105 protein-coding genes, 3 pseudogenes and 3 riboswitches (1 of these 111 only partly in view) are annotated in these 111,273 nt (G+C 67.4%); of the genes and pseudogenes, 41 read left to right on the top strand and 67 right to left on the bottom strand.

What is annotated here, in order from left to right; genetic code table 11:
* Positions 1-184 precede the first annotated feature (184 nt).
* The 3 genes from J8I34_RS14985 to flgA form a co-directional block, all read right to left on the bottom strand.
* Positions 185-646, bottom strand: a complete 462-nt coding sequence (locus tag J8I34_RS14985; RefSeq protein ID WP_209773521.1) for a flagella synthesis protein FlgN — start codon at positions 644-646, stop codon at positions 185-187.
* Between the two features lie 7 nt (positions 647-653).
* Complete coding sequence (flgM, locus tag J8I34_RS14990; RefSeq protein WP_209806350.1) at positions 654-962, bottom strand: flagellar biosynthesis anti-sigma factor FlgM; 309 nt, start codon at positions 960-962, stop codon at positions 654-656.
* Between the two features lie 198 nt (positions 963-1,160).
* Positions 1,161-1,955 carry a flagellar basal body P-ring formation chaperone FlgA gene (gene flgA / locus J8I34_RS14995; protein WP_209806351.1) on the bottom strand — a complete coding sequence of 265 codons (795 nt, stop codon included), beginning with the start codon at positions 1,953-1,955 and terminating at the stop codon, positions 1,161-1,163.
* Positions 1,956-2,188: 233 nt separating this feature from the next.
* Here flgA and flgB point away from each other — a divergent pair, with 233 nt between their 5' ends.
* The 11 genes from flgB to flgL all read left to right on the top strand — a co-directional run bounded on the left by flgB (position 2,189) and on the right by flgL (position 13,105).
* Complete coding sequence (gene flgB, locus J8I34_RS15000; protein WP_029048750.1) at positions 2,189-2,596, top strand: flagellar basal body rod protein FlgB; 408 nt, start codon at positions 2,189-2,191, stop codon at positions 2,594-2,596.
* Between the two features lie 34 nt (positions 2,597-2,630).
* Entirely contained in the window at positions 2,631-3,038 is a 408-nt protein-coding gene (gene flgC, locus J8I34_RS15005) for a flagellar basal body rod protein FlgC (protein ID WP_029048751.1), read from the top strand.
* Positions 3,039-3,075: 37 nt separating this feature from the next.
* On the top strand, positions 3,076-3,747 hold the full coding sequence (locus J8I34_RS15010) for a flagellar hook assembly protein FlgD (protein WP_209806352.1): 672 nt from the start codon (positions 3,076-3,078) through the stop codon (positions 3,745-3,747).
* Between the two features lie 63 nt (positions 3,748-3,810).
* Positions 3,811-5,091 carry a flagellar hook protein FlgE gene (gene flgE, locus J8I34_RS15015; protein WP_209806353.1) on the top strand — a complete coding sequence of 427 codons (1,281 nt, stop codon included), beginning with the start codon at positions 3,811-3,813 and terminating at the stop codon, positions 5,089-5,091.
* 45 nt (positions 5,092-5,136) lie between these two features.
* Positions 5,137-5,880 carry a flagellar basal-body rod protein FlgF gene (gene flgF / locus J8I34_RS15020; RefSeq protein WP_029048754.1) on the top strand — a complete coding sequence of 248 codons (744 nt, stop codon included), beginning with the start codon at positions 5,137-5,139 and terminating at the stop codon, positions 5,878-5,880.
* 80 nt (positions 5,881-5,960) lie between these two features.
* A complete protein-coding gene (flgG, locus tag J8I34_RS15025) occupies positions 5,961-6,746 on the top strand; it encodes a flagellar basal-body rod protein FlgG (RefSeq protein WP_029048755.1) in 786 nt (261 codons plus the stop codon).
* An 11-nt stretch (positions 6,747-6,757) separates the two neighbouring features.
* Complete coding sequence (gene flgH / locus J8I34_RS15030) at positions 6,758-7,456, top strand: flagellar basal body L-ring protein FlgH (protein ID WP_035878273.1); 699 nt, start codon at positions 6,758-6,760, stop codon at positions 7,454-7,456.
* Positions 7,457-7,463: 7 nt separating this feature from the next.
* Entirely contained in the window at positions 7,464-8,609 is a 1,146-nt protein-coding gene (locus tag J8I34_RS15035) for a flagellar basal body P-ring protein FlgI (RefSeq protein WP_369796494.1), read from the top strand.
* A 2-nt stretch (positions 8,610-8,611) separates the two neighbouring features.
* On the top strand, positions 8,612-9,649 hold the full coding sequence (gene flgJ, locus J8I34_RS15040; RefSeq protein ID WP_209773535.1) for a flagellar assembly peptidoglycan hydrolase FlgJ: 1,038 nt from the start codon (positions 8,612-8,614) through the stop codon (positions 9,647-9,649).
* Between the two features lie 265 nt (positions 9,650-9,914).
* Positions 9,915-11,837, top strand: a complete 1,923-nt coding sequence (flgK, locus tag J8I34_RS15045; protein ID WP_209806354.1) for a flagellar hook-associated protein FlgK — start codon at positions 9,915-9,917, stop codon at positions 11,835-11,837.
* Positions 11,838-11,878: 41 nt separating this feature from the next.
* Positions 11,879-13,105, top strand: coding sequence for a flagellar hook-associated protein FlgL (flgL, locus tag J8I34_RS15050; RefSeq protein ID WP_209806355.1), 1,227 nt, complete (start codon positions 11,879-11,881; stop codon positions 13,103-13,105).
* A 128-nt stretch (positions 13,106-13,233) separates the two neighbouring features.
* On the opposite strand, the gene J8I34_RS15055 is transcribed toward flgL, so the two are convergent.
* The gene (locus J8I34_RS15055; RefSeq protein ID WP_209806356.1) at positions 13,234-13,971 is read right to left on the bottom strand and encodes an SDR family oxidoreductase; all 738 of its coding nucleotides are present in this window, start codon (positions 13,969-13,971) and stop codon (positions 13,234-13,236) included.
* Between the two features lie 294 nt (positions 13,972-14,265).
* Between J8I34_RS15055 and J8I34_RS15060 the strand changes: the two are divergent.
* Positions 14,266-15,208, top strand: a pseudogene (locus tag J8I34_RS15060) (LysR family transcriptional regulator).
* A gap of 346 nt (positions 15,209-15,554) precedes the next feature.
* Here J8I34_RS15060 and J8I34_RS15065 read toward each other — a convergent pair.
* The 8 genes from J8I34_RS15065 to J8I34_RS15100 form a co-directional block, all read right to left on the bottom strand.
* Positions 15,555-16,526: an NAD(P)H-dependent flavin oxidoreductase gene (locus J8I34_RS15065; protein ID WP_209806357.1), complete on the bottom strand. Its 972-nt coding sequence runs from the start codon at positions 16,524-16,526 to the stop codon at positions 15,555-15,557.
* A 67-nt stretch (positions 16,527-16,593) separates the two neighbouring features.
* Positions 16,594-17,562, bottom strand: coding sequence for a tripartite tricarboxylate transporter substrate binding protein (locus J8I34_RS15070; RefSeq protein ID WP_029048669.1), 969 nt, complete (start codon positions 17,560-17,562; stop codon positions 16,594-16,596).
* A gap of 25 nt (positions 17,563-17,587) precedes the next feature.
* Positions 17,588-18,358, bottom strand: a complete 771-nt coding sequence (locus tag J8I34_RS15075; RefSeq protein ID WP_209806358.1) for a crotonase/enoyl-CoA hydratase family protein — start codon at positions 18,356-18,358, stop codon at positions 17,588-17,590.
* A gap of 10 nt (positions 18,359-18,368) precedes the next feature.
* Positions 18,369-19,166, bottom strand: coding sequence for an SDR family NAD(P)-dependent oxidoreductase (locus J8I34_RS15080; RefSeq protein WP_035878218.1), 798 nt, complete (start codon positions 19,164-19,166; stop codon positions 18,369-18,371).
* The gene (locus tag J8I34_RS15085; RefSeq protein WP_209806359.1) at positions 19,163-20,698 is read right to left on the bottom strand and encodes a class I adenylate-forming enzyme family protein; all 1,536 of its coding nucleotides are present in this window, start codon (positions 20,696-20,698) and stop codon (positions 19,163-19,165) included. The genes J8I34_RS15080 and J8I34_RS15085 overlap by 4 nt, the downstream gene beginning before the upstream one ends.
* 15 nt (positions 20,699-20,713) lie before the next feature.
* Positions 20,714-21,859, bottom strand: coding sequence for an acyl-CoA dehydrogenase family protein (locus J8I34_RS15090; protein WP_209806360.1), 1,146 nt, complete (start codon positions 21,857-21,859; stop codon positions 20,714-20,716).
* Between the two features lie 29 nt (positions 21,860-21,888).
* Complete coding sequence (locus J8I34_RS15095; RefSeq protein ID WP_209806361.1) at positions 21,889-23,034, bottom strand: thiolase family protein; 1,146 nt, start codon at positions 23,032-23,034, stop codon at positions 21,889-21,891.
* Positions 23,031-23,441 (bottom strand): Zn-ribbon domain-containing OB-fold protein, encoded by a 411-nt coding sequence (locus J8I34_RS15100; RefSeq protein WP_156914433.1) that lies wholly within the window; start codon positions 23,439-23,441, stop codon positions 23,031-23,033. Before J8I34_RS15100 ends, J8I34_RS15095 begins: the two co-directional genes overlap by 4 nt.
* 126 nt (positions 23,442-23,567) lie before the next feature.
* Here J8I34_RS15100 and J8I34_RS15105 point away from each other — a divergent pair, with 126 nt between their 5' ends.
* Together J8I34_RS15105 and J8I34_RS15110 are read left to right on the top strand one after the other, a co-directional pair.
* On the top strand, positions 23,568-24,701 hold the full coding sequence (locus J8I34_RS15105) for a CaiB/BaiF CoA transferase family protein (RefSeq protein WP_029048664.1): 1,134 nt from the start codon (positions 23,568-23,570) through the stop codon (positions 24,699-24,701).
* 87 nt (positions 24,702-24,788) lie between these two features.
* Positions 24,789-25,361: a TetR/AcrR family transcriptional regulator gene (locus J8I34_RS15110; RefSeq protein WP_029048663.1), complete on the top strand. Its 573-nt coding sequence runs from the start codon at positions 24,789-24,791 to the stop codon at positions 25,359-25,361.
* Positions 25,362-25,427: 66 nt separating this feature from the next.
* Here J8I34_RS15110 and J8I34_RS15115 read toward each other — a convergent pair whose 3' ends face one another.
* From J8I34_RS15115 to J8I34_RS15155, 9 genes are all read right to left on the bottom strand, one after another.
* Positions 25,428-25,754 carry a Rieske (2Fe-2S) protein gene (locus J8I34_RS15115; RefSeq protein ID WP_035878211.1) on the bottom strand — a complete coding sequence of 109 codons (327 nt, stop codon included), beginning with the start codon at positions 25,752-25,754 and terminating at the stop codon, positions 25,428-25,430.
* Positions 25,744-26,052 carry a YciI family protein gene (locus tag J8I34_RS15120; protein ID WP_029048662.1) on the bottom strand — a complete coding sequence of 103 codons (309 nt, stop codon included), beginning with the start codon at positions 26,050-26,052 and terminating at the stop codon, positions 25,744-25,746. Before J8I34_RS15120 ends, J8I34_RS15115 begins: the two co-directional genes overlap by 11 nt.
* A 5-nt stretch (positions 26,053-26,057) precedes the next feature.
* On the bottom strand, positions 26,058-26,930 hold the full coding sequence (locus tag J8I34_RS15125) for an intradiol ring-cleavage dioxygenase (protein ID WP_209773548.1): 873 nt from the start codon (positions 26,928-26,930) through the stop codon (positions 26,058-26,060).
* A gap of 44 nt (positions 26,931-26,974) precedes the next feature.
* Complete coding sequence (locus tag J8I34_RS34735) at positions 26,975-27,313, bottom strand: dehydroquinate synthase/iron-containing alcohol dehydrogenase family protein (protein WP_029048660.1); 339 nt, start codon at positions 27,311-27,313, stop codon at positions 26,975-26,977.
* Between the two features lie 7 nt (positions 27,314-27,320).
* A complete protein-coding gene (locus J8I34_RS15135; RefSeq protein ID WP_029048659.1) occupies positions 27,321-28,784 on the bottom strand; it encodes an aldehyde dehydrogenase family protein in 1,464 nt (487 codons plus the stop codon).
* 63 nt (positions 28,785-28,847) lie between these two features.
* Complete coding sequence (locus tag J8I34_RS15140) at positions 28,848-29,867, bottom strand: hydroxyquinol 1,2-dioxygenase (protein ID WP_029048658.1); 1,020 nt, start codon at positions 29,865-29,867, stop codon at positions 28,848-28,850.
* Positions 29,868-29,914: 47 nt separating this feature from the next.
* Positions 29,915-30,439: a cupin domain-containing protein gene (locus J8I34_RS15145; RefSeq protein ID WP_209773550.1), complete on the bottom strand. Its 525-nt coding sequence runs from the start codon at positions 30,437-30,439 to the stop codon at positions 29,915-29,917.
* Positions 30,440-30,510: 71 nt separating this feature from the next.
* Positions 30,511-31,476 (bottom strand): Bug family tripartite tricarboxylate transporter substrate binding protein, encoded by a 966-nt coding sequence (locus J8I34_RS15150; RefSeq protein ID WP_209773552.1) that lies wholly within the window; start codon positions 31,474-31,476, stop codon positions 30,511-30,513.
* Between the two features lie 63 nt (positions 31,477-31,539).
* On the bottom strand, positions 31,540-33,117 hold the full coding sequence (locus tag J8I34_RS15155; RefSeq protein ID WP_029048655.1) for an alkaline phosphatase family protein: 1,578 nt from the start codon (positions 33,115-33,117) through the stop codon (positions 31,540-31,542).
* Between the two features lie 162 nt (positions 33,118-33,279).
* Here J8I34_RS15155 and J8I34_RS15160 point away from each other — a divergent pair, with 162 nt between their 5' ends.
* Entirely contained in the window at positions 33,280-34,092 is an 813-nt protein-coding gene (locus tag J8I34_RS15160; RefSeq protein ID WP_209773554.1) for an IclR family transcriptional regulator domain-containing protein, read from the top strand.
* A 59-nt stretch (positions 34,093-34,151) separates the two neighbouring features.
* On the opposite strand, the gene J8I34_RS15165 is transcribed toward J8I34_RS15160, so the two are convergent.
* From J8I34_RS15165 to J8I34_RS15220, 12 genes are all read right to left on the bottom strand, one after another.
* Positions 34,152-34,967, bottom strand: a complete 816-nt coding sequence (locus J8I34_RS15165) for a shikimate dehydrogenase family protein (RefSeq protein WP_209773557.1) — start codon at positions 34,965-34,967, stop codon at positions 34,152-34,154.
* Positions 34,968-34,998: 31 nt separating this feature from the next.
* Complete coding sequence (locus J8I34_RS15170; protein ID WP_209773559.1) at positions 34,999-35,982, bottom strand: 2-hydroxyacid dehydrogenase; 984 nt, start codon at positions 35,980-35,982, stop codon at positions 34,999-35,001.
* Between the two features lie 53 nt (positions 35,983-36,035).
* The gene (locus tag J8I34_RS15175; protein WP_209806362.1) at positions 36,036-36,980 is read right to left on the bottom strand and encodes a sugar kinase; all 945 of its coding nucleotides are present in this window, start codon (positions 36,978-36,980) and stop codon (positions 36,036-36,038) included.
* Positions 36,977-37,735 carry a sugar phosphate isomerase/epimerase family protein gene (locus J8I34_RS15180; RefSeq protein ID WP_029048650.1) on the bottom strand — a complete coding sequence of 253 codons (759 nt, stop codon included), beginning with the start codon at positions 37,733-37,735 and terminating at the stop codon, positions 36,977-36,979. The genes J8I34_RS15175 and J8I34_RS15180 overlap by 4 nt, the downstream gene beginning before the upstream one ends.
* Before the next feature lie 32 nt (positions 37,736-37,767).
* Positions 37,768-38,502, bottom strand: a complete 735-nt coding sequence (locus tag J8I34_RS15185) for an amino acid ABC transporter ATP-binding protein (RefSeq protein ID WP_209773563.1) — start codon at positions 38,500-38,502, stop codon at positions 37,768-37,770.
* Positions 38,489-39,139 (bottom strand): amino acid ABC transporter permease, encoded by a 651-nt coding sequence (locus tag J8I34_RS15190; RefSeq protein WP_209773565.1) that lies wholly within the window; start codon positions 39,137-39,139, stop codon positions 38,489-38,491. The genes J8I34_RS15185 and J8I34_RS15190 overlap by 14 nt, the downstream gene beginning before the upstream one ends.
* Positions 39,136-39,903 (bottom strand): amino acid ABC transporter permease, encoded by a 768-nt coding sequence (locus tag J8I34_RS15195; RefSeq protein WP_029048647.1) that lies wholly within the window; start codon positions 39,901-39,903, stop codon positions 39,136-39,138. The genes J8I34_RS15190 and J8I34_RS15195 overlap by 4 nt, the downstream gene beginning before the upstream one ends.
* 53 nt (positions 39,904-39,956) lie before the next feature.
* Entirely contained in the window at positions 39,957-40,766 is an 810-nt protein-coding gene (locus J8I34_RS15200; RefSeq protein ID WP_029048646.1) for a transporter substrate-binding domain-containing protein, read from the bottom strand.
* A gap of 224 nt (positions 40,767-40,990) precedes the next feature.
* Positions 40,991-42,052, bottom strand: a complete 1,062-nt coding sequence (locus tag J8I34_RS15205) for a LacI family DNA-binding transcriptional regulator (RefSeq protein WP_209773567.1) — start codon at positions 42,050-42,052, stop codon at positions 40,991-40,993.
* A gap of 241 nt (positions 42,053-42,293) precedes the next feature.
* Positions 42,294-43,145 (bottom strand): MFS transporter, encoded by an 852-nt coding sequence (locus tag J8I34_RS15210; RefSeq protein ID WP_209773569.1) that lies wholly within the window; start codon positions 43,143-43,145, stop codon positions 42,294-42,296.
* 102 nt (positions 43,146-43,247) lie between these two features.
* A complete protein-coding gene (locus tag J8I34_RS15215) occupies positions 43,248-44,357 on the bottom strand; it encodes an alkene reductase (RefSeq protein ID WP_209806363.1) in 1,110 nt (369 codons plus the stop codon).
* Positions 44,358-44,612: 255 nt separating this feature from the next.
* Positions 44,613-45,539, bottom strand: a complete 927-nt coding sequence (locus tag J8I34_RS15220) for a LysR family transcriptional regulator (protein WP_209773571.1) — start codon at positions 45,537-45,539, stop codon at positions 44,613-44,615.
* Between the two features lie 75 nt (positions 45,540-45,614).
* On the opposite strand from J8I34_RS15220, the pseudogene J8I34_RS15225 reads away from it, so the two are divergent.
* The 5 genes and pseudogenes from J8I34_RS15225 to J8I34_RS15245 all read left to right on the top strand — a co-directional run.
* Positions 45,615-46,006: pseudogene (locus J8I34_RS15225) on the top strand (oxidoreductase); the annotation flags it as partial.
* A 143-nt stretch (positions 46,007-46,149) separates the two neighbouring features.
* On the top strand, positions 46,150-46,827 hold the full coding sequence (locus tag J8I34_RS15230) for a CsgG/HfaB family protein (protein WP_051320456.1): 678 nt from the start codon (positions 46,150-46,152) through the stop codon (positions 46,825-46,827).
* 29 nt (positions 46,828-46,856) lie between these two features.
* Positions 46,857-47,276, top strand: coding sequence for a DUF4810 domain-containing protein (locus J8I34_RS15235; protein ID WP_209806383.1), 420 nt, complete (start codon positions 46,857-46,859; stop codon positions 47,274-47,276).
* Positions 47,273-47,929: a DUF799 domain-containing protein gene (locus J8I34_RS15240; protein WP_209773572.1), complete on the top strand. Its 657-nt coding sequence runs from the start codon at positions 47,273-47,275 to the stop codon at positions 47,927-47,929. The genes J8I34_RS15235 and J8I34_RS15240 overlap by 4 nt, the downstream gene beginning before the upstream one ends.
* Before the next feature lie 200 nt (positions 47,930-48,129).
* Entirely contained in the window at positions 48,130-49,188 is a 1,059-nt protein-coding gene (locus tag J8I34_RS15245) for an AraC family transcriptional regulator (protein ID WP_035877506.1), read from the top strand.
* On the opposite strand, the gene J8I34_RS15250 is transcribed toward J8I34_RS15245, so the two are convergent.
* The 5 genes from J8I34_RS15250 to J8I34_RS15270 all read right to left on the bottom strand — a co-directional run bounded on the left by J8I34_RS15250 (position 49,175) and on the right by J8I34_RS15270 (position 53,572).
* Positions 49,175-50,146: a quinone oxidoreductase family protein gene (locus J8I34_RS15250; RefSeq protein ID WP_209773573.1), complete on the bottom strand. Its 972-nt coding sequence runs from the start codon at positions 50,144-50,146 to the stop codon at positions 49,175-49,177. The genes J8I34_RS15245 and J8I34_RS15250 overlap by 14 nt on opposite strands.
* Positions 50,147-50,159: 13 nt before the next feature.
* On the bottom strand, positions 50,160-51,176 hold the full coding sequence (locus tag J8I34_RS15255) for a tripartite tricarboxylate transporter substrate binding protein (protein WP_209806364.1): 1,017 nt from the start codon (positions 51,174-51,176) through the stop codon (positions 50,160-50,162).
* Positions 51,177-51,241: 65 nt separating this feature from the next.
* A complete protein-coding gene (locus tag J8I34_RS15260; RefSeq protein WP_029047031.1) occupies positions 51,242-52,300 on the bottom strand; it encodes a beta-keto acid cleavage family enzyme in 1,059 nt (352 codons plus the stop codon).
* 30 nt (positions 52,301-52,330) lie between these two features.
* The gene (locus tag J8I34_RS15265) at positions 52,331-53,176 is read right to left on the bottom strand and encodes a TauD/TfdA dioxygenase family protein (protein ID WP_029047032.1); all 846 of its coding nucleotides are present in this window, start codon (positions 53,174-53,176) and stop codon (positions 52,331-52,333) included.
* Between the two features lie 171 nt (positions 53,177-53,347).
* On the bottom strand, positions 53,348-53,572 hold the full coding sequence (locus J8I34_RS15270; RefSeq protein ID WP_209773576.1) for a DUF2188 domain-containing protein: 225 nt from the start codon (positions 53,570-53,572) through the stop codon (positions 53,348-53,350).
* A gap of 127 nt (positions 53,573-53,699) precedes the next feature.
* Here J8I34_RS15270 and J8I34_RS15275 point away from each other — a divergent pair, with 127 nt between their 5' ends.
* Positions 53,700-54,146: a MerR family transcriptional regulator gene (locus J8I34_RS15275; protein WP_051320457.1), complete on the top strand. Its 447-nt coding sequence runs from the start codon at positions 53,700-53,702 to the stop codon at positions 54,144-54,146.
* On the opposite strand, the gene mdeB is transcribed toward J8I34_RS15275, so the two are convergent.
* A complete protein-coding gene (gene mdeB / locus J8I34_RS15280; RefSeq protein ID WP_209773578.1) occupies positions 54,104-56,809 on the bottom strand; it encodes an alpha-ketoglutarate dehydrogenase in 2,706 nt (901 codons plus the stop codon). The two genes, J8I34_RS15275 and mdeB, sit on opposite strands and share 43 nt — an antisense overlap.
* A 172-nt stretch (positions 56,810-56,981) precedes the next feature.
* On the opposite strand from mdeB, the gene J8I34_RS15285 reads away from it, so the two are divergent.
* Positions 56,982-57,500, top strand: coding sequence for an Lrp/AsnC family transcriptional regulator (locus J8I34_RS15285; protein ID WP_029047034.1), 519 nt, complete (start codon positions 56,982-56,984; stop codon positions 57,498-57,500).
* Positions 57,501-57,510: 10 nt separating this feature from the next.
* Here the strand turns inward: J8I34_RS15285 and J8I34_RS15290 are convergent, their stop codons facing one another.
* A complete protein-coding gene (locus J8I34_RS15290; RefSeq protein ID WP_029047035.1) occupies positions 57,511-58,434 on the bottom strand; it encodes a LysR family transcriptional regulator in 924 nt (307 codons plus the stop codon).
* A 280-nt stretch (positions 58,435-58,714) separates the two neighbouring features.
* Between J8I34_RS15290 and J8I34_RS15295 the strand changes: the two genes are divergently transcribed.
* Genes J8I34_RS15295 through J8I34_RS15305 form a run of 3 tightly spaced genes read left to right on the top strand, consistent with a single transcriptional unit; the run spans position 58,715 to position 60,801 of the window.
* A complete protein-coding gene (locus J8I34_RS15295) occupies positions 58,715-59,173 on the top strand; it encodes a MaoC family dehydratase (protein ID WP_209773584.1) in 459 nt (152 codons plus the stop codon).
* 38 nt (positions 59,174-59,211) lie between these two features.
* Complete coding sequence (locus J8I34_RS15300; protein ID WP_029047037.1) at positions 59,212-60,378, top strand: thiolase family protein; 1,167 nt, start codon at positions 59,212-59,214, stop codon at positions 60,376-60,378.
* A gap of 24 nt (positions 60,379-60,402) precedes the next feature.
* Positions 60,403-60,801 (top strand): Zn-ribbon domain-containing OB-fold protein, encoded by a 399-nt coding sequence (locus tag J8I34_RS15305; protein WP_209773587.1) that lies wholly within the window; start codon positions 60,403-60,405, stop codon positions 60,799-60,801.
* A gap of 236 nt (positions 60,802-61,037) precedes the next feature.
* Here J8I34_RS15305 and J8I34_RS15310 read toward each other — a convergent pair whose 3' ends face one another.
* Positions 61,038-62,303 (bottom strand): D-amino acid dehydrogenase, encoded by a 1,266-nt coding sequence (locus J8I34_RS15310; protein WP_209773589.1) that lies wholly within the window; start codon positions 62,301-62,303, stop codon positions 61,038-61,040.
* Between the two features lie 54 nt (positions 62,304-62,357).
* Positions 62,358-62,478: riboswitch (glycine riboswitch) on the bottom strand.
* Positions 62,479-62,580: riboswitch (glycine riboswitch) on the bottom strand. It abuts the riboswitch before it with no gap.
* 249 nt (positions 62,581-62,829) lie between these two features.
* Here J8I34_RS15310 and J8I34_RS15315 point away from each other — a divergent pair.
* From J8I34_RS15315 to J8I34_RS15325, 3 genes are read left to right on the top strand one after another with little or no spacing between them, the layout of a single operon-like run.
* Positions 62,830-65,115 (top strand): TonB-dependent receptor, encoded by a 2,286-nt coding sequence (locus J8I34_RS15315; RefSeq protein ID WP_209806365.1) that lies wholly within the window; start codon positions 62,830-62,832, stop codon positions 65,113-65,115.
* 5 nt (positions 65,116-65,120) lie between these two features.
* Complete coding sequence (locus tag J8I34_RS15320) at positions 65,121-66,374, top strand: sialidase family protein (RefSeq protein WP_348635744.1); 1,254 nt, start codon at positions 65,121-65,123, stop codon at positions 66,372-66,374.
* A gap of 32 nt (positions 66,375-66,406) precedes the next feature.
* On the top strand, positions 66,407-66,907 hold the full coding sequence (locus J8I34_RS15325) for a TlpA family protein disulfide reductase (protein ID WP_209773595.1): 501 nt from the start codon (positions 66,407-66,409) through the stop codon (positions 66,905-66,907).
* 29 nt (positions 66,908-66,936) lie between these two features.
* Here J8I34_RS15325 and J8I34_RS15330 read toward each other — a convergent pair whose 3' ends face one another.
* Positions 66,937-67,392 (bottom strand): DUF3597 domain-containing protein, encoded by a 456-nt coding sequence (locus J8I34_RS15330; RefSeq protein WP_209773598.1) that lies wholly within the window; start codon positions 67,390-67,392, stop codon positions 66,937-66,939.
* Between the two features lie 129 nt (positions 67,393-67,521).
* Positions 67,522-68,463, bottom strand: coding sequence for a LysR family transcriptional regulator (locus J8I34_RS15335; RefSeq protein ID WP_209773601.1), 942 nt, complete (start codon positions 68,461-68,463; stop codon positions 67,522-67,524).
* Between the two features lie 120 nt (positions 68,464-68,583).
* Between J8I34_RS15335 and J8I34_RS15340 the strand changes: the two genes are divergently transcribed.
* The 4 genes from J8I34_RS15340 to J8I34_RS15355 all read left to right on the top strand — a co-directional run bounded on the left by J8I34_RS15340 (position 68,584) and on the right by J8I34_RS15355 (position 73,758).
* Positions 68,584-69,669 (top strand): tartrate dehydrogenase, encoded by a 1,086-nt coding sequence (locus J8I34_RS15340; RefSeq protein ID WP_029047044.1) that lies wholly within the window; start codon positions 68,584-68,586, stop codon positions 69,667-69,669.
* Positions 69,670-69,941: 272 nt separating this feature from the next.
* Entirely contained in the window at positions 69,942-71,228 is a 1,287-nt protein-coding gene (locus tag J8I34_RS15345) for a glycerate kinase type-2 family protein (RefSeq protein ID WP_371748080.1), read from the top strand.
* A complete protein-coding gene (gene pyk, locus J8I34_RS15350; protein WP_209806366.1) occupies positions 71,225-72,643 on the top strand; it encodes a pyruvate kinase in 1,419 nt (472 codons plus the stop codon). The genes J8I34_RS15345 and pyk overlap by 4 nt, the downstream gene beginning before the upstream one ends.
* Positions 72,644-72,771: 128 nt before the next feature.
* Complete coding sequence (locus J8I34_RS15355) at positions 72,772-73,758, top strand: tripartite tricarboxylate transporter substrate binding protein (protein WP_209806367.1); 987 nt, start codon at positions 72,772-72,774, stop codon at positions 73,756-73,758.
* Between the two features lie 201 nt (positions 73,759-73,959).
* Here the strand turns inward: J8I34_RS15355 and J8I34_RS15360 are convergent, their stop codons facing one another.
* The 3 genes from J8I34_RS15360 to J8I34_RS15370 all read right to left on the bottom strand — a co-directional run bounded on the left by J8I34_RS15360 (position 73,960) and on the right by J8I34_RS15370 (position 76,817).
* Positions 73,960-74,949 (bottom strand): Bug family tripartite tricarboxylate transporter substrate binding protein, encoded by a 990-nt coding sequence (locus J8I34_RS15360; RefSeq protein WP_029047048.1) that lies wholly within the window; start codon positions 74,947-74,949, stop codon positions 73,960-73,962.
* Between the two features lie 64 nt (positions 74,950-75,013).
* The gene (locus tag J8I34_RS15365) at positions 75,014-76,009 is read right to left on the bottom strand and encodes a tripartite tricarboxylate transporter substrate binding protein (protein ID WP_029047049.1); all 996 of its coding nucleotides are present in this window, start codon (positions 76,007-76,009) and stop codon (positions 75,014-75,016) included.
* A gap of 58 nt (positions 76,010-76,067) precedes the next feature.
* Positions 76,068-76,817 carry a GntR family transcriptional regulator gene (locus J8I34_RS15370; RefSeq protein WP_029047050.1) on the bottom strand — a complete coding sequence of 250 codons (750 nt, stop codon included), beginning with the start codon at positions 76,815-76,817 and terminating at the stop codon, positions 76,068-76,070.
* Positions 76,818-76,938: 121 nt separating this feature from the next.
* Here J8I34_RS15370 and J8I34_RS15375 point away from each other — a divergent pair, with 121 nt between their 5' ends.
* On the top strand, positions 76,939-77,787 hold the full coding sequence (locus J8I34_RS15375) for an amidohydrolase family protein (RefSeq protein WP_029047051.1): 849 nt from the start codon (positions 76,939-76,941) through the stop codon (positions 77,785-77,787).
* On the opposite strand, the gene J8I34_RS15380 is transcribed toward J8I34_RS15375, so the two are convergent.
* The 8 genes from J8I34_RS15380 to J8I34_RS15415 form a co-directional block, all read right to left on the bottom strand.
* A complete protein-coding gene (locus J8I34_RS15380) occupies positions 77,784-78,506 on the bottom strand; it encodes a DUF2894 domain-containing protein (RefSeq protein WP_209773610.1) in 723 nt (240 codons plus the stop codon). The genes J8I34_RS15375 and J8I34_RS15380 overlap by 4 nt on opposite strands.
* Positions 78,499-79,149, bottom strand: a complete 651-nt coding sequence (locus J8I34_RS15385; protein ID WP_029047053.1) for an OmpA family protein — start codon at positions 79,147-79,149, stop codon at positions 78,499-78,501. Before J8I34_RS15385 ends, J8I34_RS15380 begins: the two co-directional genes overlap by 8 nt.
* A complete protein-coding gene (locus J8I34_RS15390) occupies positions 79,146-82,283 on the bottom strand; it encodes a DUF802 domain-containing protein (protein ID WP_209806368.1) in 3,138 nt (1,045 codons plus the stop codon). Before J8I34_RS15390 ends, J8I34_RS15385 begins: the two co-directional genes overlap by 4 nt.
* A 10-nt stretch (positions 82,284-82,293) precedes the next feature.
* Positions 82,294-83,031, bottom strand: coding sequence for a DUF3348 domain-containing protein (locus tag J8I34_RS15395; RefSeq protein ID WP_209773617.1), 738 nt, complete (start codon positions 83,029-83,031; stop codon positions 82,294-82,296).
* 183 nt (positions 83,032-83,214) lie between these two features.
* Entirely contained in the window at positions 83,215-83,724 is a 510-nt protein-coding gene (locus J8I34_RS15400; protein WP_209773620.1) for a 6,7-dimethyl-8-ribityllumazine synthase, read from the bottom strand.
* 75 nt (positions 83,725-83,799) lie between these two features.
* Positions 83,800-83,951, bottom strand: a riboswitch (FMN riboswitch).
* Between the two features lie 80 nt (positions 83,952-84,031).
* Entirely contained in the window at positions 84,032-84,592 is a 561-nt protein-coding gene (locus J8I34_RS15405; protein ID WP_371748078.1) for a GAF domain-containing protein, read from the bottom strand.
* A 1-nt stretch (position 84,593) separates the two neighbouring features.
* Positions 84,594-85,571, bottom strand: a complete 978-nt coding sequence (locus J8I34_RS15410; RefSeq protein ID WP_209806369.1) for a Bug family tripartite tricarboxylate transporter substrate binding protein — start codon at positions 85,569-85,571, stop codon at positions 84,594-84,596.
* A gap of 90 nt (positions 85,572-85,661) precedes the next feature.
* On the bottom strand, positions 85,662-87,491 hold the full coding sequence (locus tag J8I34_RS15415; protein WP_209806370.1) for a gamma-glutamyltransferase family protein: 1,830 nt from the start codon (positions 87,489-87,491) through the stop codon (positions 85,662-85,664).
* A 120-nt stretch (positions 87,492-87,611) separates the two neighbouring features.
* Between J8I34_RS15415 and J8I34_RS15420 the strand changes: the two genes are divergently transcribed.
* The 3 genes from J8I34_RS15420 (at position 87,612) to J8I34_RS15430 (ending at position 90,463) form a co-directional block, all read left to right on the top strand.
* Positions 87,612-88,565: a LysR family transcriptional regulator gene (locus J8I34_RS15420; RefSeq protein ID WP_371748079.1), complete on the top strand. Its 954-nt coding sequence runs from the start codon at positions 87,612-87,614 to the stop codon at positions 88,563-88,565.
* Positions 88,566-88,817: 252 nt separating this feature from the next.
* A complete protein-coding gene (locus tag J8I34_RS15425) occupies positions 88,818-89,426 on the top strand; it encodes a glutathione S-transferase (RefSeq protein WP_029047061.1) in 609 nt (202 codons plus the stop codon).
* 140 nt (positions 89,427-89,566) lie between these two features.
* Positions 89,567-90,463, top strand: a complete 897-nt coding sequence (locus tag J8I34_RS15430) for a GntR family transcriptional regulator (RefSeq protein ID WP_209806371.1) — start codon at positions 89,567-89,569, stop codon at positions 90,461-90,463.
* Here J8I34_RS15430 and dmpG read toward each other — a convergent pair.
* The 7 genes from dmpG to J8I34_RS15465 form a co-directional block, all read right to left on the bottom strand.
* A complete protein-coding gene (gene dmpG / locus J8I34_RS15435; protein ID WP_209806372.1) occupies positions 90,441-91,490 on the bottom strand; it encodes a 4-hydroxy-2-oxovalerate aldolase in 1,050 nt (349 codons plus the stop codon). The genes J8I34_RS15430 and dmpG overlap by 23 nt on opposite strands.
* A gap of 14 nt (positions 91,491-91,504) precedes the next feature.
* Positions 91,505-92,455, bottom strand: a complete 951-nt coding sequence (locus J8I34_RS15440) for an acetaldehyde dehydrogenase (acetylating) (protein WP_029047064.1) — start codon at positions 92,453-92,455, stop codon at positions 91,505-91,507.
* Between the two features lie 20 nt (positions 92,456-92,475).
* Positions 92,476-93,501 carry a Bug family tripartite tricarboxylate transporter substrate binding protein gene (locus J8I34_RS15445; RefSeq protein WP_209806373.1) on the bottom strand — a complete coding sequence of 342 codons (1,026 nt, stop codon included), beginning with the start codon at positions 93,499-93,501 and terminating at the stop codon, positions 92,476-92,478.
* Positions 93,502-93,552: 51 nt separating this feature from the next.
* On the bottom strand, positions 93,553-94,344 hold the full coding sequence (gene mhpD / locus J8I34_RS15450) for a 2-keto-4-pentenoate hydratase (protein WP_209806374.1): 792 nt from the start codon (positions 94,342-94,344) through the stop codon (positions 93,553-93,555).
* Positions 94,345-94,375: 31 nt separating this feature from the next.
* Positions 94,376-95,317, bottom strand: coding sequence for a 3-carboxyethylcatechol 2,3-dioxygenase (locus J8I34_RS15455; RefSeq protein WP_209806375.1), 942 nt, complete (start codon positions 95,315-95,317; stop codon positions 94,376-94,378).
* Between the two features lies 1 nt (position 95,318).
* Positions 95,319-97,223, bottom strand: a complete 1,905-nt coding sequence (locus J8I34_RS15460; RefSeq protein ID WP_209806376.1) for a bifunctional 3-(3-hydroxy-phenyl)propionate/3-hydroxycinnamic acid hydroxylase — start codon at positions 97,221-97,223, stop codon at positions 95,319-95,321.
* A 91-nt stretch (positions 97,224-97,314) separates the two neighbouring features.
* Positions 97,315-98,262 (bottom strand): alpha/beta fold hydrolase, encoded by a 948-nt coding sequence (locus tag J8I34_RS15465; protein ID WP_209806377.1) that lies wholly within the window; start codon positions 98,260-98,262, stop codon positions 97,315-97,317.
* Positions 98,263-98,403: 141 nt separating this feature from the next.
* Here J8I34_RS15465 and J8I34_RS15470 point away from each other — a divergent pair, with 141 nt between their 5' ends.
* Complete coding sequence (locus tag J8I34_RS15470; protein ID WP_035877514.1) at positions 98,404-99,204, top strand: DNA-binding transcriptional regulator; 801 nt, start codon at positions 98,404-98,406, stop codon at positions 99,202-99,204.
* 46 nt (positions 99,205-99,250) lie between these two features.
* Here J8I34_RS15470 and J8I34_RS15475 read toward each other — a convergent pair whose 3' ends face one another.
* Together J8I34_RS15475 and J8I34_RS15480 are read right to left on the bottom strand one after the other, a co-directional pair.
* Positions 99,251-101,263 (bottom strand): alkaline phosphatase D family protein, encoded by a 2,013-nt coding sequence (locus J8I34_RS15475; RefSeq protein ID WP_209773643.1) that lies wholly within the window; start codon positions 101,261-101,263, stop codon positions 99,251-99,253.
* A 221-nt stretch (positions 101,264-101,484) separates the two neighbouring features.
* Positions 101,485-101,628: pseudogene (locus J8I34_RS15480) on the bottom strand (citryl-CoA lyase); the annotation flags it as partial.
* 283 nt (positions 101,629-101,911) lie between these two features.
* Here J8I34_RS15480 and J8I34_RS15485 point away from each other — a divergent pair.
* The 3 genes from J8I34_RS15485 (at position 101,912) to J8I34_RS15495 (ending at position 106,290) form a co-directional block, all read left to right on the top strand.
* Complete coding sequence (locus J8I34_RS15485) at positions 101,912-102,373, top strand: tripartite tricarboxylate transporter TctB family protein (RefSeq protein WP_029047073.1); 462 nt, start codon at positions 101,912-101,914, stop codon at positions 102,371-102,373.
* A gap of 10 nt (positions 102,374-102,383) precedes the next feature.
* The gene (locus J8I34_RS15490; RefSeq protein ID WP_029047074.1) at positions 102,384-103,886 is read left to right on the top strand and encodes a tripartite tricarboxylate transporter permease; all 1,503 of its coding nucleotides are present in this window, start codon (positions 102,384-102,386) and stop codon (positions 103,884-103,886) included.
* A 304-nt stretch (positions 103,887-104,190) separates the two neighbouring features.
* On the top strand, positions 104,191-106,290 hold the full coding sequence (locus J8I34_RS15495; RefSeq protein ID WP_232232384.1) for a catalase: 2,100 nt from the start codon (positions 104,191-104,193) through the stop codon (positions 106,288-106,290).
* A gap of 614 nt (positions 106,291-106,904) precedes the next feature.
* Here J8I34_RS15495 and J8I34_RS15500 read toward each other — a convergent pair.
* From J8I34_RS15500 to J8I34_RS15515, 4 genes are all read right to left on the bottom strand, one after another.
* A complete protein-coding gene (locus J8I34_RS15500; protein WP_209806378.1) occupies positions 106,905-108,284 on the bottom strand; it encodes a DUF1329 domain-containing protein in 1,380 nt (459 codons plus the stop codon).
* 75 nt (positions 108,285-108,359) lie between these two features.
* Positions 108,360-109,346 carry an NADP-dependent oxidoreductase gene (locus J8I34_RS15505; RefSeq protein WP_209806379.1) on the bottom strand — a complete coding sequence of 329 codons (987 nt, stop codon included), beginning with the start codon at positions 109,344-109,346 and terminating at the stop codon, positions 108,360-108,362.
* 29 nt (positions 109,347-109,375) lie between these two features.
* Positions 109,376-110,035: a Dabb family protein gene (locus J8I34_RS15510; protein WP_209806380.1), complete on the bottom strand. Its 660-nt coding sequence runs from the start codon at positions 110,033-110,035 to the stop codon at positions 109,376-109,378.
* Positions 110,025-110,369 carry a hypothetical protein gene (locus tag J8I34_RS15515; RefSeq protein ID WP_209806381.1) on the bottom strand — a complete coding sequence of 115 codons (345 nt, stop codon included), beginning with the start codon at positions 110,367-110,369 and terminating at the stop codon, positions 110,025-110,027. Before J8I34_RS15515 ends, J8I34_RS15510 begins: the two co-directional genes overlap by 11 nt.
* A 265-nt stretch (positions 110,370-110,634) precedes the next feature.
* On the opposite strand from J8I34_RS15515, the gene J8I34_RS15520 reads away from it, so the two are divergent.
* On the top strand, positions 110,635-111,273 hold the 5' portion of the coding sequence (locus J8I34_RS15520; RefSeq protein WP_245175946.1) for an AraC family transcriptional regulator. It continues 372 nt past the right edge of the window; only the first 639 of its 1,011 coding nucleotides appear in the window; the start codon lies at positions 110,635-110,637; its stop codon lies off the right edge, out of view.

The raw sequence follows: 111,273 nt of genomic DNA on the forward strand, positions 1-111,273 counted from the left end.
CGCAACGTACTGACGAAGTCCGTTCGCACGACTTATGACTGGAAGTCCGCCATGAACCAGTTTGCTATCCTGTATGGCGAGCGATTTACCGCAGCCCGAGGCTAACCGAATTCAAAACTGCCTCGCACACAAAAATACGGACAGGTCCTAGCTACCAGATGCCCAGCCGCAAATCCAAGCCCAATCAGCCAGCAGCCAGGCTGACACCCCCCACCCCAGCCGCCGCCTTCCCATCCTTCCCATACAACCCGGCATCCCCCCCACTATGCTGCCGCAGCGCCTGAATCGCCTCCCGCGTGAAATCGAGGTGCGCCTTGATGACCGCGCCATTCAGCGCATTGCCTTCGCGCGTCACCCGCGCAGCAAAGATCAGCTTGCGCCAGGCCTCCGCGACATCGGCATCAATCTGCCGGCCAAGCAATTGCCCATCCGCACCAGCACGCAGGCCAAGCGCCTGCATCTGCGCTTCACGCGCCCGAACCTGCCGCGACAGCCCCTGACCCACTTCCACCTTGCGCGTCAGCAACTCGCTGAGCGCGGTGAAATCCCCGCGCTTGATGGCATCGCGCTCTTCCGCAAGAAGTTGCCCGAAAGCTTCAACGCCTTCGGTTTCACGCTGCAAGGACTGGATCAGGCTTTGGCTCATGATTTGGCTATTGAGGGTCGGCCTGGCCTAGCTCGCGCAAGCTGGCGAGCAGGCCATCGGCAATCTTGCCCGGGTCGATCTTGATCCGGCCTTCGGCAATGACCTGGCGGATTTCTTCGACCTTGGCGGTATCGATATCGTCGTCGGTTTCCTGCGCCAGGCGGCTGCTGATCTCGCGCACCTGCGCGGCCAGCGGGCTGACGCTCAGCCCGGAGGACGGCGTGGCGGCGCTGGCCGGTGCGGCCTGGGGCCGGGCGGCGGCGTCGCCTGCGGGCGCGTCGGCGGGCCGGGACGCGGTGGAATGGTTGATCTTCACGGGCGTTCCTTGCTGGTTTCCTATGGCATTACGGCCGTGGCGGGGAAATCTTTAGGGAACGTGCCCCAGGGGTGTGTCCCCGGAGTGTGCCCCCGGGGTGTGCACCATATCGCCCGCACGGCAGGACCGGCGGCATTTTCGCATGCCGCGGCGCCATCTGAATCCGGCTGCCAGCCACGATCAGCAGACTAGAAGTGCCTATTGCAGCACGACCGTGTCGCCGCTGCGCACCAGGCCGTTGACCACCTGGCCGTTGCGCAGGCGTACCTGCACGGTGTTGCCGGTGGCGGCGTCGGCCAGCACCTTGCCCTCGCTGGTGATCTGGAACGCTTCACCCTCGACCGACACCGTGACGGTCTGCCCCTGGCGCACCGCGATGGCCTTGCGCAGCAGGTCGCTTCGCATGGGCGAGCCGGCGGCGATGCGGTTGGCGGCGACGGCGCCGGCGAGCTGTGCCGGGTCGGTGATGACCGCGCGTGGCAGGGTGGCAAGGTCGCCCTGGCGCACTTCGATATCGCCCTGGCTGACCGGTTCACCGGGGCCCAGCGCGCGCGCGGCGACGTAGTAATCGGTCAGCACCGACACGCGCGCCTGCATATAGCGCACCCACGGCCGCTCGCCGCCGCAGCGCACGCCCACCGAGACCCGGCCCCACGGCGATGCGCCGGCGGGCAGGAACGGATCGGGCGACAGGCATTCCGGCGCGCGGCCGCCCGACGGCGGCGCCACCTGCACGCTGACCTTGCCCGGCAAGCCGGCGGTCTGCTGCAGCAGGAAGCGCTCCACGGCAACGCGCGCGGGATCCTCGGTGAAAGGGCTCGCAGCGGCGGCGTGCTGGCCGGCCGGTGCCTGCATGGCGACCGGCGTGACCTGTGCCGGCGCGGCGCCGGTGGCGCCGGCAAGGCACAGCAGGCACGCCGCCAGCAGGGCCTGCGCCTTGCGCGGGCCGTTGCGGCGCGAATAGCGGCGGAGGGTGCGGCGATTTGGGTTCATGTGTACTTCCCGGCAAGGACGGCGGGGCCTGCGCTGGCGGCATGCCCGGCGCGCTGCCCCGTGACCGGCGGCACGCCCCGTCTACATCAGTCATCGGGTTCCGATTGTAGGCAGCGCCTCGCGCGAGGGCGTGCCGAAATGCAAGGATTTCCCGTCCTTATTCATCCGATTGGCGTGACGAGCCCCCGCCTAAGATGGCAACCCTGAAGAAGGTCGTCCAGGGAGATGCCAGCATGATCGACAGACTCGACGCGTCGCTACGCTTCCAGCAGGAAGCGCTGAGCCTGCGCAACCAGCGGCAATCGGTGATTGCCTCCAACATCGCGCACGCCGACACGCCGGGCTACAAGGCCCGCGACTTCGATTTCGCCAGCACGCTGGCGCAGTCCGTGGAACGCGGCCATCGCAACGAAGGCATGTCGCTGTCGACCACCCAGGTGCGCCACCTGCCCGCGCAGGCACCGACCCGCGAGGCGTTCGACCTGGCCTACCGCGTCCCGCTGCAGTCCAGCGTCGACGGCAACACCGTCGAAATGGATGCCGAGCGCGTGGCCTTCGCCGACAACGCGGTGCATTTCGAGTCGGGCCTGACGGTGATGAACTCGAAGATCAAGACCATGCTGGCGGCGATCCAGCAGTAAGCGAGCAACAGATCCAGCAGCAAGGAGAGAGCGCATGCCGGCAATGAACATCTTCGACGTCGCGGGCTCGGCCATGGCGGCGCAGTCGCAGCGCATGAACGTGACCGCGTCCAACCTGGCCAACGCCGACAGCGTGGTCAGCCCCGACGGACAGGCCTACCGTGCCAAGCAGGTCGTGTTCGGCATGGCCCCCACGCCCGGCCAGAGCGACGTCGGCGGCGTGCAGGTGGCCGGTATCAGCGAAGACCCGTCGCCGCCGCGCATGGTCCACAACCCCACGCATCCGATGGCGAACGCGCAGGGCTACGTGGTCATGCCCAACGTCAACCCGGTGGAAGAGATGGTCAACATGATCTCGGCCTCGCGCTCGTACCAGGCCAATGTCGAAGTGCTCAATTCCGCCAAGAACATGATGCTCAAGACGCTGACGATCGGCCAGTAATGGCTTTCGTCGATCTCAGGAACAGGAACCGCGCGCCATGACAACCACGTCTTCGGTCAACAACAACAGCAGTGCCACGAACATCAACGACGCTCTGAAGAGCAGCAGCGCCAGCGCCGCCGACCTGCAGAACAACTTCCTGAAGATGCTGGTGACCCAGCTCAACAACCAGGACCCGCTCAAGCCGCTGGACAACTCGCAGCTGACCTCCCAGCTGGCGCAGATCTCCACGGTCAGCGGCATGCAGACCATGAACGCGACGCTGTCGCAGTTGCTGAACCAGGTCAGCGCCAGCCGCGCGATGGATTCCGCCGCGCTGATCGGCCGCACGGTGATGGTGCCGGGCAAGCTGGTGACGGTGGAAGGCGGCGTGCCGGGCAAGATCGGCATCGACCTGCCCTCTACGGCGGATGCGGTCACCGTCGACGTGCTCGACAGCAAGGGCAATGTGGTGCGCACCATCGACATGAAGGGCCAGACCAGCGGCGTGCACGACGTTGCGTGGGATGGCAAGAACGATGCCGGCGTGCCGGTCGCCGACGGCGAATACAGCTTCCGCGTCACCGCCACGGCGAACGGCGCTTCGGTAGAACCGATTGCGCTGGTCTACGGCAAGGTGCAGAGCATCAGTGGCGATGCCTCCGGCGTCCTGGTCGACCTGGGCAACGGCCAGACGGCAAATGTGGACGACGTCCGCCGCATTCTCTAACTGCATGCGCCGTCCGCGCGCAGCGGCGGGCATCAATGACAGCTCATTCAAAGGAAGATAGCCATGGGTTTCGGTCAAGGGGTAAGCGGCATCAACGCCGCGGCAGCCAATCTGGATGTGATCGGCAACAACATCGCCAATGCCAACACGGTCGGCTACAAGCAGTCGACGACGCAGTTCGCCGACGTGTATGCTGGCAGCAAGATCGGCCTGGGTACCACGGTCAATGCGGTGGTGCAGTCGTTCAAGCAGGGCAATATCGAAGCCAGCGGCCGATCGCTCGATGTGGCCATCACCAATGGCAGCGGCTTCTTCCGGCTGGTCGGCACCGATGGCTCGGTGCATTTTTCGCGCAACGGCCAGTTCCTGCGCACGGATGACGGCCGCATCGTCAACGCGCAGGGCCTGCAGCTGACCGGCTATCCGTCGGCTGCGGCAGGCGGCGGCGCCACGCCGCAGCCGCTGGTGGTGTCTTCCGCGACGATGCCGCCCAAGGTCACCACCGACATCACCGCGCAGTACAACCTGGATTCGCGTAGTACCGTGCCTGCCGATGCGTTCGCCAGCGCGCCGGGGAGCCTGCCGACCACGTCGATGTACAACTACAGCACCAGCATGACGGTGTATGACTCGCTGGGCAATGCCCGGCAAGTGGTGGCGTATTTCAGCAAGACCAGTAACGACGCGACGGCGACGCCGCCGCGGCCGGCCGTCGCAGGCGGCACCGACTGGGTGCTGAACGTGACCGACGCTGCCGGCAACCGGCTCGGCGTCGACAACACCACGACCACGCCGCCCACGGCCGCGGGCAATACGGTCACGCTGTCGTTCGACAGCGCCGGCAAGCTGGTGTCTACCAGCCCCGCCAACTTCTCGCTGACTTCGCCGGCGGCCAACGGCGCCGCCGCCATGTCGATGAACGTCAACCTGGCCGGCACCACGCAGTTCGGCTCCGACAACGACACCGCGCCGCCCACGCAGAACGGCTACGCCTCGGGCAGCCTGCTGGGTTTTGCAATCGAAGCCGACGGCACCATTCGCGGCAGCTATTCGAACGAGCAGACGCAGCAGCTGGGTACCGTGGTGCTGGCGAGCTTCGGCAATGTCGAAGGCCTGCGCGCCGAGGGCGGCAACACCTGGGCAGCCACCGGCGCTTCCGGCCAGCCGGTCATCGGCACGCCGGGCGGCTCGCGCGGCCAGCTGATGTCGAATGCCAATGAAGCGTCCAACGTCGACCTCTCCGCCGAGCTGGTCAACCTGATCATCGCGCAGCGCAACTACCAGGCCAACGCCAAAACCATCGAGACCCAGAACCAGGTCATGCAGTCGCTGGTGAACATGTAAGCCGTGGCGCGCCGCGTGAAAAGCAAAACCAGCTGAGGCAAGTCGATGGACCGCATGATCTACACCGCCCTGTCGGGCGCCAAGCAGATACTCGACCAGCAAGCGGCGGTATCGAACAACCTGGCCAACGTGTCGACGCCCGGCTTCCGCGCGCAGGTCAACCTGTATCGCGCGGTGCCGGTGGTCGGCGCCGAGGCCGGCACGCGCGCCTTCACGCTGGCGTCCACGCCGGGCGCCGACATGCGCGCCGGCCCGCTGACCTACACCGGCCGCGCGCTCGACGTTGCGCTGCAGGGCAACGGCTGGCTGGTGGTGCAGGCGCCTGACGGCACCGAGGCCTATACCCGCGCCGGCGCGCTGCAGGTGGCGCAGGACGGCCAGGTGCAGACCCTGTCCGGCCTGCCGGTGATGGGCGACGGCGGCCCGCTGGCGGTGCCGCCGGGCTCGCAGGTCACCATCGGCACGGACGGCACCATCACCGCGCGGGGCCCGGGCGAGGCCTCGGCCGGCCTGGCCCAGGTCGGCAAGCTGCGTGTGGTCAACCCGCCCAACGACGCCATCGCGCGCGGCGACGACGGCCTGTTCCGGCTGCGCCCCGGTGCGCAGCCGCTGGAGGCCGATCCCACCGTGCGCGTGATCTCGGGCGCGCTGGAAGGCAGCAACGTCAACCCGACCGAAGCCATGGTCGAGATGATCGCCAACGCGCGCCGCTTCGAGATGCAGATGAAGATGATCCAGGGCGTGGACGGCAACGAGCAGCGCGCCAACCAGCTGCTGTCGACCAATTGACCCGACTGACGCGGCGACCACACTGAACCCCAGCGCGGAGCGCCAGCGCTACCGCTACACGATCTCCAGCAAGGACCACCATGATCCGCTCTCTCTGGATTGCCAAGACCGGCCTCGATGCGCAGCAGACGCAGATGGACGTGATCTCGAACAACCTGGCCAACGTGTCGACCAACGGCTTCAAGCGCGGCCGCGCGGTGTTCGAGGAACTGATGTACCAGACCATCCGCCAGCCCGGCGCGCTGTCGTCGGACCAGACCACGCTGCCCTCGGGCATGCAGCTGGGCACCGGCGTGCGTCCGGTTGCGACCGAGCGCATCCACACCCAGGGCAATCCGCAGCAGACCGGGAACAACAAGGACGTGGCCATCATCGGCCAGGGCTTCTTCCAGGTGGCGCTGCCGGACGGCACCACCGCCTATACCCGCGACGGCTCGTTCCAGGTGGACCAGAACGGCCAGCTGGTTACCTCCAGCGGCTTTGTGATCCAGCCCGCCGTCACCATCCCGGCCAACACGCTGTCGCTGACGGTCGCGCGCGACGGCACGGTGTCGGTGACGCAGCCGGGGTCGAGCGCCAACGTGCAGGTCGGCCAGCTGCAGCTTGCCACCTTCATGAACCCTGCCGGCCTGGAGAGCATGGGCGAGAACCTGTACGTGCAGACCGATGCGTCGGGCGCGCCCAACACCACCGTTCCAGGCCTGAACGGCGCCGGCGTGCTGCAGCAGAACTACGTGGAAGCGTCCAACGTCAACGTGGTGGAAGAGCTGGTCAGCATGATCCAGACCCAGCGTGCGTACGAGATCAACAGCAAGGCCGTGCAGACGTCCGACCAGATGCTGCAGCGCCTGGCGCAGATGGGTTGAGGGTTGTGGACATGGCCATCTTGCTTTCCCGCCTGGGCGCGCTTGCGCTTTACTGCCTGGCCGGCGTGGCAATGCTGGCCACGAGCGGCTGCGCGCTGGTACCGCGCGAGCCCCTGGTGCAACTGCCCACCACCGCGCGCGCCGAGCCGCGCCCGGTCGGCCCGGCTTCCGGATCGATCTACCAGTCGTCTTATGCCGGCAATCCGCTGTTCGAGGACCGCCGCCCGCGCAACGTGGGCGATATCCTGACCATTGTCATCACCGAGAACGTCAACGCCAGCAAGAACTCCGGCACCAATACCAGCCGTACCGGCAACACCACGCTGGCATTCGACGCCGTGCCGCGCGCGCTGGGCGGGCTGTTCGGCACCAGCCAGAACGCCGACATCAATGGCGCCAACACCATGAAGGCCAGCGGCGGCGCCAGCGCGGCCAACACCTTCAACGGCACCATCACCGTGACCGTGCTGGAAGTCTTGCAGAACGGCAACCTGGTGGTTTCCGGCGAAAAGCAGATGGCCATCAACCAGGGCGCCGAGTTCATCCGCTTCTCGGGCGTGGTCAATCCGCGCACCGTCACCGGCGACAACGCAGTGCTATCCACGCAGGTGGCCGACGCGCGCATCGAATACACCGCCAAGGGCGTGATCGACGAAGCGCAGAACATGGGCTGGCTGCAGCGCTTCTTCCTCAATGTCTCACCGTTCTGAGCGCGCCATGTCCGCTTCCATGCTCGCCCGTTTCCTGTCACGCCTGCTGCGCGTGAGCGTGATCAGCCTGGCGCTCGGCGTGGCCTTCGGCGCCTTCGCCACTGTCGCCAAGGCCGAGCGCCTGAAGAACCTGGCCACATTCCAGGGCGTGCGCGACAACCCGCTGGTCGGCTACGGCCTGGTGGTCGGGCTGGACAACACCGGCGACCAGACCATGCAGACGCCGTTCACCACGCAGAGCCTGACCAACATGCTCTCGCAGCTGGGGATCACGCTGCCGGCCGGCAAGAACATGCAGCTCAAGAACGTGGCGGCGGTGATGGTCACTGCCACGCTGCCCGCGTTCGCGCAGCCCGGCAGCCAGCTTGACGTGGTGGTGTCGTCGATGGGCAATGCCAAGAGCCTGCGCGGCGGCACGCTGCTGATGACGCCGCTCAAGGGCGCCGACGGGCAGGTCTACGCCATCGCGCAGGGCAACATGCTGGTGGGCGGCGCGGGCGCGTCGGCCAACGGCAGCAAGGTGCAGATCAACCAGCTCGCGGTAGGCCGTATCGCCAACGGCGCCATCGTCGAGCGCGCGGTCGCGCCGTTCCAGCCGGACGGCGGTGTGCTCAACCTGGAGCTGAAGGAAACCGATTTCGGCACCGCCGAGCGCGTGGTGGAAGCCATCAACCGCTCGATGGGCGGGGGCGTCGCCGCGGCGCTGGACGGCCGCACGGTGCAGGTGCGCGCCCCCTCCGCGCCGAGCGCGCGCGTGGGGTTCCTGGCCCGCATCGAAAGCATCGACGTGATCCCGGCCAAGGCCGCGGCCAAGGTGATCCTGAACGCCCGCACCGGTTCGATCGTGATGAACCAGGCGGTGACGGTGGAAGACTGCGCGGTCGCGCACGGTAACCTGTCGGTGGTGATCAATACGCAGCCGGTAATCAGCCAGCCCGCGCCGTTCAGCGAGGGGCGGACCGTGGTCGCGCCGGTATCGCAGATCGACATGAGGCAGCAGGGCGGCTCGCTGCAGGTGGTCAAGGCAGGCGCTTCGCTGGCCGCCGTGGTCAAGGGGCTGAACGCGCTGGGCGCGACCCCGGCCGACCTGCAGACCATCCTGGAAGCCATGCGCGCCGCCGGGGCGCTGCGTGCGGAACTGGAAGTGATCTGATCATGAGCGCGTCCATGCCACCGCAGGCCGCGGACCTGACACAGCGCTTCGCGCTCGACACGCAGGGCTTCGAAGCACTCAAGCACAGCGCGCGCAACGGTGCCGACGCGGCGACCCTGCAGGCGGCCGCCAGGCAGTTCGAGGCGGTGTTCACGCAGATGGTGCTCAAGAGCATGCGCAGTGCCACGCCGCAGGATGGCCTCTTCGACAACGAGCAGAGCAAGCTCTACATGTCGATGATGGACCAGCAGCTCGCGCAGCAGATGTCGTCGCGCGGCATCGGGCTGGCCGAAGTGATGGTGCGCCAGCTGGCGCGTGCCGCGGGCACGCCGATGCCGACGGGCATGAATGCGATGACGCCGGCCGAATCCGGCCGTGCCGCCGATGCCGAGATGGCACGTTTGCTCGACAGCCGCGGCGCCGCTTCTGCCGACGGCAATGAATCCGCAGAACTGCCTGCTCTCGGCACGGTTGTGCCGGGGCAGAACTGGAACCCCACCGCAGGCTTGCGCGAATACCAAGCGCGGTTCCACGGTGAGCAAGGCCGGGGCGGCGAGGCGCTCGGCCCGCTGCCCGCCGATGCGCCTGCCCATGTCAGCGCCTTCGTCGCGCGCATGGCGGCCGCGGCCGAAGCCGCTTCCCGTGCCTCGGGCGTGCCGGCACGGCTGATCGTCGGCCAGGCGGCGCTTGAATCCGGCTGGGGCCAGCGCGAGATCCTGCATGGCGATGGCTCGACCACGTTCAACGTGTTCGGCATCAAGGCCGGATCGGGCTGGAAGGGCCGCGTGGCCGAGATCACCACCACCGAGTACGTCGACGGCCAGCCGCAGAAGGTGAAGGCGAAGTTCCGTGCCTATGGATCGTATGACGAGGCCTGCGCGGACTACGCGCGGCTGCTGACCAGCAACCCGCGCTATGCGGGCGTGGTGAGCGCGGGCTCGGCGGAGGAAGCAGCGCATGGGCTGCAGCGGGCGGGGTACGCGACCGATCCCTCGTACGGGCACAAGCTGGTAAAGATCATGAAGAAGGTGGCGGTGTAACCGCGCCAGTCGTAGCCGACACCGTATGAACGAGGCTCCCTTCTCCCGCAAGGCGGGAGAAGGGAGCAAACCGCCGCAAGTGGAACCGCATGTGGCCGCCTATTGGCTATTGGCTATTGGCTATTGCGCACGGAGCGCACCGTGCGCTCGTGCGCAATGGACCGCACGCCAACCTAAAGTCCCGCCCCCACCGACCGATAACTCCCACATCCACCATCGCCGCCCCAAGCCGCGGGCAGTCCAACGAATCCGGGATCAGAGCACGATGTCTCTCTTCAGTATTGGTCTTTCCGGCCTGAACACCGCGCAGAATGCGCTGACGACGACCAGCCATAACTTCGCCAACTCCGCGACCGAAGGCTATTCGCGCCAGAACACCATCGTGGCATCGGCCGGCGGCCAGTACACCAGCCAGGGCTTCTACGGCTACGGTTCCACCACCACCACCGTGATCCGCGTCTATGACGAGTTCCTGACCGGGCAGCTGCGCGGCGCCACCTCGGCAAGCGCCTCGCTGGCGGCGTACTCCGACCAGATTGCCCAGATCGACAACCTGCTCGCCGACCAGAAGGGCGGCCTGGCGCCGCTGATGCAGAAGTTCTTCGCCGCGGTGCAGGCGGTCGCCGACACCCCGGCCGACCCCGCAGCGCGCCAGGGCATGCTGTCCGCCGGCCAGGCCCTGGTCGGGCAGGTCCGCTCCGCCAGCAACTATTTCAAGCAGTTGCAGTCCGGCGTCAATGAACAGGTAGGCACCGCGGTGTCGCAGGTCAATGCCTACACCACGCAGATCGCCAACCTCAACAAGGAAATCACGCGCTTGAAAGCCGCCTCAGGCGGCCAGCCGCCCAACGACCTGCTCGACCAGCGCGACCAGGCGGTGGCCGAGTTGAACAAGCTGGTCGGCGCCAAGGTGGTGGTGCAGGACGGCGGCACCTACAACGTCTTCGTGGGCAACGGCCAGCCGCTGGTGATGGGCAATGAATCGTACGACCTGAAGGCCGTGACCTCCGCTGCCGACCCCGACCGTACCGTGGTCGCCTACTCGCTGCCGAACGGCAGCGTATATGAAAGCCAGCCCGGCGCGATCACCGGCGGCTCGCTGGGCGGATTGCTGCAGTTCCGCACCGAAACGCTCGATTCCGCGCAAAGCGCGATCGGCCGGCTGTCGCTGGCGATCGGCCAGAGCTTCAATGCGCAGCACAGGCTGGGCATGGACCTGACTGGCGCGATCGGCACCGACATGTTCAAGCTGGGCAATGCCACGGTGCTGCCCAACGACCGCAACACTGCCATCAGCACCGTGGCTTCGGCCACCATCGACGACGCCTCGGCACTGACTACCAGCGACTACAAGCTGCAGTTCGACGGCACCAACTACACGCTGACGCGCCTGTCGGACAACGCGCAGGTGGCCACGCCAGTGCCCGGCACGCCGGCGCCCACCTATCCGCTGACCTTCAGTGCCGACGGCTTTAGCGTCACGATCAACGCGGCAATGGGCACCCATGATTCGTTCGTGATCCAGCCGACGCGCAATGCCGCAGCCGGCTTCGACATGGCGATCAGCGATCCCGCCAGGATCGCCGCGGCCTCGCCGGCACGCGCCGATGCGGCAGCCGGCAACAAGGGCAGCGCCACCGCCAGCCTGAGCAACGTTGCGCCGGGCTTCACGCCGCTTGCCGGCAAGATCACCGCCATCTACGACGGCAGCAAATACGTCTTCAAGAACGCCGCCGGCACGGACCTGTCGCCGCAGCCTGTTGGCGTAGCCAACGGCGACAAGACCGACTACAACATCGGCGGCCTGACCTTCAGCTTCGGCGGCACGCCTTCGGTGGACGACTCCTTCACGCTCGGCGGCAACGCCGGCGGCGTCAAGGACAACGGCAACATGCTGAACCTGGCCAAGCTGCAGAACGCCAAGACCATCGGCGGTGTGTCCAGCTTCAGCGATGCGTATGCGCAGCTGGTCAACGACGTCGGCACGCGCGCCAGGTCGATCAAGATCGCGTCGACATCGCAGGACAGCGTCACAACACAGATCAAGGCGGCGCAGCAGTCGGTGTCGGGCGTCAACATGGACGAGGAAACCGTGTCGATGCTGCGCTTCCAGCAGCTATACCAGGCCAATGCCCGCGTGATCCAGACGGCCGGTTCGCTGTTCGACACCCTCATCGGCATCCGGTAAGCCCTGCCCGCACGTCAACGTATTCGATAAGGCAATCCATCATGCGCGTTGCAAGCTCCACCCTGTACCAGCAAGGCCTGGCGTCGATGAACCTGCAGCAGGGCTCGCTGCTGCATATCCAGCAACAGCTGGGCACCGGCCGCCGCGTCCTCACGCCGTCCGACGACCCCGTCGCCGCCACCCGCGCCCTCGGCGTCAGCCAGGCGCAGGCGGTCAACGGCCAGTATGCAACGTCGCGCAGCCAGGCCAATATCGCGCTGGCGGCGGAAGAAAACGCGCTGCAGTCGGTGACTACCGTCACGCAGAACATCCAGACGCTGCTGGTGCAGGCCGGCAACGGCACCATGAGCGACGCCGACCGCGGCTCGCTCGCCACCGCGCTGGAAGGGCTGTACAACCAGCTGGTCGGCCTGGCCAACTCCGATGACGGCAACGGCCAGTACCTGTTCGGGGGCACCCGCTCCGGCACGGCGCCGTTCACGCAAGCCAGTGGCGCCGGCGTCTACGTCGGCGACACCGGCCAGCAACTGCTGCAGGTCGACGTCGCGCGCCAGATGCCCGCGGGCGACGACGGCCGCGACGTGTTCATGAGCGTCACCGGCGGCGCCGGCTATGTGATCAAGGGCAACAGCGCCAACACCGGCAGCGCCACCTTCGGCGCGGTCTCGATCACCGATCCCGGCGACCCGCTGCACGGAAAATCGCTGCAGGTCACGTTCCAGGCCAACGCCAGCGGCCAGATGGAATACAGCATTACCGACATGGACGCCCCGGTGCCCGCACCGGTGCTGTCTGGCCCGACCGCCTACAACTCCCCGACGCGCATCGAACTCGGTGGCGTCACCTTCAATGTCACCGGCGAGCCCAAGAGCGGCGATACCCTCACCATGGAGCCGGCCAGGGAAGCAGGTACCGACATGTTCGGCAACCTGCAGACGGTGATCGACACGCTGCGCCAGCCCGCCACCACCCCCAGCGACACGGCCCACCTGAGCAACGTCCTGGCCACCGCGACGCGGCAGTTCTCCAACTCGCTGGACAATGTGCTGACGGTGCGCGCCTCGGTAGGCTCGCGAATGCAGGAACTGGATGCGCTGAACGACGTCGGCACCAACCGCGACCTGACGTATTCGCAGACGCTGTCAGGGCTGCAGGACCTGGATTATGCGGCGGCGATTACCGAGTATTACCAGCGGCAGACTGCGCTGCAGGGTGCGCAGCAATCGTTTATGCAGATACAGGGGATGAATTTGTTTAAGTATTTGTGATGGGGGGAGGTGGCCAGGGCCGGTCGGTTTCGTTGGGAAACAATAAGGGCCATCACGCCAGCGCAACAAAGCCGGAAACTGGTCGGCAGAACCGAGGCAGGGAATGGCTCATGGGCGGCCTCCGCCGATCAGGCCACGCCGCCATTGGCGCGCAGCACCTGGCCATTTACCCAGGCGCCGTCCTTGCCGGCCAGGAAGGCCACGACGGCGGCGATGTCGTCCGGTTGGCCTAGGCGTTCCAGCGGCGGCATCTTGGCAAAGGTCTGGATCTGCTCTTCTGTCTTGCCGTTGAGGAACAGGTCTGTGGCCACGGGACCGGGCGCCACGGCGTTCACAGTGATGCGGCGGCCGCGCAGTTCCCTGGCGAAAACGCGGGTGAAGGCTTCTACCGCAGCCTTGGTGCCGTTGTAGATCGCGTAGCCGGGCAGGTTCAGCGCCAGCGTGGTGCTTGACAGGTTGATGATGCGTCCGCCCTCGTTCAGTCGCGTGGCCGCCTCCCGCAGAGTATTGAACACGCCCTGGGTGTTGATCGCGAAATTCAGCGCGTACAGGTCGTCGCTGGTCTGCGCCAAGGGAGCGGTCTTGAGGATGCCGGCGTTGTTGACCAGGACGTCGATCTTGCCAAGTTTTTCTTCGACGGTAGCGAACATGGCCTGTACCTGTTCAGCCTTTGAAACGTCGGCCTGGATCGCGATGGCCGAAGCGCCGGCCTGAACCAGCTCGGCAACCAGGGCGTCGGCTTCTGCCGCGTTGGAGGCGTAGTTGATGGCGATGGCGAAGCCGTCGCGGGCCAGGCGGCGGGCGATGCTGGCACCGATGCCGCGAGACGCGCCGGTGATCAGGGCAATGTGGGAAATGGTGGTCATGGTCTGAATCCTTCGTTTGAGGGGGCGTGAGATGGATTCTCGACTATTCAACCCAAAAGATAATTATGGGAAGATTGCGATCACAATTCCATTTGCTTTAACTGTTGGGCGACGTGCGCTATGGCTTGCGGCGATCTTCTTGGGTTGCTGGCAGTCGCCGTTGATGTAGGCAGGATCCCGAACAGGCATATACCCAACAGGACCAGCAGGAGGCGCACGCTGCACCTCTGGTTGTCTGGAATGGAATAGACAGGGTTGTTTGCGTTGTTTCGTTCACATCAACCATGGGCGCCGATGGATCGTTTCCAGGAAATGCAGGTTTTCGTCCGAATCGCGGACCGACGCAGTTTTTCGCTGGCGGCTGAGGATCTCCAGATTCCGCGCGCGACGGTGACAAACCTCATCAAGCGTCTGGAGCAGCGCCTCGGCGCCAGGTTGCTCGAGCGCACCACTCGACAGGTTCGTCTGACGCATGACGGCGAGGCTTACTACCACCGCTGCGTGCGGCTCCTGACCGACCTGGAGGAGGCGGAGAGCTCGTTTCGCGATGCACCGCCCAAAGGCCTGCTGCGGGTGAACCTGCAGGGCACTTTGGCCAGGCACTTCGTCGTGCCGGCTCTGGATGAGTTCCTGGCGCAGTACCCGGACATCACCTTGCATGTCGGGGAGGACGATCGGCTGGTCGATCTCGTTCGGGAAGGCGTGGACTGCGTACTGCGCGCCGGTGTCCTGCAGGACTCGTCCCTGATTGGCCGGCAGGTCGCGTTTGGAACAGGTCACTGTGGCGAGCCCTGCGTATCTTGAGCGGTATGGTGTGCCGAAGACGCTGGACGATCTGAAGAACCACTACGCCGTGGACTACGTCTCCAGCGCGACGGGTCGGCCGAGCCGCCTGGAATTCAAGGTTGATAAGGAAACTGTAGAGCGGCAACTCAAGTCGAGGATCTCGGTGACTGGCGCCGAGCTATATACAGGTGCTGCTGTTTCCGGACTCGGCCTTGTTCAAGTACCTGGCTATCGGATCGAGAGAGAGCTGGCAGCGGGTCAGCTACGGATTGTCTTGCCTGGCAACCCGCCGCCGCCGATGCCTGTATCGGTGCTATATCCTCAGAACCGGCAGCTGTCGGCACGTGTACGAGTATTCGCCCAATGGCTGGCAGCCCGTTTCGTGTCTCCCACTTTGCACAGAGCCGATGGCTTCCGTGGCTGTGCCCACGCCGTTGCCTACAAAAGCTAAGCCAGCCCGTACGCTGCCGGTGCCGGCACTGCTGTATCAGTGCGACATGCGTGAGCTTCCCCGTGCTGTGCTGACTGGACGAAGGTTACAAGCCCTTTGTCGTGGCGGACGCCTGCGACCGTCGAGTCTCACCGCTACGCACTGGACCGAATGAGTTGCAGGGGGGCGGAGGTGACAAGCTGGTTGCAGGTCTTGCTCGAGTTCCAGAGGGACCGGACGCGCAAGGAGACCTATGACAAGGCGCGCGGACTGGTTGAGCGCTTTGGCGGCGGTTACGGCATGGGACTCAAGTACGCCAGGGATATGTTGGTGAAGCCTTGAAGGCTGCTGGCGATCTTCGGCGGCATCAATGCTGCAGCAGCCCCGCAGTCTGCGCTTGCGCCCGTGCATATTCCCCAGCCAGCACATCAACCAGTTCATCCACGGGAAGCACCCCATCCACCCCCGAAACGCTGTGCCCGGCACTCCAGATGTCGACCCAGCGCTTGGGGCCATGCGCCTCCTGGCCATGCTCGCTGAACAGTTCGCGGGCGCGCTCGGGAGACACCTTGCCTTGCAGGGCCTGCGGGTCCAGCCCCGCCGCCACGATGGAGGGGCGCAGCATGTTGGTATCCAGCCCGGTGAAGGCCTGGGTCAGCAACACGTCGTCGAGCCGGCTGTCTACCAGCATGGCTTTGTAGCGGTTGGCACCCAGGCTTTCGGGCGTGGCGATGAAGCGCGTGCCCATCATGCCCAGATCACAGCCCAGGGTGCGCGCCGCCCACAGCGCGGCGCCGTCGGACATGCCGCCTGACAGCACGATGGGGCCGTCGAACATCCGGCGCACGGCACGCACAAAGGCAAAGGGGTTGGCCCCCCCGGTCTGCCCGCCGGCGCCGGCCGTGAGCAGGATCAGGCCATCGGCCCCTGCCGCCAGCGCCTTCTCGGCATGGCGGATCGATGCCACGTCGGCGAACACCAGGCAGCCGATATCGTGCAGTGGCTGGATGACGGCCTCAGGTGAGCCAACGCTGGCGATGACCATCTCCACCCGGTGGCGGATGAGGACCCGCAGGTCCTCATCCAGAGTGGCCCGGCGGCGCATGATGATGTTTGGGCAGACCGGCGCGACCGGGCCAGGCGCTTCGGTGCACCGGGCCTTGATCTGGGTAAGCCAGGCGTCCAGCTCCTCGGCGCCACGGGCGTTGACCGTGGGAAACGCGCCGATGACGCCGCTGCGGCAGGCGGCTGCCACCAGGTCGGGGCCGGACACGCGCAGCATCGGCGCGGCAATTAGCGGCAGTCGCAGGCGCGACGCCAGCGATGAAGGCAAACTCATGCAATCCTCTCCATCAGGTGCTTGGGCATCCGCTCACCATGCGGTGCGCCAGGCCATGTCAGTTCGATCAGTTCGCATAGCCGGTCTTTTCGATCAGGCGGGCAAAGCGCTTGCGCTCCTCCTGCGCATAGAGCCTGGTCTTCTCCGGATCCAGATCGACCGTCTCGGAGCCGGCGCTGGCTTGCTCCACGTAGGCCAGATATTCCCTGGACTTCAGCGCGGCGGAGAATCCCTTGTACAGGCGCTGCACCAACTCGGGCGGCGTGCCGGCCTTGACGCCGTAGCCGATCCACACATAAGCCGTCGAATCGGGGTAGCCCAGTTCGCTGAAGGTCGGCACATCCTGGAAGGCCGCAGGCCTGCGCTCGTGCGTCAAGGCCAGCAGATGGATCTTGCCGGCGCGGAAGAATTCGCGCGAGGCGCCGGCATCGATGATCATCGCGTCGACATTGCCGCCTACCACGTCGTTGAGCGCGGGCGCCGGGGCCTTGTATTGCACGTTGTTGAGCTGGATGCCGAGGTCGCGCTGGATCATCAGCGCCAGCAGCTTGTAGTAATGCCCGCTGTAGGTGGCCAGCGACGCCTTGCCCGGGTTGGCCTTGGCGTAGGCGATGAACTCGGTGAGCGACTTGTACCTGCCTGCCTTCACGACCAGGGCGGCACCGCCGCGCACCGAAGTAATGACGGGCTGCAGCTGGGTTTCCGGATTGAAGCGCAGGCTCTTGTTGACCAGCGGAACGATCACCATGTTGCTGGGCGAGAGCATCAGCACGCGCGTTCCGTCGGACGGGCCGCTCAACACGTATTGCGTGGCGATCATGGTGTCGGCGCCTGGCTTGTTCTCGACGATCACCGTGCGCTGCAGTTCGCGGGACAGCACATCGGCAAGGATACGCGTGCTGGTGTCGGCGCCTGTGCCGCCGCCCAGGGGCAAGATGATGCTGATCGGGGTCTTGTCCTGCGCAAGCAGCGGCGAATGCGCTGCCCATGCCGTGGCCGCCGCTGCGGAGCCCAGCAGAAAGCTTCGTCTTTGCATAGTTGTCTCCTCCTTGTTCCTGGCGCTATTCGCCGGACCAGACCGGCGCGCGCTTGGCCGCAAAGGCCTTGAGTCCTTCCACCCGGTCCTTTGAGTTGAGCGCAACCTGGGCAATCGGCATCTGGTTTTCCCAGGCTTCGAGCTCAGGCCATTCGAAGGCCTTGGACATGATGCGCTTGGATGCGGCCAGTGCCGTCGGGCCGTTCACCAGCAGCGAGCGGGCCAGCTCCATGGCGCTGTCCAGGGTCGTGCCCGGCTCGACGATCCGGTTCAAGATGCCGTAGGGCCGCAGGAAGCCGGCGTCGTAGATCTTGCCGGTCAGGGCCATCTCGAACGCGATGTTGTAGGGAATCTTCTTGGGCAGGCGGAACAGCCCGCCGCCCACGGCCACCAGGTTGTGCCTGACCTCGGGCAGGCCGAACTTGGCGTTGGCGGCGGCCACCACCATGTCGGAGGTCAGGCACAGCTCGAAGCCGCCGCCCACGGCGTAGCCCTCGACGGCGGCGATCAGCGGCTTGCGCAGCGGATGCACGAAGCAGCCGAAGCCACCGCGCCGCAGCCTGGTGCGCTTGACGCCGCTGGCCGCTTCCTTCAGGTCGGCGCCGGTCGAGAAATTGCCGCCGGCCCCATGGATGACGGCAACGAAGCAGTGCTTGTCCTCGTCGATTTCGTCCATGATGTCCTGCAGCGCGATCGCCATCGCGTTGTTGCAGCAGTTCTTGACTTCGGGCCGGTTCAGGGTGATGACGGCCACTCCGACCTTCTTCTCCAGCATTGCGGCTTGCTCGGTGGTCATGGTGCGCTCCTCACAGGTTGAACGAGAACCCGCCGTTGACCGGATAGGTCTGGCCCGTGATCCACGAACTCGATCCTGATGCCAGGAACAACACCATGTTGGCCACGTCCTCGGGCTGCCCCACGCGGCGGATCACGTAGTTCGACAGCATCTTCTTTGTCCTGTCGGGATCAGCCTCCAGGCGCGCGGCGATCGCCGGCGTCGCCGTGGCGGAGATGGCGACGCAATTGGCGGTGATGTTGTAGCGCCCCAGGGCCCTGGCCGCGCCGCGCATGAAGCCGGCGGCCCCGGCCTTGGCGCCGGAGTAGATCTCCAGGTTAGGCTCGCCCACGCGGCCGGCGTCGGAGATGATGGTGATCAGCCGGCCCGCGTTCTTTTCGATCATGCCGGGCACGACTGCCGCGGTGCAGTTGATGACGCCGTAGAAATTGACGCGGATGAAGCTGTCCCAGGCCGCCTCGCCGACCTCCCAGAAATGCTTGCGCGCTTCCGGGTTGGGGTTGACGCCCGAATTGCCGGCGTTGTTGACCAGGATGTCGATGCTGCCGCCGGCCTCGTGCGCGGCCTGCGCAAACGCGGCCTTGACCTGCTCCTGGTCGGTCACGTCGCACACGGCAGCCACGCCCTTCACGCCCAGCGCCTCGATTTCCTGCACCACCGCCTGTGCCCGCTCGGCATAGAAGTCGTTGACGATGACGGCCCGGGCTCCGCTTCTGGCGAAGTGCAGGGCCACCTCGCGGCCCACGCCCTGGCCCGCGCCGGTGACGGCGGCGATTTTTCCGTTGAGGTCGGTCAGGTTCAAGGTCATACGTTGCGCTCCTGGTTGTTCCAATGGGGTTGGCGAAGCTCGCGCTTCAGGATCTTGCCGACGGCATTGCGCGGCAGTTCGGCGACATGGACAAAATCCCGTGGCCGCTTGTACGACGCCAGGTGCGCTTGCCCCAGCGCAGCCAGCTCGTCGCCGGCAATGGGCTGGCCGTCCCTGGATTCGTAGTAGGCCACCACCTTCTCGCCAAATTCTTCGTCGGGCAGGCCGACCACCGCGATGTCGAGCAAGCCGGGGTGCTGGTAGAACGCGGCCTCGATTTCCGCGGGATAGATGTTGACCCCGCCCGAGATGATCATGTCCTTGGCGCGGTCGGTGATGTAGAGATAGCCGTCTTCATCGAGGTGCCCCATGTCGCCCGTGCGGAAGAAGCCGCGCGCATCGAGCGTGTCTTCATCCAGCGGCGGCGCATTGAGATAGCTCCTGATCACGGCGGGGGTGTCGACCCAGATCTCGCCAACGGTGCCGCAAGGGCACGGCTTGCCGTCCTCGTCGCGGATCTCCACTTCCACGCCGTCATAGGGGAGGCCGCTGGAGCCGGGTTTTCTGAAATGGTCTTCCGGCTTCATGCCGGCAACCATGCCGGTCTCGGTGGAGCCGTAGCCCTCATGCAGCACCGGCCCGAACTGCTCGTGCACCCACCGCTTGATCGCCATGGGTACAGGTGCGGCGCCGATGCCCATGCTCTTGAGGCGCGGCACCTGGCGGCCCGAGGTCTCCTGGTAGCTTTTGAGCCGCTTGTACATGGTGGGCACGCCAGTCCAGTGCGTGACGCCGTGCTTCTCGGCCAGGTCGAACCACTGGGCGGCATCGAAGCGGTTCTGCAAGACCAGCATGGAGCCGCTGGCCATTGCCACGCGCACCTGCGAAGGGCCGGAGCCGTGGTGCAGGGGCATGGACACCAGCACTACGTCGGACACCTGGTACCGCTTGTACGCCCCGCCCTGGGCCTCCAGGTAGCGGTTCAGGCGCTCGTTGCCCGGCTCGGGCCGCAGATGGCGCTGTACGCCCTTGGGCTTGCCCATGGTACCGGACGTGTAGATGATCTGCTCGCACAGTTCGTCCATGGTGATGGGCGCTCCGCACGGCTGGGTCAGCGCGCTCCATTGGCTCTCTGCGCCGGTGCGGGTCACCGGAACGATGGCGTCCCGCGGCAGCGCAGAGATTTTTTCCATGAACGCCTGCGGCTGCTCGTCGTCAAGGATCAGCATCCTCGCGCCGGCGTTCTCCAGCACATAGTTGACCTCGTCGGCGACCAGGCGCCAGTTGATGCCCAGCAGCCGGGCCTTGAGCTTGGACAGCGCCAGCATCAGGGCCACCCATCGCGACGTGGTCTGCATGCGCAGCGCCACGATGTCGCCGGCGCCGACACCGCACCGGGCCAGTTGATTGGCGATGTTGTCGGCCAGCGTGTTGACTTCGCGCCAGGTCAGGGTTTGGTCTGCGGCGAGCACGGCGGGCCGGTCTGGCTGGATCTGCGCCCAGTGCTCAGGCAGGGTCGGTACGGTTGTCATCGGGGTGTCCATCCTTCAGCGAAACAGGTGGCGGGCCAGCACGTGGTACTTGTGCACCTCGGTCGGGCCTTCATAGATGCGGGCAGGGCGCTGCGAGCGATACCAGTGCGCGATGGGGTTATCCAGCGACACGCCGGCCGCGCCGAAGACCTGCACGCCACGGTCGAGCACGCGGCCGACCACCTCTGTGGCCTGCATCTTGATCAGGCTGGCCTCGACACGCGTGTCGTGGCCGGCATCGGCCTTCCTGGCGGCGGCGTACATCATCAGGCGGCACTGGTTGATGTCGATCCATGAGTCCACGACCATGGCCTGGATCGCCTGCTTCTGCGACAGGGCGGAGCCGAAGGTCACGCGCTGCCTGGCATACTCGGTCATCATCTCGAGCGTGCGCATGGCGATGCCCAGGGCACGCGCGCCCACGCCGAAGCGCGCCTGCGACAGGATGATCTGCGCGTTGCGGAAGCCTTCGCCGCTGGCGCCGATCAACGCATCCTCGGGCACTTCACAGTTGTCGAAGATCAGCTCGTTGGTGATCATGCCGTCCAGCGTCTGGATGTCTCGCGACACGTTCAGGCCCGGATTGGACTTGTCCACCGCGAACATGGAGATGCCGCCGTGCTGGCGCTTTTCCTGGTCGGTCACGGCCACGACGAAGATCACCTCGGCGGGGCCGACGCTGGAGATGAAGACCTTGGTGCCGTTGATCACCCACTTGTCGCCCCGCTTGACGGCTTTGGTCTGGATCGCATTGCCGGGGTCGGCGCCGCCCGAAGGCTCGGTCTGTGCAAACGCATACCGCAACCGGTCTTCCAGGCAGGGATCGAGGTAGCGCTCCTTCTGCACGCCCGTGGCGTTGAAGAGGAACGGCGGCACCTGCCCGCCGAAGCGCAGGGGCACCAGGCATTGGTAGTTCTGCTCGATGACCGCCAGCTGCTGCGTCACCGTCAGCCTGGCGCCGCCCAGCGCCTCGGGCAGCGTCAGGCCCCACAGGCCCACCTCCTTGGCGGCCCTGGTGCCGGGCAGCAGGTCCTGCGGGGTGATCTCGCCGCCCTGCAGCTTCCTGGCCTCCAGCGGCATCTGGTGCTTGTGCACCAGCTTGCGGGTGAGGTCCACGATGGCACGCGTGTCCTCGTCGAATTCGACCATGTAGTCGATCATGTGCATGTCTCCTGGATGTGATTCGCGGCTCAGATGCCCAGCACGTGCGCGTAGCAGACGGCGCCCACGCCCACCATGTGCGCCAGCCCCGTGCGCGCCCGGGGCTGCTGCCGCTGCCCGGCCTCGCCGCGCAGTTGCAGCGTGATTTCGGCGATCTGCCCCACGCCGGTGGGACCGATCGGGTGCCCCATGGCAATGAGCCCGCCGGATGGGCTCACGGCCACCTTGCCGCCGATGTGGAACTCGCCCGCCTTCAAGGCCGGTATGGCCTGGCCCGGCTTGCACAGGCCCATGGCCTCGACGTACAGCACTTCCTCGATCGCGAACGCGTCGTGCAGCTCGACCACGTCAAGCGCCGTGGGTGCCACGCCGGCCTCCTGCAGCGCCTGCAGGCAGGTGGCCTGCGTAAGCAGTTCGTCGAACGCGGTGGCGTCCTTGTACACAGCCTGGCTCCGGGCGGCAGACGACAGCACGCGCACCGCGCGGCCGGGCTCGATGCCGTGCGCCTTGACCGCGTCTTCGGACATCAGCACCACCGCCGCCGCGCCTTCGCCGACCGGCGTGCATTGCAGCACCGTGAGGTCGCCCGACACCTTGCGCCCCCCCAGCACCTCCTCAAGGGTGCGCGGCTTCTGCCGCTGGGCGTTCGGGTTGAGCGCGCCGTTGTTGTGGTTCTTCACCGCGGCCAGCGCGATGTCGCGCATGTCGGCCCCGGAGCGATGCACATACTTGTCCGCCAGCAGCGCAAAATGTGTGAACGGCGCGATGTACTCGCTCGCCAGCTGCTCGATGCCAGCCTGTGTCTCGGCACGGACCACCGGCGCGCGCTTGTCCACGCCCAGCACCAGCGCGGTATCTGCCAGGCCGCTGGCCACTTCGATGCAGGCATTGCGGAACGCCGTCGAACCGGAGGCCGAAGCGTTTTCGACATGGGCGATGGGCAGGCCCGTCGCCCCAAGGTGGCGCAGGATGGGCCGGCCACAGGCCATGCCCAGCAGCGCCCGGGCAACATAGACCGTGTCCACGCAGGCAATGGGCACGCTCGCGTCTGCCAGCGCCTGGCGCGCGGCAGTCAGGCCCAGGGTCACGTACGACGTATCCGACGGATCCTGGTAGCGGTGCCAGCCAATGCCCACGACGTAGACCGGCCGCAGGTCCTTCAATGTTCGCTTCATGCGGTCACCCCGAATCGGAATTCCAGAACCGCGGGGTCTTGCCCGCGCTGACGCAGCACGCCATGGACGCGCCGGCCATGCCAGTCGCCAGCCTCGTGCCCAACGTCGAGCAGGGCGCGCACCACCGGGCCGGCGTCGAGCCGGACCTCGGCCACCGTGAATGGCACCGCAGGCTCCGGCTGGGCATGGATGTGGACCTGGCTGGTGCCCAGCACCATGCCTTGCGCCGCCAGTTCGATATCGGCCAGTTCGCTGCTGCCGCAGCACTCGCATCCGTAGTGCTGCGGTGGGAACGCCACTTCATCGCATGCTGAGCAGCGGACCCCTTTGAGAAAAGGGGTCTGGTGGGCGTCCCGGCCACAGAGGGTGGGTTTCTCGATGTGGGAAGTTGTGTCGTCTGTCTTCATGTTTTTTCCTCAACTTACTTACCATATGGTTGGTAAGTTTGTATGATTTAGCAAATAGGGTTTTCACGCAGTCCGGCCATCTCTTGCCGGCCCTGCCATTCCAGTCATTCCAACAAGGAGCTCCAGATGGGCCCACTCGCAGGCGTCAAAGTGATCGAAATCAGCGGCATCGGGCCCGGCCCGTTCTGCGGCATGCTGCTGGCCGATCTGGGCGCGACCGTCATCGCCGTCGAGCCGCCCGAGCGCCTGGCCACGCCGGAACGGCCCCACGCCATCACCAGCCGCGGCAAGCAGTCGGTAGTGCTGAATCTAAAGGATCCCGTGGCCGTGGAGGCCGTGCTGCGGCTGTGCGAGGGTGCCGACCTGCTGATCGAAGGCATGCGCCCCGGCGTGATGGAGCGCCTCGGCCTGGGGCCGGAGGTGTGCCTGCAGCGCTGGCCCACGCTGGTGTACGGCCGCATGACGGGCTGGGGCCAGGAGGGCCCATGGGCGCCGCGCGCCGGCCACGACAGCAACTACACCGCCCTCAGCGGCGCCCTGTGGTTTGCCGGCCCGGCCGGTGAGCCGCCGATGGCGCCGTCCACCGTGCTGGGCGACGTGGCCGGCGGCGCGCTGTATCTGGCGGTGGGGCTGCTGGCAGCGCTGCAGCATGCGCGCAGCACGGGGCAAGGGCAGGTCGTCGATGCCGCCATCGTCGATGGCGCTGCCCACATGCTTAACCTGATGCTGGGCGCCATCCAGCGGCGCGGCGGCGGCTTCGAGCGCGGCACGCAGGCTTTTGACGGTTCGCATTGGGCGGCGCAAAGCTACCAGTGCCAGGACGGCGGCTGGATCAACTTTGCGCCGCTGGAACCCAGGTTCTATGCCGAGTTGCTCGCGCGCCTGGAGCTGGACGGCGACGCGCGTTTTGTCCGCGGCCAGAACGACCCCGGCCTGTGGCCCGAGCTCAGGCAAGCCATGGCCGCGCTCATGCGCTCGCGCACCCGCGCCGAATGGGAAGCCCGCCTGGGAGGCAGTGACGCCTGCTGGGCGCCCGTGCTGGCGCCGCACGAGGCCGCCCGCCACCCACACATGGCTGCGCGCCAGAGTTATGTCGAGCGTGGGGGCGTGCTGCAGGCCGCCCCCGCGCCGCGGTTCTCGGCCACGCCGCCGGAGATGCGGGACATCACGCCCGTGGGCACTCACACGCGCGAAATTCTGAGCACTCTGGCTCTAACGCCCGATAATCTGGAGAATTTGCTCCGTTCACAAAACGCCTGAGTTTGCTTAACCATGACTGCCACGACACCCCATACCGTCCGAACCCGACGCACGCAGGAGGAGCGGCGCGCTACGTCGGAGCTGGCCTTGATCAAGGCCGCCACGACGGTCATGCGCGCCAAGGGCGTTGGTGGCATGACGATTGCTGAGGTGGCCGAGACCGCGGGCGTCAGCAAGGGGCTCGTCGTTCACCTGTATGGCAGCAAGCAGGCGCTGCAACTGGCCGTGCTGACCGAGCTGCGCGCCGAGTTCGCCAAGCGCTTCCACCAGGCGGAAGGGCACACGTTTGGCCTCGAACGTCTGCGTAGCTTCATACGCGCGCACTTTGGCAGCCTCAGCAAGCCAGACTCCAACACCCAGGTGTTCTCGGCGCTGCTGTCGGAGGCCATCTTTCAGGATCAGGAGTTCGCCGCGGACGTCGCGAGCATGAACGACGCCACGATCGCTTTCGTGCGCGAGTGCCTGGAGGCGGAACAGTCCCGGGGCACCCGCTTCATCGAGTCCGACCTGGACAGCCTGGCCACTTTCATTGTCGCCAACATGCGCGGCATCGCGCAGGTCTTTTCCATCAATGCCACCGCCAAGAGCAAGACCCTTGACACGAAGAAGCTGATGCACCTGTGCGAGGCGATGGTGGATCGCATGGTGGTTTCCGGTTGATGCTGACCTGGCGGTTCCTTCGTCTGGGCGCAGCAGAAGTCGATACTGCCGTTTGACCCTTGCGGCTTACTGCAGGAAGACTTTTCCCTGAACCACCCGGACCGCCCGGGATGCCAAGGCGCTACCCTGGCACGGGCCATCGATGCAGACGCCGTCGTGAAAACGGAACAGCGCCGAATGGTGGGCGCACATCAAGACCTCGGCCTCATAGGTATGGATCGTGCCGGGGACGAAGTCGAGTGGTATCGAGAAGTGCGGGCAGCGGTTCACGTAAGCCCAGACCTGCGTGCCGCGGCGCACCAGGACCAGGTGCTCGGTGGCGGTCTGGATGGCCAGAGACTGGCCGTCGGCAATGTCTTCGAGATGGCAAAGCATGGCACCCTCAGGCTTCATCGGGATTGCCCAGGCTCCAGTGCCAGGGACGGACCTCGACACGCTCGAACAGGCCGGCGCGCATATACGGGTCGTCGGACAGGAAACGTTCGACGTCCACGATATTTCCGGCTTCGACCACCAGCAGCGTGCCGTTCATGGTTTCGCCTTGCGGGTCCAGCGTCGGCCCGCCCAGGCATACCCGCACCTTGTGGCTGGCGGTCTCGCGCAGGTAGGCGCGATGGGCCGGGCGCACGCGTTCGCGTACGGCCCGCATGCCCGGCTTGTCGGTGGCAAAGATGGCGTAGAAGGCTGGCATGCGGCTTATCGTGGCTCGAGGACGAAGTCATAGCAGGCTTCGCGGAACGGGCCGTCAAAGCCGAAGCGTGTTGCCAGCGGATGGTCGGCCGGACGCGCTTCGTACGCGACCTGCAGCGAAGGCTTGACGCCGAACACGGCATCGGATTCGAGATAGGGATCGCCCTGGTTGAAGAGGTGGGTAACCAGCGTGCGATGGTTCGGGGCATCGATCATGAAATGCAAGTGGGCGGGCCGCCAGGAATGGCGGTTGGTCGCCGACAACATGCGCCCGACCGGCCCATCGGTCGGGATCGGGTAGCTGACCGGAACGATGGTGCGGATGGCGTAGCAGCCATCCTCGTCCGTGCGGTAAGGCCCACGCAGGTTGCCTTCGGGCTGCGCGGTGTCCTGGCCGGAGTACATGCCGTTCTCGGCGGTCTGCCAGATATCGAGCACCGCGCCCGCCAGCGGCGTGCCGTCGGTCGAGCAGACCCGGCCGTGCACCAGCGCCGGCGTGCCGGGCGTGGCGGCCATGTTCTCGCCGCAGGCGCGTTCGGGCATGCCGGCGATATAGAACGGCCCGAACACGGTGGTATCGGTGGCGCCGCCGGCATGGCGGTGGTTGATGGCGTCGACCAGCATCGAGACGCCCAGCGTATCGGACAGCAGGATGAATTCCTGCCGCACCTTGCCGTCGCACATCTTGCCGGTATCGGTCAGGAACCGGATGGCGGCAAGCCATTCCGCCTCCGTCGGTTCCACCTCGCGGACATAGGCGTGCAGATGCCGTACCAGCGCCTGCATCAGCGTCCTCAGGCGCGGGTCCGGCGTGGCGGCGAACCGCTCCACCACTTGTTCCGTCAGGGCTGCCTCGGCAGCCGCGTGCGGGGTTTCCATCGCAGTGTTCCTCCAAAGGCCGGTAACGGGAATCGCGCCGCCGCTCAGGCCGGAGCCTGGCCGCGCGAGGCGCGCCCGAGCAGCGCCAGGATGGCTTCGCGCTCAATCGGGCGCGGGTTGTAGTAGGCATTGGTACAGGCCGGCGTGGCGGCCTCATCCAGGCCAGCCTCCGGCATGCCGATCGGGGCAAGTGAGGCAGGGATACCGAGCGCCTGGTTCACGAGCAGCCCGGCGAGACGCTCGCCCAGCGCGCGCTGCTCCGGTGTGGTGAGCACCAGCGCCCGGTGCGCGCCCAGGCGCGCCACCTCTTCGGGCAGATGCTGCAGCGCATCCTCCCCGAAGACCACGCGCGATGGCGCGGACTGGTAGACAAAGCTCTCCATGATTGCCTCAGCGCTTGAAGTGCGGCGGGATTGCCGCGTCCACATTGACCCAGACCGACCGTGCTTCAGTGTAGTCATGCATGGCTTCGAATCCCATCTCGCGGCCATAGCCGGACTGTCCCACGCCGCCGAAGGGGCTGCCGGGATTGACCCGCTTGTAGCAGTTGATCCAGCACATCCCGGCATCGATCGCCTCGGCAAACCTGTGCGCGCGGGACAGGTCGCGCGTCCACAGGCCGCTGCCCAGGCCGTAGTCGGTGGCATTGGCGATGGCCAGCGCTTCGTCGTCGCTGCCAAAGCGCAGCACGGTGACAAACGGACCGAACACTTCTTCCTGTGCCACGCGATCTTGTGGCCTGCCTTCCACGATGGTCGGCTCGACGTAGTAGCCCGCGGACAGCGCGGCATCCGCGGGGGTCTTGCCGCCAGCCAGCACGCGCGCGCCCTGGCCGCGCGCGATATCCACGTAGGACAGCACGCGGTCGCGGTGCTGCGCCGAGGTGAGCGGCCCCATCTCGGTTTCCGGATCGAGCGGATTGCCGAGCCGGATCGAGCCCGCCAGGGCGGTGAAGCGCTCGAGGAACGCATCGGCGATCCGCTCGTGCAGCACCAGCCGCGAGCCCGCGATGCAGGCCTGCCCCTGGTTGTGGAAGATCGCCCACGCCGCGCCGTTGATGGCGGCGTCCAGGTTCGCATCGTCGAAGACGATATTGGCGCCCTTGCCACCCAACTCGAGCTGCACGCGCTTCAGGTTGCCCTGTGATGCCGCCACGATGCCGCGGCCGGTTGCCGTGGAGCCCGTGAAGGCGATCTTGCCCACGCGCGGATGTTCGGCCAGGCGCTGGCCCGCGGTGTGGCCAAAGCCCGGCACCATGTTGACGACGCCATCGGGGAAGCCGACCTCGGCCATCAGTTCGGCAATCCGCAGCGAGGACAGCGGCGTCAGTTCCGAGGGCTTGATGACCACGGTGTTGCCCGCGGCCAGCGCCGGGCCCATCTTCCAGCTGGTGAACATCAATGGGAAATTCCACGGCACGATCTGGCCCACCACGCCAATGGGCTTGCGCTGGACGTAGTTGAGGAACCCTGTCTCCACCGGGATCACGGAGCCCTGCAGCTTGTCGGCCATGCCGCCGAAGTAGCGGAAGCAGGCCGCCGTGCGGGGCACGTCCAATGCGCGCGAGTCGCGGATGGGGTGGCCCGTATCCAGTGACTCCAGTTGTGCGAGTTCCTCGGTGTGCGCCTCGATCCTGTCGGCCAGCTTCAGCAGCAGGCGCCCACGCTCGGCCGCTGGCATGCGTGACCAGGCCGGGAAGGCGCGGGCCGCGGCATCCACCGCAAGATCGACGTCGGCGGCCTGCGCCGCGGCGATGGCCGTGATCACGCTGCCGTCGTGGGGGTTCAGCACGTCGATGGTGCCGCCGTCCCGGGCGTCGACGAAACGGCCGTTGATGAAGAGCTTGTTCTGCATGGTTAGATGATTTCCGTGAGGTCCGAGAAGTCCGTGAGGTTCGTGAGGTCGATTGGGCGGTGGTCAGAACTCGACCGGGTACGGCTTCAGTTCCCCGCTCTCATAGCGGCCGGGCAGGTCCGGCGTGGCGTTTTCCCACACCAGCAGCATCGAGCGCTTCGTCGAGTAGCCCTGGTGGCGGATATCGGCCGGCATGGCGCAGATGTCGCCGGCGCGCATGGTCACGCGGGCGCGCGGCGCGCCGGTGTTCTTGTCGCCGATGTCCCAGACGATCTCGTCGGACAGCTGCAGGAACCACTCCACGCGGTCGTTGCCGTGGAAGACCGGCAGGATGAACTCCTCGGTGGTGGGGCAGAACAGGCTCTGGCCGCAGACCGAAGTCACCGACGGATTCCAGGTCACGTCCGAGCGGGACAGGTACTTGAACAGGCTGAAGGCATGGAGCTGCCCTTCGAAGCCCGGCCTGGCGTGCACCTCCGGTTCGTCCTGCGGCACGTCCAGGAAGGCCCGGTTCACCGGCAGGTCGTCGCGCAGCGGGGAATCGTCCGGCAGGCCCGGCATGCGGCGCGTGGCGATGCGCGAGCGCTCGATGGCCGCAATGTTGTCGCCATGCTTGCGGCCGAATGCCGTACCGGTTTCTTCGGGCGCCGCGAACGGGTCGAAGCCCGCGTTGGTCCAGTCATGCAGCATCGCCTTGAACGTGGCCATGATCAGCGGGGTCTCGAAGGTCTCGGTGTAGTCCACGCCGGCTTCCTTCATCACGCCGTTGAAGGCACCGGCGTAGACATCGACCTTGCCATAGTGGTTGCGCGTGCCGAACACGTGGTCGAAGTTGACCCAGCCATAGAAGAAGCCCCAGGCCACGTCGCGCATCAGCGCGCGCAGGAAGGCGTCGGCGGCGATGGCGTGCGTGCGTACTTGGTCTTTGACCGGCCAGCTCACCTTGACGAAGTATTCGTCGCGGGCAAACGCAAAGGCGCCGAGGTGGAAGCGCTTGTAGCCGGTGACCGGGTCCGGGGCGGTGGCAACGACTTTGTCGGCCGCGAAGGTGGCGGGCTTGATCGGGGTGTCGGGCATGGCCATGTCTGTTCTCCTGTTAGCACTGGTCTGGTGTGGGGGCGGATACCGCATTACTTGATGCAAATCTCCGACCATTTCTCGATCGACAACGCACCGAGGATGGTCTGCACCAGCAGTACACCGGGCTTCAGCGCCGTGAAGCGATAAGCGCAACCCGCAGGCAGCAGGCATTGGTGGCCCTGGCGCAGCACGATGTGGCCCATCGGCTTGCCCGCTGGCTCGGCGCCGGCCAGGACCGTGCCCTTGCCGGACGCCGGCGCTTCGTTCAGCGAGATCAGGTCGACGCGTACTTCACCATCCATCAGCACGGCGAACTCGTCATGGGCGCACGCATACCAGGGCGAAACGCCTTCCGCGCGCAGGGTCTCGATGACGTATTCCAGGTTCTTGCCCACCACCACTTTGTCGAAAGGCGCCGCGTGCGCCGCGACTTCGAAGATGTTGGAAAAGACGTAGTGCCGGGCGGAGCCCTGCGTGACTTCGATGGAACCCTTGCGATACCGGGCGAGGGAGCCAAACACGGTCTGGTGGGCAGTCTGGGCAGTCTGGGCAGTCTGGTGGGTGGCAGTGCTCATGGTGTCTCCTGTCATGGGTGGCGCGCCGCCGGCGGCCGCGGCGGCACGGAATTCGATCGGGACGGCGGGACTCAGTCCAGGTGCAGGCCGATCCTGTGGACGACGGCGCCCCATTTGGTGGCGTCGCTTTCCATCTGCCGTGCCATGGCGGCAGGCACGTCGGGCGCGGGATCGAGATCGTTAGCCTGCAGCTTTTCGCGTACCTCGGGCAGCTTCAGGATGCGGCCGATCTCCTCGTTCATGCGCCGTACGATGGCGTCCGGCGTGCCCTTGGGTGCAAACAGCACCTCGCGGAAGCTCGCGTCATAGCCGGGCATGCCGGCTTCCTCCATCGTCGGCACCTGCGGCGCCATCGCCGAGCGAGTGGAGCCGGATACCGCCAGGCCTACGAGCTTGCCTGCCTTGACATGGGGCGCGACCACCGGGGACGCGAGGAAGCCGCAGGGCACCTGGCCGGCCAGGACGTCCTGCATCGCCGGCGACGGGCCCTTGTAAGGCACGTGGGTCATCTTCAGGCTCGCTTGCGCCAGGTACAGCTCCATGGCCAGGTGTCCGGGCGTGCCGGGGCCGCCGGAGGCGTAGTTGACGCCGGGCTGCCCTGCCTTCGCCTTGCCGCTCAGGTCGGCGAGCGAGCGGATGCCGGACGAGGGGGCGCACACCAGCATCTGGTTAAAGCGCGCCAGCGTGATCACGGGCGTCAGGTCGGTGGGCTTGAAGTTCAGCTTGCGATAGACCGCCGGGTTGACGGTCACGATGGTGTCGGGCCCTTGCAGGAAGGTGTAGCCGTCGGCCGGCGCCTTCGCCACGACATCCGCGCCGATGTTCCCGCCGGCGCCAGGACGGTTCTCCACCACGACGGGCTGCCTGAGCGCCCGGCCGAGCTTGTCCGCAACCAGCCGCGAGGCGGTGTCGCCGGGAGAGCCCGCGGGGAAGGCCACGACGATCCGGACGGGGCGGCTGGGCCAGTCGCCCTGGGCCGAGGTGTGGGGCGCGGCGGCCAGGCACGCAATGGCCAGCGCCAGTCGGTAGGGTTTCATGTTGTCTCCTGATGTCGTTGTGTTTTTGTGTGATGCGATGTGAAGCAGCGGACGGGAAACGGGTCACCATCTGCCGATATGGATGCCCGCGGCGTCTTCCTTGCGGGTCCATCCCGCCATGGCGGCGTGGCTGACAGTGGGGTGGATGCGGCGGTTGCGCAGCCAGTCGAACAGCCGTGCCTGGAAGCGCTCGCGCACGGCGGCGTAGGCCGGGTCGGTGCCGAGATCGACGAATTCGTCCGGGTCGTTGCGCAGGTCGAACAGCTGTGGCGGCAGCCCTTCAAAGTGCACGAACTTCCAGTCGTGGTCCCGCACCATGGTCATGTGGCAGCCGTGTGCGGGGCGGCCGACCGGCTCGCGCACGAAGTCGCGGAAGGCGAAGTCGTTCTCGGAGAACACCGCATCGCGCCAGTCGGACGGCGCCTCGCCGCGCAGCAGCGGTGACAGCGAGCGGCCTTCGACGATGTGGTCGGGAACCGGCACGCCGTACGCGTCGAGAATGGTCGGCACCAGGTCGATGGCTTCCACCAGCCGCGATTCCACCCGGCCGCGCACGGCGTCCTGGCGCGGGTCATAGATGATCAGCGGCACCTTGGCGACGCTGTCGTGGAACAGCTCCTTCTCGCCCAGGTAGTGGTCGCCGAGGTAGTCGCCATGATCGCTGGAGAAGATGATCATGGTGTCGTCGAAGCGGCCGCTGCGTTCCAGGTAGTCAAAGAGCACGCCGAGCTGGTCGTCGATCTGCCTGATCAGGCCCATGTAGGTCGGAATGACCGTGGCGCGCACCGCTGCCTGCGAAAAATTCCGGCTTACCTCGCAATTGCGGAAGCCTTGCAGCACGGGATGCGCATGTTCGATTTCACGCGCGTCCTGCTTCGCGGGCAGCACATCTTCAGGGCCGTACAGGTCATGGTAGGGCGCGGGCGCGACGTAGGGCCAGTGCGGCTTGATGTATGACAGGTGCAGCGTCCACGGACGGTCGGCGTTCTGCTCGATGAAGTCGATGGCGCGGCGCGTCATGTATGGCGTCTCCGAGTCTTCCTCGCGCACGCGCGCCGGCAGGCGGGCATGTCGCAGGTTCCAGCCGGAGAGGATTTCGCCGTTCTCGCCCAGCGCGGAATTGGCGTGGTCGTGCCATGGATTGGCGCCGTCGTAGCCACGCTGGCGCAGGTAGGCGGTGTACTGGTGGGCCTCGTCGGCAAAGCCGGGCGGCCAGATGCCGTCGTCGCGGTCGAACGGCTCGAAACCACCTTCGCCGGCCAACACGCCTTGCGCGCTTTGCGGGTCGATGCCCAGGCGCCCGATGCCGGCGCGGTCGGCCTCCACATGCGTCTTGCCGGCCACCGCGACGCGCACCCCGTGGGGCCGCAGGAAGTCGCCCAGCGTCATCTCGCCAATGGGCATCGGCACGAAATTCCAGACCGCCCCATGGCTCGTCACGTAGCGTCCGGTGTAGTAAGACATGCGCGACGGACCGCACACCGGGCCCTGTACGAAGGCGTTGGTGAAGCGCACGCCGCGGCCCGCAAGGCGGTCGATATTGGGCGTGTGCAGGCGCGGATGCCCGTAGCAGGACAAATAGTCCCAGCGCAACTGGTCGCACATGATCCAAAGCACGTTGCGTACGCACTGCCGTCCCATCTCGGTCTCTCCTGTCGTCACGGATTGCGCGATCGGCGGCTCGCCGATTGCTGCTGCCATGGCCAGAACAGTATTTCCTGCGGCTGGGCTTCTCAAGCTGCTTCTGCTAGAGTTTCACGCAGTGAAACCTGCGGGCAATGGGCGCCGCGGCAAGGAACGGCGATGTGGAATCCCAAGGTCAAGACGGTTACCGCGCTGGATCGCGGTCTGGCGGTACTGGGGGCGGTTCAGGCAAGCGGGGGTGCGAGCCTGCAGGGTCTGCATGAGCTGACCGGCCTGCCCAAGGCGACGCTGCTGCGCATCCTGGTGACGCTGGAGCGCCGGAACCTGATCTGGCGGCGGATTGCCGACGGACATTACTGCCCCGGCACCCAGCCGCCGGCGCGCAGCCGGCAGGCCGGCGTGAATGACCGGCTGGCGCAATATGCCGCGCCGGAACTCGATCGCCTCCAGGCAGAAATCCTGTGGCCCTCGGATCTCGCCATACGGCGCGGGAATGCCATGGTGCTGTGCGAGACGAACCGGGCCGAGTCCTACTTCATGATCCGGCGCGACAACATCGGCTTCCAGGTCAACATGCTGCGCTCGGCGGTGGGGCAGGCCTACCTGGCCTTCTGCACGGACAAGGAACGCGAATCGATCCTGGCGGCACTGCGCCGCAGCCGAAGGGGCGGGGATGCGATGGCGCACGACGCCGAGCGCGTGGCCGCGTTGATTGCCGGCACGCGGCAGCGCGGCTATGGCGTGCGCGACCAGGGCTTCGGTGGCGACTACGACAAGGGGCGCACCGAGGCCAACGACCGCCTGGAAGCACTGGCCGTGCCGGTCATGTCAGCCAGGGGGCGCGTTTATGGTTGCGTCAACATCGTCTGGATCCAGGGCGTGCGCACGCTGGAGCAGATGGTTGGCCAATGCCTCGCACCGCTGCAGCGTACCGCCGCAAGCATCGCGCACAGGATGTCGGCCGACGGCTGACTGGTGTCGTGTCAGGCGAAGCGGCGCGCCCGGCGCGGCTTGCGACGCCCCGCCATGGCTCACGACAAGCTGGCAATCTCGTCCAGCAGCGCGCCTTCCATCGCATGGATCGGCGTTTCCGTGCAGCCGGTATAGAGTTCGACCTGCGCGCAGGCCTGGTGCAGCATCATGCGCGTGCCGTCGATGGTGCGGCAGCCGAGCGCGGTGGCATCGCGGATCAGCTTGCTCCGCACGGGGATGAACGCGGCGTCCATGACTACCAGGTGCGGGGCAAGCTGGCCCGCAACCGGGTTGATATCGGGCGCCCGGAAGCCGGCTGCCGTGGCGTTGGCCAGCAGGTCGAAATCGTCCGCGCGAAAATCCGCGAGCGCGCCGCCAAAGCGCAGTCCGAGCGTATCGGCCAGTTGCTGGCCGCGCGCTTCGGTGCGGTTGAAGACGGTCACCTCGGCCCCGGCCTCGCGCAGGCCATAGGCCATTGCGCGCGCGGCGCCGCCCGCGCCCAGCAGCGCCAGGCGCTTGCCGCGCAGCGCGACCACGTCTTCGAACGCCCGCACCGCGCCGATGCAGTCGGTGTTGTAGCCGGTGAGCACGCCATCGACATGGCTGATGGTATTGACGGCGCCGATGGCGCGGGCGGTTTCGTCGAGGCGGTCCAGGTAGGGGATCACGGCCTGCTTGTGCGGCATCGAGACGTTCATGCCGCGCACGCCGAGCGCGCGGATGGCCTGGACGGCGCCCGGCACGTCCTGCACGCCGAAGCAGACGAAGGTGTAGTCGATCCCCAGCGCGCGGTAGGCGGCATTGTGGATGCGCACGTTGAAGGTGAAGGGCTCGCCCATGATCGAGCCGCACAGCGTGGGAATGGAGCGGGGCATGTCTGTGGTCCGTGGGGAAGGGGGGACTGCGCTAGTTCGCCGCTGGCACGGCGGTGAGGCGGAAGGGCGTGGCGGGTGGTCGTCCGGCCAGCGCATCCAGCAGGTTGCGCGTGGCCAGCGCGGCCATGGCGCGGCGCGTTTCGTGCGTAGCCGAGCCGATGTGCGGCAGTGCCGTGACCAGGGGGTGGCGGCGCAGCGGCGAGTCCTGCGGCAGCGGCTCGGTGGCGAACACATCCAGCGCGGCGGCACGCAGGTGGCCGCTGTCAAGCGCCGCCAGCAATGCCGCCTCCTGCACGATCTGGCCGCGCGCGCCGTTGACGAAGATCGCGCCCGGCTTCATCAGCGCGAATTCGCGAGCGCCCATCAGCCCGCGCGTGCTGTCGGTCAGCGGCAAGGTGACGGCCACGATGTCGGCTTGCGCCAGGGCCTGGTCCAGCGTGGCAGCGGTGGCGCGGCCGGCCAGTTCGGGCACTTCGACAGGCCCTTCGTTGACGTACAGCACGCGCATGCCGAAGCCCAGCGCCGCACGGCGCGCCACGGCCTGGCCGATGCGCCCGAAGCCGAGGATCGCCAGCGTCTTGCCATGGACATCCCAGCCGAAGAGGTCTTCGCCGATATTGCGGGTCCAGCGGCCCTCGCGCACATGGCTGGCGAGCTCGACCAGGCGGCGGCTGGCCGCCATGATGAGCGCAAACACGGTATCGGCCGTGGTTTCGGTGAGCACGCCGGGCGTGTGGCACAGCGCGATGCCGCGCTGGCGCAGGAAGCCGAGGTCATAGTTGTCGACCCCGACCGAGATGCTGGAAATCACTTCGAGCCGGCCGGCGTGCGCCAGCTCGGCCGCACCCAGCCTGATACTGGAGCCGATCATGCCGTGGGCACCGGCCAGGGCCTCGCGGAAAGCCGGCGCCTGCGCCGGCTGGCGCGGGTCGGCGACCACGACATCGTGTTCGGCCTCGATGCCGGCGAGCAGGTCGGGCGGTATCGGACGGAACACCAGAACGTTCTTGCGCATTGTCTGTCCTTGCGGTTGGGGTGTCGGCATCGGCATCGGCATCGGCATCTGCCTCAATAGCCGGCCGTTTCCAGCTGCTGCCGCGTCGGCAGGCCTTCGGTGTCGCCCGGCACCTGCACCGCGCGCGCACCGATCCAGGCGCCGCGCCGTACCGCGTCCACGACCTGGCGGCCTTCCAGCAGTGCACTGATCACGCCCACCGCAAAGCCATCGCCAGCGCCGACGGTATCGACCACGCGCTCGACCTGGCAGGCCGGGATGTGGCCGCGGCCGCCCTCGCCATCGAAATAAGCGCCCTCCGCGCCAAGCTTGACCACCACCAGGCTGGCGCCACGCTCGCGGTAGAAGGCAGCGATCCGCCGTGGGTCGTCGTGCCCGGTCAGGAAGCGGCCTTCCTCGATGCCCGGAAAGACCCAGTCGCAGTGCTGCGCGAGGTCGTTCAGGGTGTCGCGCATCAGCTCGGGCGTCGCCCACAGCGTGGGCCGCAGGTTGGGATCGAAGGAGATCGTGCGCCCGGCGCCCCGCATGCTGGCAATGGCCTTGCGCGTGGCGGCCTGCGTGCCGGCGGCCAGTGCCGGGAACACGCCGGTCACGTGCAGATGCCGGGCGCGGTGCAGCCAGGCTACGTCAAGGTGCTCGGCGCCCATGCGGCTGGCGGCCGAGTCACGGCGGTGGTACTCCACCGGCGGGTCGCCGCCGTCGTCGACCCGGCCCTTGAACTGGAAGCCGGTGCGCTGCCCGGGTTCGCACACCACCTGGCTGCAATCGACGCCCTCGCGTTGCATTTCGGCGAGCAGGTAGCGCGCCATCGAATCGCTGCCCAGGCGGCTGGCCCAGCCCACTTTCAGGCCCAGGCGCGACAGCCCGATCGCGACATTGGTCTCGGCGCCCGCGGTGCGCTTGCGGAAGCTCTCCACATGTTCGAGCGCGCCGGCCTGGTCCGCCACCAGCATCAGCATGGCCTCGCCCAGCGTGACGACGTCAAGATCGTGCGTCATGCGGCCACCTCCGCCGACCGCAGCGTTGCCAGGTGCATGCGCGTGACCTGCACCAGGTCCGCGCCCTGCAGCGGGAATTCGATCGCGCGCGGGGCCTCGGCAGGCAGTCCGCGCAGCACGCTGCGCCACGCCGCTGCCGAGGCCTCGAGCGGCACGGCGATCCACTTGTCCGGCGTGCGCTGCACGCCCTTGCAATGCACATAGCCCACCTGGCCGGCGAGCGCGTGCGCGGCGGCCAGGGGGTCTTCGCCGGTCCAGTGCCAGTTGCCCATGTCGAAGGTCATGGGTACCGCCCGGCCCAGCGCGGCGGTCCTGGCAAAGAAGTCCTGCAGCGGCGGCACCGTGCCGGCACGGCTGGTCTGGTCATTCTCGACCACCAGCTCGATGCCTGGCTGCTGCAGCCACGGCAGCAAGGCGTCCAGCGCCGCGCCGGCGCGATAGCCGCCCAACGACATCTTCACCCGCGCGGCGCCCAGCGCATGGGCCGTGCCGAAGGCGCGGTCGAGCGCGGCGGTGTCCACATCGCCGGCCTCGTCCCAGATCCCTTCGGGGCTCGACCACACCACGGCGAGCCCGTGCGCCTCGGCGACCGCGCGCTGTTCGCGCAGCGCGTCGCTGCCGCCGCGCTGCAGTTCGCCGCGGTACTCCACGCCGTCGGCGCCGGCCGCGGCCGCGATGCGGGCCAGCGCGGCCTGGCCTTCGCGCAGCGCCAGCTCGGCGCCGTAGGCGGTCAGCGAAACCAGGGCTTGCGGCATACCGCCGCGTAGAAGTTGGTTGCGTGGCTGGTTCACTTCAGCGCTCCCGCGGAGAGAAACTGGCGCAGCTCGGGCGTCTGCGGCTGCGCGAACAGGGCCTTGGATGGCCCGGCCTCATGCACCTTGCCCTGGTGCATGAAGATGGTGGTATGCGCCATGCGTCGCGCGAATTCCATTTCATGCGTGACCAGCACCATGGTCATGCCCGAGGCCGCCAGGTTTTCCATCACGCGCAGCACTTCGGCGGTCAGCTCGGGATCCAGCGCCGAAGTGACCTCGTCGAACAGCATGACTTTCGGCTCCATCGCCAGCGAGCGGGCAATGGCCACGCGCTGCTGCTGTCCGCCGGAAAGCTGCTCGGGATAGCAATCCTTCTTTTCCAGCAGGCCGACCTGCTCCAGCACCTGGTCGACGATCGCAGCGATCCTGCCCGCAGCAAGCTTGCGCACGATGCGCGGGGCCAGCGCGATGTTCTCCCCCACGGTCAGGTGCGGGAACAGGTTATAGCTCTGGAACACCATGCCCACGTCGCGGCGCAGGTCGAGCAGCTGCTTGCGCTCGTGGTCGAGCTTGTGGCCCGCTACCGTGATGTCGCCGGCATTGATCACCTCGAGACCGTTCAGGCAGCGCAGCATGGTGCTCTTGCCGGAGCCGCTGCGGCCGATGATGGCCACCACCTGGCCAGGCTCGATGGCAAACGACACACCCTTCAGGACAGCATTGGGGCCGTAGGATTTGTGCACGTCGCGTGCTTCAACGATAGGCATGGAGCCTCCTTTCCAGGCGCCTGGCCGCCGCCGACAGCGGGAAGCAGAGCGCAAAGTAAATCAGGGCGACCAGCACGAACACCGCAAAGGGCTGGAAGGTCGCGTTATTGATCAGCTGGCCGGCGCGGGTCAGTTCGACCACGCCGATGATCGAGGTGATGGAAGTGTTCTTCACCAGCTGGACCGAGAAGCCGACCGTGGGCGGCAGGGCAAGGCGCACCGCCTGGGGCAGCACCACGTGGCGCAGTTGCTGCCAGCGCGTCATCGCAAGCGCCTCGCTGGCTTCCCACTGGCCCTGCGGCACCGCCTCGATGCAGCCGCGCCATATTTCGCCCAGGTAGGCGCTGGCGTAGACCGACATGGCCAGCATCGCCGCGACCATGGGCGAGAGCTTGAGGCCGAGCACGGACAGGCCGTAGTAGCTCAGGAACAGCACGATCAGCACCGGCGTGCCCTGCACGACCTGGATGTAGGCGAGGCTGGCATGGCGCAGCAGCGCGCTGCGCGAAGTGCGGGCCAGCGCGACCAGGAAGCCCGCCAGCGTGCCGCCCACGAAAGCGAGCAGCGTCACCCACAGGGTCCAGCGCGCCGCCAGCAGCAGGATGCCGAGATGGTTCCAGGAGAGTTCGGTGATCATTGCGCGCTCCCGGTGGCAGGCTGGGCCAGGGCGGTCCTGGAGCGCGCCTGTGCGTTGGATGGGGCGCTGGCGCGCGTGCGCTTCTTCGCGGCGGCCACCGCGCGGCGGCGCCGGAACACGGCGTTGCCGAGCAGGGCGAACAGCGCGCGCAGCAGCAGGGCCAGCCCGATGTAGAGGCCCATCACCAGGATGTAGCTCTCGAAGGTGCGGAAGGTCTGCGAATCGACCTGGCTGGCCACCGCGGTCAGCTCCTCGACCGAGATGGTCGACACCACGCTCGACGTGAGCATCATCAGCGTGAACTGGCTGGTCAGCGCCGGGTAGACTTTCTCGAAAGCCGGTACCAGTGCCACGTGGCGGATCCACTGCCAGCGCGTCATGCCCAGCGCCAGCGCGGCTTCGATCTGCGAGCGGTGCACGGCCTGCAGGCCGGCGCGGATGATCTCCGTTGAATAGGCACCCAGGTTGATGGTCATGGCGACCAGCGCGGCGCTGAGCGCATCGACCTGCAAGCCAACCGTGGGCAGGCCGAAGAAGATGATGAAGAGCTGCACCAGGAAGGGGGTATTGCGGATGGCCTCCACATAGGCCGTGACGCAGCGGCGAGCCCACGGTCCGCCGTAGGCGGCGGCGATGGCGCAGGCGGTGCCGGCCAGGGTGCCCAGCGCGATCGCGCCCAGGCTCAGGCCAAGCGTCATCGCGGCGCCTTCGGCGAAACGGTCTGCCTGCGACAGCACCGCGGTCCATTCAAACTGATAGTTCATGCGAGTCTCCTGGCGCGCCGGCGGCTGGCCGGCGCGGCATGGGGGCTGGAGTTTCAGAACACTTGCAGCGCCGGCAGCGGCTTGCCCGTCCACTTCTGGGCGACGGCGTCGAGCTCGCCGTTGAGCTTGATGTAGGCGATGGTGGTGTTGAGCCACTGGCGCAGCTCGTAGGCGTCCTTGCGCACGGCCATGGAATTGGGCTGCACGGAGAAGGCGAACTTCGCGTCGAACTTGCCGGCGCCGCGCGCCTTCAGGATCTCGTTGCCGGTGGTGCTGGGCAGTGCGATGGCTTCGACCTGGTTGCTGATCAGGGCCTGGGCGCAGGTCGCGTCATCCTCGAAGCGGACGATCTGCATGCCGGGCACCGCCAGCCGCGTCAGCGCGGAATCCTGCGTGGTGCCGCGCGTCACGCCCACCTTCTTCTTGCCGAGCTCGGCCAGCCTGGCGTACTTGGCCGTGGCTGGCGCGAAGATGGTCAGCTCGAACGCGCTGTAAGGCGCGCTGAACATGATCGCGCGGGCGCGCTCGGGGGTGGGCGCCAGCGTGGCCACCAGGAAATCCACCTTGCCGGATTCCAGCGCCGGGATGCGGCTGGGCGAAGTCAGCGGCACGATGTCGACCGGCACGCCCAGGTACTTGCCCAGCAGGTTGGCAACGTCCACGTCGTAGCCGGCGGGCTTGCCGGACGCGTCGGTGATGCCGAAGGGCGGCGCGCCGGACACCACGCCAATCGTGACCTTGCCTTTCTTGACGATCTCGGAAACGGTCTGCGCGTGGACGCCGGCGGCGCTCGCGAGCACCATCAGCGGCAGCAGGAACCTGGCCAGCCGGCGCAGGGTTGGCAGAAGGCGGTGGTGGGTCATGGGTTGTCTCCAGGTGGGGGGTTGCGCAGGTCGCGGTGAGCGCCTGCAACTGTCTGAAACCGGTTTCAGGATTATAGGAAACCGGTTTCAGTTCTCCACCAGTGGAAACCCCTAAGGCGATAAATCAGGTGTCAAAGTGCGGCGCGCGACGCGCTTTGCAGCGGGGCCGCAGGGGAAGGTGCCGGCGCGCGCACGTCACGCGCGCCTTGCTGGAGCGGGCGGCGTCAGCCGCGCCGGGTCGAACCGCGGACCACCAGCGTGCCGGGCAGCAGCACCTGGCGCGGCGGCAGCTGCGTGCCGTGCAGCCGCTCGATCAGGCAGTTCGTGGCGACGCGGCCGATATCGTCGGTCGGCTGCGAAATCGTGCTCAGGCCCGGGCCGACCAGGGCGGCCCATTCGGGATCGTCAAAGCCGATCAGGCCAAGGTCGGTGCCCAGTTGCCAGCCCAGCCGCGCCGCCGCCGCCGCGACCCGGAGCGAGATCACCGCATTGCCGGCCAGCACTGCGGCGGGCGCCGTGCCCGCGCGCTGGCGCAGCGCGCGCAGGGCCTGGTCCAGGCCTGCTTCGTCGCCGGCCTGCGACTGGAAGACTTCGCCGGCCAACGCCTCGCCATGGGTCGCGATGAAGTCCTGGAACGCCTGGGAGCGTTCGATGCGCGAGCTGATGGCCCGGACCGGTTCGGTGACGAAGAGCACGTGCCCATAGCCGGCCTCGACCAGGTGGTCCGCCGCGGCGTCCAGGGCACTGTGGTTGTCCAGCGCGACCAGATCGGCCTGCGCGTCTCCGATCTTGCGGTCGACCAGCACGACGGGTTTGCCCAACCGTGCCGCGTCCGCCAGCGCACCCGCGTCGTGGCCGAGCGTGTGCAGGATGAACCCTTCCACCCGGTAGGCCGACAGGGAGCGGATGGCCTCGCGCTCGAGCTGCTCGTCGTTGCCGAGGTTGAACAGCATCACCATGTAGCCCGCCTCGCGGCAGGCTTTTTCGACGCCGCGCAGCACCGCCACGGAGAACGAATTGGTCACGTCGGCCACCACCAGCCCGATCAGCCGCGACTTGCCACGCTTGAGCGCCTGCGCCATCGGACTCGGGCTATAGCCGAGCTCCCGGACCGCCGCCGCGACGCGCGCCTCGACATCCGCGGACAATTGCTCGCCGCCCCGGTTGAGGTAACGCGAGACGGTTGCCTTGGAAACGCCGGCATAATCGGCGACATCCTGGATCGTGAGCTTGTCTGCCGGCTTTACGGTAATCGCGGCATTCGGCTTGGCGGCGGGAGATGGCATGTACGGGGGCGCAGGGCTGAAACCAGTTTCAGTATGCGATTATGCCGTCCGAAGGCGCCGTCGCGCCAGCCGTCTGCCAATTCTGCGTGGCATGGCCGAAGATGCGGACGTTCAAAACGGGCATTGGCTGACATCACGCGGCGCTGGATGGGATTGGCATGACGCGCATGGGTGCTCCCATTGCGCTACCACAGCGCTCCCACAGCGCTCCCACAGCGCTCCCACAGCGCTCCCACAGCGCTCACGAAGCCGCCAGGGCTCGCCTGCTGGCCCGGCCGTGCCACACCAGCAGGAATCCGGCCGCGGCCAGCAGGCCGCCGGCAACTGGCACGGCGCGATAGCCGAGTCCCATGCTGATGACCCCGCCACCCAGCGCGGCGCCGAGGGCATTGCCGAGATTGAAGGCACCGACGTTGATCGACGAGGCCAGCCCCGGCGCTTCCGCAGCGGCTTCCATCACCCGCATCTGCACCGGCGGCACGACGGCGAAGGTCGCGGCTCCCCAGGCCAACAGTCCAAGTGCCGCGGTGACATGATGGGAGAGGGCGAATGGGAGCGCCAGCCAGAGCGCGACGATGGCGGCCAGCCCGAGCACGGCGGTACCGGCGAACGCGAGGCGCCAGCCGACCTGCTGTCCGATCCAGGTTGCCGCCGGCACGCCACCAATGTTGGCGATGGTCAGTCCCATGAACATCGTGGCCACGGCGCTGGCCTGCTTGTCCTTCGGCACCACGCTCGCGGCGACCACGGCACCGAGGCCGAAGAAGGCGCCGTGGTTCAGGCTGGTGACCAGGCGCGACGCAAGCAGCGTCGCATATCCCGGCGCGAGCGCCGACAGCAGGTTGCCTACGGTGAAGATTGCCATCAGCGCCATCAGTGCGGCACGCTTGCCGAACCGGCTGAACAGCATCGTCATCACCGGCGCGCCGACCATCACGCCAACCGCATACGCGGTGATGAGCATCCCCGCCGTCGGGATGCTGACGTCGACGCCTTCGGCGATCACGGGCAGCAACCCCATCGGCGCGAACTCGGTGGTACCGATTCCGAAGGCGCCGATGGCGAGCGCAAGCAGTGCGGTATTGGATTTCATGGGGGCGGATCCTTCAGGATGACATCGACCAAGAGGGTTTGCGTGCGAGGCCAGCGGCGACCGATACGCCGGTAACGCCACTGGCGCACGAGACGAACAAGTTCAGGCCGCGGCCCTGCCGTCGTAGGCGGGATAGTCCGTGTAGCCCTCGGCGCCGCCGCCGTAGTGGAGCGAACGGATGGACGTGGCCAGGGGCCAGTCGTTCTCAAGGCGAGCGACCAGGTCGGGGTTGGCAATGAACGGCTCGCCGAATGCCGCGATGTCGATGAGACCGTCGGCGATGAGATCCTCGGCGCGTGCGCGCGTCATGCCTCCGGCCAGGATCAGCACGCCCGTGAATCGACGGCGGAATTTTTCAAGGAAATCACTTGGCGTGGCCGAACTGCCGCGCGTGCTCTGGTCCATCAGGTGGACGTAGGCGATGTTCCGCCTGGAGAGTTCATCGGCGAGATAGAGATACGTGTCTTCGAGCTCAGGGTACGCGGCCATGTCGCCGAGGCCGCCATAGGGAGACAAGCGGATGGCCGTGCGTTGCGCACCGATCCGCGCCGCGACCGCATCGATGGCTGCCAAGGCGAAACGGGTGCGGCTCTCCAGGGTGTTGCCGCGGAATTCATCGGTGCGATCGTTCACCGCCGGGTTCAGGAACTGCTCGATCAGGTAGCCATTGGCGCCGTGCAGCTCGACGCCGTCGAATCCAGCCTGCATCGCATTGGCGGCGGCCTCGGCAAAATCGGCGATCACGCCATAGACCTCGCCTGTCGTCAGTGCGCGAGGCTCGGACACATCGACCGCCCCCGGCGTGCCGTCGGCGGTATAACCCCAGGCCTTGGTGTCTTTCGCGGTCTGGCCGGTTGCACTGACGGGCTGAATGCCACCGGGCTGGATCGAAACATGGCTCACGCGGCCGACATGCCAGAGCTGGGTGAAGATCGTACCGCGCTTCGCGTGGACGGCGTCCGTGACCTTGCGCCAGCCTTCCACCTGTTGCGGGGTGTAGAGGCCGGGGTTGAACAGGAAGCCCTGTGCGCTGGGAGAGATCACCGTACCTTCGGTCACGATCAGGCCGGCGTCGGCGCGTTGGCTGTAGTAGAGCGCGTTGAGATCGTTCGGAACACCATCCGGGTTCCGGGAACGGGTCAGCGGCGCCATGGCGATCCGGTTGGCGAGCTGGCGCTCGCCCAGGCTAAAGGGCTTGAACAGTAGACTCATTTGTGGACCTTGATGAGGAAGGGGGGGCGGCCACGGGGTCGCGTGGCCGCGGGCACAGGGAGTTCTTCGACGGATCGCAGTTTGCGCGATTTATATTTGTTGATTAAGCCTTGTATGGGTCAAATATTTTTGATTTCAGATCAAAGATATGGACCTGGCATGCTGAGGCGGCAGAGGAGACGTCCGATGGGCCACGCTGCCGTTGCGCAGGTAATGCATGTGTGCTCACGCGCGACCTGCCTCAATGCCGCAAGCTCATCGATCCGTCCAGGCCGGCGCCCCACGCCCGCCGCTCCCGCTGCCGAGCACTTCGATCAGATACTCGACGAACGACGCGATCCGCGACGAAATGGCCGTGTTCCTGTAGTAGACAGCATGCACCGGCTGCCGCACGTCCTGCGTGTGGCGCGCAAGGACCTGCACGAGGCGCCCGGACTCGCGATCCTGCGCGGTCATGAAATCCGACAGGCAGACGATGCCTGCCCCTTCTAGCGCAAGTTGCCTGAGTGTCTCTCCGCTCGATGACCACACCGCCGGCGCGATCCGGTACGGCTCGCCATCCGCGCCAAGAATCGGCCACACGTTCAGCGACTCGGGCTGATTGAAACCGAGCAGCGCATGCCCGCCGAGATCCCCGACCTTGCGCGGCTGGCCGTGCGCGTCAAGATATGCCGGACTGGCGAGAATGCGCACACGGCTGTTGCCGATCAGCCGGCTATGCAGCGTCGAATCCTTCAGTCGCCCGATCCGGATCGCGACGTCGGTGCGCCGCTCGAGCAGGTCGATGATGCCTTCGTTGCTGTTCAGCTCCAGTTCCACCTGCGGATAGCGCTCGCGATAGCCGCGCACCAGCGGCACGATCACGTGCAGCATGAACGGCGTCGCGGCGTCGACCCGCAGGCGCCCGGACGGCTTCTCGCGCCGCGCGAGCATCTGCTCTTCGGCGCTTTCGACCGAGTCGATGATCGCCCGCGCATTCTGCAGGAAGGCCCGGCCTTCCTCGGTCAGCTCCAGCCGGCGCGTGGTCCGGCGCAGCAGCGTGGTCTTCAGCTTCTCCTCGAGCCGCGCGAGCGTGCGGCTCGTTGCCGACACGGTCAGGTTCAGCTGCTGCGCGGCGGCGGTGATCGAACCGGTGTCGACCACGGCCGCAAACGCCTGGAGTTCGTCGAGGGTGATGTTCATTGTTGATCTGGAATCAAGACTGTTTGGTTTATAGGCCCATTTTCGCGCAAAAGTAAAGCGGGCACACTGCGGTCCAACCAGTTCATCGACTCGAACGCCAACACGCGCACGGACGCCTACGGCGGGTCGCTGGAGAACCGCTTGCGTTTCCTCGGCGAAGTCGCGCAGGCGCTGATCGAAGGCACGGGCGACGCGTCGCGCGTCGGCATCCGCCTCGCGCCGCTGACCACGCTGAACGGCTGCGTCGATGACGATCCGGAGACGACATACCTGCCGCGGCCAGGCTGCTGGGCGAACTCGGCGTCGGCTACCTCCACATCGCGGAAGCGGACTGGGACGATGCGCCGCTGATGCCGGCGGCATTCAAGCGCAAGCTGCGCGAAGCATTCCCCGGCGTGCTGATCTATGCGGGCCAGTACACCGCGGAACGCGCGCGCGAAGCGATCGCCGCGGGCTGGGCCGATTTGCAGCCGGTCGCTGCAGCTAGTCGGATGCCACCTTCCTCCTGGTCCCACCTGGAATGACGCCGCCGGTTGCAATGCCAGTCGCGTCCCGGGCGCCGCCGCGCCATAATAGCCGCCGCGTCCCCACTGCAAACCAGGAGAAATCAGTGAAACAAACCAAGACATGCTGCCTGCTCGCCATCGCTGCCGCGCTTGGCCTGGCCGGTTGCGCCACCGAATCATCGACCGCGCTGCCGGTCCAGAAAGTGGAAAGCGCCAGCCGTCCCTACAACGGCGTGCGCACGCCCATCGCGGTGGGCAAGTTCGACAACCGCTCGAACTACATGCGTGGCGTGTTCTCGGACGGCATCGATCGCCTGAGCGGCCAGGCCAAGACCAGCCTGGTCACCCACCTGCAGCAGACCAACCGCTTCAACGTGCTCGAGCGTGAAAACCTCGACGAGATCAGGCGCGAGGCAACGATCAAGAACCAGGCGCAGCGTCTGAAGGGCGCTGACTTTGTCGTCACCGGCGACATCACCGAGTTTGGCCGCAAGGAAGTCGGCGACGTACAGCTCTTCGGCATCCTTGGCCGGGGCAAGTCCCAGGTGGCCTATGCCAAGGTCAACCTGAACATCATCAACATCTCGACCTCGGAAGTGGTTTATTCGACCCAGGGAGCGGGTGAATACACGCTGTCGAACCGCGAAGTGATCGGCTTTGGAGGCAGGGCCAGCTATGACTCGACGCTGAACGGCAAGGTCATGGACCTGGCCATGCGCGAGGCGATCAACCACCTTGTGGCCGCCATCGAGAGCGGGGCGTGGAACCCGGGTCAGAAGTAATCCAGTCCTTCACCAAAACGAGAATAATGATGATGCAAACGGTCACGTTGCGCAGGGCAGCGTTGTTGTCAGCCGCCGGCAGTATTTTGCTCGCCGGCTGCGCGGGTCCACAGCCCATGTATCAGTGGGAGGGGTACCAGGCCCAGGTCTATGAGTACTTCAAGGGCGAGTCCAGGGAGGCGCAGGTGACCGCGCTGGAAGCGGGTTTGCAGAAGATCCAGGCCAAGGGCGGCGCCGTGCCGCCGGGCTACCATGCCCAGCTTGGCATGCTGTATCTCAACCTCGGCAAGCCGGACCAGATGGTCAGCGAGTTCCAGACCGAGAAAACCCTTTTCCCCGAGGCCACGCCGTACATGGATTTCCTGTTGCGGAATGTCAAGAGCGACAGCCGCACTGAAATCAAGGCGGACGCCAGCAAGGCCGCGCCCGCGGCAGGGAGCACCAAATGATGCGCCGGCTTCTTACCTATATCGCCAGCCTGGGTGTCGTGCTGCTGTTCGCCGGTTGCGCGGTGCAGAACAAGCAGGTGGACTACGCCGCGTTCAAGGCCAGCCGTCCCCGCTCGATCGTGGTGCTGCCGCCGCTGAACGAGTCGCCGGACGTCAAGGCCACCTATGCCATGCTGTCGCAAGCGACGGTCCCGCTGGCGGAATCGGGCTACTACGTGTTGCCGGTCGCACTGGTTGAAGAGACGTTCAGGCAGAACGGCCTGAACGTGCCGGGCGACATCCATGCCGTGCCGGTGGCCAAGCTGCGCGAAATCTTCGGGGCCGATGCCGCGCTGTACGTGACCGTGACCGAATATGGTTCGAAATACCAGGTCATCAGCAGCGTGACCCGCGTGGCTGCCAACGCCAGGCTGGTCGACCTCAAGACCGGCGATGTCCTGTGGAGTGGTACGGCCGTGTCGGCCACCGACAGTTCCAGCAGTGGCGGCGGGCTGATCGGCATGCTCATCAATGCGGCGGTGACGCAGGTCATGAACCACACGTTCGATGCGAGCTACAGCGTGGCGGGCACCGCGAGCTACCAGCTGTTGTCGGCCGGCCAGCCTGCCGGCATCCTCTACGGGCCGCGCTCACCCAAGTACCAGTCTGACTGAGCCCAGGCGAATCGGACCGGTGCCATGTGCCGGTCCGACCATGCTATCTGTCCTGATCGCGCTTACGCTCCCCACGCGCCGATCGCAAGCCTTCGTTTGAGGCATACTGCACGCACCTGTGTGCGAGACCCCGTCCCCGCAGCACCCCATTGCCTCTCACGAACATCCCGGCGCAGTCCCCGCGCACGCCGGGCCTCGCCATGCAAAACGTCGGAAGACTTGTCCGCAGCGCCAGCCTGAGCGGCTACATCGAGCTGACGGAGTCGCTCGGGCATGATCCCGGCGCCTTGCTGCGCAAGGCGGGGCTGTCCGCGCGGCTGCTCAGGGACCCGCAGGCGCTGATTCCCAGCCGGGCACTGCGCGAGCTGCTCGAACTCACCGCCAGCGCCACGGGCACGGAGGATTTTGCGCTGCGGCTGGCGGCGCGCCGCACGTTTTCCAACCTGGGGCCGATCAGCCTGGTGCTGAAGGAGGAGCCTTCGCCGAGGCACGCGCTCGATGCCCTGTGCCGCTACCTGAAGCTGATCAGCACCTCGCTGGTCATGCGCATCGAAGAGATCGGCCAGACCGTGGTCATCCGTGAAGACCTGCTGCCGGGGCCGGGCGCGGCAACGCGGCAGGCGATGGAGTTGAGCGTGGCCATGATGTTCCGGATCCTGCGCGAGCTGATCGGGCCGCAGTGGCGGCCGCAGCAGGTTTGCTTTACACACCGGCCGCCGGCGGATATCGCGGCGCACCGTGCATTCTTCGGCCGCAACCCGATGTTCAACCAGCCATTCAATGGCCTGGTCTGCGCGGCGGCCGACCTGGACACGCCGCGCACGCCCGACCATTCCGGGGCCATCCAGTTGGCACGGGATTACCTTGAGGCATCGCTGCGCCAGCGCGGCGAAGGCATGCGCGAGGCGTGCCGCGAGCTGATCATGGCGCTGCTGCCCGGCGGGCGTTGTACCGCCCAGCAGGTGGCGCGGCATCTTCGCGTGGACCGTCGCACGCTGCATCGCCATCTCATCGTCGACGGGCTGACCTTCTCGGCCTTGCTCGACGAAGTCCGTTCCGAGCTGGTCAGGCGGCACCTGCAGGAGAGCGACCTGCCGCTCGGCGAGATCGCGGGGCTGCTGGGATTCTCGAACCAGAGCAGTTTCAGTCATTGGTTCCGCGCCAGCTTTGGCTGCAGCGTCACGCAATGGCGTTTGCAGGCGGCCGATCAGGCAACAACGGGCCGCCGGCGCACGGGACCGGCCGTCAGTCGGCAATAAGCACGATCTTGCCCATATGCTGGCCGCGTTCGATGCAGGCATAGGCCTCGCCGATCGCATCCATGGGGAAGGTGCGGTCGATCGGCAGGCGCAGCTTGCCTTCGCGGAAGAAGGGCATCAGGTCGCGCGCGCAGGCCTGCACGCATTCGAGGCGTTCGGCCTCGGTGCGCGTGCGGAAGGTGGCGCCGATCAGCTTCAGCCGGTTATGCCACAGCAGGTTGAGATCGACCTGGGCAGTACTGGCGCCGCCCAGCCGCGCCAGGTTGACCAGGCGGCCCTTGACTGCCAGGCTCTTGATGTGGTCTTCGAAGACCGTGCCGCCGATGGTATCGATGATGACGTCCACACCACGCCCGTCGGTGGCTGCCATGATGGCCTCGACCTGCGATTCGCACGACGCGTTGACGCCGACATCGACGCCATAGCCTGCCAGGCGCTCCAGCTTGGACGCCGAGCGCGAGGAAGCAATCACCCTCGCGCCGAGCGCAGCGGCGGTCATCACCGCGGCCATGCCGACCCCGCCCGAGGCGCCGTTGATGAACACCGTCTCGCCGGCCTTGAGCTCGCCGTTGCTGACCAGCGCGTCATGGGCGGTGATGAACACATTGGGGAACGCGGCCGCATCGGCCCACGATACCCCGGGTGGCACCGGCATCAGCGCCAGCGGCGCGGCGACGACATACTGAGCGTGACAGCCGCGCCCGTGGCCCATCACCCGGTCGCCTTCGCGCCAGCCGCTGACCTGCTCGCCGACGCTGGCGACCTCGCCGGCAAACTCCACGCCGGCCGTCATCGGCGCACCGGTCCGGTGTTCCCGCATGTACTTGAGCTCGCCATAGTTGATGCCCGATGCGCGTACCCGCACCAGCACCTCGCCGGGGCCGGGCCGCGGGGTCGGGATCTCCTGCACGGCCAGCTGGCCACCCTCCGCGCCCGGTAGTACTCGTACCGCCTTCATGCTGTCTCCTGTGTCATTCCGGCTTGAACTGAATCGAACGCAGCACCTTGCCCTGGCGGTCGTACGACTCGCGCACGTCCCTGGCAAGCTCGTCCGGCGTGGCCGGCGTGCCGACCTCCATGCCCAGCTCTTCGATCTTGCGCCGCAGCGTGGGCGATTGCATGGCGGCGAGCGTCGCCTCGCGCAGCTTGCTTACCACGGCCGGCGGCAGGCCGGGCGCCGCCCACAATCCCATCCAGCCCACCTCGCTGAGGTCCGGGTAGCCCAGTTCCGCAAACGTGGGAACGTTGGGCAGCGCGGCGAGCCGCTGCGGGAAGGCCACCGCGAAGGCTCGCAGCTTGCCGGCCTTGATGAACGGCATGGACGTCGCCGGCCCGTCGAACATCAGCGAAACCTGGCCGCCCATGATGTCCTGCAAGGCAGGCGGAGAGCCTCTGTAGCTCACCGCGCCGGTATCGAGCCCCGCCAGGCGGTTGAACTGGACGCCGATGGTGTGGCCGCGCAGGCCGATGCCGAAGTTCGCGATATCGATCTTGCCGGGGTTGGCCTTGACGTACTTGACCAGCTCGGCGAGGTTTTTCGCGGGAAGGCCGGGATTGCCGACCAGGACCAGGCCCTGGCGCGTGAGCTGCACCAGCGGGACGATGTCCTTGAACGGGTCGTAGGACACCTTGATGGCTTGCGGCACCTCCGAGGCGATGCCCTTCTGGATCAGCAGCAAGGTATAGCCGTCGCGCGGCGCGGACAGCATGCTCTGCACGGCAATCGTTCCTGCCGCGCCGGCCTTGTAGTCGACGACCACCGGCTGCCCGAGCGGCCGTTGCAGCTCATGGGCAAAGAGCCGTGCGAGGATGTCCGCGGTGCCGCCCGGTGGCGCGCCGACGAGTATCCGCACCGGCTTGGCCGGCCACTCGGTAGCCGGGGCGGCGTGCACCGCCCGGGCGGCCGGCAGCAGCGCGCCGAGGGCAAGCGCGAGCACCACCGCGCGGCGCCGGATCTGGGGGGGGCGGATCTGGGGGGAGCGTTTCATTGCTTGTCTCCTTGTCTTATGTCCCTCGGCCCTGTTGGCGGGCCGTGTCGGCGGGGGAGTGCGCCTTACTGGGTCTTGCGCAGGAAGCCCTGGGTGCCGCCGTTGCGGTTGGGGGCGAAGCCGTTGGCCTGCAGCGATTCTTCCACCGTGTCGTAGAACACGCCGATCCTGCAGATCTCGCGTGCCTCTTTGGCGGTGGCGATGTCACGGCCGAGTTCGCGGGAGATGCGCACCAGCTGCTCGATCTGCTCCACGGTGCCCTGCTTCGCCGTGCGCCGCGGGTTCCACAGCACGTCCTCGGTGCCGCAGCGCACGTGCAGGCCCATGGCAATGCCCATGGTATTGACCGGCAGTACGTTGCGCACATTGCTCTCGACCGTCACCACCGCGCCGTCCGGGACGGCGCGCATGAAGTTGGCCAGGCTGTAGACGCTGGGCGTGTCCATGCCGCCGCCGATCGCCACCCAGTTGAGGTTCAGCGGGCCCTTGTAGAAGCCGCGCCGCATCAGCCGCTCCACCGACTCCAGGCTATTGATGTTGTAGCACTGGAATTCGCTCTGGATGCCGGCGGCGGTCAGCCGGCGCACGTGCTCTTCCACCCAGCCGGGATTGGCCGGCACCGTCATGTTCTTGTAGGCGTCGAAGAGCGCCATGTCTTCGCGCGAGGTGCCGCGGAAGTCAGCGTCTTCCGCATGGTCGGTAACGTTCATCTGCGAGGTATTGACCGTCACCGTGACCTGGTCCGGCGTGGGATCCAGGTCGGCCAGCATGTGGCGGGTGTCGTCCGACAGCCATTTGGCGGCCTGTCCCTCGTCCTCGGGCGCGAAGGAGATCGAGCCGCCCACCTGGATGATCATGTCGGGCACCGCGGCACGCACGCCCGAAATCAGTTCGTTGAACTTGGACAGGCGCTTGGAGCCCTTGCCGTCCAGTTCGCGCACATGCAGGTGCAGCACGGTGGCGCCGGCGTTGTAGCAGTCCACCGCCTTCTGGATCTGCGCCTCCATGGTGACCGGAATGTCTTCGGGGAAATCGGAAGGCAGCCAGCCGGGGGCATACGGTGCGGCCGTGATGATCAGCGGCTGCTGGTTTTCGGGAAAGAGGTGGCCATCGAGGAAGTACATGGGGAGTCTCCGGGTCGGAAGGCAGTCGGTTCAGTAGGGGGTGTCGCCGACGATGGCCGCGCGCTCCATCTTGCGCGGGGCGGGCCAGTAGTCGTTGAGCGCGTAGTGCTGCGTGCAGCGGTTGTCCCAGACAGCGATGTCGCCCTGCTGCCAGGACCAGCGCACCTGGTATTCGGGAATGGTGGCGCGGCTGATCAGGTAGTTGAGCAGCAGTGCGGCACCGGGCGCCTTGTCGATGCCGTGCCGCACGTTGGCCGGCGTGCTGTAGTTGGTGAAGTAGGTCGAGAAGCCGGCACCGACGAACAGCACCTTTTCGCCGGTTTCCGGATGCGTGCGCACGACCGGATGCTCCGCCGGCGGATGGTCCTGCGCGAGCTTCGCGCGCGCCTCGGGCGTCATGACCGCGCCGAAGCTCTGCTCGATGCTGGCGCGGGCACGCAGCCCGTCGATCTTCACCTTGATGTCGTCCGGCAGTTCCTCGTAGGCCTTCACCATGTTGACCCAGATGGTGTCGCCGCCGATCTCGGGGCATTCGATGCAGCGCAGCACCGCGCCCATGGCGGGGTTGGGGCGCCACAGGCCATCGCAGTGGTAGTTGTTCTCGTAGCTGTGCGGGTTGTCGCTGCGGTAGACGCGCACCAGGCCCGGATGATCCGGGTCGCTGCCGGCCACGGGATGGTCTTCCAGCTTGCCGAAGGCGCTGGCGAACGCGACGTGCTCGGCACGCGTGATGTCCTGCTTGCGGAAGAAGAGCACGCGGTGCCTGAGCAGCGCTGCCTTGATGTCGGCGAAGAGCGCCGGATCACGCGCCGCGTCGCCGAGATGGACGCCTGTGATTTCGGCGCCAATGGCCGGGGTGATCTGCCTGATCTCCATTTCGATGTCTCCAGCAGTTGGTGGATCTGCGTACAGGTCATGGCCTGCTTGGAGATGGAGTATCGGGCGATCGAAGCGCGCTCGCTTGCTTTACTGGGACATTCGTTTGTTAATTTGGGACAAGTGGGAGCGGGCCTCGACTCGCTTGTGGCGGGCCGCCGTCGCGCGGCATCACCGCTGCGGATCCTGTTGCTTGCCGTCGCGCGCACTGCGCAATTGCACATTCCCGTCATGACGATGGATGTGCAATTCGGCGTTCTGCCGCCTGGCCACATCCCAGCCGGCCGCGATTGCCGCTTCCATGGTCGGAAACCTCTGGGGCTTGATATCGAGCCCGGTGAACTCCAGTGCCCAACCATGTTCTGCGGGCAGAACACGAATGATTCGCGATTGCATAATGACCTTTCTAGAGTTACCGCTACATATGGCGGCCGCTGTCGTTTTGCGGTCGAAATGCAACCCTCCTTCACCCAAGTGCAGCTTTCGCGTAGCCTAGGACCGTACCGGGGTACGGAGTCAAGCGATGGAGCACACACTGACGATCGGGAAGCTGGCCAGGGCGGCTGGTGTTGGCGTGGAGACAGTACGCTACTACCATCGGTGCGGGCTGCTGCCGGTGCCCGAGCGCGCCCATGGCGCCATTCGCCAGTATTCGCAACAGAGCCTGCAGCGGCTGCATTTCATCCGCCAGGCCCAATCACTCGGGTTCACGCTGGATGAAGTCCGGGTACTGCTGCAGCAGAACCACGGCCAGTGCAGCACGGCTCGCGCACTGGCCGAGCGAAAGCTCGGCCTGGTGGAGGAAAGGCTGCGGAACCTGCGGCGGATGCGCGCGGAACTGAAGAACCTGATCGGTCAATGCCATGCCAACGGCAACGAGGAGTATTGCCCCTTGATCGACACGCTGGCTGCGAACATCGATTCAGATCAGGCCTGCCATGCCGCGGCCTTGCCGGCCGACTTGCCATAGCGTTCCCGCGCCGCGCGCACCACATCGGGCGAAAGCTTGCCGTCATCGGCCAGCGCCCGCAGCGCCGCGACCACGACGGAATACCGGTCTACCTCGAAGAACGCGCGCAAGGCCTGGCGCGTGTCGCTGCGGCCAAAGCCATCGGTGCCCAGCGTCACGTAGCGCCCCGGCACGCACGCGCGGATCAGCTCCGGCACCGCGCGCACATAGTCGGTGGCGGCGATCACCGGGCCGTCCGATCCGTCCAGCACCGTCTCGACATACGAGCGGGCATGTTCGTCGTTCAAGCGGTTGCTGCGTTCCACGGCGATCGCGTCGCGCTGCAGTTCGGTAAAGCTGGTGACGCTCCACACCTGCGCCACCACGCCCCAGTCGTCTTCGAGCAGGCGCGCGGCGTTGATCACCTCGGGCAGGATGGCGCCCGCGCCGAGCAGGTTGACGTGGCTGGCATCGCGCCGGTGCGGCATGAGCGAATACATGCCCTTCAGGATGCCGTCGCGCGCGGCCTCGGCCGGCTGCGGCATCGACGGCTGCGCATAGTTCTCGTTGCCGACGGTGACGTAGTAGAAGACGTCGCGCTGCTGCTCGCCCATCTCGCGCATGCCATGCTCCACGATCACCGCCACTTCATAGGCAAAGGCGGGATCCCACGCGCGGCAGTTTGGGATGGTCGACGCGGCCAGGTGGCTGGTGCCGTCCTGGTGCTGCAGCCCCTCGCCGCCGAGCGTGGTCTTGCCCGAGGTGGCGCCGATCAGGAAGCCGCGGGCGCGCTGGTCGGCCGCGGCCCAGATCAGGTCGCCGATGCGCTGGAAGCCGAACATCGAGTAGTAGATGTAGAACGGCAGCATCGGCAGGTCGTGCACGCTGTACGCGGTGGCCGCGGCGATCCATGACGAGATCGCGCCGGCTTCCGAGATGCCTTCTTCCAGGATCTGCCCGCCGGTGGATTCGCGGTAGTACAGCATCGAACCCAGGTCTTCCGGCTCATAGCGCTGGCCCAGCGGCGAATAGATGCCGACCTGCCGGAACAGGTTGGCCATGCCGAAGGTGCGCGCCTCGTCAGCGACCACCGGCACGATGCGCGGTCCCAGCGTGGCGTCCTTGAGCAGGCTGCCGAGCATGCGCACCACGGCCATGGTGGTCGACATCTCCTTGCCGTCCGCGGCCAGCGCGAAGCTGGCCCACTGGCCGGACGGCGGCACCGCGAGCGCGGTGGTCGCGGCCTGCCGGCGCCGCGGCAGGTAGCCGCCAAGCGCGGCCCGGCGTGCGTGCAGGTAGCGCATCTCCGGGCTGTCGTCGGCGGGTTTGTAGAAGCGCAGGTTGGCGACGTCGTCGTCCGACAGCGGCAGCTGGAAGCGGTCGCGGAACGCCTTCAGGTCTTCCAGTTCCAGCTTCTTCTGCTGGTGCGTGGTCATGCGGCCCTGGCCCACCGTGCCCATGCCGAAGCCCTTCATGGTCTTGGCCAGGATTACGGTCGGTTGGCCGCGGTGGTCCATGGCGCGCGCGTAGGCGGCGTGCAGCTTGCGCAGGTCGTGGCCGCCGCGGCGCAGGCGGTCGATGTCGTCGTTGCTCAGGTGCGCGGCGAGGGCGGCGAGCTCGGGGTTCTGCTGGAAGAAGTGCTCGCGGTTGTAGGCGCCGTCGTTGGCGGAGAAGGTCTGGAACTGGCCGTCGACGGTCTGCGCGAAGGCCCGCACCAGCGCGCCGGAGCGGTCGCGCGCGAACAGCTCGTCCCAGTCCGAGCCCCACAGCACCTTGATCACGTTCCAGCCGGCGCCGGCAAACAGCGCTTCGAGTTCATCGACGATGCGGCCGTTGCCGCGCACGGGCCCGTCGAGCCGCTGCAGGTTGCAGTTGATGACGAACACCAGGTTGTCGAGCTGCTCGCGTGCGGCCAGCGACAAGGCGCCGATCGATTCGGGCTCGTCCATCTCGCCATCGCCGAAGAAGCCCCAGACCTTGCGCGACGACGCCGGCTGCAGCCCGCGGTTCTGCAGGTAGCGCATGAAGCGCGCCTGGTAGATCGAATTGATGGGGCCGATGCCCATCGAGCCGGTCGGGAACTGCCAGAAGTCCGGCATCAGCCAGGGATGCGGGTAGGAGCACAGTCCGGGTCCGGCGATCTCGCGCCGGTAGTGCTGCAGGTGGGTTTCGTCGAGGAAGCCTTCCAGGTAGGCGCGGGCATAGACGCCGGGCGCGGAGTGCGGCTGGAAATAGACGAGGTCTCCGCCCTGTTCTGCGCTGCTGTCGGCGCGGAAGAAGTGGTTGAATCCGACTTCGAACAGGTCGGCCGCCGAGGCATAGCTGGCGATATGCCCGCCCAGTTCGCCATAGGCGCGGTTGGCGCGCACCACCATGGCCAGCGCATTCCAGCGCAGCGCGGCGCCCAGCCGGGCCTCAATCTCGAGGTCGCCGGGGTAGGGCGGCTGCGCCTGCACGGGAATCGTATTCACATAGGCGCTCGGGCCGGCGCCGGGCGGCGGCAGGCCCTGCGCCGCGGCATGCGAGGCCAGGCGCCGCAGCAGGAAGCTGGCGCGCGCGCTGCCGGCGTGCGCCAGCACGCCTTCGAGCGCGTCCAGCCATTCGCGCGTTTCCTGGGGATCGCTGTCTTCGTTGGCCGAAGGCAGCGCGAGCATCGATTGCACACCGTTTGCCAGGTTAGTCATGGCACCGCTCCTGTCCGTATTGCTTGTCTGTGGCGGCGCGCCCGCCAAAGCCCGCCGATGCCAACAAGGTTACGCCTGGAGCCGCGGAGAATGTGTCTGAATTGCCTTGCCTGAACCACCTATCACAGTATAAAAATTCTCAATAAACGCCAGAATCCGGAATTGTTACATCATGAACGAAACCTCGCTCAGGCTCGATCGCATCGATATCGCCATCCTCAACCAGCTGCAGCAGAACGCCCGCATCACCAATGCCGAGCTGGCGCGCGCCGTGAACCTGTCGCCGACGCCTTGCTTCAACCGCGTCAAGGCGCTGGAGAAAATGGGACTGATCAAGCAGCAGGTCACATTGCTCAATGCCGAGGCGCTGGGCCTGCGCATCAATGTGTTTATCCAGGTCAGCCTGGAAAAGCAGGTGGAAGACGCGCTGCGCCGTTTCGAGGCGGCGATCGACAAGCGTCCGGAAGTGATGGAGTGCTACCTGATGACGGGCGATGCGGACTACCTGCTGCGCGTGGTCGTGCCCAGCATGCAGAGCCTGGAGCGCTTTATCCTGGAGCAGCTGACCAAGATCCCGGGGGTGTCCAATATCCGGTCGAGCTTCGCGCTGAAGCAGGTGCGATACCGCACGGCCCTGCCGCTGCCCGCGGCAGGACTGACCCTGAGCGTGGCGGAAGAAGAGGGCGAATAGCTTGCGCAGGCTAGGGCGCGCCACGCTCCTCGTTGCCGCCATCCACCGCGAATTCCGACAACGCCACTTCGCGGAAATGCCGTACCACCGGGCTGTCGTGCGCCGGCAGCCAGGTGAGCGCCAGGCCGATGCCGGCACTGTCCGGATAGCCCGCCAGGTCGCGGATCACCATGCGGTCGTTGGCGAAGCGCTGCATGATCGACGGCACCAGCGCCACGCCCAGCCCGCTCTCCACCAGCGCCAGCACGGTCTGCACCTGCGTGGCCTCCTGCGTGACGCGCGGCTGGAAGCCGGCCGTCTGGCATGCCGACAGCGCGGCGCTGCGCAGGCCAGAGGCTTCGCTTTGCTCGTACATGACAAAGCGCTCCTGCGCCAGGTCGGCCAGCGTCAGCGACGGCTTGCCCGCCAGCGGATGGCTGCGCGGCAGGGCGGCGACAAAGCGGTCGCGCTCCAGCAGCGCCAGCGCGGTATTGCCCGGCGTCAGCAGCGGCGTGCGCACCAGGCCCACGTCCAGCGCCTCGTCTTCCAGCCATTGCATGATGCGGGTCGAGGTCGCTTCGCGCAGCACCAGTTCGACACCGGGATATTCATTGCGGAAGCGCGTCACCAGCCGTGGCAGCAGGTGCGAGGTCGTGGTGCCGACAAAACCCACCCGCAAGGTGCCGGCCATGCCGCTGCTGGCCGATTGCACCAGCTCGCTGAACTGGCCGGCATGGAACAGGATGCGCCGGGCCTCGGCCAGCGCGGCGCGGCCGGTCTCGGTCAGCGTGACGCCGCGCGGCTCGCGCACGAACAGGGTGGCGTCCAGCTCAGACTCGAGCTTCTGGATCGAGACCGTCAGCGCGGGCTGGGCGATATGCAGGCGTTCTGCCGCGCGGCGGAAATTGAGGGTCTCGGCCAGCACGACGAAGTGCCGGATGCGGCGCAGTTCCATGGGGTCAGTGGGGATGCGGGAGCCACATCTTAGTGCGCGGGGCGTCCCCCGGGCAACCGCGCGCACCGGGTGGGCCGATAAACGCTGCTTATCAATCGAGCGGGAAACGATATTGGACGTTGCTTCGGTGCCGTCGCTACACTCGACCGCAAGCTGCGGTACAGCATCAGGATTCAGTACCAAGGAACGTAATGGACACAGCCGACCGCCTGGACCGATCGCGCCAATAGCGCCGATCGCGCCGATCGCGCCCGGCGAGACCTGGACCGACAGGAGCCTCATGCACAGCATTGCATCGCTCGACGACCTGCGCGCGCTTTGCGCCGCGCCGGCCGCGGTGAGCGAGTATTTCCCCATCGGGCAGTCCGCCATCGATACCTTTGCCGAGCTGACCCATGACCGGCAGTGGGTCTACGTGGACCCCGAGCGCGCCGCGGCGGATTCGCCATACGGCTGCACGGTCGCGCACGCCTTCCTGATCCTGTCGATGGTGTCGGCGGCGTTCGGGCAGTGCTTTGCCTTCCCGGGCCGCAAGCTGGCGTTGAACTATGGCTTCGACCGGCTGCGCTTCACCGGCCCGGTGCCGGCCGGCGCGCGCGTGCGCGGTGCGTTCACGCTGCAGCAGCTCGACGATGTCCGCCCCGGCGAAGTGCGCTGTCACTGGAAAGTCGAGATGCAGGTCGAGGGCAGCGAGCGGCCGGCCATGGTGGCGACCTGGCTGGTGCTGATGCGTTTCTGAACTTACCCAATATCCATCCCAAGCAGGACGAGACTCCCATGAGCATCAAAGGCAAGGCATATATCGTCGGGGCCTACGAGCACCCGACCCGCAAGGCGCCGGACAAGTCGGTGGCGCAGCTGCACGCGGAATCCGCGCGCGGCGCGCTGGCCGACGCCGGCCTGACCCTGGCGGACGTCGACGGCTATTTCTGCGCCGGCGATGCGCCGGGGCTGGGCGCCACCAATATGATCGACTACCTGGGCCTGAAGGTGCGCCATGTGGACTCCACCGACACCGGCGGCTCCGCCTACCTGGTGCATGTCTCGCACGCCGCGCAGGCCATTGCCGCCGGCAAGTGCAACGTGGCGCTGATCACGCTGGCGGGCCGGCCGCGCTCGGAAGGCTCGACCGGCACGCAGGCGCGCAACTGGGGCGCCAACCTGCCGGACGCGCCGTTCGAGGCGCCGTTCAATCCCGTCACCGTCAACCTGTACGCGATGGTGGCCATGCGCCATATGTACGAGTACGGCACCACGCCCGAGCAGCTGGCATGGGTCAAGGTGGCCGCGTCGCACCACGCGCAGCACAACCCGCATGCGATGCTGCGCAACGTGGTCACGGTGGAAGAGGTGCTGAACTCGCCCTTGATCGCCGACCCGCTGCACAAGCTCGATTGCTGCGTGGTGTCCGACGGCGGAGGTGCGCTGATCGTGGCGCGTCCCGAGATCGCGGCCACGCTCAAGCGTCCGAAGGTGAAGATCGTGGGTGCCGGCGAGTACGTCAAGGGCCAGCTGGGCGGCGAAGTCGACCTGAGCTGGTCGGGCGCGAAGTTCTCGGGCGCGGCCGCGTTCGCGGAAGCGGGCGTGACCCCGGCCGATATCAAGTACGCCTCGATCTACGACAGCTTCACCATCACCGTGCTGATGCAGCTGGAAGACCTGGGCTTCTGCAAGAAGGGCGAAGGCGGCAAGTTCGTGGCCGACGGCAACCTGATCTCGGGTGTCGGCAAGCTGCCGTTCAATACCGATGGCGGCGGCCTGTGCAACAACCACCCGGCCAACCGCGGCGGCATCACCAAGGTGATCGAGGCCGTGCGCCAGTTGCGCGGCGAGGCGCATCCGGCGGTGCAGGTGAAGAACTGCGACCTGGCGCTGGCGCAAGGCACTGGCGGCTACCTGGGCTCGCGCCACGGCAGCGCCACCCTGATCCTCGAGCGTGAATGATGAACGATCGCCGGAGCAACTGACATGACGACCCCACACACTCCCATGGCCTACAAGGCCCCGGACGAACAGCCCGACAACATCGAATTCTGGCAGGCCGCGCGCGAAGGCCGGCTGCTGGTCAAGCACTGCCAGTCATGCGGCAAGACGCACTGGTATCCGCGCACGCTGTGCCCGTTCTGCATGGGCGATACGGTCTGGAAGACCGCCAGCGGCCGCGGCACCATCTACTCGTACAGCGTCACGCGCAAGGCTGGCCCGCAGGCATACTGCATCGCCTACGTGAAGCTGGACGAGGGCGTGACCATGATGACCCATATCGTCGATTGCGATCTCGATGAAGTGCGCATCGGGCAGAAGGTGAAGGTCAAGTTCGCGCCCAGCGCGGACGGGGCGCCGGTGCCGGTGTTTGCGCCGGCCTGAAGGTGATGCCAGACGACGCATGCAACGTGCGCCGCTGGTTTGCTCCCCTCGCCCGCTTGCGGGAGAGGGGCCGGGGGTGAGGGCAGGCGCTGGCATAGCGACGCCCTTCACTTCGTTGATGCTCCGGCCCTCACCCCCACCCCTCTCCCACTTCGCGGGAGAGCGGTGCGTTCACAATGGGCGGTAGTTCTGGTTTGAAATCCCGCTGTCGTCACCCTGCATTTGCAGCCAGCCGCTCAGGCCCTCCCTAGCGCCATCCCACCTGGCACCGCCACCTTCTGCGCTTCCAGCGCCTGCGCCACCACCCCGGCCACCATATCCGCCGTCACCGCGGACAGCGTCCAGCCCAGGTGCCCGTGCCCGGTGTTGTAGAAGATGCACCGCGCCCGCCCGCGGCCAACGCGCGGCAGCATGTCGGGCAGCATCGGACGCAGCCCCGCCCACGGCACCACGCTGCGCGTGCTGACGCCGGGGAAGCACTGCTGCACCCATTCCACCAGCGGCCGGATGCGGTCGGCGCGGATGTCGCGGTTGAAGCCGTTGAACTCCGCGGTGCCGGCCACGCGGAAGCGGTCGTTGCCGAGGCGGCTGGTGACCAGCTTGGTTTCGTCGTCGAGCAGGCTGACGGTCGGCGCAGCGGCGCGGCTGGCGGCGTCGTTCAGGTTGACGGTGATGGAATAGCCTTTGACCGGATAGATGTTGACACGGTCGCCCAGCCCGGCGGCCAGCGCGCGGCTGGCGGTGCCGGCGCAGATCACCGCGCCGTCGAAGGTCGAGGTGGTGCTGTGCGCGCCTTCCTGCACGGTGACGCTGGCGCTGCGGCCATCGGTGGTGACATTGCGCACGTCCTCGCCGTAGCGGCAGCGCACGCCCATGCGCTCGATGGCGGCGGCCAGGCCGCTGGTGAACTTGTGGATGTCGCCGGTCGAATCGCTTTCGGTGAAATAGCCGCCGTAGTACGTGCCGGCCAGCGTCGGCTCGATCGCGCGCATTTCCGCCGGCGTGACCGCGCGGCGCTCCAGCCCGCCCTGTGCCAGCAGGGCCGAGACGCGGCCCGCGTGCTCGAAGCCGGCCTTGTCGCGGTAGATATGCAGGATGCCTTCGCGCTTGTGGTCGAAGTCGATGCCTTCCTGCGCGGCCCACGCGAACAGGTGCTCGCGCGCCGCGATGGCCAGGCGCGCCGTTTCGATGGTGTTGCGGCGGTAGTGCGGGATCGAGGCGATGAACTCGGCGAACCAGCTCAGCTTGTGCCAGCTCGGGCGCGGGTTGACCAGCAGCGGCGCATCGCTGCGCAGCATCCACTTCAGGCCCTTGAGGATGGTGGACCAGTGCGTCCAGACCTCGGCGTTGGAGGCGGAAAGCTGCCCGCCATTGGCGAACGAGGTTTCCATCGCGGCGTAGCGGTGGCGCTCGAACAGGGTGACGGAGAATCCGCGCCGGGCGAGCGCGTAGGCAGTGGTGACACCGGTGATGCCACCGCCGATGACGGCGATTGTCTTCATGATCTGGCAGTCCAGAAACGTCGGAGTTGGAGCCCGCACGCGACATGCGTGGCGGACGCCCCCTCTGTTCCTGACCTGAGAGATTCACGACAATCGCCGCTTGTACGGGGGGCGAGGGCCGCTTGCTCCTTCGGTATGCCGGCTGACGATGGCGGCATTCTTCAGAGTGCTGTGACGCGTGATACCGGTCCTTCTGCCTGAGAGTTTCCGGGGCGGTTGCTCCTTCGGCGCTGTCCGCGGCGGCTGCCGCCGGATCAGTCTCTCCCAGCATCACGTTGGCGTGTGAGCCAATCCGGGCAAATCTAGAGATAAAGCCCCCGTGTGGATATGCGGGTAAACGTGGATGGAGCTTCAGGCACTCGCCTGGGTCGGCCGCCTTGTTTCCGCACCGGCGCGGCGCTATGTCGCACTGCGTCAAACCGTCCCGGCACCTAGAATGTCGGCACTCGCTACGCGGAGGAAGTGCGCCACGAGCCGGATACGGCGCACCAGACGGGCGAGCCAGAAGAACAGAAAAGGCATTCCAGTGAGAAGAAACCGGATCGCGCTGGCCGCTTCGGCCGCGCTGATGGGCCCCGGCATTGCCGGCGCGCAGGCGGATGGACCCGTCGCCGCGCCGCAGCCCCTGCAGGAAGTCGTGGTCTCGGCCAAGAGCGAGCGCGGCGAAACGCCCGCCACGCCGCCCAATACGCCATCGCCCGCCTACGGCATCAGCGCCGCGCGCATGGCGGACTTCAACGTGGTCAACACCGAAGACGCGCTCAAGTACGCGCCCAACCTCGCCGTGCGCAAGCGCTTCATCGGCGATATGAACTCGATCATCTCGGTGCGCAGCACCAGCTCGCGGCAGTCGGCACGCGGGCTGGTCTATGCCGACGGCCTGTTGCTGTCGAACCTGCTGGGCTCCGATTTCACCTTCCCGCCGCGCTGGTCGCTGGTCAACGCCGCCGAGATCGAGCGCGTCGACGTGCTGTATGGCCCGTATTCGGCGCTGTATCCGGGCAATTCGCTGGGGGCGACCGTGCTGATCAGCACGCGCACGCCGGAGAAGTTCGAGGGCGATGCCAGCGTGCAGCTGCTCACGCAGCGCTTCAACCTGTACGGCACGCACGACAATTTCAACGGCGTGCACGCCAACGCCTACGTGGGCGACCGCGTCGGGCCGTTCTCGTGGCTGGTCAGCGTGGACCGGCAGGACAGCAAGAGCCAGCCGCTGAGCTTCTACACCGCGGCGCGCTCCAGCGTGCGTGCGACCTCGGCCGACAAGCCCGTGACCGGCGCCTACTTCGACCAGGACCAGACCGGCGCCGATCGCACCGTGATGGGCGTCAACAGCGAGGGCGTCACGCACACCGTGCAGGACCAGCTCAAGGTCAAGCTCGCCTACGACATCACCAACACGCTGCAGGCGCAGTTCACCGCCGCCTACTGGCAGCAGGACCGTTCCAGCGCCACCGGCAGCTACCTGCGCGATGCCAACGGCAATGGAGTGTCGAGCGGCCCGGTCAATATCGGCGGCTTCCGCTACGTGATCCCTGCCAACGCATTCGCGCCCAGCAATGGCGAAGACGCGCGCTGGCTCTACGGCCTGTCGCTGCGCACGCGCAACGAGACCGGCTGGAACTTCTCCGGCGTGGCGTCGCTGTTCGATGTCAGCAAGGACATCGGCCGCACCGCCAGCACCGCGGGCAACGGCCCGGGCACGGTGACCTATGGCGACGGCACCGGCTGGCGCACGCTCGACCTGAAGGCCGACTATCGCCCGCAGCAGCTCAAGGGCGGCCACTGGGTCACCTTCGGCTACCACTACGACAACTACCGGCTCAGCAACACCACTTACAACACTTCGGACTGGCAGGCCGCCACCATCTCCGCGTTCAACAACGCCTTTGCCGGCAAGACCGAGACGCAGGCGCTGTATGCGCAGGACGCGTGGTACTTCGCCGATGACTGGAAGCTGATCCCGGGCGTGCGCTGGGAGCACTGGCGCGCCTATGACGGCAGCCGCAGCCAGCCGGGCGTGGATGTCGCCTACCCGGTGCGCAGCGAGTCCAACTGGTCGCCCAAGCTGGCGCTGGAAAAGGCCATCGGGCAGGACTGGCTGGGCCGGCTGTCGCTCGGCCAGGCCTATCGCTATCCGACCGTCGCCGAGCTGTTCCAGGGCCGCATCACCGGCACCTCGCTGATCAACAACGATCCCAACCTGAAGCCGGAACGCTCGTTTTCGAAGGACCTGACCTTCGAGCGCACGGTCGACCGTTCGTACTTCCGCGTGTCGGTGTATGAGGACGACATCCGCGATGCGCTGGTCAGCCAGACCAACACCACGGTGTTCCCCACCGTCACCAGCTTCCAGAACGTCGACCGCGTGCGCACGCGCGGCATCGAGCTGGCCTACGACGGGCGCGACGTGCTGGTGAGCGGCTTCGACCTGTCCGCCAGCGGCGCATACAACCATTCGAAGACGCTGGAGAACGCCAATAACCCGGCCTCGGTGGGCAAGTATTTCTATCGCATCCCGCAGTGGCGCGCGAACCTCGTTGGCACCTACCGCTTCACGCCGGCATGGGCCGGCACGCTGGCGATGACCTATTCGGGGCGGCAGTACAATACGCTCGACAACAGCGACGTCAATCCCGACACCTTCGGCGGCACCAGCAGTTTCCTGACCTTCGACGTCAAGGTGACCTACAAGCCCGCCAGGAACGTGCGCCTCGGGCTTGGCATCGACAACCTGACCGGCCAGCGTTACTTCGTCTACCACCCATACCCGGGCCGGACGTTCTACGCCGAGGCCAAGCTTTCCTTCTGAGTGCAGTGACCAGCCATACCCTGACCATGCAGCGCGCGCGCCGCAGCTTCCGAATCCTTGCCGCGGGCGTGATCGCCTGCACGGCGTTCGCCGCGATGGCGCAGTCTCACAGCGGGCATGGCAGCCATGCCGGCCACGGTGCGCAGAGCCCGGCCCCGAAGGCGATGAGCGAACTCGGCACCGGCGCCGCCTTCGATCGCGATGGCCGTTTGTGGATTGCCTACAAGGATGGCCAGCACGTGGCGGTGCGCGAGTCCACCGACCAGGGCCGCAGCTTCGGGCCGGTGCGGCACGTCAACCGCGTGCCCGAGCCCGTCGCGGCCGATCACGACAGCCGGCCGAAGGTAGCGGCGGGGCGCGACGGCGAGATCTACATCACCTGGACCCAGCCGCTGGCCAGGCCCTATACCGGCTTTATCCGCTTCGCGCGCTCCACCGACGGCGGCAAGACTTTTGCCGCGCCGGTGACGGTGCATGCCAACCGCGACCAGATCGCGCACCGCTTCGACGCGATCGCGGTGGACGCGGCCGGCCGCGTCTTCGTCAGCTGGATCGACAAGCGCGACGTGACCGCCGCCGAGGCGCGCAAGCAGCCCTATGCCGGCGCTGCGATCTACTACGCGGTGTCAGCCGATCACGGCAAGAGTTTCCAGGGGGACTACAAGATCGCCGACCAGTCGTGCGAATGCTGCCGCATCGCGCTCGCGCCGACGCCGGACGGCAAGGTGCTGGCGCTGTGGCGCCACGTGTTCCCGCCCAACGCGCGCGACCACGCGGTGGCACTGCTCGGGGCCGACGGCACGCCCGCGCCGATGCAGCGCGCTACCTTCGACGACTGGCGCATCGACGCCTGCCCGCACCACGGGCCGGGCGCCGCGGTGACGCCCGACGGCACGCTGCACATGGTCTGGTTCAACGTGAAGGCAGGCAAGCCCACGGTATCGGTGGGCCGCTTCAGGGACGGCAAGCTGCAGGCGCAGCGTCCGCTGGACGACCCGCGCGCGCAGCATGCCGATATCGTCGCGCTCGACGACAAGCACATCGTGGTGGCGTGGAAATCGTTCGACGGCCAGCAGACGCGGCTGTCGGCGATGCTGTCGCAGGACGGCGGCAAGACCTGGCAGACGCGGCAGGTCGCCGGCACCGCGCGCGATTCGGACCAGCCGCACCTGCTGCAGCACGGCGGCCGCGCCTACGTGCTGTGGCGCACCGAGGCCGAAGGCTTCCAGGTCTTCCCGCTGGCGCAGGAGGGCGCATGACCGGGGGTATGACCGGGGGTATGACCGGGGCTATGTCGTTACGTCGCAAACTCGTCGCCGCGCTGGCGGGCGCCGCGATCGCGCTCGGCGTCGCCGGCATGGCGCACGCGGCCGAACGCGTATCGGTCTTCGAATCCGCCAATGCCGCGCAACTCAGCGCCACCCAGCAAGGCAAGCCCTTCGTGCTGGTGGTGTGGTCGCTCGACTGCGTCTACTGCAAGCGCAATTTCGAAGCCATCGGCACGCTGCAGGCAAGGCATCGCAGCCTGCGCGTGGTCACGCTGGCCATGGACCGGGCCGATGCGCTGCCGCAGGTGCAGCAGGTGCTCAAGCGCGTCAACCTGACGCGCAATGCGTGGATGTCTGGCAACGAGCCGCAGGAGCGGCTGCGCTACGCGGTCGATCCCGACTGGATGGGCGAGATGCCGCGCACGTATTTCTATCGCGCCGACGGCCAGCGGCAGGGCGTGTCCGGCGTGATCAGCGACGCCGACTGGGACAAGCACCTGCGCTGGGCCGGCATCGGCGGCTAGGGCAGTCGCCGAGCCTTTCCACGCTTTTCTTACGACAGATCCGCCGGGAGCTTGCCGCCGTTGGCCGCAAGCTCCTGCATCAGGCGCTTGTGCAGCCAGATATTCATCCCCGCGGAATCGTTCATGTCGCCGCTGTAGTGCAGCTCGCGCGCCAGTTCCTTGCGGTGCTCCAGGCTGCTGTCGATGCCAAGCGCCTTCATCGCGTCGACGATGGACGTGCGCCAGTTCAGCGTCTGCCCGCTCTCCCTGACCAGGTTGTCCATGATCGATTCGACGTCGACGCCCGACAGCGGCGCGGGTTTGGCCGTGGCCTGGCCGGCGCTGGCCGCGGGGGCGGTGCCGCCCGTTGCAGCGGGTGACGCGCCAGACGGTGGCGGGGCCGCACCCGCGGAGGTCGGCGTGCCTCCTGCAGGCGTCGCACTCGCCGTGGCTGCCGGCTTGGCTCGTCCCAGCAGCTTGTTGAGGATGTCCTTGAAGATGCTCATGGTGGCCTCCTGTCGGTTTGGATAGCAGACGTGGGAGAACAGCGCCATGCAGGAAACGCACCATCCGTGCAACCCTTGATTTCGGCACACCAGGCCGCGCCGGGTTGTAAATGCTGCATGCAGCGACAGTCATGCCGGCATGTTCGCCGGCTCGCCGAACTCGCTGAACTTGGCCGCCATGAACTCAACGAACAGCCGGATCCGCGACGACAGCTGGTGCCGCTGGTGGTAGACCGCATAGATGTCGGCCTCCGGCGTGGCGTACTGCGGCAGCACCTGCACCAGCCGGCCGCTGCGCAGAAAGCGTTCGATATCCCATTCGGCCCGCATCAGGATGCCATGGCCCTCCAGCGCCCAGTTGACCGCGATCTCGCCGTCGTTGGTGGTCAGGTTGCCGCGCACGCGCACGGTCTCGGTACGCGCCTTGGCGCCCTTGCCGGCGGTCAGGCGCCATACGCCGTAGGCGTCGCTGCCTTGCCGGATGCCGATGCAGTTGTGGCGGCGCAGGTCGGCTGGCGTGTTGGGGATGCCGTGGTCACGCAGGTATTTGGGCGACGCGCACAGCAAGCGCCGGTTGGGTGCCAGCTTGCGCGCCACGATGCGCGCATCGGGCGGCTCGCCGAAGCGGATGCAGACGTCGAACGCGTCTTCGTTCAGCGGCGGGGGATCCGCCGACAGCTGCAGCTGCACGTCGACTTCCGGATAGGCCGCGACATACTCTGAAATCACCGGCGCCACGTGCATGCGGCCGAACCCCAGCGTGGCATTGACGCGCAGCAGGCCGCTCGGCCTGCCCTTGGAGCGCGTCAGCAGCTGGTCCAGGTCTTCGATCTCGCTCAGGATGCGCCGCGCGTGCTCCAGGTAGACCTCGCCCTCGGGCGTCAGGCTCATGCGCCGGGTCGTGCGCGTGACCAGCGGCATGCCGATGCGCGCCTCCATCTGCGCCAGCCGCTTGCTGACCGCCGCGGTTGTGATGCCAAGGTCGCGCGCGGCCGCGCTCAGGCTGCCGGCGGTGGCCACCGACGTGAAAAAGCCCAGTTCCGACGGCTGGATCCCTGCGGACGATGCCATGCCAGCTTTAATCTGAGGTTAAGAATGGTTTAACTCTACAAGCGATCCAAAACCTTGTCCACGGCCCAGAATCCGTTCCACGCCATCACGCAAACACGGATTCTGCCCAGGAGACAAGAGATGAAGACCTACCGCATCGCGACCATCCCCGGCGACGGCATCGGCAAGGAAGTGGTTCCCGCAGGCCGCCAGGTGATGGAAGCGCTGGCCGCCGCCGGCGCCGATTTCCGCTTCGAGTTCGAAGACTTCGACTGGGGCGGCGACTACTACCGCCAGCACGGCGTGATGATGCCCGCCGACGGCCTGGACGCGCTGCGCGACAAGGATGCGATCCTGTTCGGCTCGGCCGGCGACCCGCATATCCCCGACCACATCACCCTGTGGGGCCTGCGCCTGAAGATCTGCCAGGGCTTCGACCAGTACGCCAACGTGCGCCCGACCCGCATCCTGCCGGGCATCGACGCGCCGCTCAAGCGCTGCGCGCCGGAAGACCTGAACTGGGTGATCGTGCGCGAGAACTCGGAAGGCGAGTACTCGGGCGTGGGCGGCCGCGTGCACCAGGGCCATCCGATCGAGGCCGCCACCGACGTCAGCATGATGACCCGCGTCGGCGTCGAACGCATCCTGCGCTTTGCCTTCAAGCTGGCGCAATCGCGTCCACGCAAGCAGCTGACGGTGATCACCAAGTCCAACGCGCAGCGCCATGCCATGGTGATGTGGGACGAGGTCGCGGTGCAGGTGGCGAAGGATTTCCCGGACGTTACCTGGGACAAGGAACTGGTCGATGCCGCCACCGCGCGCATGGTCAACCGCCCGAAGTCGCTCGACACCATCGTCGCCACCAACCTGCACGCCGACATCCTCAGCGACCTGGCCGCGGCGCTGGCCGGCAGCCTGGGCATCGCCCCGACCGGCAATATCGACCCCGAACGACGCTACCCGTCGATGTTCGAGCCGATCCACGGTTCGGCCTTCGACATCATGGGCAAGGGCCTGGCCAATCCGGTCGGCACGTTCTGGTCGGTGGTCATGCTGCTGGAGCACCTGGGCGAGCACGCCGCGGCGCAGCGCGTGATGCAGGCGGTCGAAGCGGTGACCGCCAACCCGGAACTGCATACCGGCGACCTGGGTGGCACGGCAACCACCGCGCAGGTGACGCAAGCCGTGTGCGAACTGCTGTCCGGGCAGCAGGCAAAGGCGGCCTGAGCCGGCACGCGGGGTTCATGCACTAGCGCATCAACCGCTAGCTGCCAGCGGTGGCAAGCGCTCCGCTCTCCCGCAAGCGGGGGAGCAGGGCAAGCCATCGCCGCACCTTGTCAGCATTTCGCCGTATCCCCCGCACCACCTTCCGCCACAAGCAGCCGCCCAGAGCTGCGCCGGAGCGCATTGCCTGATGAAACACCGAAATCGCAGGAGACAGCCATGATCCAACCATGGATTTGCCCGCCGCGTTTGCCCGCGGACTGCGCGCCGTGACCATGCCAACGATCGATCCCGACGTGCTGCTGCGGCGCATGTTCGACGCGGCCATCGCCGCCGCGCAGCCGGCCCGCACGCTGGCACGCCACCTGCCCGCACCGCCGCGCGGCCGCACCATCGTCATCGGTGCCGGCAAGGCCTCGGCGGCCATGGCCGCGGCGCTGGAAGCCGCGTGGCCGGGCCCGCTGCAAGGGCTGGTGGCGACGCGCTACGGCTACGCGGTGCCTTGCTCGCGCATCGAGATTGTCGAAGCCGCGCATCCGGTGCCGGACGATGCCGGGCTGGCCGCCTCGCGCCGCATGCTGGAACTGGTGTCCGGCCTCAGCGAGGACGACCTCGTGATCTGCCTGATCTCCGGCGGCGGCTCGTCGCTGCTGCCGCTGCCGCTAGCCGGCATCACGCTGGACGACAAGCAGCAGGTGAACCGCGCGCTGCTCAAGTCGGGGGCGACCATTTCCGAGATGAACTGCGTTCGCCGGCACCTGTCCGCGATCAAGGGCGGCAGGCTGGCCGCCGCGTGCCACCCCGCGCAGGTGCTGAACCTGCTGATTTCCGACGTGCCGGGTGACGAGGCCATCGACGTCGCCTCCGGTCCGACCGTGCCCGACCCGACCACGTGTGCCGATGCGCTGGCGATCATCGGGCGATACGCCATCGATCTGCCAGGCCATGTGCTGGCCGCACTGCGGTCCGACGCGGCCGAGACGCTCAAGCCCGGCGACCCGCGCCTGCCGCGCATCCGCACCGAGTGGATCGCCACGCCGCGGCTGGCACTGCAGGCCGCCGCGCAGGTGGGCCGCGACGCCGGCTACGCGGTGCATGTGCTCGGCGACGCCATCGAGGGCGAAGCCCGCGATGTCGGCAAGGTGCTGGGCGGCATCGCGCTGGCCGCCGCCCAGCATGGCGAGCCCTTTGCCGCGCCGTGCGTGCTGCTGTCCGGTGGCGAGACCACCGTCACCGTGCGCGGCAGCGGCCGGGGCGGCCGCAATGTCGAGTTCCTGCTGTCGCTGGCGCTGGCCTTGCGCGGCGAGGCCGGCATCCATGCCATCGCCGGCGACACCGACGGCGTCGACGGGCAGGAAGAGATCGCCGGCGCGGTGATCGGCCCCGACACGCTGGAGCGCGCATGGCGCGCTGGCCTGAACCCGCAGGATGCGCTGGCCGCCAACGACGGCCATGGATTCTTCGAGGCGCTGGGGGATGCGGTCATGACCGGCCCCACGCTGACCAACGTCAATGACTTTCGCGCGATCGTGCTGACGCGCGCTTCCAGAGCCAACACATGAGACGCCTTCGCAACGCAAAGATCGTGGCCACGCTTGGGCCTGCCAGTTCGGACCCGGCCACCATCGGCCAGCTGTTCGATGCGGGAGCCGATGTGTTCCGGCTCAACTTCAGCCATGGCTCGCATGAAGACCACAAGCAGCGCCTGCACGCCATCCGCGCGATCGAGCAGCAGCGCGGCCGCCCGATCGGCGTGCTGCTCGACCTGCAGGGTCCCAAGCTGCGCATCGGCACCTTCGCCGATGGCCCGGTGCAGGTGGCGGCGCAGGCAGCATTCCGGCTCGATCTGGATGCGGCCGTGCCGGGCACGGCGCAGCGCGTGAGCCTGCCGCATCCGGAAATCTTCGCGGCGCTGCAGCCGGGCGCCGAATTGCTGATCGATGACGGCCGGGTGCGACTGCGCGTGGAGCGCTGCGGCGCCGACTATGCCGAGACCATCGTCGTCAACGGCGGCACGCTGTCCGACCGCAAGGGCGTCAATGTCCCCGGCGTGGTGCTGCCGCTGTCGGCCATGACCGGGAAGGACCGCGCCGACCTCGATTTCGGGTTGTCGCTGGGCGTGGACTGGGTGGCGCTGTCATTCGTGCAGCGCGCCGACGACATCGAGGAGATCCGCCGGATCGTCGATGGCCGCGCCGGCATCGTCGCCAAGCTGGAAAAGCCCGCCGCGATCCAGAGCCTGGAGGCGATCGTCGAAGCCGCCGACGCGGTCATGGTGGCGCGCGGCGACCTCGGCGTGGAAATGCCCGCCGAGCAGGTGCCGTCGCTGCAGAAGCGCATCGTGCGGGCCTGCCGCAAGGCCGGCAAGCCGGTAATCGTGGCCACGCAGATGCTGGAGTCGATGGTGACCGCTCCCGTGCCGACGCGCGCCGAGGCCTCCGACGTTGCCACCGCCATCTATGACGGCGCCGATGCGGTGATGCTGTCGGCGGAATCGGCGTTGGGCCGCTATCCGGTGGAAGCGGTGAAGATGATGGACAGCATCATCACCCGCACCGAATCCGACCCGCACTACCACGAAGCCATCCAGGCCTCGCATTCGGCGCCGCGCGCCGACGCTGCCGACGCGATCGGCTACGCGGTGCGGCACGTGGCCAGCCTGCTGGGCGCGCCCGCGGCGGTGGCCTATACCAGCTCCGGCTATTCCGCGCTGCGCATGGCGCGCGAACGGCCCGAGGTGCCGATTCTCGGCATGACGCCGCGGCTTGCCACCGCGCGCCGGCTGGCGCTGGCGTGGGGCGTGCACGCGGTGCTCTGCCATGAAGTGGTCGACGTGGTGGAGATGACCGAAGTGGCAAGTCGCACCGTACTCAAGGAGCAGTTCGGCGAGGCCGGCCAGTCGATCGTGATCTCGGCCGGGCTGCCCTTTACCGTCGCGGGCACGACCAACCTGCTGCGCATTGCGCAGGTCCAGTAAGCGGAGTTGGGCTGCGCCGCGGCCTTCGCCGGCAGCAGCGCGCTGTGACAGCTGCGCTAGTGGCTGAGCGGCAACCGACAGACAGGCCGCGAAGGCTTGCTGAAAAACCATCAGACAGGAGACAAGACATGCGTGCAACTGACTTTATGCGCCGAGTATCGGCATTGACCCTGGCCGCCGCCGGCCTCGCCCTCTGCGGTGGCGCCATGGCGCAAGCCTGGCCGGCCAAGCCAGTCACCCTGGTCGTGCCGTTCCCTTCGGGCGGCACCACCGACGTGCTGGCGCGCGCGCTGGGCGACCAGCTTTCCAGGAGCCTCGGCCAGCCGGTGATCGTCGAGAACCGACCCGGCGCGGGCGCCACGGTCGGCGCCGACTATGTCGCCAAGACAAAGCCGGACGGCTACACGCTGCTGATGGGCGCGGTGCACCACACCATCGCTACCAGCGTGTACAAGAAGCTGCCCTACAGCTTCGAGAAAGACCTCGCGCCGGTGGCCCCGGTGGCGATGGTGCCCAATGTGCTGGTGATCAACGCCGCCAGGACGCCGGCGAAGAATGTCGGCGAACTGGTGGCGCTGGCCAAACGGGCCTCGCCCGAGTTCGCCTACGGCTCCAACGGCAACGGCACCGCGCAGCACCTGATCGGCACGCAGTTCCAGGCCGCCACCGGCGCGCCGCTGCTGCACGTGCCTTACAAGGGCAGCGGCCCGCTGACCACCGACCTGCTGGGCGGGCAGGTGACCATGTCGTTCGACACGCTGACGCCTGTGCTGCAGCACATCAAGTCGGGCAAGCTGCGCGCGCTGGCGGTGACCACGGCGAAGCGCTCGACCGTGCTGCCGGACGTGCCCACGCTGGAAGAAGCCGGCCTGAAGGGCTTCGACATCGGCACGTGGTTCGGCGTGATGGCGCCGGTCGCCACGCCGGAACCGGTCGTGACACGCCTCAACGCCGAGATCGTCAGGATCGTGAAATCGCCGGATTTCCAGCAGCGCATGCAGGCCATCGGCGCCGAGCCGATGACCAGCACGCCGACGGAATTCGCGCGCCGCATCCAGGACGAGACAGTGAAGTTCGCGAAGCTGGTGAAGGACGGGAAGGTGACGATCGAGTGATGGCGGAGCAATCGGGAGCAGGCCGAACAGGCACTGTCGGTTTGCTCCCCTCTCCCGCGTGCGGGAGAGGGGCAGGGGGAGAGGGCCGGCCTGCGCCAAGCACGACACCGCATCACGCCGTCGACACTCCCCGCCCTCACCCCAACCCTCTCCCGCAAGCGGGAGAGGGAGCACGTAGTTGGCTGGTCAAGGCAAAACGGCTCAATCCGGCTTGATCTGCGCCCGCGCGATGATCGGCTTCCAGCGCTGCTGCTCCTGCGCGATAAACCGCGCAAACTCCGCCGGCGTATTGCCCACCACGATGGCCGCATCCGCGCTCAGCCGTTCGACCGAGCTCTGGCTCCTGACCGCCTTGATGGTCGCATCCGCCAACTTGTCCGCGGCCGATTGCGGCAGCGTCGCGGGCGCAAGCAGCCCATACCACTGCGTCATCTCGAAGCCGGGATAGCCTTGCTCGGCCACGGTCGGCACATCCGGCAGCTGCGGGATGCGCTGCGTGGTGCCGGTGGCGATGCAGCGTACCTTGCCGGTCTTGATGAACTGCAGGATCGCCGGCGCGCCCACAGAGGCCGCTTCCAGCCGCCCCGAAAGCAGGTCGGTGATCTGCGGGCCGCTGCCGCGGTACGGCACGTGCGTGATGAAGGTGCCGGTCGCCGCCTTCAGGTACTCGAATGCCAGGTGCCCGGCGCTGCCGTTGCCGGCCGAGCCGTAGTTGAGCTTGCCCGGCTTGCTCTTGGCCAGCGCCACGAATTCCTTCAGGTTCTTCGCCGGCACGTCGGGATGGACCACATACAGGCTCGGCACCTTGGACAACAGCGAGATCGGGCGGAAATCCTTGACCGGATCGTAAGGCAGCTTGGGGAAGATGTACGGATTCACCGCCAGCGTGCCGATGTGGCCGAGGATCAGCGTATGGTTGTCCTCGGCGCGCGCCACTTCGCCCATGGCGATATTGCCGGCGGCGCCCGGCTTGTTTTCCACGAATACCGACACGCCCAGCAGCTTGGTCAGTTCCGCCGCGGTGGAGCGCGCGACGATCTCCGAGCTGCCGCCCGGCGCGAACGGCACCACCAGCCGGACCGGCTTGGACGGCCACGCCTGGGCGCGGGCGAGCGTGGGGAAGAGGGCGCTGGCGCCGAGTGCCGCGGTCGCTTGCAGCAATTGGCGGCGGGTGGGGTTGATGCGGTTCATGCGGGTCTCCGTGAGTATCCGGTCGTAGTGATTGCGGCGCGGCAGGCGATGCCGGCGATCCATTTCATTCGGGCTTGACGTTGCCGTCCTTGATGACCTTGGCCCACAGCCGGGCCTGGCCGTCGATGAATTGCTGCGCCTGTGCCGGCGGCGCGGCCACCACTTCGCCGCCCAGCTCGGTCACGCGCTGCCGCGTCTCGGGGCTGTGCATGACCTTCTGCAACGCCTCGGCAAACTTGGCGACGATCGGTTCGGGCGTGGCCGCCGGCAGGAAGGCCGCATTCCACTCATAGACTTCGTAGCCTGGCACGCCGGCCTCCTGCATCGTCGGCACGCCCGGCAGCGCGCTGGTGCGCTGGTGGCTGGTGACCGCCAGCGGCTTGAGCTTGCCGGCCTTGATGTGCTGCAGGCTCGAGGCAACGTTGGCGAAGAACAGCGGCACTTGCCCGGCGATGACGTCGGTCATGGCCGGGCCGCCGCCCTTGTACGGCACGTGCAGCAGGTCCACCCCCGCGCGCTGCTCGAACAGCACGCCTGCAAGGTGCTGCGCCGAGCCATTGCCGGAAGAGGCAAACGCCACCGAGCCCGGCTTCTGCTTCGCCATCGCCAGCACGTCGCCGACCCTGGTGGCCGGGAAGCTGGCCGTGGCAACCAGCACGTTGGGATAGCGCGCCAGCACACCGACGGGCTTGAATGCCTTGGCCGGATCGTAGGGCAGCCTGGCGTAGAGGCTGGGATTCACGGCGTAGGAAGAGGCATCGACCATCACCGTGTAGCCGTCCGGCGCCGCCTTGGCGACATAGGCAGCGCCGATCTGGCCGCCGGCGCCGGGGCGGTTCTCCACCACCACCGACTGGCCGAGTTCGCGGCCAAGACCCGGCGCGATCAGCCGTGCCATCAGGTCGGCGCCGCCGCCCGGCGGATACGTGACCACGATCGTGATGGGCCGCGACGGCCACGTGGCCGCGCTCTCCGCGGCGTGCGCCGGTGCAGGTTGCAGCAGTTGCAGCAGGATGCCGGCGGCGCCAATGGCCGCGGCCATCGCCTTGATGGAATGCATGAAACGGTCTCCTCGGATGCGGATCGGTATCGGGGATCGGGGATCGGGTATCGGATGGTTAGCGGATGTCCGCGGTATAGCGAAAAGCGAAGGCATCGCCCCGGGTCAGCCGGTATTCGATGCAGGTGCCGCGCAGGTCGAAGGCTTGCCGGGTCACTACCGCGCACGGGTGCGCATCCGGCAGTTCCAGCAATTCGGCCTCGTCATGCGCCAGCGTGCGGAAAGTGACCTCGTCGACCGCGCGGTGCACGGTGATGCCGCACTGGCTGCCGAGCAGCGGATACAGCAGGTCGCCCCATTCCCATACCGGCAACTGCTGCAGCGCTTCGCAACGCGGCAGCGGCAGCCAGATCGATTCCAGCAGCCGGGGCGTGTCATCCAGCCAGCGGCGCCGCGTGATCGCCAGGCCGCGCGCTCCGGATGGCAGTTCGAAGCGCTGCGCCATGGCCTTGTCCAGCCGCACGGCGCGGCACGACAGGATTTCCGAGCGCGGCACCGTGGTTGCGCCGTCGGCGCCGCCGAAGCGGAAAAAACGCATCAGGCTGGCACCGGTCAACCCTTTGCGCACAAAGGTACCCCGGCCCTGCACGCGTTCCAGCAGCCCTTCCTGCACCAGCACGGCGATCGCCTGCCGGATCGTCCCCAGCGCGATGCCGAATTCTTTCGCCAGTGCGCCTTCGGCGGGTATCGCCTCGCCAGGCGGCCAGTCGCCGGCAACAATGCGCGCCTGCAGCTGTGCGGCGATCTGGCCATACCGGCTCAGGCCGGCCGCGCTGGTGATTTTCTGAAGCAGGTCAATGTCCGCCATCGGTTGTCGGTCCGTCCGGAGCCGTGCTAAATTGCTGTTCATATCCTCTAGAGGACTAGAATACTGACGCGGGCTTGCTTTCCCTATCCGGAGTTACCCGCAGACCCTACAGGGCAGACAGATGAATCAACCCGCAACGCCGGTGGTGGACTGCCACTTCCATATCTTCGATGCCGGCCAGGCAGCGCCCTCCGCCCGCTATCGGCCCCCCTATGCCGCCACGCTGCCGGACTGGCAGCGGCTGGCCGGGGCGCTTGGCGATCCGTTCGGGGTGGTGGTGCAGACCAGCTTCCTCGGTACCGACAACACCGCGCTGCTTGGGGCGCTGCGCGCCATGCCGGCGCGGCTGCGCGGCGTCGCGGTAGTCGATCCCGGCGTATCCGATGTGGCATTGCGCGAGCTGGACGATGCCGGCGTGCGCGGCATCCGGCTGAACCTCTATCGCGATCCCGGCTGGCAGCGCATCGGCACAGCGCCGTGGCGCGCGTTGTTCGCGCGTGTTGCCACGCTGGGCTGGCATGTCGAGCTCCATACCGACAACGGCGACGGCGGCACGGTGCTGGCCGCGCTGGATGATGTACTGGGCGAGTCAGGCGTAGCTGTGGTGCTGGACCATTTCGGCAGGCCGGGCGCCGCGGGGGTGGCGGATCCGGTGTTCAGCGTCGCCGCGGCGGTGCGGGCGCGCCGGCAGGTCTGGGTCAAATGCAGCGCGCCATACCGGCTGGTGGCGCCAGGGGCGTGGCGCGAACTGGCGCAGCGCTGGCTGGAAGTGGCCGGTGCCGACCGGCTGCTGTGGGGCAGTGACTGGCCGTGGACCAATCATGAAGCCGGGGCGCGGGCGGGAGAGTGCAGTGAAACCAGCCGCTGGCCCGGAACCGCGCCGGCGGATGCTTCGCTGAATGAAGCGCTGCGCTGGCGCAATGCCGCGGCGCTCTACGGGTTTGCAATCGCGCCAGGGGCGGCGGACTAGCCTGCCGCCTTGCGCGGCCTGGCGCGGGTGGCCTTCTTTGCGCTAGTGGCGCGCACTGCTTCGTTTTCGGCCGGTGCGCCGCCGCGATGCAGTGGTTCCAGCCACGCCATCGCCTCGACGTACGAAAAGAACTGCTCCAGGTAGCCTGGCGACAGCTCGTGCATCAGCGTCAGCGCACGATGCACGAGGTGGTCGGAATTGAGCGGTCCGGCATTGCCCGGCAGCTGCGCCTGCGACTGCCGCAACTGGCGGCTGACGCTGACGCGCGACCAGGTGTCGCGGAAATAGTCGACCAGCTCCGGCTCGGGTTCGGGACGCAGGGCGCGCACCGGAGCGGCGGCGCGCGGCGCAGGGGTGCGCGGTGCAGGGGTGCGCGGTGCGGGGGCGCCCGGTGCAGCAGCCATCTTCGCGGCGCGCGTATTGGCCTTGATATAGCTGACCAGACCGGCAAGCGTGCCGGCCGTTTCCGCGGTTGCCTCGTGTACCGGTGCCGCAATGGCTTGGCGCCCCTCGGCGTCTTGCGCCACCGCTTCGCGGTAACTGTCGACCAGCGCTGCCAGCCGCGTATCCAGCATCTGCCGTACCGCGCCGTCATGGCCGGCCGAACGCCGCGCCAGCGCCTCGATCAGCCGGAAGCGCACCGGGTCGACGCCTGCGGCATCGCTGCCGCGCCAGGCATCGAGCTGGGCGCGCGCGCTTGCGGCGGCGTCTTCAGCCACGAGGCTTCCCCGTTCCCATGGTCACGCGCGGCACCGGCGCGATTTCCACGCGCCGGTTCTTTGCGCGGCTCCCGGCATCGGTATTGGCGGTGACCGGCTGCTGCGAGCCGAAGCCCGCCGAGAACAGCGACGCAGGCGGCACGCCGGCATCGATCAGCGCGCGCGTCACGGTCAGCGCGCGCTGCGCCGACAGTTCCCAGTTGTCGGCGAAGCGGCGGTTGCCCTCGCGCACCTGCTGGTCGTCGGTGAAGCCGCTGACCATCAGCATTTCGTCGCGCGTGCGCAGGTAGGCCGACAGCGGCGCGGCCAGGCTGCGCAGCAGTTCACGGCCCTCGGGCTGCAGCTGGTCGGAGTTCAGGGCAAACAGCACGCTGCCGCTGATGCCGATGCGGCCGTTCACCAGCGTCACGCGCCCGGCGGCGAGCGGGCCGGCCAGCGCCTGCTCCAGCGTCTGGCGGCGCTGCGCCTCTTCCTGCCGCTGCCGCACCTCGTCCTCAAGCCGCGCCGACAGTTCCAGCTGCACGCCGATGACGCCCAGCAGCACCAGCACGAACGCCCCCAGCAGCACCGACATCAGGTCGCCAAAGACCGCCCAGGCCGGTACCGTCGCCTCGGCGCCGGCGTCGATGTAGTCGTCCTTCATGCCGCCTCTGCGCGCGGCGCCTGCCGGCCGCCCAGCTGCTGCAGGTCTTCCAGGATCTGCTTCTGCGACAGCATGCTGAGGTCGACCACCTCGCGCGCCTGCGCCACGTAGTAGGCCAGCTGCTCATCGCTGCGCGCCATCGACTTGTCGAGCGCGGCCTCGATGCGCTGCAGCTGTTCGGACAGCTTGTCGTTGGACGCGCTGAACACTTGCACCGCCACGCCGAAGGCTTCGCCCAGGCTCGCCACCTCGACGGCGCTGCCGGTGACCTGCGCCGCGGCCTGCGCCAGGCGGCCGGCCTCGGACTCGACCTGCTCGGTAAAGCGGCCGCCGACGCGTTCCAGCAGCTCGGACGTGGTCGCGAGCAGCGTGTCGACCGCTGCGCGCTGGCCGGTGGAGGCGTGGTTCACGGCGTCGAGCAGCGTGCCCAGCGTTTCCAGCATGCGGCTGCGTTCCTCCAGCATGGCGTTGTCGCGGGCCATGCCTTCGGTGAGCTTCTGGCGCAGTTCGGCGATGACTTCGGCCGCGGCCCTGGGCGCTTCGGCGGATGCCTGCAGCAGGCGCGCGACTTCGGCGATGGTGCTGCTGGCGTGCGCCTCGGCCTGCGCGGTGATGTCGCGCGCGGTCTGCGCCAGGGCGTCGCAGATCTCCTGCTGGCGGCTGGCGCTGTGGCTGCCGGCCTGTTCCCATTGCTGGCGCAGCGAGGCGGCCATGCTGTCGAGGTGGCTGGTCCAGGCCGCCAGGCGCTGTTCGTCGCGCGCGGCCAGTTCGGCCTGCAGCGCGGCGGCGGCCCTGGGTGCCTCGGCGGCGGCCTGCACCAGCCGCTCGATCTCGGCCAGCGTGCCGCTGGCGTGCGCCTGCGATTCGGCGGAAATCGCCTGTGCGGTCTGCGCCAGCGCTGCGCAGATTTCCTGCTGGCGGGTAGCGGTCTGCGCGCCGGCCTGCTGCCATTCCTGGCGCAGCGTGGCGGCCATGGCGCCGAGGGATTCGGTCCAGGCGGCGAGGCGTTGTTCGTCGCGCGTGCTCAGTTCGGTTTGCAGCGCCAGGGCGGCCTTGGGCGCGTCGGCGGCAGCCTGCACCAGGCGGTCGATCTCGGCAATGGTGCCGCTGGCGTGGGCCTGCGACTGGGCGGAGATGTCATTGGCGGTCTGCGCCAGCGCGGCGCAGATCTCCTGCTGGCGATTGGCGGCTTGCACGCTTGCCTGATCCCATTGCTCGCGCAGGCCGGTGGCCATGTTGCCAAGCGCTTCGGTCCACGCGGCGAGGCGTTGCTCGTCGCGCGCGCTCAGTTCGGCCTGCAGCGCAAGGGCGGCCTTAGGCGCGTCGGCGGCGGCCTGCACCAGCCGCTCGATCTCGGCGATGGTGCCGCTGGCATGCGCCTGCGACTGGGCGGAAATGTCATTGGCGGTCTGCGCCAGCGCCGTGCAGATCTCCTGCTGGCGATTCGCGGCTTGCACACTCGCCTGATCCCATTGCTCGCGCAGGCCGGTGGCCATGGCGCCGAGCGAATCCGTCCACGCGGCCAGGCGCTGTTCGTCGCGTGCGGCCAGTTCGGCCTGCAGCGCGAGGGCGGCCTTGGGCGCGTCGGCGGCGGCCTGCACCAGCCGGTCGATCTCGGCGATGGTGCCGCTGGCATGCGCTTGCGCCTGCGCGGCGATCTCGCGCGCTGTCTGCGCCAGCGTCTCGCTGATTTCCTGCTGGCGGCTTGCGGCCTGCGCGTTGGCCTGATCCCACTGCTGGCGCAGCGCCTCGGTCATGCTGTCGAGCTGGCCGGCCCACGCGGCCAGGCGCTGTTCGTCATGCGATGCCAGGCCGGCCTGCAGGTCGGCGTGCGACTGGCCCACGGTGCGTACCAGCGACGCCGCGTGTTGTTCGAACACCGCCGTGGCGGCGGCCAGCGCCTGCTGGTTGTCGGCGGCGAGCTTCTCGCCGGTGCGGGCGTGCTGCGACAGGGCCTCGGTCCACGCCTGCGCGGTGCTGGCGGAGGTGGTTTCCAGGCGGGCCGCCACCTGCTCGACCAGGACGGCCGAACGTTGCTCGAACGTCTGCGCAAAGCCGTCGAGCGCGCCGCGCAGCTCGCCTGCCAGGGCTTCGTTGCTGCGCTGCTGGCTGGCCAGCGCTTCGTTCCAGATTCCGGCGACGCCGGTGGTCGAGGTCTCGAAGCGCGCCGAGATGCCTTCGAGCTGCTGCTGGACGGACTGCGTCACAGCGTCGCGCATGGCGGCGGTCTCGCGCGCCAGGCCGGCCATGGTCGCTTCCACGGCCGGCTGGATCGCCGTGCCGGCGGCGCGCGCGCTGTCGGCCACGCTGTCTTTCAGCGATTGCCCGACCGAGGCGGCCAGTTGGGTGTAGACCGCTTCGGTCTTGCCGTGGAAGGCTTCCTGGCTGGCCCCCAGGCGCTCCGCCATGGCCTGGTTCTGTTGTTCCATGGCCGCCATCATGGCTTGCAGCCGGTCGACCAGCGCCGGCATGGCATCGGCCTGTCGCTGCAGCAGCCGGAACGACTCGTCGCGCTGGTGGCTGCGCGAATAGGGGCGCAGCGTGGTGGCGATGCGCGCATCGAGCGCCTGCGCGGCCTGCACGCGCTCGCGCCGGCACAGCGCCGACAGCAGGCCCAGCATGGCCGACGTGGCCACGCCCGCCACCGAGGTGCCGAAGGCGAAGCCCAGCCCCTTCACCGGTGCCGCCAGCGACGCGCGGATCGCCTGCAGGTCGGTCGCGGTTTCCAGCGCCATGCCGGTGCCGCGCAGCGTCGACACCATGCCCAGGAACGTGCCGAGCATGCCCAGCAGCACCAGCAGGCCGACCAGGTACGGCGTCAGCGCCGGCCCAGGCAGCGCCACGCGCTCGCCCTCGATGCGCAGGCGCACGGCGTTGCGCAGCCCTGCGGGCAGGCGCTCCAGCCAGCCATCCAGGCTTGCCGGCGAATCGGACAGGCCCTGCACCGCCTGCGCCAGTCCCAGCGTGGCCTGCCGGTAGCGCAGCAGCTCATTGGCGCCGGCCACGTAGCAGGCGCCGATCAGCAGCGTGACCGACAACGCCAGCGCATTCGAGCCCGCATAGCCGCCTGCGATCCAGCACACGGCCGCCAGGCCCGCCAGGAAAACAACAAGATGGAAGAAGTATCGGTTCATGGTGTCCTGGTCAGCTGCCACGCAGGGCGGCGAGCAATCCTTCGACGGGTTGGAAGCGTATCTCCAGCTCGGCCAGCAATACGCTTTGCATATCCTTGCGAAACACGGCCAGCCACGCCCCGGGCGCGACTGGGGCCGCGGCGGCCCGGGCCTCGGCCAGCGCCGCGGTTTCCGCCTGGCGCAAACGCTGGAAATGCCCTTCCAGCAGGGCAGGCACGCTGCCGAGCACGCTTTGCTCGCGCGCGCCCAGCACGCGCTCCATCACGGCATCGACCATCGCCAGCCGGGCCATGTCCGGCGCGCGCGTCGACAAGGCCGCCCGCAGCCGTCCGCGCAACGCGCCGATCGCGGTCTCCATGGCCTGCTGTTGCGACACATAGCGGTGGCGGTAGATGGCGTAGTCCACCTGCGCGTCGACGGCCTCCGCCAGCGCCGATGGCCGCGCGGGGCCGCGGCGGCGCGCGGTCAGGGCGTTGTCCCCGGCGATGGCATCGGCCAGCGCGGCGCGCACGCGCGCGCACTCCTGCTCTTCGGCAGTGGCGCCGCAGGCACGTGCGACGGTCGGCGCCGCGGCCGGCGCACTTTTCAGGGCCGCCGACAGGGCGATCGCATCCGGCCAGCCCAGCCATTGGCTCAGCTGGCCGGAAAGTGACGTTGCAGGAGGTGGGGCGTCGGCGTCGGTCAGGCGCGCCAGCAGCCGGACAAGCGTCGGACCGCTGAAACCTGTGCGCCGGGGCTCTTGGGACATACCGCCGGGTTTAAAAAGCCAGCAGTTTACACGTCCCGGGGAGGGGGATGGCAGTATCCGGGGGAGGGGAGCGGCGGCAAGAGATGCCGCCGCGTGCGAGCCGTGCTGTTCGGGAAGTCCCGCTGTTCATGATTCCTGAGCATGCCGTGGACATGAACAGCCCGGCCCCGCCGCTTCAACGCATCAGGCCGCGAGCTTCTGCAGCGACGCGACCGTGCGGACACAGGCCTGCGCCGCCTCGCGGCCCTTGACCACGAAATGCTCGGCAAAGAAGCGATGGTGCTCGTCGTGCTCGTGGAAGCTCTTCGGGGTCAGCACGGCCGAGAATACAGGGACCTCGGTGTCGAGCTGGACCCGCATCAGGCCGCTGATGACGGCATCGGCGACGAATTCATGCCGGTAGATGCCGCCGTCGACGACAAAGCCGCTGGCGACGATGGCAGCGTACTTGCCGGATTTGGCGAGCCGTTGCGCATGCAGCGGGATTTCGAAGGCCCCGGGGACATCGTAGATGTCGATGACATCCGCGGTGACGCCCAGCTTTGCCATTTCGGCCACGAACGCGTCGCGCGCGCGATTGACGATATCGGCATGCCATTGGGCATGGATGTAGGCAATGCGCTTGCCTTCGGGGAGGGAAAAGCCGGCCGCGGGTGCGGTGGCGCGCTGGAATGCAGAGACAGGCTGATTCATGGTGTTCCTGTACGGATGGAGTTGGCCAGAATCAGGGCGCACGAGACTTGCCCCCGTGAAGACGGGGGCATTTTTGCTCGCTCTCTTTCATCCGGACTATCACCGTCGGCTTCGGATTTGAACCGAATCTGCTGACCCCGGCAGGTGGGCATGCCGGGCGCTCGCGGGCTTGTGCGTCAGACGCCTTCACCGCCGGTAGGGACTTTCACCCTGCCCTGAGAACGTTGTCGCGTTGTGCTTGGTTGAGCTTTCAACGCGGCGGGGGAATCATACCGCAGAGTAGCGTTCGGTGTTGGCGAGGCTTTCGTCAGGTGCGCGCAGCGGTCAGCGCCTGCACCGGCGCCACCGCCAGCGCCGCCAGCAGCCTGAGCGCCGCCACCTCGGCAGCCGACCAGATGGCGCGGTCGGCCAGGTAGTTGAAGGTGCCGATCACCGAGCCCTGGTAGCCCAGCGGCACATTGACCACCGCCGTGCAGCCGAGCGTGCGGATCACCTGCACGTCGTCGAACACCGCCGCCAGCGCGTCATCGCCCTCGCCGACAAAGACTTCGCCGCGCTCCAGCAACTGCCGGCGCCACGGGCTGTCGCCCTTGGTCTTGTGCCCGCCGACCGGGTAGGCTGCGGTGTCCGAGGACCATAGCCGTTCGATCCGGTGCACGTCCGCATGCCAGGCATTGATCGTCAGCAACCCCGGACCGAGCGTGCGCAGCGTGGCCGCGCCGATCGCGTCGAGCGCCGCGGCTGGCTCGCGCGCCTGCCGCAGGGCGTCGCACAGCAGGTTGACCTGCGCGATCAGCGGGCCGGCGTCCGACAGCGGCGCGCTGGCTTGCGGGACGGAGTGCGGGGTGGCGTGCTTCAGCTGGCCCACTTCACTCTCCCTGGATGCCCAGTTCGCGGATCAGCTTGCCGTAGCGGTCCGCATCGCGGCGCAGGATAGTGGCGAACTGCTGCGGCGTGGAGGTCGCGGTTTCGACGCCGATGGCGTTCATCTTGGCCTTCACTTCAGGCAGTGCCATCACGGTGTTGATCTCGCGGTTGAGCCGCGCCGTCAGCTCGGCGGGCATGCCCTTGGGCCCGAAGGCGCCATACCAGACCGCCAGCTCGTAGCCGGGCAGGGTTTCGGCCACGGTCGGTACGTTGGGCAGCAGCGGCGAGCGCTTGCTCTCGGTCACGGCCAGCAGGCGCAGCTTGCCCGCCTTGACATGCGGCAGCGTCTGCGTGCCCGCCGAGAACAGCAGCTGGGTCTGGCCCGCCACGGTATCGACCACCGCCGGCGCGCCGCCCTTGTATGGCACGTGCAGCATCTGGATGCCGGCCATTTTCTCGAACAGCACCGCGCTGAGGTGGTTGGTGGAGCCCGGACCCGCGCTGGCGTAGGCGAGCTTGCCGGGGTTGGCCCTGGCGTAGGCCACCAGCTCCTTGACGTTCTGCGCCGGCACCGACGGGTGTACCACCATGGTGTTGGTCACGTACGCCAGCAGGCCCAGCGGCGTGAAGTCATCCACGCCGCGAAACGGCATGTTGGACATCAGCGCCGGGTTCATCGCATGGGTGCTCATCGAGCCCACCAGCAGCGTGTAGCCGTCGGGTTTGGCACGGGCCACCATGGCCGAGCCTATGTTGCCGGATGCGCCGGGCTTGTTGTCGACGATCACCGGCTGGCCGAGCGAGCGCGTCAGGTGCTCGGACAGCACGCGCGCCAGGATATCGGTCGAGCCGCCGGCGGCCCACGGCACGATCAGCGTGACCGGCTTCTGCGGCCAGGCTTCGCTGGCGCCGGCCGTGGCCGCCAGGCACATCGCCAGCGCGGCCACGCCGCCCAGCAGGGTTTTCAGTACTGCGCGCATTTTCCTTCCTCCTTGGTACTGGCGCGGACCTGTTGCGGCCCGCTGTCATGCATCGAATCGTCAGCGACCCACCGCTCAGCGACCCACCGCTCAGCGGCCCACCGCGTAGCCCTGCATGCCGCGCGCATTGGCGCCGGCGCGCAGCACCAGCCGCCCGCGCCCATCGCGTTCGCGCGAGCATGCCGACATGCGGCCTTCGGACCAGGGCTCGCCCACGCGCACCTCATGCCCGCGTTCGCGCAGCGCCGCCAGCGTTGCCGCCGGGAAGCGAGATTCCACGCTGATGCGGTTGAGCACGGTCTGGCGCGGCCAGAACGAGGCCGGGAAATGGTCGATATGCCAGGCCGGCGCGTCGATCGCTTCCTGCAGGTTCATGCCATGCACTGCATGACGCAGGAAGAATGCCAGCGACCACTGGTCCTGCTGGTCGCCGCCGGGGGTGCCGAACACCATGTAAGGCTCGCCGTCGCGCAGCGCCAGCGACGGCGACAGCGTGGTGCAGGGGCGCTTGCCGGGGGCCAGCGTGTTGGGCAGGCCCGGCTCCAGCCAGGTCATCTGCAGGCGGGTATTGAGGGCAAAACCGAGCGCCGGGATGGTTGGGCTCGACGAGAGCCAGCCGCCCGACGGCGTGGCCGCGACCATGTTGCCGTGGCGGTCGATCACGTCGATATGGCAGGTGTCGCCGACAAAGAGCTCCCGTTCGGCCCATTCGGCTACCGGCGGCAGCTCGGCAAAGGTCGGCTCGCCCACGCCGAAGCGCACGTCGGCTTGCCGCAGCGTGCGCTCGGCCGCGCCCAGGTCGGGCAGGCGCGGCGCCATGCCGTTGAGCATGCCGGGGTCGATCGCCAGCGCCGCGCGCGCGCCGATGCGCTGCGCGCGCGCGGCCAGGTAGCCGTCGTCGAGCAGCGCCGCGAGCGGGCTCGGCGTGAAGCCGGGATCGCCGTACCAGGCCAGGCGGTCGGCCATGGCCAGCTTGGTGGCCTCGGCAATGCGGTGCACGAAGTCGGGCGAATCGGGCGCATGCTGCGCCAGCCCGGCGTGGCGCAGCATGCCGAGCTGCTGCAGGAACACCGGCCCCTGGCTCCAGATGCCGCACTTGGCCACCGTGTAGCGGCCGAAGTCGAGCGTGACCGGGTCTTCTTCCTCGGGGCTCCAGCCGGCCATGTCGTCGTAGCGCAGCAGGCCGGTGTGCTTGTCGCCGGTGGTGTCGCGCACCGGCGTGTTGCGGCAGTACGCGTCGATTTCCTCGGCGATGAAGCCGCGGTACCAGCAATCCAGCGCGGCGTCGATCTGGCCGGTGCGGCTGTCGCTGCGGCGCTGGGCTTCTTCGACGATGCGCGTGTAGGTATCGGCCAGCACCGGCAGCGTATGCAGGCTGCCGGGGCGCGGCACCTTGCCGTCGGGCAGCCAGGTGGCCGCCGAGCTGTGCCATTCGTCGTTGAACAGCGCCTGCACCGCCAGGATCGCGCGCGAGATGCGCGGCACCAGCGGGAAGCCGTCGCGCGCGTAGCCGATGGCGGGCGCCAGCACGTCGGCCAGCGACCACGTGCCATGATCGCGCAGCATCGTCAGCCACGCGCCGAAGGCGCCGGGGACGGTGGCCGGGACCAGGCCGATGCCCGGCACCAGTTCCAGGCCCTGCGCGCGCAGCGCGGCGGGATCGGCAAGCGCCGGCGCCGGGCCCTGGCCGCACAGGGTGCGCATGCGGCGCTCGCGCTCGCTCCAGAACATGATCGGCACTTCGCCGCCCGGGCCGTTCAGGTGCGGCTCGACCACCTGCAGCACAAAGCCGGCCGCCACGGCGGCGTCGAAGGCATTGCCGCCGCGTTCCAGCACGCCCATGGCGGTTTGCGTGGCCAGCCAGTGGGTGGAGGCGGCGACGCCAAAGGTGCCGACGATTTCTGGGCGGGTAGTGAACATGGATTGCAGCTCCGGTGATGCGAGCCAGTATAGGATTGGGAAATAACCTTGAGCGTCTGAATAGTTATCGTTGTATTACCATTTGGTAATGCGACATATACGCCCCGTTGCAGGATTCCCGTGTCCATCGCCGCCCCCGACAAGCTGGTCCACAACCTCGTCTCGCGCCTGCGCCTCAGGCATCTGCCATTGCTGCTGGCGCTGGAGCGCCAGCGCTCGGTGTCGCGCGTGGCGGCCGAGCTGAACCTGTCCCAGCCCGCCGTCACCAAGACCCTGCGCGAGATCGAAGACATCTTCATGGTGCCGCTGTTCATCCGCACCCGGCGTGGCCTGGAGCCCACGCCCACGGGCCGGGCGGTGCTGGCGCATGCGCGGCTGACGCTGGCGGATACCGACGCGCTGGGGCGCGAGCTGGCGGCGATCGGCGCGGGCATGTCGGGACGGCTGCGCATCGGCGTGATCCCGTTTATCAGCCGCACCGTGCTCGATGCCGCCTGCAGCTTCGGCCTGACGCAGTCGCCGCGGGTCTCGGTGCTGGTGCGCGAGGGCACCACCGACGAGCTGGTGGCGGCGCTGCGCGAACACGAGCTGGATTGCGTGGTGGCGCGCACCTTCTACGCGCCTGGCGCGGACATCGCCCAGCAGCCGCTGTATCGCGAAGAGCCGGTGCTGGTGGTGCCCGCCGCGGCCGCCGGCCGGCTCGGGCGCGGGCCGCTCGACTGGCACCGGCTGGCCGAACGCGACTGGATCCTGCCGCCGCCGAACACGCCGATCCGGCGCACCATCAACACCATCCTGGCGGTGGCCGGCGTGGCGCAGCCGGTGCCGATCGTCGAGACCTACTCGATCAAGACCATGGCCACGCTGCTGCGCAACCACGCGGCGGCTACCACCATCGTGCCGCGCGCGGTGGCCGTGGAGTTGGTCGAAGGCGGGGGCGCGGCGGTCCTGCCGCATGCGCTGAGCTGGGACTTGCCGCCGGTGGGGGTGATGTGGCGGCGGCAGGCGCAGGAGGATGACGTGGTGGTGTCGCTGGTGGCGGCGTTGGGGAAATTGCGGTGGGAGGAGGGATAAGGCGCCGGGTTTGCGAAGGCATTGGCGCCTGCCGACATCCCGCACAAATGCACCCCTCTCCCGCTCGCGGGAGAGGGGTGGGGGTGAGGGCCGGCGCGTCAACGAAGTCCAGCCCATCGGTATGCCCGCGCCCGCCCTCACCCCCGGCCCCTCTCCCACTTCGCGGGAGAGGGGAGCAAACCGCTGGCGGTGATAGCGCGTGCCGGATCATAATCAGCCTCGCACAACCACCACCAACCCGGAGCCATACCCATGCGACTCATCGGCATGCTCGATTCCCCCTACGTGCGCCGTGCCGCCATCACGCTGCGCCTGCTGGGTTTGCCGTTCACCCACGAATCCATCTCGGTGTTCCGCACCTTCGACCAGTTCCGCGCCATCAACCCGGTGGTCAAGGCGCCGTCGCTGGTGTGCGACAACGGCGTGGTGCTGATGGACTCGACGCTGATCATCGACTACGCCGAAGCGCTGGCCGGCCGCAGCCTGATGCCGGCCGCGCTGGAAGAGCGCCAGCGCGCGCTGCGCACCATCGGCCTGGCGCTGGCGGCCAGCGAGAAGGCCGTGCAGCACGTGTACGAGCACAACCTGAGGCCGGCGGAGAAGGTTCACCGGCCGTGGGTGGAGCGCGTCGATGGCCAGCGCACCAGTGCCTTTGCGCTGCTGGAAGACGAGATCGCGCGCATGCCCGTGCCGGCCGATGAGGCGGCCGTGAGCCAGGCCACGCTGACCGCCGGCGTGGTGTGGACCTTCACCCAGGCGCTGCTGCCCGGTCACGTCGACCGGGCGGCGCACCCTGCGCTGGCCGCGCTCGCGGCGCAGCTGGAAAGCTTCCCTGCCTTCACCGCGCTGCCCCACGCATGACAGCTCGCGAGAGCCCGGTCTCCGGATTGCGGTAAGCTTCTGGCGCACCCATCGCTCCCGCCTGGCCGGCCCGCCGGGTGACGCCGCCAACACAGGCAGCGCCCCGGCGTCACATGCAAGCCGCGCCACGGCCGCAGACCATGAACCACGACCGATCCATTGCCACCCAGATCGTTGCGCTGATCCAGGCCGAAGGCCTGACCGTCGGCGCGCACCTGCCGGCGCAGATGCTGGCCGACAAGCTGCGCGTATCGCGCTCGCCCGTCAACGAGGCGCTCGCGCTGCTGCACGAGAAGGGCGTGCTCACGCGCGAGAAGAACCGCGGTTTCTTCCTGGCGCGGCCGGTGGCGGCGCCGGCCGCGGAGTTTGCATCGCAGCTGGGCCTGGTCGAGCCCGACCCGGCCACCGCGGCGTATTTCCAGATCGCCGAAGACTTGCTGCAGGGCACGCTGGAAACGCAGGTTTCCGAGCACCACCTGCGGCAGCACTACGGCCTGACTGCCACCCAGCTGGGCACCGTGCTCAAGCGGATTGCGCAGGAGGGTTGGGGCGAGCGCAAGCCCGGCTATGGCTGGGAGTTCTCGTCGATGCTGACCACGCCCGATTCGCTGCTGCAGTCCTACCGGCTGCGGCTGGCGCTGGAACCGGCCGCGCTGCTCGAGCCCACCTACCGGCTCGAGCCACAGGCGATCGAGCGGCTGCGCGCTGCCGAGCGGCACCTGCTGGAAGGCGGCATCGAGACCGACAGCGCCGACCAGCTGCACGACCGCGGCGTGCGCTTCCACGAAACACTGGTCGAGGCGTCTGGCAACCCGTTCTTCATCGACACCATCCGGCGCGTCAACCGCGTGCGCCGGCTGCTGTCCTACCGCTCGATGCGCGACCGCGAGCGCTACCCCGAACACGCGAAGCAGCACCTGCACGTGCTGGACCTGCTCGCGCGCCAGCGCAACGAGGAAGCCTCGGAGGCGATGCGCGAGCACCTGCAGCACACGCTTAACGCGCTGACGCAGATCAGCTGGCTGCTGGAGCCTTAGCGGCCTGGCTCTGCGATCCGTTCAGCAGGTCCAGCGCCACGTCCACGATCATGTCTTCCTGCCCGCCGACCATGCGGCGGCGGCCGAGTTCGACCAGCACGTCGACGGTCTTGAGGCCATAGCGCGCCGCGGCCGCTTCGCTGTGGCGCAGGAAGCTGGAATACACGCCCGCATAGCCCAGCGCCAGCGTCTCGCGGTCGACCCGCACCGGCCGGTCCTGCAGCGGGCGCACCAGGTCGTCGGCCGCGTCCATCAGCTGGTACAGGTCGGTGCCGTGATGCCAGCCCATGCGCTCGGCGGCAGCGATAAACACTTCCAGCGGCGCATTGCCCGCGCCCGCGCCCATGCCGGCCAGGCTGGCGTCGATGCGGTCGCAGCCTTCCTCCACCGCGACGATGCTGTTGGCCACGCCCAGGCTCAGGTTGTGGTGCGCATGCATGCCGGTCAGCGTCTCGGGCCTGAGCACGTCCTTGAACGCGCGGAAGCGGTCGCGCACGCCGTCCATGGTCAGCGCGCCGCCGGAGTCGACCACATAGCAGCAGGTCGCGCCATAGTTCTCCATCAGCTTCGCCTGCTGCGCCAGCTGCTGCGGCGTGGTCATGTGGCTCATCATCAGGAAGCCGACCGCTTCCATGCCCAGCTCGCGTGCCGCCTCGATATGCTGCCGCGAGATGTCGGCCTCGGTGCAGTGCGTGGCCACGCGCACGATGCGCGCGCCGGCCTGGTAGGCGTCCTTGAGGTCGTGCACGGTGCCGATGCCGGGCAGCAGCAGCGTGGCGATCCTGGCGTGGCTGACCACCTCAGCGACGGCTTCGATCCATTCCAGGTCGGTATGCGCGCCGAAGCCGTAGTTGAAGCTGGAGCCCTGCAGCCCGTCGCCGTGCGCGACTTCGATCGAATCGACGCCGGCCCTGTCGAGCGCAGCGGCGATCTGGCGGACCTGCGCCACGCTGTACTGGTGGCGGATGGCGTGGCTGCCATCGCGCAGCGTCACGTCGGAGATATAGAGTTTCTTGTCGGTGCTCATGGCGTGGTTCCTGTTCAGGCCGCAGTGGACTCGGCCAGCATGGCTTCGGCCATGCTCTCGGCGGTGTTCAGCGCGGCGCTGGTCATGATGTCGAGGTTGCCGGCATAGGCGGGCAGGTAGTGCGCGGCGCCCTCGACTTCGAGGAAGACGGTGGTCTTCAGGCCGACAATGCGGCCCAGCCCCGGGATATTGAGCGGCGCGTCCGCGGCGATTTGCTCGAACTGCACCGCTTGCTTGAGCCGGTAGCCCGGCACGTAGCGCTGCACGTCGGCAGCCATGCGCGCCACCGATTCGGCAATGGCGTCCTGGTCGGCCGGCTCGCTCAGGCAATACACCGTGTCGCGCATGATCAGCGGCGGCTCGGCCGGGTTCAGCACGATGATGGCCTTGCCGCGGCGCGCGCCGCCCACCTGCTCAATGGCACGCGAGGTGGTCTCGGTGAATTCGTCGATATTGGCGCGCGTGCCGGGGCCGGCGCTCTTGCTGGAGATGCTGGCGACGATCTCCGCATAGTGCACCGGCGCCACGCGCGATACCGCCGCCACCATCGGGATGGTGGCCTGGCCGCCGCAGGTGACCATGTTGACGTTGGGCGCGTCCAGGTGCGCGGCGCCGTTGACCACCGGAATGCAGTACGGGCCGATTGCCGCCGGGGTCAGGTCGACCATGCGCAGCGCCGGGCGCAGCGCGCGCAGGAACGCATCGTTCTTCACGTGCGCGCCGGCGCTGGTGGCGTCGAAGACAATGTCGATGTCGCCGAACACCGGCAGCCGGGCCAACCCTTCCACGCCTTCATGCGTGGTGGCCACGCCCATGCGGGCCGCGCGGGCCAGGCCGTCGGAGGCGGGGTCGATGCCGACCATCGCGCCCATCTCGACATGCCGGCCATGCCGCAGGATCTTGATCATCAGGTCGGTGCCGATATTGCCCGAGCCGATGATGGCGGCCTTGAGCTTGCGTGTCATGGGGATTCTCCTTGGATGGGTTACTCGACGCTGGCGCCGCTGGCCTTGACCAGCGGGGTCCAGCGCGTGTTTTCGCTGGCGAGGAAGGTGCCGAACTGCTGCGGGCTCATCGGCATCGGATCGAGGCCCTGGTCAGCAAACCGCCTGGCGACTTCCGGTGCCTTCAGCGCCTTCAGCGCGGATTCATTGAGCCGTGCGACCACGGCGTCGGGCGTGCCGCTGCGCACCACCATGCCGAACCACACGCCGGCATCCAGCCCGGGCACGCCCAGCTCGGCCAGCGTGCGCACGTCGGGCAGGCTGGGTGAACGCTTGCTCGACGCGATCGCCAGCGCCTTGACCTTGCCGCCCTTGATCAGCGGCGAGGTGGTGATGACCGGGTCGAACATCATGTCGACCTGGCCCGCCATCACGTCCTGCAGCGCGGGCGCGGAGCCCTTGTAGGCAACGTGGGTGAACTTGCCGCGGGACTTGTCACCGAACAGGCCGCCGAGCAGGTGCCCGATCGAGCCGATGCCCTGCGAGGCGTAGTTGACTCCGTCCGCGCGCGACTTCGCCAGTGCCACCAGGTCCTTCACCGATTTGGCCGGGCTGTTCTGCGGCACCACCAGCACCAGCGGCGAGGCCGCCAGCGCCGTCACCGGCTTGAAATCCCTGAGCGGGTCATACGAGAAATTGCGGTACAGCCCCGGGTTGATCGCGAACATCTCGGTGGCCGCGACGAATACGGTGTGGCCGTCCGGTTCGGCGCGCTTGACCGCCAGCGCGGCGATCTGCCCGCCGCCGCCGGGGCGGTTCTCCACGATCACCGGCTTGCCGAGGTCGGTCTGCATCTGCTGCGCGACCTGGCGCGCGATCATGTCGGTGATGCCGCCCGCCGGGAACGGGACCACGATGGTGACGGGGCGGTTGGGGAAGGCGGGCGCTTGTGCCGTGGCCGCGCCGGCGCTGCCGGTCAGAGCGGCGAGGGCGGCGCCGATGGCGAAGGGGGCGAAGGGGGCGAGCAGCCTGGCAATGAGGCGATGCGCGCGATGGGGGCGTTGCATGGTTATCTCCGTTTCTCTGTAGTTATGGGTTCAAAGGTTCCTGGGGGCGTGTCAGCTGTCGGCGAACTTCGCGCGCACGGTGCCGACGCCGGTGATATGCGCTTCGTAGGTCTTGCCGGCCTGCACCGGCACCATCGGCCCGAGCGCTCCGGTCAGCACCAGGTCGCCGGCGCGCAGCGGGTCGCGCAGGCTGGCGAGCTTGCGCGCCAGCCACACCGCGGCATTGAGCGGATGGCCCAGGCACGCGGCGCCATTGCCGTGCGAGACGCGTTCGTCGCCGCACCGCATTTCCATCTCCACCGCCTTCAGGTCAAGGCCAGCCAGCGGCACCGGCACCGCGCCGATTACCACCAGCCCGCTGGAAGCGTTGTCGGCCACCGTGTCGACATACGAGATATCCCAGTTGGCGATGCGGCTGCCGACCACCTCGATCGCCGGCAGCACGTAGTCCACCGCGCCCAGCACGTCGAGCACGGTGGCATCGGCCACGTCGAGGTCGCGGCGCAGCACCAGCGCCACCTCGGCCTCGGCCTTGGGCTGTAGCGTGCGCGCCATCGGGATCGGCTCGTCGTCGCCGTAGACCATGTCGGCAAACAGGGTGCCGAAGTCGGGCTGGTCAACGCCCAGCTGGCGCTGCACCGCGGGCGAGGTCAGGCCGATCTTGCGGCCGACCACGCGGCGCCCGGCGGCTTGCCAGACGGCGACGTTGGCGCGTTGCACTGCGTAGGCGGTGGCCGCGTCGTCGGCGGCGATCTCGCCGCGCAGCGGCGCCACCGGCGCGCGCGCGCGTTCGGCTTCGCGCAGGCGGGCGGCGAGGGCGAGGATGGTTTCCTGGTCGGGCATGGCTGTGTCCTTGTGATGGTTTGGTGCGCGGTCAGCTGGCAGCGGCGGCGTGCATCAGCGCAAATCCGGCGATCCATTCCGGGATCGGGCGGTAGTAGTCCAGTTCGGCGCGGTAGGCGCCGCCCGCGGCGAGCGCGGCAAAGGCGGCGATCCAGGTGCGCACCTCATGGGCCGACTTGCCGGCGTCGCGCGTGATGCCGTCGTTGGTCATGCCGTCGACGCCGGTCAGCTCGCCGCTGGCGAGCAGCGCCAGGAACGCGCGGTCCCAGTCGGGATTGAGCGCATGCAGGGGGCTGTCGCCGCCGGCAAAGGCGCGCGCGGCAGCGACGGTGCGCTCCTGCCGCGCCTGGCGTGAAGCCGGCGGCGGGTTGCGTCCCGCGATCAGGCGTTCCGCCACCTCCGCGCTGGCGCCGGCGATCTCCGGCACCGGCGGCTCGTGCGAGATGCCGCCGGAGCCGACCACCAGCACGCGCTTGCCCAGACCCGACAGGTAGCGGCCGATGGCATCGCCCAGCAGCCGCGCGCGGCGGCAGCTCGCCATCGGCGGCGCGACCGAGTTGATGAACACCGGGATCACCGGGTAGCGGTCGAGCGCGCCGGCCAGCACTTCCAGCGCCTGCGCGCAGCCGTGATCGACCTGCATGCGGTACGACACGGCCACGTCGAGGTCCTGTGCCATCACCGCTTCGGCCAGGCCCAGCGCCACGTCCTGCGGCACGTCGAGCGGACCGGCGAGGCTGTTGAAGTCGCCGATGGCGCTGGCCGCCACGCCGACGCAGAACGGCGGCATCACGTCGTAGAAGAAGCCGTTGTAGTGGTCGGGCGCGAACACCACCACGAGTTCGGGATCAAAGGCCTGGACGCGGGCGCGCGCCGCGGCCTGCAGGCGCTCGACCTCGGCCACGACTTCCGGCGCGGGGTCGTAGTAGCCGTGCAGCGGGGTGTGTGACAGGCATTCCAGATGGATCGGCATGTCAGGCTCCCGCGGCAAGCTGCCGGACGGCGGCGGTCTGCGCGTCATACGAAGGCGCGGCCGTAGGGACGACGATAGGGGCGGCGGCACGCGTGTCGGCTTCCTCGGCTTGCTCGGCAGCCGGCGTGCGCAAGGCCAGCTTGCGCGCCAGCGCCACCACCGAGTCCGAGATTTGCTGCGGCGAGCACATGCCGGCGACAAAGCGGTCGGGCCGCAGCAGCACCACCGAGCCGGGCTGGTTGCCGAACCAGTCCTTGAGCCGGTTGTGCACGTCGCCCACGGCGAGCACGCCATCGGGGACGTCGTCACGGTATTCGAGCTGCGGATCCGGCTTGGCCAGCACGAACACGCCGCCAAGCTGGCGCCACACCGCGCGCGCCTGCGCCGTCAGGCCGAAGGTCGGGTCGGTGCCCCAGCCGACGATGGCGAAGCGGTTGCCGATCACGTCGTCGAGGCGCTCGACGGTATTGGCTTCGGTGCGCACCAGCGGCTGGATGAACATGCGGCCCACCGGCGCGTAAGACGCATAGCCGGCGGGGTCGCGGCCATGCACCAGCCGGCCGACCAGCGATTCGCGCTTCTCGCTCATCAGGCCCAGCAGTCGGCCCAGCGCGGAGTTGCCCGAGCGCTCCAGCCAGCGGGCCAACAGGCCCGGTTGCGCGCGGCGCTGACCTTCGGGCAAGAGCACGACACCTTGCTCGTAACGCGGCATCGGCTTGAAGCGCATCTCGACGAAGTACTGCTTGACCGAGGGGAAGCGGTTCAGCACTTTCGTGAGGCCATCGCGCAGCGCCGAGCCCGCGCGGCTGGCTGGCGCGAAGATGTCGCCGGCCACCTCCGACAGGTGGATCATCGAACGCGCATGGGCGCGGCGCTCGGCGGTGTAGGTGTCGAGCAGCGCATCGCCGGCCTGGCCCTTGACCACCATCGCCAGCTTCCAGCCCAGGTTGCTGGCGTCGCGAATGCCGCTGTTGTAGCCCTGGCCCTGCCACACCGGCATGATGTGCGCGGCATCGCCAGCCAGCAGCACGCGGCCGGCGCGGAAGTCGCGCGCCAAGCGCGCGTTGTGGGTATAGACGCGCTTGCGGATGTAGTCGACCTTGTCCGGGTCGGCCACGACCTTGCGGATCAGCGCGGCCATGTTCTCGGGGCGCGACAGTTCTTCCTCGGTCTCGCCGGGCATGACCATGAACTCGAAGCGGCGGATGCCGTGCGGCAGCGCGGCCGATACATAGGGCCGCTCGGGGTCGCAGTGCATGTAGATGTGCGGCGTGCCGATCGGGTCGTTGCGCACGTCCACCACGATCCACTGGTTGGGCTTGGTGCGGCCTTCGAACGGCATGTCGAGCGTGCGGCGCACGAAGCTGTTGCCGCCGTCCGCGCCCACCATGTAGGCGGCGCGAATGCGCACCGGCCGGCCGGCCTCGTCGGCGGCGTCGACCTGCACGCCTTGCCCGTCATGCGTGAACGACGCCACGCCGTGGCCGAGCAGCGTGCGCACATGCGGGAAGCGCTGCAGGCCCTCGAACAGGATGCGGTCGGCCAGCGGCTGGATAAAGGCATTGCGGCGCGGCCAGCCGAACTCGTCGGTGCGCGGCTCGATCGAAGCAAAGCAGCGTCCGCCCGCGGTGACGAAGCGCATCCAGTGGTTGGGTGTGGTGTGCGGCAGCAGCGTCTGCGCCAGGCCGACCGACTGGAATACGCGCAGCGCTTCGTCGTCGAGGCCGATGGCGCGCGGATAGTCGATGATCTGCGCGAGCTTTTCCACCAGCACCACGCTGACGCCCTGCAGGCCGAGGATATTGGCGATCATCAGGCCGACCGGCCCGGCACCGACGATGGCGACGTCGCAATCGACAGTGTCAGGACGAGCGTCGGCGCCCGCCATGGCGATGGCGTGGGTCATGTCTGTCTCCGTTCTGTGTTGTGGGTGTCCGGGCGCGGCCCGGACCGTCAGGGATGCGCGCAGCCCAGTCGTCAGGGATGCGCGCAGCGCATCAGACCGTGGTGGCCTCGGGCACGGGCTTGCCGAGCAGGAAGTTCAGGTGGATGCGGTTGAAGGTGTCGGCATCCTCGAACTGCGGCCAGTGGCCGCAGCCATCCATCACCGTGAACAGCGCGCCGGGAATCATGGTGGCGATGCGCCGTCCTTCCGACACATCCGCGGTGGGATCGTCGGAGGTCCACAGCACCAGAGTCGGCGCCTGGATCCGGCCGTAGTCATCGGCGCGCAGGATATTGCGCTGGCGCGTCTCCATGTCCTGCAGGACCATGTTGCCGCGCTGCGCCTCGACCATGCCGGGCTGCGCATAGATCGCCTGGCGCGTGGCGACGAGGTCATCGAACACCTTGGACTTGTCGGCCATCAGCCATTCCACGCGCGCCTTGATGAAGTCCCAGCTCGGGTCTTCGACCGCGCGCATCGACAGCGTCTTTAGGCGTTCCATCACCACCGGGTCGGCCTGCGAGCCGCCGGCGGTGTTCAGCACCAGGCGCTCGACGCGCTCGGGGTGGTCGATCGCCAGTTGCGAGGCGACCCAGCCGCCCAGCGATTCGCCGCTGAACGAGGCGCGTTCGATGCCGAGCGCATCGAGCACGCGGATCACATGGTCGACATAGGCCGACACCTCGCGCGGCCCGTCGGGCTTGTCGGTCCAGCCGTGGCCGATCATGTCGATGGCCCAGACGTCGAAGTGCTCGGCGTGCGCCTTCAGGTTGCGCACATAGGCCTCGGCGTGGCCGCCGACGCCGTGCAGCAGGATCAGCGCGGGCTTGCCGCGGTCGCCGGCGTGCAGGTAGCGTGTCTGGATGCCGCCGGCATCGAGCCAGCCCTGGGTGAAGCTGACGCCGCGCAGGTCGGCCCAGATGCTCTGGAACGGCTTGGCGGCAGCGGTGGAAGTGATGGAAGTATTGACCGCGGTGGCCGGGGCGGCTTGCGTCGACATCGGTTGTCTCCAGGTTCTGTGCAGGGTGCCTGCATTCGGGGGGCTTGCTTTGAACGGAAGTCTAGAGACCGCGTTGCCTGCGGCAAAAAAAATGTGCAAACTGTGCAAAGAGTGCACAACGTTGATTTAAAAGGATTTTTTATGGCGCTGGAGCGGGATGCCATTTACGCCAATGTCAGGGGACTGACGCGGGGCCTGGATGTGCTGCGGGCGCTGAACCGCATGGAAAGCGGGCGCGCGACGGCCCAGCAACTGGCGCAGGAGACGGGGCTGCACCGCACCACGGTGCGGCGCCTGCTGGAGACGCTGTTGGCGCAGGGCTTCGTTCGCCGCAGCGAGTCGGACGACACCTTCCGCCTGACGCTGCAGGTACGCACGCTCAGCGAAGGCTTTACCGACGACGAGTGGATCTCCACCACCGCCGCGCCGCTGATGGGTGAACTGCTGCAACAGGTGGTGTGGCCCTCCGACCTGACCACGCCCGATGGCGACGCGATGATCATCCGCGAGACCACGCATCGATTCAGTCCGCTGTCGTTCCACCGTGCCATGGTCGGGCGGCGGCTGCCGATGCTGCTGACGGCGTCGGGGCGCGCCTACTTTGCCAACTGCACCGAGCCCGAGCAGGAGAGCATCGTCGCGATGCTGCGCTCAGGTGCCGGCGGCGAGCGCCAGGCCGCGCTCGCCAGCGATGCGCAGTTCGTGCAGAACCTGGTGAAGCGTGTGCGGCAGGACGGCTTCAGCACCAACCATGGCGACTGGAGCGAGCAGCGCAATATCAGCGCCATTGCCGTGCCACTGCGTGCGGGCGAGCGCGTGCTCGGCAGCCTGAACGTGGTCTACCTGTCGCGCGCGCTCAAGCCGGCCGAGGCGGAGGCGAAGTTCGTTGCACCGCTGGCCGGCATTGCGGGCAAGATCGCGGCGGGCCTGGCAGGGACCTGAGCGGACTCGTGCCGCAGCCGGATAATCGCCCACCGCGCCCATCCCGCTAGAGCACGTTCACATCCGCAGTGCCTGCCGCCACTTCGAGCACCCGTGTGCTATCAGTCGCCGGCAGCGCCGGTGCGGCGCCGCCGCTGATGGACTTCAGCGTATGGAATGTGCAGCTGAGCTTGTCGGGCGTCAATGTCACCAGCGCATACCCTTCCGCGTTGGTGTCGGCGTGGCGGATCCAGGCGTTGAAGGTGCGCAACGTAGTGTCGAACGCATTGATCAGCACCCCGCCTACCTCGCTGTAAACCAGCTCGCGCAACGCGGCAAACGCCTCGTCGTTGTCGACAATCGCGCGGAACGAACTCAGCAGCGTATTGCTCGACAACCCCGCCGTCACCAGGTCGACCATCACCGGCGTGGGCGACGCCGCATCGTAGTCGTCCATCACTTGCCCGCTGAAGAACCCGTGGATGTCGCCACTCAACGCCACCACGTTGCGCACGCCGTTGGCCTTCAGGAACGCCATCAGGTTCTTGCGCTCGGCGTTGTAGCCATCCCACTGGTCGGCATTGAGGATAAAGCGGTCGAGCAGCGCGATCGCCGGGAGCCGGCTCTCAATCACTGGCCGGATGTTGGCATCGAAGGCCGCCGCATCGATGCCGGCCTGCGACAGCACGTCGCGCAGTGCGGTGTACGCCAGGTTGGCATAGGTGCCAGCCGCCTTGGCCGCGGCCAGGTCGCTTTCCAGCGCACTGGCGATGGCGGATTGCAGCGATGACAGCGCGCTGTAGGCCTGCACCAGCGCCCGTGCGATCAGGTCGGCCACGGCCTTGGTGATGTCGACCTGCATGCGCAACAGCGACAGCTGGTTGCCCCACAGCTTCCATGTCGTATTGGCGCCGCCGACACGGTCCTGCCACCACGCGCGCTGTGCATCGCCGAGCATCGATACCGGCGTCAGCGCATTGCCGGCTTCGCTGATCTTCTGCGCCTCGGCCGTGGCCAGTGTGGCGGCGGGAACGAAGTACAGGCTGCCGACCGCGCGGCCGGTGGATTCCTCCGGGATGATGTGGTCGGCGCGATACAGCCGTTCGTCGGTCATCAGCAGCGTGGCCAGGTTGCCGAATGTGAAGGCGCGGTAGATCTGGATGTTCTGGAACGACGGATTGCTGGTGTCGAGGCTGACGTCGGCGGGCAGGTATTCGAACCACGCCTGGCTGGCGGCGCGCCGGCGCGCGGTGTGCGGGGTCAGGTCGTCGTCAGAGTCGTACGTCTGGCGGTCCTGCCAGCAGTTGTCGGAGAACTCATGGTCGTCCCAGATCGCGATCATCGGGAAGGCCGCATGCAGCGCCTGCAGGCGCGTATCGCTGCGATAGCTGCGGTACAGGTAGCGGTAGTCGTCGAGCGTGGTGGCGTAGACGCTGCCATCCGGCAGCACCGTGCCATTGGGCAATTGCAGCGCGGCGTGGCGGTCTTCCACCAGGCCGGCGCGCGAGCCGCCGGGAACGGCTTCGTAGATGTAGTCGCCCACGTGGACGATGAAATCCAGGTCCTGCTGCGCCAGTTCTTCCATGCCGGCCCAGTGGTTGGCGTTCCAGTCCTGGCAGCTGACGAAGGCAAAGCGCAGTTGTGACAGCGGCGTGCCGGCCGCGGCGGCGGTGCGTGTGCGGCCCACGGTGCTGGGGCGGTTGCCGAGCAGGAAACGGTAGTAATAGCGCGTGCCGGCGGTGAGTCCCGTCACCTTGTTGCGAATGGTGTAGTCCCATTCCGGACGGGCCATCAGCGGCTCGTTGACCAGCAGTGATTGCGGCGGAAAATCCTGCTGCGTCGACACTTGCAGGCGCACCACCACGGGCCGCTTGCCGTTGTTGCCTTCGACGCGGGTCCACACCACCACGCTGTCAGGCCTGGGATCTCCCGAGGCGACGCCGTGTACGAAATTGAAGTTTTCCGGATTGCCGGTATCCGGCTCATCGTCGTCGCCACCGCCCCCGCAGGCAGTCAGGCCGCCGGCGGCGATCGTGACGGTCATGAAACTTCCCCACTTCAGGAACTGGCGTCGATCCATGATCGTTCTCCTTCTCTCGGGTTGCGGAGCGCAGCCGCAACCCCGGACGCCGGAGACGGCATCAGTGCTTTGTGGGAGGCGTGACTGCTTGTTGCATGGATACTAGTGGCCGGATTCTGTCTTCGCTGTCGGTGGAGCGCCGACATCGATATAGGAAAAGGATGACTGGTGCCGCGATACGTTGTGCTCTGCCTTGCCAGCAATGATTCATCAATGACTGTCTAAGGCACGTCGCGCCGCGGCGCGCCGTCATAGGTCCACAGGAACTTGCGCGGGATCGGTCCCTGGTTGCGCCCGCCCTGGCAGGTCTGCTCCCACGCGCGCGCGAGAATGCCGACCGAGCGCGACAGGCAGAACAGGCCGCGCAGGCACCAGCGCTCACGCTGGTGCCTGCGCGGCTTTCTCCGCTTCTTTCCCGCTGTTGCATCGTGTGCCGCGGTTGCGGCCAGCATGCGTCGCCATGTCTTCTTTGTCTCGGTGTAATGGTGATCGCTGACGTGTCTTAAGCGGCTGCCGTGCTGCCCGATACCTAAGGAATAACCCTTGCACACCTGAAAATATATCACGACATGATGTATTGTTCGGGCTCCAGAAGCCGGCGCCACCCCGTTGGCGCCTTCTGTCGCCCCCCAGCTTCAAGGATCCTGCATGCGCATACGCAAACAAACCGACTTCTTGTCCGGCCTGATGTTCATCGTCGTCGGGCTGAGTTTTTCCTTCGTCGCCCGTGGCTACTCCATGGGCACCGCCGCCCGGATGGGCCCCGGATATTTCCCGTTCTGGCTCGGCATCGTGCTGGCGCTGCTCGGCGCCGTGGTGGCGTTCGGCGCCATGTCGAAAGAAGGCGATGCCGACCATATGGCCCGCTGGGACATCAAGACGCTGCTATGGATCCTCGGCTCGGTCGTGCTGTTCGGCCTCGTGCTCAAGCCGCTGGGCATGGTGCTGTCGGTGCTGGCCCTGGTGCTGGTGTCGTCGATGGCCAGCCATGAATTCACCTGGAAGGGCGCCATCCTGAACGCGGTGGTGCTGGTGGCGATCAGCACGGTTGCCTTCGTCTACGGCATCAACCTGCAGATGCCGGTGTGGCCGGCGATCTTCACCAACTAGGAAACCCCCGATGGAACTTCTCAGTCATCTCGCACTCGGGTTCTCTACCGCGCTGTCGCTGCAGAACCTTGCCTATGCCTTCCTCGGCTGCGTGCTGGGCACGCTGATCGGCGTGCTGCCGGGGCTGGGGCCGCTGGCCACCATCGCCATGCTGCTGCCGATCACCTACACGCTGCCGCCGGTGGCCGCGCTGATCATGCTGGCCGGCATCTACTACGGCGCGCAGTATGGCGGCTCGACCACCGCCATCCTGGTCAACCTGCCGGGCGAGTCCTCGGCGGTGGTGACCACGCTCGACGGCTACCAGATGGCGCGGCGCGGGCGGGCCGGCGTGGCGCTTGCCACCGCGGGCATCGGCTCGTTCTTCGCGGGCAGCGTGGCCACGCTGATCCTGGCCGCGTTCGCCACGCCGCTGTCGGAGCTGGCCTTCAAGTTCGGTCCCGCCGAGTATTTCTCGCTGATGGTGCTCGGGCTGATTGGCGCCGTGGTGCTGGCGTCGGGCTCGCTGGTCAAGGCGGTGGCGATGATCGTGCTGGGGCTGCTGCTGGGCCTGGTTGGCACCGACGTGAACTCGGGCGCGGCGCGCTTCTCGTTCGACGTGCCGGAACTGACCGATGGCATCAGCATCACCGCGCTCGCGATGGGCCTGTTCGGGTTTGCCGAGATCATCGCCAACCTGGAGCAAAGGGAGCACCGCGAGACCTTTACCGACCGCGTCACCGGCCTGTTTCCGAACAAGGAAGACTTCAGGCGCATGATCCCGGCAGTGCTGCGCGGCACCGTGCTGGGCTCGTCGCTGGGCATCCTGCCGGGCGGCGGCGCGTCGCTGGCATCCTTCGCCGCTTATTCGCTGGAGAAGAAGACGTCGAAGCATCCGCATGAATTCGGCAAGGGCGCGATCGAAGGCGTGGCCGGTCCGGAATCGGCCAACAATGCCGCGGCGCAGACCTCGTTCATTCCGCTGCTGACGCTGGGCATCCCGCCCAACGCGGTGATGGCGCTGATGGTGGGCGCGATGACGATCCACAACATCCAGCCGGGGCCGCAGGTCATGACCAGCAACCCGGCGCTGTTCTGGGGCCTGATCGCCTCGATGTGGATCGGCAACCTGATGCTGGTGGTGCTGAACCTGCCGCTGATCGGCATCTGGGTCAAGCTGCTGACCGTGCCGTATCGCTTCCTGTACCCGGCCATCCTGACGTTCTGCTGCATTGGCGTCTATTCGGTCAACAACACGGTCTTTGATGTCTTCGCCGCGGCCGCGTGCGGCCTGATCGGCTACATCTTCCACAAGCTGCGTTGCGAACCCGCGCCGCTGCTGCTGGGCTTCGTGCTTGGGCCGATGATGGAGGAGAACTTCCGCCGTACCTTGCTGCTGTCGCGAGGGGACTTCTCGGTGTTCACCACACGCCCGCTGTCGCTGGGCTTGCTGGTGGCCGCCGCGGCGCTGGTGGCCGTGGTGGCGCTGCCGTCGATCAAGGCGAAGCGGGAGGAGGCTTTTCAGGAGGAGTAGGACAACGGTCCAGCCCTTCCTCACGCCGGCACGCGGGCATTGCGCCTCCCGTGCCGGTTTTTTTTTGCCAGTTAAGAAGGCTGACGCGAAGCACATTCGGCGTCCTTGGGTTTGCAGCCAGGCGTTCCATATCGGCAGGCCCGGCAATTGCTGGCAGTTGGATGGCCCTGTTATCGGCGTAAGGCACTCAATAGATATCAACTATCTGGCCGATAGCAAGCCCCGATCGCGAAGGTTCCCATTCCTCCCGTCCTCCAACTACCAGCGCAAGGAGATCGATATGGCCGACAAACAGGCAAAGCCCATGGCAAACAACGCTGCAGGCCAGCCGGCAGCAGGCACGCCGGCGGGCTACGGCGACGCCCGGCGCGGCACCGGCGGCGAACTGCACCAGACCGCCGGCGGCAGCCATCCGCCGCTGACCACCGCGCAAGGCATTCCGGTCCCGGACAACCAGAACTCGCTCAGGGCAAATCCGCGCGGCCCCACCTTGCTCGAAGATTTCATCCTGCGGGAAAAAATTACACACTTCGACCATGAGCGCATCCCGGAACGGATCGTCCATGCACGCGGTTCGGCCGCGCATGGCTACTTCGAGCTGACCGAGTCGCTTGCGCCTTACACCACTGCCCGGATGCTCACCGAAGTCGGGGAGAAGACGCCGGTCTTCACCCGCTTCTCCACCGTGGCCGGCGGCGCCGGTTCGGTCGACACGCCGCGTGACGTGCGCGGCTTCGCGGTCAAGTTCTATACCAAGGAAGGCAACTGGGACCTGGTCGGGAACAACATCCCGGTGTTCTTTATCCAGGACGCAATGAAATTCCCCGACGTGGTCCACTCGGTCAAGATGGAGCCGGACCGCGGCTTCCCGCAATCTGCCAGCGCGCACGACACCTTCTGGGATTTCATCTCGCTTACGCCCGAGTCGATGCACATGGTGATGTGGATCATGTCGGACCGCACCATCCCGCGCTCGCTGCGCATGATCGAAGGCTTCGGGGTGCACAGCTTCAGGCTGCTCGATGCGCAAGGCAACTCCACCTTCGTCAAGTTCCACTGGCGGCCCAAGCTGGGGCTGCAGTCGACGGTGTGGGACGAGGCGGTCAAGATCGCCGGCGCCGATCCCGACTTCCATCGCCGCGACCTCTTCAACGCGATCCAGTCGGGCAACTTTCCGGAATGGGAGCTCGGCGTGCAGCTGTTCACCGAGGACGACGCGGCGAAATTCCCGTTCGATCACCTGGATCCCACCAAGATCATCCCGGAAGAGACGGTGCCGCTGAAGATCATCGGCCGCATGGTGCTCGACCGCTGGCCCGACAACTTCTTTGCCGAGACCGAGCAGGTGGCGTTCTGCCCGGCCAACATCGTGCCGGGGGTGGACTTCTCCAACGACCCGCTGCTGCAGGGGCGGCTGTTCTCTTACCTCGACACGCAGTTGCTGCGGCTGGGCTCGCCGAACTTCCACCAGATCCCGGTCAACGCGCCCAAGTGCCCGTTCGCCCACCACCAGCGCGATGGCCATATGCAGATGGAGGTGCCGCGCGGACGCGTGGCCTACGATCCCAGCTCGCTCGACGACGCATCCCCGCGCGAGGCGCCCGACCTGGGCTTCCCCAGCGCGCGCGCGCCCGAGCAGGGCGACAAGGGCCGCATCCGCGCCGAGAGCTTTGCCGACCACTACAGCCAGGCGCGCATGTTCTTCCGCAGCCAGACCCGCGCAGAGCAGGCGCATATCGCCTCTGCGCTGGTGTTCGAATTGTCCAAGGTCGAGCATGTGCACGTGCGCGAGCGCATGGTGGCGCACCTGCGCAATATCGACGACGGATTGGGCCGGCGCGTCGCCGATGGCCTGGCGCTGGACCAGTTGCCCGATCCGCTGCCCGCCGCCGCACCGGTGCAGGATCTGCCGCCGTCGCCGGCACTGCAGATCATCGGCCGCATGAAGGACACGCTGGAGGGGCGCGAGGTCGGCATCCTGGTTGCCGATGGCTCCGATGGCGCCACCGTCGAGGCCATCCGGCAGGCAGCCATCGCCGCCGGCGCCACGGTCAAGATTGTCGCGCCCAGGGTTGGCGGCGCGGTGCTGGCCGACGGCACCAGGCTGGCCGCGGACGGCCAGCTTGCCGGTACCCCTTCTGTGATGTTCGATGCGGTGGCGGTGATACTGTCTGCCGACGGCGCGGCCCAGCTGGCGCAGGAAAGTGCGGCGCTGGACTTCGTTTGCTTTGCCTACGCGCACCTGAAGGCCATCGCGGCCGATGGCGGCGGCGAAGCGCTGCTGGCGCAGGCCAACCTAAAGCCCGACAACGGGGTGGTGCCGGCCAGCGATACGGCGCGCTTTATCGCGGTGGCCAAGACGCGGCAGTGGGACCGGGAGCCGTTGGTGCGGATGCTGGCGTAACGCCGGGCGGGACTGCAATACAACGCCGGCCGTCGCGCGCCGGCGTTGTATTGGCGCGCTGGCGATCATGGCAACTCCGCTCGGCACGTTGGAAGCGTTGCCAGGACCGTGCGCTGATCGGGCCGGGGCGGCAGTCTCCGTGCCGCTCCGAAGTGCCGGATCGGTGCTTTGGCACCCCTTGTCAGGCATTTCCTACGGACGATTCAGTGCATCCTGATGCGTATTGTTGTCCCTGACTGAAGGCGTTGGCGATGTTGCGCAACTAACCTTGAAATCAAGGACGTGCCGAATGCAGCGTGCGTTACCAGTGAGGCGTGCCTCGGAAGGAGTGACACGATGCGCAGGACAGCTAATTCGCTACACGCGTTGGTAGAAAAGTGGTTGTCGCCTACCAACGCCAGCCCGGCCCGGGTCGCCTGCTTCAGGCACCTTGCGAACCATAAGGGGTGTGTCGTGTGTGTGGAGTCGACCCGAACCACGCGGCGCCTGTCCATTGCCTTCTTCCGTCACCGCAATGGCGCGTGGTACGTGTTTCCGCCGATCACCGGCTAACGCACCTATGCAGGCCTCTTGAGCCGGCTTAGTCAGGTGCGTCAGCAATAGCAGTCTGGCAGTCAATGCCCCGACCCCCGGATCGAATCCGGGGAAAAATGCGCTTCGCCAAACTGCGGACTGCTGTTCAGGCGTACCGGCTTCCCTTCATTGGTGAGCCGGTCCGCCAGATAGGAGCCCGCAGTGAGGTCATGGTAGAACGCCACCGCCGGGTAGTAGCGCCGCGCATCGTAGGCGTAAAGCGACGATTGCATATTGGTTCGCCATAGCTGGCCGCGGGCATCGTAGTTGTCGGCAAGGACTGCCATCCAGGTGTCTTCGTCCAGGTACAGGAGACGCTTCGCATACTGATGCCGGAAGCCTTGCTTCAGTCTGGCTTCGAGTACCCAGACGCGGTGCAGTTCGTAGCGGATCAGTTCAGGGGCCGCATGGTTCGGGCCCAGCAGCTCGGCGTACCTGACGCCGGGATCGACCAGCTTGTAGTTGTGGTAGGGGATATAGATTTCCCGCTTGCCGACAATCTTCCAGTCGTAACGTTCGCCAGAGCCATTGAACAGGCGATCGTCGTCCACCGTACGGAAGCCTCCCGGCCCCAACGGCTGGTCGAAGCCGAACTCGGGGGCCTGCCGCACGCGACGGGTACCGGGATTGTATTGCCAGGTTCTCGCCGTATCCGAGCCTTCACGATCCCAAAAGTTGTGGGAAACAATGATATTGCCGCGTTCGCGCAAGGGCAGTTCGGTTTCCACGCGAGCGAAGGTACGGTTGACCAGCGGCGAGCCTTTCTCAAACGCGGTGCCGTTGACCGGTGACCAGATGTCATATTTCCACTTGCCCCATGCGATCTTGCCGTCGCGATACACAACTGCCTGGTCGTAGACGGCTGACTCTTCGGCAATGGCGGAAGAGAAGCGAAGATTCCACATCAGCTCCAGCCCACTCTTGGGGACAGGAAACGGCGCGGTAGGCGGATAGTCCTTGAGGCCGTTCGCGTCCGTCGTCAGCTGCGTTCTGGGGGCGTGGTGCTGGATCGCCTGGTAGACGCCATCGCCGTAGCGGAAGTCGCGATGGCTGGGATAGATCGCCATCTTGAATGTCGTCGGGTACAGCTTGAACATGGCGAGCTGGCCGTCGCTCAGGTGGGCACGGTACTGCTCCACGTTCTGCGCCGTGATCGTTGCGAGCGGTTGTTCCGACGCATAGGGATCAGGATAGGCGTCGCCCGGCCGGAAAGTCAGGCCCGCGGGCGCCGACTGCCATCTTCCGCTCCACGCGGGGATGCTGCCGTCCTTGTTGGCGGAACGTTCGGCGCCCATTGGCGTGAGCGGGCCGTCCAGGCGCCTGACTTCGTCAGGCGTCATCGCGGCAAAGGACGGTATGTTCAGCTGTGAGGCGGCTAGCACCGCACCGGCTATCGTGCACAGCAAGGCCTTGGTCTTCATTGTCTCTCCTCCGGTTTCCATGGTGTGATGGTCGTGCACCATCGGGCTGACAGGCTGGCGTTGCACCGCCTGCGATCAGGCATTGCTCAGCTCGGCGATGCGCAGCACCAGCTTGCCTGGCGCCTTGCCCGACTGGACCAGGTCGAGCGCGCGTCCGGCCTGTTCCAGCGGCAGGCACGCGATGCGAGGCGGTCGCACGCGCTCGCTTGCGATCAGCGAGGCGATCTCGCGCAGCCGCGCGCCGCCGGGCATCTTGCTGTACGCCACGGCGGTGCGCATGCCCCGCCGCGTGGCTTCGGCGGAATCCGGGCCGTTGTCGCCATTGACTAGGGTCAGGATGGCGACAAGGATGCCGCCGGGCCTGAGCAGGTCGATGCCGTTCGGCAGGGTGCCGCAGCCAACGCAGTCCAGGACCACGTCGACGCCAGCCGGCGCCCATGCCGCCAGGGAGCCAGCGATGTCGCTGGAACGGTAGTCAATGGCCCTGTCGCAGCCGAGCGCCATCAGTTCATCCTGGCGTGCTGCGCTGCAAGTGGCGGCAACGGAAGCGCCGGCTGCCGTTGCCAGTTGCACAGCAAACGTGCCAACCGCCCCGGCGCCACCATGCACCAGCACCGTCTGGCCCGGCTTGAGGCCGCCTTCGTCGAAGAGTCCCGTCCAGGCCGCCAGCGCCGGCGTCGGGACGGCGGCGGCTTCAGCAAATCCCAGGTTGTCGGGTATCGGCACCACGCAATCCTGCGAGACCGCAACGTACTCGGCATAGGAACCCCATTTGCCTGCGCCAACCTCCGTTTGCATGAACACGCGCTGGCCCGGGACGAAGTCCTTCACGCCAGCCCCCACGGCTGCCACGACGCCACTGGCATCGAAGCCGATCACGAACGGGAAGCGGTATGGCATGAAGCGACTCAGATAGCCTTCACGGCATTTCCAGTCCGCGGGGTTCACACCCGCGCAGGCTACGCGGATCAGGATTTCGCCGGCAGCGGGTTCCGGCGTCGGGACGTCCGCAAGCCTGAGTGCATCCGGCCCGCCGGTGCGGTCGATGACGACAGCGCGCATGTTCTTCTCCATCGGTTTCCCGTGTCCGTTCATGGCGCGTATTCCTCTCTACGGTTGTGGTTGGCAATCAGGCTGGTTGCGAGTGGACAGAAAGCATGGGATATCGCCTGGACTGTCCATTCGGGAAACTCGGGATCGAACCATCGGTCGACGTGGCCCCAATGGAAGGGGTGCATCAGGTATTCGCCCAGGAGATCCTCTGCGCTGGCGAACTCTTGCTGCCAGACGTGGGTCCATGTGCCGGGCGACAGGACGCGGGCGAGCCGCCAGTTGAGGATGCCGGGCATGTACTCAGGCATGCGCAGCAGATCCTGCTCAAGGCTGCGGACCTGGCACTCGGGTGCTTCGGGCCGGACTCGAAACATCAGCGTGCGCCAGATCCCCTGGCGCAGCTGAGGTGCCCGCAGCCCGTCCGAGATCGGGCTATAGGCGACGCGGTCTACTTGTGCCACGCCCTCCAGCGCGGCAGCCAGGCCGTCGTCGTGACCGGTCGAGCCGGATGGCGCCGGGTCGAATCGCAGGTCGAGCGTGTAGTCCCCGGCCCCCCAGCTTCCCGCCAGGTTCCGGCCAATCGCAACCTGGCGCAGGCCTGGCAGGGATTCGATCCTGGCAAGCAGTGCTTGCTCCTGTGTGCTCTTCCCGGTGCAGAGGTTGGTGTGAATCCGTATCTGGGCTGTCTCAAGCCGCATCGCAATACTCCTTGTGCCGGGACAGGCCACATGCCGCATCGGCCATTACGTGGCGCCGGCGGGTATCACACAGCGTGTTGACGATTGACCAGAAGGCGAGGGCCGGAGCATCGATGCCGGCGCGCATGGCGTAGTAGGCTGGCGCATCCGCCACCTGCCACAGCAGCCATAACGTATCGGGCGCATCTTCTATCGCCACGGGCGGAGAAACCCAGCGCTGCAGCAGCACCAGGCCCCTCGTGGCGCTGCCGGGCAGGTATTGGCTTTCCAGCTGGGTCAGCACAGTGGGCAGGTGCTCGGGCGCGAGCACGATTTCATCGAGTATGTGGATCATGGCTGTGTCTCGCGCGGATCAGGCAGGGTGCAGCAAGGCTGCGAGATCGGCGCCGGAGATTTGCGGGCGGAATGCGCGGTCATGGGTGTCCCGTGGGTTGTCCCGTATGGGCAAGGCGTTCATGGCGTGGCAACCTCCATGGCCCGGGCCGCGCGCATCTTTTTGCGTGGGTGGAAGTGCCTGGATGATTATGTGAGGCCCGGCCGCACGGGATCCCTACCCGGATGATCAACAACCGCTACCGAAGCAATCAGGACGAGCGCCCATGAATGCCTCCTACATACCCGGGAATCCCGTACCAGTTCCGCATGGCATGGTGCAGCGCCTGCTAGACGAACTGAAGCGGCAGGGCGTCGAGGTGCCTCCTGCCGCCGGCGCATCCGGGCAGGCGCCGCCCGCGCAGTTCACCGCGCTCTATCGCGCCGCGATCGAGCAGCTGGAAGCCCTGGTCGCAAAAGGCAATGGCCACCCTCCAATGCGCAAGCAGGAAGTGGACTTGCTGTGCCGTTGTGTGTTGAGCAGCCGGACGCTAAGGGAGGCGATCCGCTGCGCTGCGGACTTCTGCGCGATGCTGTATCCGCGCGCCGGGGCGCTCAGCCTGGGGCAAAGCGCAGGCCAGGCGGTGTTCCGCATGGACTCACTGCGGCGCGCAAAGAGTTCTGCGGCTTGTCTGGTGGACCTGACAGGGCTCTTCTTCTACATGCTCTTGTTCGGCTGGCTGATTGGCCAGCCGGTACGTCCGACCCACGTCTACCTGGCGCATCCCCGGCGTGAGGACGCCATGCCTTTCCTTGGCTTGTTCCATGCCGTTGTGACGTCCGGCGCTCAGACCTACGGGTTTGAATTCGATGAGGCATTGCTCGACCGGCCGGTTGTGCGCCAGGCGGCGGAACTCGATGCCTTT

Origin of the sequence: Cupriavidus phytohabitans (assembly GCF_017815025.1) — a bacterium.
Classification (GTDB): Bacteria; Pseudomonadota; Gammaproteobacteria; order Burkholderiales; family Burkholderiaceae; genus Cupriavidus.

Coding starts and splice junctions, on each gene's coding strand:
- J8I34_RS14985 (WP_209773521.1), bottom strand. CDS start 646: ATGAGCCAAAGCCTGATCCAGTCCTTGCAGCGTGAAACCGAAGGCGTT.
- flgA (WP_209806351.1), bottom strand. CDS start 1,955: ATGAACCCAAATCGCCGCACCCTCCGCCGCTATTCGCGCCGCAACGGC.
- flgB (WP_029048750.1), top strand. CDS start 2,189: ATGATCGACAGACTCGACGCGTCGCTACGCTTCCAGCAGGAAGCGCTG.
- flgC (WP_029048751.1), top strand. CDS start 2,631: ATGCCGGCAATGAACATCTTCGACGTCGCGGGCTCGGCCATGGCGGCG.
- J8I34_RS15010 (WP_209806352.1), top strand. CDS start 3,076: ATGACAACCACGTCTTCGGTCAACAACAACAGCAGTGCCACGAACATC.
- flgE (WP_209806353.1), top strand. CDS start 3,811: ATGGGTTTCGGTCAAGGGGTAAGCGGCATCAACGCCGCGGCAGCCAAT.
- flgF (WP_029048754.1), top strand. CDS start 5,137: ATGGACCGCATGATCTACACCGCCCTGTCGGGCGCCAAGCAGATACTC.
- flgG (WP_029048755.1), top strand. CDS start 5,961: ATGATCCGCTCTCTCTGGATTGCCAAGACCGGCCTCGATGCGCAGCAG.
- flgH (WP_035878273.1), top strand. CDS start 6,758: ATGGCCATCTTGCTTTCCCGCCTGGGCGCGCTTGCGCTTTACTGCCTG.
- J8I34_RS15035 (WP_369796494.1), top strand. CDS start 7,464: ATGTCCGCTTCCATGCTCGCCCGTTTCCTGTCACGCCTGCTGCGCGTG.
- flgJ (WP_209773535.1), top strand. CDS start 8,612: ATGAGCGCGTCCATGCCACCGCAGGCCGCGGACCTGACACAGCGCTTC.
- flgK (WP_209806354.1), top strand. CDS start 9,915: ATGTCTCTCTTCAGTATTGGTCTTTCCGGCCTGAACACCGCGCAGAAT.
- flgL (WP_209806355.1), top strand. CDS start 11,879: ATGCGCGTTGCAAGCTCCACCCTGTACCAGCAAGGCCTGGCGTCGATG.
- J8I34_RS15055 (WP_209806356.1), bottom strand. CDS start 13,971: ATGACCACCATTTCCCACATTGCCCTGATCACCGGCGCGTCTCGCGGC.
- J8I34_RS15065 (WP_209806357.1), bottom strand. CDS start 16,526: ATGAGTTTGCCTTCATCGCTGGCGTCGCGCCTGCGACTGCCGCTAATT.
- J8I34_RS15070 (WP_029048669.1), bottom strand. CDS start 17,562: ATGCAAAGACGAAGCTTTCTGCTGGGCTCCGCAGCGGCGGCCACGGCA.
- J8I34_RS15075 (WP_209806358.1), bottom strand. CDS start 18,358: ATGACCACCGAGCAAGCCGCAATGCTGGAGAAGAAGGTCGGAGTGGCC.
- J8I34_RS15080 (WP_035878218.1), bottom strand. CDS start 19,166: ATGACCTTGAACCTGACCGACCTCAACGGAAAAATCGCCGCCGTCACC.
- J8I34_RS15085 (WP_209806359.1), bottom strand. CDS start 20,698: ATGACAACCGTACCGACCCTGCCTGAGCACTGGGCGCAGATCCAGCCA.
- J8I34_RS15090 (WP_209806360.1), bottom strand. CDS start 21,859: ATGATCGACTACATGGTCGAATTCGACGAGGACACGCGTGCCATCGTG.
- J8I34_RS15095 (WP_209806361.1), bottom strand. CDS start 23,034: ATGAAGCGAACATTGAAGGACCTGCGGCCGGTCTACGTCGTGGGCATT.
- J8I34_RS15100 (WP_156914433.1), bottom strand. CDS start 23,441: ATGAAGACAGACGACACAACTTCCCACATCGAGAAACCCACCCTCTGT.
- J8I34_RS15105 (WP_029048664.1), top strand. CDS start 23,568: ATGGGCCCACTCGCAGGCGTCAAAGTGATCGAAATCAGCGGCATCGGG.
- J8I34_RS15115 (WP_035878211.1), bottom strand. CDS start 25,754: ATGAAGCCTGAGGGTGCCATGCTTTGCCATCTCGAAGACATTGCCGAC.
- J8I34_RS15120 (WP_029048662.1), bottom strand. CDS start 26,052: ATGCCAGCCTTCTACGCCATCTTTGCCACCGACAAGCCGGGCATGCGG.
- J8I34_RS15125 (WP_209773548.1), bottom strand. CDS start 26,930: ATGGAAACCCCGCACGCGGCTGCCGAGGCAGCCCTGACGGAACAAGTG.
- J8I34_RS34735 (WP_029048660.1), bottom strand. CDS start 27,313: ATGGAGAGCTTTGTCTACCAGTCCGCGCCATCGCGCGTGGTCTTCGGG.
- J8I34_RS15135 (WP_029048659.1), bottom strand. CDS start 28,784: ATGCAGAACAAGCTCTTCATCAACGGCCGTTTCGTCGACGCCCGGGAC.
- J8I34_RS15140 (WP_029048658.1), bottom strand. CDS start 29,867: ATGGCCATGCCCGACACCCCGATCAAGCCCGCCACCTTCGCGGCCGAC.
- J8I34_RS15145 (WP_209773550.1), bottom strand. CDS start 30,439: ATGAGCACTGCCACCCACCAGACTGCCCAGACTGCCCAGACTGCCCAC.
- J8I34_RS15150 (WP_209773552.1), bottom strand. CDS start 31,476: ATGAAACCCTACCGACTGGCGCTGGCCATTGCGTGCCTGGCCGCCGCG.
- J8I34_RS15155 (WP_029048655.1), bottom strand. CDS start 33,117: ATGGGACGGCAGTGCGTACGCAACGTGCTTTGGATCATGTGCGACCAG.
- J8I34_RS15160 (WP_209773554.1), top strand. CDS start 33,280: ATGTGGAATCCCAAGGTCAAGACGGTTACCGCGCTGGATCGCGGTCTG.
- J8I34_RS15165 (WP_209773557.1), bottom strand. CDS start 34,967: ATGCCCCGCTCCATTCCCACGCTGTGCGGCTCGATCATGGGCGAGCCC.
- J8I34_RS15170 (WP_209773559.1), bottom strand. CDS start 35,982: ATGCGCAAGAACGTTCTGGTGTTCCGTCCGATACCGCCCGACCTGCTC.
- J8I34_RS15175 (WP_209806362.1), bottom strand. CDS start 36,980: ATGACGCACGATCTTGACGTCGTCACGCTGGGCGAGGCCATGCTGATG.
- J8I34_RS15180 (WP_029048650.1), bottom strand. CDS start 37,735: ATGCCGCAAGCCCTGGTTTCGCTGACCGCCTACGGCGCCGAGCTGGCG.
- J8I34_RS15185 (WP_209773563.1), bottom strand. CDS start 38,502: ATGCCTATCGTTGAAGCACGCGACGTGCACAAATCCTACGGCCCCAAT.
- J8I34_RS15190 (WP_209773565.1), bottom strand. CDS start 39,139: ATGATCACCGAACTCTCCTGGAACCATCTCGGCATCCTGCTGCTGGCG.
- J8I34_RS15195 (WP_029048647.1), bottom strand. CDS start 39,903: ATGAACTATCAGTTTGAATGGACCGCGGTGCTGTCGCAGGCAGACCGT.
- J8I34_RS15200 (WP_029048646.1), bottom strand. CDS start 40,766: ATGACCCACCACCGCCTTCTGCCAACCCTGCGCCGGCTGGCCAGGTTC.
- J8I34_RS15205 (WP_209773567.1), bottom strand. CDS start 42,052: ATGCCATCTCCCGCCGCCAAGCCGAATGCCGCGATTACCGTAAAGCCG.
- J8I34_RS15210 (WP_209773569.1), bottom strand. CDS start 43,145: ATGAAATCCAATACCGCACTGCTTGCGCTCGCCATCGGCGCCTTCGGA.
- J8I34_RS15215 (WP_209806363.1), bottom strand. CDS start 44,357: ATGAGTCTACTGTTCAAGCCCTTTAGCCTGGGCGAGCGCCAGCTCGCC.
- J8I34_RS15220 (WP_209773571.1), bottom strand. CDS start 45,539: ATGAACATCACCCTCGACGAACTCCAGGCGTTTGCGGCCGTGGTCGAC.
- J8I34_RS15235 (WP_209806383.1), top strand. CDS start 46,857: ATGATGCAAACGGTCACGTTGCGCAGGGCAGCGTTGTTGTCAGCCGCC.
- J8I34_RS15240 (WP_209773572.1), top strand. CDS start 47,273: ATGATGCGCCGGCTTCTTACCTATATCGCCAGCCTGGGTGTCGTGCTG.
- J8I34_RS15245 (WP_035877506.1), top strand. CDS start 48,130: ATGCAAAACGTCGGAAGACTTGTCCGCAGCGCCAGCCTGAGCGGCTAC.
- J8I34_RS15250 (WP_209773573.1), bottom strand. CDS start 50,146: ATGAAGGCGGTACGAGTACTACCGGGCGCGGAGGGTGGCCAGCTGGCC.
- J8I34_RS15255 (WP_209806364.1), bottom strand. CDS start 51,176: ATGAAACGCTCCCCCCAGATCCGCCCCCCCCAGATCCGGCGCCGCGCG.
- J8I34_RS15260 (WP_029047031.1), bottom strand. CDS start 52,300: ATGTACTTCCTCGATGGCCACCTCTTTCCCGAAAACCAGCAGCCGCTG.
- J8I34_RS15265 (WP_029047032.1), bottom strand. CDS start 53,176: ATGGAGATCAGGCAGATCACCCCGGCCATTGGCGCCGAAATCACAGGC.
- J8I34_RS15270 (WP_209773576.1), bottom strand. CDS start 53,572: ATGCAATCGCGAATCATTCGTGTTCTGCCCGCAGAACATGGTTGGGCA.
- J8I34_RS15275 (WP_051320457.1), top strand. CDS start 53,700: ATGGAGCACACACTGACGATCGGGAAGCTGGCCAGGGCGGCTGGTGTT.
- mdeB (WP_209773578.1), bottom strand. CDS start 56,809: ATGACTAACCTGGCAAACGGTGTGCAATCGATGCTCGCGCTGCCTTCG.
- J8I34_RS15285 (WP_029047034.1), top strand. CDS start 56,982: ATGAACGAAACCTCGCTCAGGCTCGATCGCATCGATATCGCCATCCTC.
- J8I34_RS15290 (WP_029047035.1), bottom strand. CDS start 58,434: ATGGAACTGCGCCGCATCCGGCACTTCGTCGTGCTGGCCGAGACCCTC.
- J8I34_RS15295 (WP_209773584.1), top strand. CDS start 58,715: ATGCACAGCATTGCATCGCTCGACGACCTGCGCGCGCTTTGCGCCGCG.
- J8I34_RS15300 (WP_029047037.1), top strand. CDS start 59,212: ATGAGCATCAAAGGCAAGGCATATATCGTCGGGGCCTACGAGCACCCG.
- J8I34_RS15305 (WP_209773587.1), top strand. CDS start 60,403: ATGACGACCCCACACACTCCCATGGCCTACAAGGCCCCGGACGAACAG.
- J8I34_RS15310 (WP_209773589.1), bottom strand. CDS start 62,303: ATGAAGACAATCGCCGTCATCGGCGGTGGCATCACCGGTGTCACCACT.
- J8I34_RS15325 (WP_209773595.1), top strand. CDS start 66,407: ATGTCGTTACGTCGCAAACTCGTCGCCGCGCTGGCGGGCGCCGCGATC.
- J8I34_RS15330 (WP_209773598.1), bottom strand. CDS start 67,392: ATGAGCATCTTCAAGGACATCCTCAACAAGCTGCTGGGACGAGCCAAG.
- J8I34_RS15335 (WP_209773601.1), bottom strand. CDS start 68,463: ATGGCATCGTCCGCAGGGATCCAGCCGTCGGAACTGGGCTTTTTCACG.
- J8I34_RS15340 (WP_029047044.1), top strand. CDS start 68,584: ATGAAGACCTACCGCATCGCGACCATCCCCGGCGACGGCATCGGCAAG.
- J8I34_RS15345 (WP_371748080.1), top strand. CDS start 69,942: ATGCCAACGATCGATCCCGACGTGCTGCTGCGGCGCATGTTCGACGCG.
- pyk (WP_209806366.1), top strand. CDS start 71,225: ATGAGACGCCTTCGCAACGCAAAGATCGTGGCCACGCTTGGGCCTGCC.
- J8I34_RS15355 (WP_209806367.1), top strand. CDS start 72,772: ATGCGTGCAACTGACTTTATGCGCCGAGTATCGGCATTGACCCTGGCC.
- J8I34_RS15360 (WP_029047048.1), bottom strand. CDS start 74,949: ATGAACCGCATCAACCCCACCCGCCGCCAATTGCTGCAAGCGACCGCG.
- J8I34_RS15365 (WP_029047049.1), bottom strand. CDS start 76,009: ATGCATTCCATCAAGGCGATGGCCGCGGCCATTGGCGCCGCCGGCATC.
- J8I34_RS15370 (WP_029047050.1), bottom strand. CDS start 76,817: ATGGCGGACATTGACCTGCTTCAGAAAATCACCAGCGCGGCCGGCCTG.
- J8I34_RS15375 (WP_029047051.1), top strand. CDS start 76,939: ATGAATCAACCCGCAACGCCGGTGGTGGACTGCCACTTCCATATCTTC.
- J8I34_RS15385 (WP_029047053.1), bottom strand. CDS start 79,149: ATGAAGGACGACTACATCGACGCCGGCGCCGAGGCGACGGTACCGGCC.
- J8I34_RS15390 (WP_209806368.1), bottom strand. CDS start 82,283: ATGAACCGATACTTCTTCCATCTTGTTGTTTTCCTGGCGGGCCTGGCG.
- J8I34_RS15395 (WP_209773617.1), bottom strand. CDS start 83,031: ATGTCCCAAGAGCCCCGGCGCACAGGTTTCAGCGGTCCGACGCTTGTC.
- J8I34_RS15400 (WP_209773620.1), bottom strand. CDS start 83,724: ATGAATCAGCCTGTCTCTGCATTCCAGCGCGCCACCGCACCCGCGGCC.
- J8I34_RS15410 (WP_209806369.1), bottom strand. CDS start 85,571: ATGCGCGCAGTACTGAAAACCCTGCTGGGCGGCGTGGCCGCGCTGGCG.
- J8I34_RS15415 (WP_209806370.1), bottom strand. CDS start 87,491: ATGTTCACTACCCGCCCAGAAATCGTCGGCACCTTTGGCGTCGCCGCC.
- J8I34_RS15425 (WP_029047061.1), top strand. CDS start 88,818: ATGCGACTCATCGGCATGCTCGATTCCCCCTACGTGCGCCGTGCCGCC.
- J8I34_RS15430 (WP_209806371.1), top strand. CDS start 89,567: ATGAACCACGACCGATCCATTGCCACCCAGATCGTTGCGCTGATCCAG.
- dmpG (WP_209806372.1), bottom strand. CDS start 91,490: ATGAGCACCGACAAGAAACTCTATATCTCCGACGTGACGCTGCGCGAT.
- J8I34_RS15440 (WP_029047064.1), bottom strand. CDS start 92,455: ATGACACGCAAGCTCAAGGCCGCCATCATCGGCTCGGGCAATATCGGC.
- J8I34_RS15445 (WP_209806373.1), bottom strand. CDS start 93,501: ATGCAACGCCCCCATCGCGCGCATCGCCTCATTGCCAGGCTGCTCGCC.
- mhpD (WP_209806374.1), bottom strand. CDS start 94,344: ATGCCCGACCAGGAAACCATCCTCGCCCTCGCCGCCCGCCTGCGCGAA.
- J8I34_RS15455 (WP_209806375.1), bottom strand. CDS start 95,317: ATGCCGATCCATCTGGAATGCCTGTCACACACCCCGCTGCACGGCTAC.
- J8I34_RS15460 (WP_209806376.1), bottom strand. CDS start 97,223: ATGACCCACGCCATCGCCATGGCGGGCGCCGACGCTCGTCCTGACACT.
- J8I34_RS15465 (WP_209806377.1), bottom strand. CDS start 98,262: ATGTCGACGCAAGCCGCCCCGGCCACCGCGGTCAATACTTCCATCACT.
- J8I34_RS15470 (WP_035877514.1), top strand. CDS start 98,404: ATGGCGCTGGAGCGGGATGCCATTTACGCCAATGTCAGGGGACTGACG.
- J8I34_RS15475 (WP_209773643.1), bottom strand. CDS start 101,263: ATGGATCGACGCCAGTTCCTGAAGTGGGGAAGTTTCATGACCGTCACG.
- J8I34_RS15485 (WP_029047073.1), top strand. CDS start 101,912: ATGCGCATACGCAAACAAACCGACTTCTTGTCCGGCCTGATGTTCATC.
- J8I34_RS15490 (WP_029047074.1), top strand. CDS start 102,384: ATGGAACTTCTCAGTCATCTCGCACTCGGGTTCTCTACCGCGCTGTCG.
- J8I34_RS15495 (WP_232232384.1), top strand. CDS start 104,191: ATGGCAAACAACGCTGCAGGCCAGCCGGCAGCAGGCACGCCGGCGGGC.
- J8I34_RS15500 (WP_209806378.1), bottom strand. CDS start 108,284: ATGAAGACCAAGGCCTTGCTGTGCACGATAGCCGGTGCGGTGCTAGCC.
- J8I34_RS15505 (WP_209806379.1), bottom strand. CDS start 109,346: ATGCGCGCTGTCGTCATCGACCGCACCGGCGGGCCGGATGCACTCAGG.
- J8I34_RS15510 (WP_209806380.1), bottom strand. CDS start 110,035: ATGCGGCTTGAGACAGCCCAGATACGGATTCACACCAACCTCTGCACC.
- J8I34_RS15515 (WP_209806381.1), bottom strand. CDS start 110,369: ATGATCCACATACTCGATGAAATCGTGCTCGCGCCCGAGCACCTGCCC.